This window comes from Enterobacter sp. KB-221C9, from assembly GCF_041320715.1.
GTDB lineage: Bacteria > Pseudomonadota > Gammaproteobacteria > Enterobacterales > Enterobacteriaceae > Enterobacter > Enterobacter asburiae_D.
On sequence record NZ_JBGIWG010000009.1, the window covers coordinates 1 to 115343 of the forward strand.

General features: G+C 56.2%; 110 protein-coding genes and 2 pseudogenes (1 of these 112 running past the window's edge). 46 read left to right on the forward strand and 66 right to left on the reverse strand.

What is annotated here, in order from left to right; genetic code table 11:
• Positions 1–390, forward strand: a pseudogene (locus AB8846_RS14430) (hypothetical protein); the annotation flags it as partial.
• A 221-nt stretch (positions 391–611) separates the two neighbouring features.
• Positions 612–1091, forward strand: a complete 480-nt coding sequence (locus AB8846_RS14435) for an Hcp family type VI secretion system effector (RefSeq protein WP_370733001.1) — start codon at positions 612–614, stop codon at positions 1089–1091.
• Between the two features lie 48 nt (positions 1092–1139).
• Here AB8846_RS14435 and AB8846_RS14440 read toward each other — a convergent pair whose 3' ends face one another.
• Positions 1140–2327, reverse strand: coding sequence for an MFS transporter (locus tag AB8846_RS14440; protein ID WP_370733002.1), 1188 nt, complete (start codon positions 2325–2327; stop codon positions 1140–1142).
• 114 nt (positions 2328–2441) lie between these two features.
• Between AB8846_RS14440 and AB8846_RS14445 the strand changes: the two genes are divergently transcribed.
• Both AB8846_RS14445 and AB8846_RS14450 read left to right on the forward strand, forming a co-directional pair.
• Positions 2442–3398, forward strand: coding sequence for an AraC family transcriptional regulator (locus AB8846_RS14445; RefSeq protein WP_370733003.1), 957 nt, complete (start codon positions 2442–2444; stop codon positions 3396–3398).
• Positions 3399–3500: 102 nt separating this feature from the next.
• The gene (locus AB8846_RS14450; RefSeq protein ID WP_370733004.1) at positions 3501–5186 is read left to right on the forward strand and encodes an alpha,alpha-trehalase; all 1686 of its coding nucleotides are present in this window, start codon (positions 3501–3503) and stop codon (positions 5184–5186) included.
• A 64-nt stretch (positions 5187–5250) separates the two neighbouring features.
• Here AB8846_RS14450 and AB8846_RS14455 read toward each other — a convergent pair whose 3' ends face one another.
• Both AB8846_RS14455 and AB8846_RS14460 read right to left on the reverse strand, forming a co-directional pair.
• Positions 5251–7353, reverse strand: coding sequence for a TonB-dependent siderophore receptor (locus AB8846_RS14455; protein ID WP_370733005.1), 2103 nt, complete (start codon positions 7351–7353; stop codon positions 5251–5253).
• A 112-nt stretch (positions 7354–7465) separates the two neighbouring features.
• The gene (locus tag AB8846_RS14460) at positions 7466–7720 is read right to left on the reverse strand and encodes a GlsB/YeaQ/YmgE family stress response membrane protein (RefSeq protein ID WP_008502662.1); all 255 of its coding nucleotides are present in this window, start codon (positions 7718–7720) and stop codon (positions 7466–7468) included.
• A gap of 208 nt (positions 7721–7928) precedes the next feature.
• Between AB8846_RS14460 and AB8846_RS14465 the strand changes: the two genes are divergently transcribed.
• Positions 7929–8660: a flagellar brake protein gene (locus AB8846_RS14465; RefSeq protein WP_370733006.1), complete on the forward strand. Its 732-nt coding sequence runs from the start codon at positions 7929–7931 to the stop codon at positions 8658–8660.
• A 38-nt stretch (positions 8661–8698) separates the two neighbouring features.
• Here the strand turns inward: AB8846_RS14465 and emtA are convergent, their stop codons facing one another.
• Positions 8699–9310, reverse strand: a complete 612-nt coding sequence (emtA, locus tag AB8846_RS14470; RefSeq protein ID WP_063143839.1) for a membrane-bound lytic murein transglycosylase EmtA — start codon at positions 9308–9310, stop codon at positions 8699–8701.
• A 107-nt stretch (positions 9311–9417) separates the two neighbouring features.
• On the opposite strand from emtA, the gene ldcA reads away from it, so the two are divergent.
• Together ldcA and AB8846_RS14480 are read left to right on the forward strand one after the other, a co-directional pair.
• Positions 9418–10332 carry a muramoyltetrapeptide carboxypeptidase gene (gene ldcA, locus AB8846_RS14475; RefSeq protein WP_370733007.1) on the forward strand — a complete coding sequence of 305 codons (915 nt, stop codon included), beginning with the start codon at positions 9418–9420 and terminating at the stop codon, positions 10330–10332.
• A gap of 97 nt (positions 10333–10429) precedes the next feature.
• Positions 10430–12163 carry a potassium/proton antiporter gene (locus tag AB8846_RS14480; protein WP_063143837.1) on the forward strand — a complete coding sequence of 578 codons (1734 nt, stop codon included), beginning with the start codon at positions 10430–10432 and terminating at the stop codon, positions 12161–12163.
• A 97-nt stretch (positions 12164–12260) separates the two neighbouring features.
• Here the strand turns inward: AB8846_RS14480 and dadX are convergent, their stop codons facing one another.
• Both dadX and AB8846_RS14490 read right to left on the reverse strand, forming a co-directional pair.
• On the reverse strand, positions 12261–13331 hold the full coding sequence (dadX, locus tag AB8846_RS14485; RefSeq protein WP_370733008.1) for a catabolic alanine racemase DadX: 1071 nt from the start codon (positions 13329–13331) through the stop codon (positions 12261–12263).
• A 9-nt stretch (positions 13332–13340) separates the two neighbouring features.
• Positions 13341–14639: a D-amino acid dehydrogenase gene (locus tag AB8846_RS14490; protein WP_063143835.1), complete on the reverse strand. Its 1299-nt coding sequence runs from the start codon at positions 14637–14639 to the stop codon at positions 13341–13343.
• A gap of 321 nt (positions 14640–14960) precedes the next feature.
• Between AB8846_RS14490 and AB8846_RS14495 the strand changes: the two genes are divergently transcribed.
• Positions 14961–16493 (forward strand): SpoVR family protein, encoded by a 1533-nt coding sequence (locus AB8846_RS14495; protein ID WP_023293929.1) that lies wholly within the window; start codon positions 14961–14963, stop codon positions 16491–16493.
• A 116-nt stretch (positions 16494–16609) separates the two neighbouring features.
• Here the strand turns inward: AB8846_RS14495 and fadR are convergent, their stop codons facing one another.
• Positions 16610–17329 carry a fatty acid metabolism transcriptional regulator FadR gene (fadR, locus tag AB8846_RS14500; protein ID WP_063143834.1) on the reverse strand — a complete coding sequence of 240 codons (720 nt, stop codon included), beginning with the start codon at positions 17327–17329 and terminating at the stop codon, positions 16610–16612.
• 201 nt (positions 17330–17530) lie between these two features.
• On the opposite strand from fadR, the gene nhaB reads away from it, so the two are divergent.
• Together nhaB and dsbB are read left to right on the forward strand one after the other, a co-directional pair.
• Positions 17531–19069 carry a Na(+)/H(+) antiporter NhaB gene (nhaB, locus tag AB8846_RS14505; RefSeq protein ID WP_370733009.1) on the forward strand — a complete coding sequence of 513 codons (1539 nt, stop codon included), beginning with the start codon at positions 17531–17533 and terminating at the stop codon, positions 19067–19069.
• A gap of 143 nt (positions 19070–19212) precedes the next feature.
• Positions 19213–19743 carry a disulfide bond formation protein DsbB gene (gene dsbB / locus AB8846_RS14510; RefSeq protein WP_063143832.1) on the forward strand — a complete coding sequence of 177 codons (531 nt, stop codon included), beginning with the start codon at positions 19213–19215 and terminating at the stop codon, positions 19741–19743.
• 125 nt (positions 19744–19868) lie between these two features.
• Here dsbB and AB8846_RS14515 read toward each other — a convergent pair whose 3' ends face one another.
• The 3 genes from AB8846_RS14515 to AB8846_RS14525 all read right to left on the reverse strand — a co-directional run bounded on the left by AB8846_RS14515 (position 19869) and on the right by AB8846_RS14525 (position 21385).
• On the reverse strand, positions 19869–20309 hold the full coding sequence (locus AB8846_RS14515) for a YcgN family cysteine cluster protein (RefSeq protein ID WP_024909872.1): 441 nt from the start codon (positions 20307–20309) through the stop codon (positions 19869–19871).
• 93 nt (positions 20310–20402) lie between these two features.
• Positions 20403–21062, reverse strand: coding sequence for a fumarylacetoacetate hydrolase family protein (locus AB8846_RS14520; protein ID WP_032658472.1), 660 nt, complete (start codon positions 21060–21062; stop codon positions 20403–20405).
• Between the two features lie 47 nt (positions 21063–21109).
• Positions 21110–21385: a YcgL domain-containing protein gene (locus tag AB8846_RS14525; protein WP_032658474.1), complete on the reverse strand. Its 276-nt coding sequence runs from the start codon at positions 21383–21385 to the stop codon at positions 21110–21112.
• 123 nt (positions 21386–21508) lie between these two features.
• Between AB8846_RS14525 and minC the strand changes: the two genes are divergently transcribed.
• Genes minC through minE form a run of 3 tightly spaced genes read left to right on the forward strand, consistent with a single transcriptional unit; the run spans position 21509 to position 23325 of the window.
• On the forward strand, positions 21509–22216 hold the full coding sequence (minC, locus tag AB8846_RS14530) for a septum site-determining protein MinC (RefSeq protein ID WP_023312186.1): 708 nt from the start codon (positions 21509–21511) through the stop codon (positions 22214–22216).
• Positions 22217–22239: 23 nt separating this feature from the next.
• The gene (gene minD / locus AB8846_RS14535) at positions 22240–23052 is read left to right on the forward strand and encodes a septum site-determining protein MinD (protein ID WP_063143830.1); all 813 of its coding nucleotides are present in this window, start codon (positions 22240–22242) and stop codon (positions 23050–23052) included.
• Positions 23053–23055: 3 nt separating this feature from the next.
• Complete coding sequence (minE, locus tag AB8846_RS14540) at positions 23056–23325, forward strand: cell division topological specificity factor MinE (protein WP_008500504.1); 270 nt, start codon at positions 23056–23058, stop codon at positions 23323–23325.
• Between the two features lie 74 nt (positions 23326–23399).
• On the opposite strand, the gene rnd is transcribed toward minE, so the two are convergent.
• The 5 genes from rnd to AB8846_RS14565 form a co-directional block, all read right to left on the reverse strand.
• The gene (gene rnd, locus AB8846_RS14545; protein WP_159515647.1) at positions 23400–24527 is read right to left on the reverse strand and encodes a ribonuclease D; all 1128 of its coding nucleotides are present in this window, start codon (positions 24525–24527) and stop codon (positions 23400–23402) included.
• A 71-nt stretch (positions 24528–24598) separates the two neighbouring features.
• On the reverse strand, positions 24599–26284 hold the full coding sequence (fadD, locus tag AB8846_RS14550) for a long-chain-fatty-acid--CoA ligase FadD (protein ID WP_331412056.1): 1686 nt from the start codon (positions 26282–26284) through the stop codon (positions 24599–24601).
• Between the two features lie 203 nt (positions 26285–26487).
• Positions 26488–27069, reverse strand: coding sequence for a Slp family lipoprotein (locus AB8846_RS14555; protein ID WP_063143827.1), 582 nt, complete (start codon positions 27067–27069; stop codon positions 26488–26490).
• Between the two features lie 37 nt (positions 27070–27106).
• Positions 27107–27802 (reverse strand): tRNA (adenosine(37)-N6)-threonylcarbamoyltransferase complex dimerization subunit type 1 TsaB, encoded by a 696-nt coding sequence (gene tsaB / locus AB8846_RS14560; protein WP_063143826.1) that lies wholly within the window; start codon positions 27800–27802, stop codon positions 27107–27109.
• Between the two features lie 66 nt (positions 27803–27868).
• Complete coding sequence (locus tag AB8846_RS14565) at positions 27869–29779, reverse strand: ATP-dependent DNA helicase (protein ID WP_370733010.1); 1911 nt, start codon at positions 29777–29779, stop codon at positions 27869–27871.
• 133 nt (positions 29780–29912) lie between these two features.
• On the opposite strand from AB8846_RS14565, the gene AB8846_RS14570 reads away from it, so the two are divergent.
• Entirely contained in the window at positions 29913–30257 is a 345-nt protein-coding gene (locus AB8846_RS14570; protein ID WP_008500498.1) for a RidA family protein, read from the forward strand.
• Positions 30258–30263: 6 nt separating this feature from the next.
• Here the strand turns inward: AB8846_RS14570 and AB8846_RS14575 are convergent, their stop codons facing one another.
• The gene (locus AB8846_RS14575) at positions 30264–30449 is read right to left on the reverse strand and encodes a YoaH family protein (protein ID WP_370733011.1); all 186 of its coding nucleotides are present in this window, start codon (positions 30447–30449) and stop codon (positions 30264–30266) included.
• Between the two features lie 61 nt (positions 30450–30510).
• Between AB8846_RS14575 and pabB the strand changes: the two genes are divergently transcribed.
• The 4 genes from pabB to AB8846_RS14595 all read left to right on the forward strand — a co-directional run bounded on the left by pabB (position 30511) and on the right by AB8846_RS14595 (position 35700).
• On the forward strand, positions 30511–31836 hold the full coding sequence (gene pabB / locus AB8846_RS14580) for an aminodeoxychorismate synthase component 1 (protein WP_370733069.1): 1326 nt from the start codon (positions 30511–30513) through the stop codon (positions 31834–31836).
• 6 nt (positions 31837–31842) lie between these two features.
• On the forward strand, positions 31843–32421 hold the full coding sequence (locus AB8846_RS14585) for a CoA pyrophosphatase (protein ID WP_047652298.1): 579 nt from the start codon (positions 31843–31845) through the stop codon (positions 32419–32421).
• A gap of 185 nt (positions 32422–32606) precedes the next feature.
• A complete protein-coding gene (gene sdaA, locus AB8846_RS14590; protein ID WP_370733013.1) occupies positions 32607–33971 on the forward strand; it encodes an L-serine ammonia-lyase in 1365 nt (454 codons plus the stop codon).
• 130 nt (positions 33972–34101) lie between these two features.
• Positions 34102–35700, forward strand: a complete 1599-nt coding sequence (locus AB8846_RS14595; RefSeq protein ID WP_370733014.1) for an EAL domain-containing protein — start codon at positions 34102–34104, stop codon at positions 35698–35700.
• A 6-nt stretch (positions 35701–35706) separates the two neighbouring features.
• Here the strand turns inward: AB8846_RS14595 and yoaE are convergent, their stop codons facing one another.
• Together yoaE and AB8846_RS14605 are read right to left on the reverse strand one after the other, a co-directional pair.
• Positions 35707–37266 carry a CNNM family cation transport protein YoaE gene (yoaE, locus tag AB8846_RS14600; protein WP_370733015.1) on the reverse strand — a complete coding sequence of 520 codons (1560 nt, stop codon included), beginning with the start codon at positions 37264–37266 and terminating at the stop codon, positions 35707–35709.
• Entirely contained in the window at positions 37254–37463 is a 210-nt protein-coding gene (locus AB8846_RS14605) for a hypothetical protein (RefSeq protein WP_071787466.1), read from the reverse strand. Before AB8846_RS14605 ends, yoaE begins: the two co-directional genes overlap by 13 nt.
• 266 nt (positions 37464–37729) lie before the next feature.
• Between AB8846_RS14605 and manX the strand changes: the two genes are divergently transcribed.
• From manX to mntP, 5 genes are all read left to right on the forward strand, one after another.
• Positions 37730–38695, forward strand: coding sequence for a PTS mannose transporter subunit IIAB (gene manX / locus AB8846_RS14610; RefSeq protein WP_370733016.1), 966 nt, complete (start codon positions 37730–37732; stop codon positions 38693–38695).
• 46 nt (positions 38696–38741) lie between these two features.
• Positions 38742–39542, forward strand: a complete 801-nt coding sequence (gene manY, locus AB8846_RS14615; RefSeq protein WP_008500490.1) for a PTS mannose transporter subunit IIC — start codon at positions 38742–38744, stop codon at positions 39540–39542.
• A gap of 12 nt (positions 39543–39554) precedes the next feature.
• A complete protein-coding gene (locus AB8846_RS14620) occupies positions 39555–40406 on the forward strand; it encodes a PTS mannose transporter subunit IID (RefSeq protein WP_006810994.1) in 852 nt (283 codons plus the stop codon).
• Between the two features lie 55 nt (positions 40407–40461).
• Positions 40462–40920, forward strand: coding sequence for a DUF986 family protein (locus AB8846_RS14625; RefSeq protein ID WP_370733017.1), 459 nt, complete (start codon positions 40462–40464; stop codon positions 40918–40920).
• Positions 40921–41318: 398 nt separating this feature from the next.
• On the forward strand, positions 41319–41885 hold the full coding sequence (gene mntP, locus AB8846_RS14630; RefSeq protein ID WP_029741998.1) for a manganese efflux pump MntP: 567 nt from the start codon (positions 41319–41321) through the stop codon (positions 41883–41885).
• Here the strand turns inward: mntP and rlmA are convergent.
• The 7 genes and pseudogenes from rlmA to mgrB all read right to left on the reverse strand — a co-directional run bounded on the left by rlmA (position 41882) and on the right by mgrB (position 47114).
• Positions 41882–42697, reverse strand: a complete 816-nt coding sequence (gene rlmA, locus AB8846_RS14635; RefSeq protein WP_331412050.1) for a 23S rRNA (guanine(745)-N(1))-methyltransferase — start codon at positions 42695–42697, stop codon at positions 41882–41884. The genes mntP and rlmA overlap by 4 nt on opposite strands.
• Before the next feature lie 65 nt (positions 42698–42762).
• Entirely contained in the window at positions 42763–44481 is a 1719-nt protein-coding gene (gene ftsI / locus AB8846_RS14640; RefSeq protein ID WP_370733018.1) for a peptidoglycan glycosyltransferase FtsI, read from the reverse strand.
• Positions 44482–44700: 219 nt separating this feature from the next.
• On the reverse strand, positions 44701–44910 hold the full coding sequence (cspE, locus tag AB8846_RS14645; RefSeq protein ID WP_001062678.1) for a transcription antiterminator/RNA stability regulator CspE: 210 nt from the start codon (positions 44908–44910) through the stop codon (positions 44701–44703).
• 13 nt (positions 44911–44923) lie between these two features.
• Positions 44924–45068, reverse strand: a pseudogene (locus AB8846_RS14650) (DUF2627 domain-containing protein).
• A 525-nt stretch (positions 45069–45593) separates the two neighbouring features.
• The gene (locus AB8846_RS14655; protein WP_370733019.1) at positions 45594–46583 is read right to left on the reverse strand and encodes an MBL fold metallo-hydrolase; all 990 of its coding nucleotides are present in this window, start codon (positions 46581–46583) and stop codon (positions 45594–45596) included.
• A gap of 22 nt (positions 46584–46605) precedes the next feature.
• A complete protein-coding gene (locus AB8846_RS14660) occupies positions 46606–46896 on the reverse strand; it encodes a YebO family protein (RefSeq protein ID WP_063143725.1) in 291 nt (96 codons plus the stop codon).
• Positions 46897–46970: 74 nt separating this feature from the next.
• Complete coding sequence (gene mgrB / locus AB8846_RS14665) at positions 46971–47114, reverse strand: PhoP/PhoQ regulator MgrB (RefSeq protein WP_006175995.1); 144 nt, start codon at positions 47112–47114, stop codon at positions 46971–46973.
• Positions 47115–47274: 160 nt separating this feature from the next.
• Between mgrB and AB8846_RS14670 the strand changes: the two genes are divergently transcribed.
• Positions 47275–47514, forward strand: a complete 240-nt coding sequence (locus AB8846_RS14670; protein WP_063143724.1) for a YobH family protein — start codon at positions 47275–47277, stop codon at positions 47512–47514.
• Between the two features lie 66 nt (positions 47515–47580).
• On the opposite strand, the gene kdgR is transcribed toward AB8846_RS14670, so the two are convergent.
• Positions 47581–48372 carry a DNA-binding transcriptional regulator KdgR gene (gene kdgR, locus AB8846_RS14675; RefSeq protein WP_032641251.1) on the reverse strand — a complete coding sequence of 264 codons (792 nt, stop codon included), beginning with the start codon at positions 48370–48372 and terminating at the stop codon, positions 47581–47583.
• A 179-nt stretch (positions 48373–48551) separates the two neighbouring features.
• On the opposite strand from kdgR, the gene AB8846_RS14680 reads away from it, so the two are divergent.
• Positions 48552–49925: an MFS transporter gene (locus AB8846_RS14680; RefSeq protein ID WP_370733021.1), complete on the forward strand. Its 1374-nt coding sequence runs from the start codon at positions 48552–48554 to the stop codon at positions 49923–49925.
• Positions 49926–49975: 50 nt separating this feature from the next.
• Here the strand turns inward: AB8846_RS14680 and htpX are convergent, their stop codons facing one another.
• The 4 genes from htpX to AB8846_RS14700 form a co-directional block, all read right to left on the reverse strand.
• A complete protein-coding gene (htpX, locus tag AB8846_RS14685) occupies positions 49976–50857 on the reverse strand; it encodes a protease HtpX (protein WP_014884290.1) in 882 nt (293 codons plus the stop codon).
• Positions 50858–51050: 193 nt separating this feature from the next.
• A complete protein-coding gene (gene prc / locus AB8846_RS14690) occupies positions 51051–53099 on the reverse strand; it encodes a carboxy terminal-processing peptidase (RefSeq protein WP_063143722.1) in 2049 nt (682 codons plus the stop codon).
• Positions 53100–53118: 19 nt separating this feature from the next.
• Entirely contained in the window at positions 53119–53805 is a 687-nt protein-coding gene (gene proQ / locus AB8846_RS14695) for an RNA chaperone ProQ (RefSeq protein WP_023336085.1), read from the reverse strand.
• A gap of 96 nt (positions 53806–53901) precedes the next feature.
• On the reverse strand, positions 53902–54399 hold the full coding sequence (locus tag AB8846_RS14700) for a GAF domain-containing protein (protein ID WP_008500476.1): 498 nt from the start codon (positions 54397–54399) through the stop codon (positions 53902–53904).
• Between the two features lie 132 nt (positions 54400–54531).
• Between AB8846_RS14700 and yebS the strand changes: the two genes are divergently transcribed.
• The 4 genes from yebS (at position 54532) to AB8846_RS14720 (ending at position 60283) form a co-directional block, all read left to right on the forward strand.
• Positions 54532–55815 (forward strand): membrane integrity lipid transport subunit YebS, encoded by a 1284-nt coding sequence (gene yebS, locus AB8846_RS14705; RefSeq protein ID WP_370733022.1) that lies wholly within the window; start codon positions 54532–54534, stop codon positions 55813–55815.
• A complete protein-coding gene (locus AB8846_RS14710) occupies positions 55784–58417 on the forward strand; it encodes a PqiB family protein (protein WP_063143720.1) in 2634 nt (877 codons plus the stop codon). The genes yebS and AB8846_RS14710 overlap by 32 nt, the downstream gene beginning before the upstream one ends.
• Positions 58418–58494: 77 nt before the next feature.
• Complete coding sequence (gene rsmF / locus AB8846_RS14715; protein ID WP_370733023.1) at positions 58495–59937, forward strand: 16S rRNA (cytosine(1407)-C(5))-methyltransferase RsmF; 1443 nt, start codon at positions 58495–58497, stop codon at positions 59935–59937.
• A 106-nt stretch (positions 59938–60043) separates the two neighbouring features.
• Positions 60044–60283, forward strand: a complete 240-nt coding sequence (locus tag AB8846_RS14720; protein WP_008500472.1) for a YebV family protein — start codon at positions 60044–60046, stop codon at positions 60281–60283.
• Positions 60284–60317: 34 nt separating this feature from the next.
• Here the strand turns inward: AB8846_RS14720 and pphA are convergent, their stop codons facing one another.
• Complete coding sequence (pphA, locus tag AB8846_RS14725) at positions 60318–60962, reverse strand: protein-serine/threonine phosphatase (RefSeq protein ID WP_370733024.1); 645 nt, start codon at positions 60960–60962, stop codon at positions 60318–60320.
• A 167-nt stretch (positions 60963–61129) separates the two neighbouring features.
• Between pphA and AB8846_RS14730 the strand changes: the two genes are divergently transcribed.
• Both AB8846_RS14730 and AB8846_RS14735 read left to right on the forward strand, forming a co-directional pair.
• On the forward strand, positions 61130–62071 hold the full coding sequence (locus AB8846_RS14730; protein WP_370733025.1) for a VirK/YbjX family protein: 942 nt from the start codon (positions 61130–61132) through the stop codon (positions 62069–62071).
• 174 nt (positions 62072–62245) lie between these two features.
• Positions 62246–63142, forward strand: coding sequence for a benzoate transporter (locus AB8846_RS14735; RefSeq protein WP_370733026.1), 897 nt, complete (start codon positions 62246–62248; stop codon positions 63140–63142).
• 440 nt (positions 63143–63582) lie between these two features.
• Here the strand turns inward: AB8846_RS14735 and AB8846_RS14740 are convergent, their stop codons facing one another.
• Genes AB8846_RS14740 through yobA form a run of 3 tightly spaced genes read right to left on the reverse strand, consistent with a single transcriptional unit; the run spans position 63583 to position 65180 of the window.
• The gene (locus AB8846_RS14740) at positions 63583–63921 is read right to left on the reverse strand and encodes a YebY family protein (protein ID WP_024909705.1); all 339 of its coding nucleotides are present in this window, start codon (positions 63919–63921) and stop codon (positions 63583–63585) included.
• A 16-nt stretch (positions 63922–63937) separates the two neighbouring features.
• Positions 63938–64807 (reverse strand): copper homeostasis membrane protein CopD, encoded by an 870-nt coding sequence (copD, locus tag AB8846_RS14745; protein ID WP_370733027.1) that lies wholly within the window; start codon positions 64805–64807, stop codon positions 63938–63940.
• Between the two features lies 1 nt (position 64808).
• A complete protein-coding gene (gene yobA, locus AB8846_RS14750; RefSeq protein ID WP_370733028.1) occupies positions 64809–65180 on the reverse strand; it encodes a CopC domain-containing protein YobA in 372 nt (123 codons plus the stop codon).
• A gap of 137 nt (positions 65181–65317) precedes the next feature.
• Between yobA and AB8846_RS14755 the strand changes: the two genes are divergently transcribed.
• From AB8846_RS14755 to exoX, 3 genes are all read left to right on the forward strand, one after another.
• Positions 65318–65548 (forward strand): DNA polymerase III subunit theta, encoded by a 231-nt coding sequence (locus tag AB8846_RS14755; protein WP_119915903.1) that lies wholly within the window; start codon positions 65318–65320, stop codon positions 65546–65548.
• 110 nt (positions 65549–65658) lie between these two features.
• Positions 65659–66309, forward strand: a complete 651-nt coding sequence (locus AB8846_RS14760) for a nitrilase-related carbon-nitrogen hydrolase (RefSeq protein ID WP_370733029.1) — start codon at positions 65659–65661, stop codon at positions 66307–66309.
• Between the two features lie 24 nt (positions 66310–66333).
• Positions 66334–66996, forward strand: a complete 663-nt coding sequence (exoX, locus tag AB8846_RS14765) for an exodeoxyribonuclease X (RefSeq protein ID WP_370733030.1) — start codon at positions 66334–66336, stop codon at positions 66994–66996.
• On the opposite strand, the gene ptrB is transcribed toward exoX, so the two are convergent.
• Both ptrB and AB8846_RS14775 read right to left on the reverse strand, forming a co-directional pair.
• Positions 66993–69053, reverse strand: coding sequence for an oligopeptidase B (ptrB, locus tag AB8846_RS14770; RefSeq protein WP_370733031.1), 2061 nt, complete (start codon positions 69051–69053; stop codon positions 66993–66995). The two genes, exoX and ptrB, sit on opposite strands and share 4 nt — an antisense overlap.
• A gap of 85 nt (positions 69054–69138) precedes the next feature.
• Positions 69139–69786 (reverse strand): tellurite resistance TerB family protein, encoded by a 648-nt coding sequence (locus tag AB8846_RS14775; RefSeq protein ID WP_370733032.1) that lies wholly within the window; start codon positions 69784–69786, stop codon positions 69139–69141.
• A gap of 170 nt (positions 69787–69956) precedes the next feature.
• On the opposite strand from AB8846_RS14775, the gene purT reads away from it, so the two are divergent.
• Positions 69957–71135, forward strand: coding sequence for a formate-dependent phosphoribosylglycinamide formyltransferase (gene purT / locus AB8846_RS14780; protein ID WP_370733033.1), 1179 nt, complete (start codon positions 69957–69959; stop codon positions 71133–71135).
• A 41-nt stretch (positions 71136–71176) separates the two neighbouring features.
• Here purT and kdgA read toward each other — a convergent pair whose 3' ends face one another.
• The 3 genes from kdgA to zwf all read right to left on the reverse strand — a co-directional run bounded on the left by kdgA (position 71177) and on the right by zwf (position 75378).
• Positions 71177–71818 carry a bifunctional 4-hydroxy-2-oxoglutarate aldolase/2-dehydro-3-deoxy-phosphogluconate aldolase gene (gene kdgA, locus AB8846_RS14785; RefSeq protein ID WP_014884307.1) on the reverse strand — a complete coding sequence of 214 codons (642 nt, stop codon included), beginning with the start codon at positions 71816–71818 and terminating at the stop codon, positions 71177–71179.
• Between the two features lie 39 nt (positions 71819–71857).
• Positions 71858–73669: a phosphogluconate dehydratase gene (edd, locus tag AB8846_RS14790; RefSeq protein ID WP_370733034.1), complete on the reverse strand. Its 1812-nt coding sequence runs from the start codon at positions 73667–73669 to the stop codon at positions 71858–71860.
• Positions 73670–73902: 233 nt separating this feature from the next.
• Positions 73903–75378 (reverse strand): glucose-6-phosphate dehydrogenase, encoded by a 1476-nt coding sequence (gene zwf, locus AB8846_RS14795; RefSeq protein WP_023312228.1) that lies wholly within the window; start codon positions 75376–75378, stop codon positions 73903–73905.
• A 356-nt stretch (positions 75379–75734) separates the two neighbouring features.
• Between zwf and AB8846_RS14800 the strand changes: the two genes are divergently transcribed.
• Positions 75735–76604 (forward strand): MurR/RpiR family transcriptional regulator, encoded by an 870-nt coding sequence (locus AB8846_RS14800; RefSeq protein WP_023312229.1) that lies wholly within the window; start codon positions 75735–75737, stop codon positions 76602–76604.
• Positions 76605–76744: 140 nt separating this feature from the next.
• Positions 76745–78187, forward strand: a complete 1443-nt coding sequence (pyk, locus tag AB8846_RS14805; protein WP_063143708.1) for a pyruvate kinase — start codon at positions 76745–76747, stop codon at positions 78185–78187.
• Positions 78188–78232: 45 nt separating this feature from the next.
• On the opposite strand, the gene lpxM is transcribed toward pyk, so the two are convergent.
• From lpxM to znuA, 3 genes are all read right to left on the reverse strand, one after another.
• Positions 78233–79204 (reverse strand): lauroyl-Kdo(2)-lipid IV(A) myristoyltransferase, encoded by a 972-nt coding sequence (lpxM, locus tag AB8846_RS14810; RefSeq protein WP_047741701.1) that lies wholly within the window; start codon positions 79202–79204, stop codon positions 78233–78235.
• A gap of 121 nt (positions 79205–79325) precedes the next feature.
• A complete protein-coding gene (mepM, locus tag AB8846_RS14815; protein WP_063143707.1) occupies positions 79326–80645 on the reverse strand; it encodes a murein DD-endopeptidase MepM in 1320 nt (439 codons plus the stop codon).
• A gap of 15 nt (positions 80646–80660) precedes the next feature.
• Positions 80661–81605, reverse strand: a complete 945-nt coding sequence (gene znuA / locus AB8846_RS14820) for a zinc ABC transporter substrate-binding protein ZnuA (protein WP_063143730.1) — start codon at positions 81603–81605, stop codon at positions 80661–80663.
• Between the two features lie 77 nt (positions 81606–81682).
• Between znuA and znuC the strand changes: the two genes are divergently transcribed.
• Together znuC and znuB are read left to right on the forward strand one after the other, a co-directional pair.
• Positions 81683–82438, forward strand: a complete 756-nt coding sequence (gene znuC, locus AB8846_RS14825) for a zinc ABC transporter ATP-binding protein ZnuC (protein WP_023312233.1) — start codon at positions 81683–81685, stop codon at positions 82436–82438.
• Positions 82435–83220 carry a zinc ABC transporter permease subunit ZnuB gene (gene znuB / locus AB8846_RS14830; RefSeq protein WP_370733035.1) on the forward strand — a complete coding sequence of 262 codons (786 nt, stop codon included), beginning with the start codon at positions 82435–82437 and terminating at the stop codon, positions 83218–83220. The genes znuC and znuB overlap by 4 nt, the downstream gene beginning before the upstream one ends.
• A 70-nt stretch (positions 83221–83290) precedes the next feature.
• On the opposite strand, the gene ruvB is transcribed toward znuB, so the two are convergent.
• The 6 genes from ruvB to aspS all read right to left on the reverse strand — a co-directional run bounded on the left by ruvB (position 83291) and on the right by aspS (position 88546).
• Positions 83291–84301 carry a Holliday junction branch migration DNA helicase RuvB gene (gene ruvB / locus AB8846_RS14835; protein WP_023336108.1) on the reverse strand — a complete coding sequence of 337 codons (1011 nt, stop codon included), beginning with the start codon at positions 84299–84301 and terminating at the stop codon, positions 83291–83293.
• 8 nt (positions 84302–84309) lie between these two features.
• The gene (ruvA, locus tag AB8846_RS14840; protein WP_063143705.1) at positions 84310–84924 is read right to left on the reverse strand and encodes a Holliday junction branch migration protein RuvA; all 615 of its coding nucleotides are present in this window, start codon (positions 84922–84924) and stop codon (positions 84310–84312) included.
• A gap of 80 nt (positions 84925–85004) precedes the next feature.
• On the reverse strand, positions 85005–85526 hold the full coding sequence (gene ruvC / locus AB8846_RS14845) for a crossover junction endodeoxyribonuclease RuvC (RefSeq protein WP_063143704.1): 522 nt from the start codon (positions 85524–85526) through the stop codon (positions 85005–85007).
• Between the two features lie 34 nt (positions 85527–85560).
• Positions 85561–86301, reverse strand: coding sequence for a YebC/PmpR family DNA-binding transcriptional regulator (locus tag AB8846_RS14850; protein WP_010432574.1), 741 nt, complete (start codon positions 86299–86301; stop codon positions 85561–85563).
• A 27-nt stretch (positions 86302–86328) separates the two neighbouring features.
• Positions 86329–86772: a dihydroneopterin triphosphate diphosphatase gene (gene nudB, locus AB8846_RS14855; protein ID WP_033145850.1), complete on the reverse strand. Its 444-nt coding sequence runs from the start codon at positions 86770–86772 to the stop codon at positions 86329–86331.
• 1 nt (position 86773) lies between these two features.
• Positions 86774–88546, reverse strand: a complete 1773-nt coding sequence (gene aspS, locus AB8846_RS14860; RefSeq protein WP_063143703.1) for an aspartate--tRNA ligase — start codon at positions 88544–88546, stop codon at positions 86774–86776.
• 263 nt (positions 88547–88809) lie between these two features.
• Between aspS and AB8846_RS14865 the strand changes: the two genes are divergently transcribed.
• Genes AB8846_RS14865 through cmoB form a run of 5 tightly spaced genes read left to right on the forward strand, consistent with a single transcriptional unit; the run spans position 88810 to position 92390 of the window.
• On the forward strand, positions 88810–89376 hold the full coding sequence (locus AB8846_RS14865; RefSeq protein WP_370733036.1) for a hydrolase: 567 nt from the start codon (positions 88810–88812) through the stop codon (positions 89374–89376).
• Entirely contained in the window at positions 89373–90191 is an 819-nt protein-coding gene (locus tag AB8846_RS14870; RefSeq protein WP_331412031.1) for a DUF72 domain-containing protein, read from the forward strand. The genes AB8846_RS14865 and AB8846_RS14870 overlap by 4 nt, the downstream gene beginning before the upstream one ends.
• A gap of 51 nt (positions 90192–90242) precedes the next feature.
• Positions 90243–90638: an MAPEG family protein gene (locus AB8846_RS14875; RefSeq protein ID WP_021240443.1), complete on the forward strand. Its 396-nt coding sequence runs from the start codon at positions 90243–90245 to the stop codon at positions 90636–90638.
• Between the two features lie 40 nt (positions 90639–90678).
• The gene (gene cmoA, locus AB8846_RS14880) at positions 90679–91422 is read left to right on the forward strand and encodes a carboxy-S-adenosyl-L-methionine synthase CmoA (RefSeq protein WP_032647795.1); all 744 of its coding nucleotides are present in this window, start codon (positions 90679–90681) and stop codon (positions 91420–91422) included.
• Positions 91419–92390, forward strand: coding sequence for a tRNA 5-methoxyuridine(34)/uridine 5-oxyacetic acid(34) synthase CmoB (cmoB, locus tag AB8846_RS14885; protein WP_023336115.1), 972 nt, complete (start codon positions 91419–91421; stop codon positions 92388–92390). The genes cmoA and cmoB overlap by 4 nt, the downstream gene beginning before the upstream one ends.
• Before the next feature lie 166 nt (positions 92391–92556).
• On the opposite strand, the gene cutC is transcribed toward cmoB, so the two are convergent.
• Entirely contained in the window at positions 92557–93300 is a 744-nt protein-coding gene (cutC, locus tag AB8846_RS14890) for a copper homeostasis protein CutC (RefSeq protein ID WP_063143699.1), read from the reverse strand.
• A 79-nt stretch (positions 93301–93379) separates the two neighbouring features.
• Positions 93380–93940 carry a VOC family protein gene (locus tag AB8846_RS14895; protein WP_370733037.1) on the reverse strand — a complete coding sequence of 187 codons (561 nt, stop codon included), beginning with the start codon at positions 93938–93940 and terminating at the stop codon, positions 93380–93382.
• Between the two features lie 239 nt (positions 93941–94179).
• Between AB8846_RS14895 and argS the strand changes: the two genes are divergently transcribed.
• Positions 94180–95913, forward strand: a complete 1734-nt coding sequence (argS, locus tag AB8846_RS14900; protein WP_370733038.1) for an arginine--tRNA ligase — start codon at positions 94180–94182, stop codon at positions 95911–95913.
• Between the two features lie 76 nt (positions 95914–95989).
• Here the strand turns inward: argS and AB8846_RS14905 are convergent, their stop codons facing one another.
• The 16 genes from AB8846_RS14905 to AB8846_RS14980 all read right to left on the reverse strand — a co-directional run bounded on the left by AB8846_RS14905 (position 95990) and on the right by AB8846_RS14980 (position 114358).
• The gene (locus AB8846_RS14905; RefSeq protein WP_370733070.1) at positions 95990–97129 is read right to left on the reverse strand and encodes a glycoside hydrolase family 105 protein; all 1140 of its coding nucleotides are present in this window, start codon (positions 97127–97129) and stop codon (positions 95990–95992) included.
• Positions 97130–97133: 4 nt separating this feature from the next.
• A complete protein-coding gene (locus tag AB8846_RS14910; protein ID WP_370733039.1) occupies positions 97134–98717 on the reverse strand; it encodes an MFS transporter in 1584 nt (527 codons plus the stop codon).
• Positions 98718–98979: 262 nt separating this feature from the next.
• Positions 98980–99372, reverse strand: a complete 393-nt coding sequence (locus tag AB8846_RS14915) for a flagellar protein FlhE (protein WP_370733040.1) — start codon at positions 99370–99372, stop codon at positions 98980–98982.
• Positions 99372–101450, reverse strand: coding sequence for a flagellar biosynthesis protein FlhA (gene flhA / locus AB8846_RS14920; protein WP_063143694.1), 2079 nt, complete (start codon positions 101448–101450; stop codon positions 99372–99374). Before flhA ends, AB8846_RS14915 begins: the two co-directional genes overlap by 1 nt.
• Complete coding sequence (gene flhB, locus AB8846_RS14925; protein WP_063143693.1) at positions 101443–102591, reverse strand: flagellar biosynthesis protein FlhB; 1149 nt, start codon at positions 102589–102591, stop codon at positions 101443–101445. Before flhB ends, flhA begins: the two co-directional genes overlap by 8 nt.
• Before the next feature lie 147 nt (positions 102592–102738).
• The gene (gene cheZ / locus AB8846_RS14930) at positions 102739–103383 is read right to left on the reverse strand and encodes a protein phosphatase CheZ (protein ID WP_023312251.1); all 645 of its coding nucleotides are present in this window, start codon (positions 103381–103383) and stop codon (positions 102739–102741) included.
• Positions 103384–103393: 10 nt separating this feature from the next.
• Positions 103394–103783, reverse strand: coding sequence for a chemotaxis response regulator CheY (gene cheY, locus AB8846_RS14935; protein ID WP_008500431.1), 390 nt, complete (start codon positions 103781–103783; stop codon positions 103394–103396).
• 17 nt (positions 103784–103800) lie between these two features.
• Positions 103801–104850, reverse strand: coding sequence for a chemotaxis response regulator protein-glutamate methylesterase (locus tag AB8846_RS14940; RefSeq protein WP_063143692.1), 1050 nt, complete (start codon positions 104848–104850; stop codon positions 103801–103803).
• A complete protein-coding gene (cheR, locus tag AB8846_RS14945; RefSeq protein ID WP_063143691.1) occupies positions 104847–105713 on the reverse strand; it encodes a protein-glutamate O-methyltransferase CheR in 867 nt (288 codons plus the stop codon). Before cheR ends, AB8846_RS14940 begins: the two co-directional genes overlap by 4 nt.
• A gap of 19 nt (positions 105714–105732) precedes the next feature.
• Positions 105733–107334: a methyl-accepting chemotaxis protein IV gene (gene tap / locus AB8846_RS14950; RefSeq protein ID WP_370733041.1), complete on the reverse strand. Its 1602-nt coding sequence runs from the start codon at positions 107332–107334 to the stop codon at positions 105733–105735.
• A 44-nt stretch (positions 107335–107378) separates the two neighbouring features.
• Positions 107379–109046, reverse strand: coding sequence for a methyl-accepting chemotaxis protein II (gene tar / locus AB8846_RS14955; protein ID WP_370733042.1), 1668 nt, complete (start codon positions 109044–109046; stop codon positions 107379–107381).
• 84 nt (positions 109047–109130) lie between these two features.
• On the reverse strand, positions 109131–110093 hold the full coding sequence (locus tag AB8846_RS14960; RefSeq protein WP_063143688.1) for a spore coat U domain-containing protein: 963 nt from the start codon (positions 110091–110093) through the stop codon (positions 109131–109133).
• On the reverse strand, positions 110090–112474 hold the full coding sequence (locus tag AB8846_RS14965) for a fimbria/pilus outer membrane usher protein (RefSeq protein ID WP_370733043.1): 2385 nt from the start codon (positions 112472–112474) through the stop codon (positions 110090–110092). Before AB8846_RS14965 ends, AB8846_RS14960 begins: the two co-directional genes overlap by 4 nt.
• A complete protein-coding gene (locus AB8846_RS14970) occupies positions 112450–113208 on the reverse strand; it encodes a molecular chaperone (protein ID WP_331412020.1) in 759 nt (252 codons plus the stop codon). Before AB8846_RS14970 ends, AB8846_RS14965 begins: the two co-directional genes overlap by 25 nt.
• Positions 113209–113224: 16 nt before the next feature.
• Positions 113225–113773, reverse strand: a complete 549-nt coding sequence (locus AB8846_RS14975; RefSeq protein WP_063143685.1) for a spore coat U domain-containing protein — start codon at positions 113771–113773, stop codon at positions 113225–113227.
• A 12-nt stretch (positions 113774–113785) separates the two neighbouring features.
• Entirely contained in the window at positions 113786–114358 is a 573-nt protein-coding gene (locus AB8846_RS14980; protein ID WP_063143684.1) for a spore coat protein U domain-containing protein, read from the reverse strand.
• 430 nt (positions 114359–114788) lie between these two features.
• On the opposite strand from AB8846_RS14980, the gene AB8846_RS14985 reads away from it, so the two are divergent.
• Positions 114789–115343 carry the start of a dicarboxylate/amino acid:cation symporter gene (locus AB8846_RS14985; protein WP_063143683.1) on the forward strand. 705 nt of this gene lie beyond the right edge of the window, so 555 of the gene's 1260 nt are visible here — the first part of the coding sequence; it begins with the start codon at positions 114789–114791; its stop codon lies off the right edge, out of view.

The window sequence follows — 115343 nt, forward strand, 5'->3', positions numbered from 1 at the left end:
AGATATATCCTCGAAAAACTCACACCTTTTACATCCAACTATTCAGTTAGAGTGATATCTAAAAATGGTTTAATTTATGCCGTAGCATCCTATATCTGTTATGGCAATAAAATGAATACAGCCGTTCAAAATGCTTTAATGAAAAAAATTGCGAACAAAGCAGGCTGGGGTCTGGCGGCGTTAAATGCTTATGCGATTGTTCAGCATGCCGCAGATAGCGCAAATAACCTGAAAAATTACTGTCCACAATTTTACCATGCACTATATATGGAAAATCTCGAAATGATGTACTTTCTGGTAGAACCTGCAATAATGAAATCTGGTTATCTTAATATAAACACTGCATCTTCTCATGAAATTATTGATGCTTTGAACGCGATGATGAAATAATGTGGGAATCCATAAGTAAATTTCTCAAGCAATTTTTTAAAAGCTTTATTCAAGATATCATCAACGATATTATAGGTTATGGGATAGCATTATTTATTCTCATTCTTGCCATGCTAGTCGTGACTTATATCGAAGATGACCTGACTGCGATGAGAATCATTGGCGTCATTGTGCTCGTCGTTTACTCAATTGTCTTTTTTTACCAAGGAAAGGAATGAAATATGTCTACACCGGCACATATATGGTTTACTGACGAAAATAATGCTCCCGTATTAGGCGAGTGTTTAATGCCTACAAGATTGGGCTCTACCGAACTCAAATCGTTTAATCACTCCGTCTGGATCCCCACCAGTTCCAACACGGGAAAACTGACGGGGACACGCCTTCATGTTCCCATTACCTTTGAAAAAGAAATAGACCGCATCACACCCTATTTATTTCGTGCTGTATGTACAGGCAAAACATTCAAATCTGCATTAATCAAAATGTATAAAATTGATGACACCGGTATTGAGCGCGAATACTTCAATATCACTCTGGAAAACGTAAAGATAACGAGGATATCGCCAGTATTGCACCCGCTCGGTATCGCAAGTACGCATATGGAAGAAGTCGAACTTCGCTATGAATCGATTGAATGGAAATATTGTGACGGGAACATCATGTTTAAAGACACATGGAATGAAAGAGCGGTAGCATAGAACAATGGACATCCGTTAAGTCCCTCTCCCAAAGGAGAGGGAAAGCACTCACTCCGCCTTAACCTTCACACCCATAAACACAATCACCATCGCCGTGACCAGCAGGAAACCGCTTCCCGCGAATACGCCGCTGGCGCCGTTGAGGTCAAATACCGCCCCGCCCCCGGCCGCACCGGCGCTGATTGCCAGCTGAATTGAGGCCACCAGCAGCCCTCCTGCACTTTCGGCTTCATCCGGAACGGTGGTAGCAAGCCAGGTTGACCAGCCCACCGGAACCAGACCAAAGGCAAAGCCCCACAGCGCGACCAGGAACCCGTCCAGCATAGCCAGATGACCAAACGCCACCATCGTTAGCGCGAGAACGCCCATCGCGAACGGCACCAGCGCCAGCGTCAGGCGCAGATTACGTGCCAGCAGATGCCCGGCAACGGAGGTACCGACAAAGTTGGCCAGTCCAAAGCCGAGCAGGATCAGCGAAATGGTCTCAACGCTCGCCTGACCCACCGTTTCCAGGAACGGACGCAGGTAGGTAAAGAAGGCAAAATGGCCGCTGAAGATCAGGATGGTCGCCAGCATGCCGCCGATCATCCCCGGACGACGCAGGACGCGGAACAGCGTACTCAGGCTGCCGCTGCTCTCCGGCTTCATGGACGGCAGTACCCAGAGCTGCCACAGCAGCGCCAGCATGCTCGGCAGGATGCAGAGAACAAAGACGTTGCGCCAGCCGATCAGGCTGCCCAGATAGCTGCCGAGCGGCGCCGCGACCACCGTGGCAATCGATACGCTGGAGAAGATCACCGCCAGCGCCTTCGGTACTTTATCCGCCGGAACCAGACGCATCGTCGTCGCCGTCGACATCGCCCAGAATCCCCCGATGGCTACGCCCAGCAGCAGACGCCCCATCAGCAACACGTGCAGAGTCGGCGCAAAGGCCACCAGCAGGCTGGAGATAATTTGCAGGACCGAGAAAAACATCAGCACCCAGCGGCGGTCGATGCTTTTGGTCGCAGGGGTAATCAGCAGTCCAGTCACCAGCGCCACCAGCGCGGTGGCGGTGACGGCCTGTCCGGCCATTCCCTCACTCACGCCCAGGCTCGCGGCCATCGGCGTTAACAAACTGGCGGGAAGAAATTCTGCCGTAATTAACCCAAATACCCCCAGCCCCAGTGAATAGACGGCCCGCCAGGCGGGTTTTGCAGGCGTTACCGCCTCGCTCGCCGCGACACATGAATTCATCTGTTTTCTCCCGTTATAGAAATGTGACAACTGTCGCAAAAGCATAGAAGGTTCACCCTGGACGATCTATGACATATAATCTCCACTTATTGATTATTCGTCCGGAGTTGCGCCATGACCGTACAGTCACCCGATTTGATCAGCGAGCTTTTACGCGGCATGCGCCTGTCAGGAGTGAAATACCGGCGGATTGAAGCCAGCTCGCCGTTTGGCGTCGCGTTCCACCACGCACCCGGTAAAGCGCAGTTTCATTTCGTGAGCCACGGCAGCGCCCTGCTGCGAATGGAGAGCGGTGCGGCCTTTCAGCTGAGCAGCGGTGACGCCCTGTTTATTCCAGGCGGCAATTCCCATGCCCTGCTCTCCGACGAGCGGGCCACCACTACCCCGGTCAGCGCCTTTCCCAGCGAACCGATTTGCAGCTCGGTCTGCGCCATCACCTGCGAGCCCTGCCCGGAAAGCGAGAACACCATCATCTTTAGCGGGTGCATGGATTTTGAGCTGGGCGGGATGCAGCCGCTAATTAAGGCGATGCCGGAAGTGATGATGGTCAGCCGGCTGATGTCCACCTGGCCGGAGATCCACCCGCTGCTGGCGGCGATGGAGCGGGAATCCGTGGCGCGTCAGGCCGGGTACGCCGGGATCCTTGCGCGCCTGGCCGACGTGGTAGCGGCGTTAATCGTGCGCGGCTGGGTTGAAGGCGGCTGTGGTAAAGCTACCGGCTGGGTGCAGGTTCTGCGCGACCCTCGCCTGAGCCGGGCCATTTACGCCATGCACCAGCAGCCCGGCCTGAACTGGAGCGTGGCGGATCTGGCAAAAGAAGCGGGCACGTCCCGTTCCGTGTTCGCCGAACGGTTTCTGGCCGCAACGGGAACGACCCCGGCAAAATATCTCAGCGAGCTGAGGATGCGGCTGGCCATCCAGTACATTCGCCACGAAAATCAGCCGATTGAAACCGTCGCGCTGCGGCTGGGATACGGCTCTCTGGCGGCATTTAGCCGGGCATTTAAGCGCATTATTGGACATGCGCCGGGCACGCTGCGGGAAGCCAGCCAGACGCCGGAAGAGGTCTGAATGGCCAGCAATATTTAACGCGAAGCGGGCAATATTCGTCTAAGGTTTTCAGGTGATTGACAACAGCGGTCACGCTGTTTAGTGAAGACAGGAGACGAACTGATGATAAGACCTCGTACACTACGCCCCGCGTTCTTGCCCCTTGCGTTAGGAGGCGCGCTGCTCGGCGTAACGACTTTCGGTTATGCCGACGATAGTCCCGCAGCCCAGACAACCTCACCCGATATTTTGCTGGGCCCTCTGTTTAATGATGTGCAAAGCGCCAAACTGTTTCCCGATCAGAAAACCTTCGCTGATGCCGTCCCCAAAAGCGACCCGCTGATGATTCTGGCGGACTATCGGATGCAGCACACGCAGTCCAGCTTTGACTTACGCCACTTTGTCGAGATGAACTTTACGCTCCCTGCGGAAGGGGAAAAATATGTTCCGCCTGCTGGACAAAGTTTACGTGAGCACATTGACGATCTCTGGCCCGTACTGACGCGCACCACGGATAAAGCCAGCAACAAATGGGATTCCCTGCTGCCGTTACCCAAACCTTACGTTGTGCCCGGCGGACGTTTCCGCGAGGTCTACTACTGGGACAGCTATTTCACCATGCTGGGCCTGGCAGAGAGCAACCACTGGGACAAAATCAGCGACATGGTGGATAACTTTGCGTATGAGATTGACACCTTCGGCCACATTCCCAACGGCAACCGCAGCTATTACCTGAGCCGATCCCAGCCGCCATTCTTCTCGCTGATGGTGGAACTGCTGGCAACGCACGATAGCGATGCGCTGAAGAAGTATCGTCCGCAGATGGAGAAAGAGTATGCCTACTGGATGGACGGCGTCGAAGCCCTTCAGCCGGGGCAGGCTAACAAACGCGTGGTGAAGCTGGATGACGGCGCTGTCCTCAACCGCTACTGGGACGACCGCGATACCCCGCGCCCGGAGTCCTGGCTTGACGATGTGAATACCGCGAAAAGTAACCCTAACCGACCTGCGACCGAAATCTACCGCGATCTGCGCTCCGCTGCGGCTTCAGGCTGGGACTTTAGCTCCCGATGGATGGACGACCCGCAAAAGCTCGGCACCATCCGGACCACCAGCATTGTCCCCGTGGACCTGAACGCCCTGATGTTCAAGATGGAAAAACTGCTGGCGCGGGCAGGCCAGGAGAGTGGCGACGCCGCCAGCGCAAGCAAATACGAGGCGCTGGCTACGGCGCGTCAGAAAGCCATCGAGAGCCACCTGTGGAATGATAAAGAGGGCTGGTACGCGGATTACGATCTGAAGAGCAAGAAAGTACGCAATCAGCTCACGGCGGCAGCCCTGTTCCCGCTTTACGTGAAGGCGGCGGCGCAGGAGCGGGCCGATAAAGTCGCCGCGGCAACCTCATCTCGCCTGTTGAAACCGGGCGGTATTGCGACCACCACCGTCAATAGCGGCCAGCAGTGGGATGCGCCAAACGGCTGGGCCCCGCTGCAATGGGTGGCCGCGGAAGGTCTGCAGAATTACGGGCAAGAGAAGGTCTCGATGGATGTGACCTGGCGCTTCCTGAAGAACGTTCAGCATACTTACGATAGGGAAAAGAAACTGGTCGAGAAATATGACGTGTCGACAACCGGTACGGGCGGCGGCGGCGGCGAGTATCCGCTGCAGGACGGCTTCGGCTGGAGCAACGGCGTGACGCTGAAAATGCTGGATCGGGTCTGCCCGAAAGCAAAACCGTGCGACAGCGTGCCGGAGAACCAGCCTGCGGCGAATGATGAGGCTGCGCCGGTGAAAGCTGCGGCGCAGTAAAGCAGTATTGCCGGGTGGCGGCTTCGCCTTACCCGGCCTACATTTTGAACTCACAGGGAGTTACTTAGAAACTGTAACTCGCCCCTAGCTGATACGTCCTGTCACGCCCAATCCAGCAGTTGGTCGCGTCGTAGCAGGTCAGCGTCTCTTTATTGGTGATGTTCTGCGCGCTGGCCTTAAGCGTTAGCCCCGCCAGCGAGGGCAGGATTTCGCCCATCCGGTAGGAAGCCGCCAGATCGTACTGCGTCGTGCCGCCCAGTTTACCCGTATCGTTTGCCGGAGAGATTTCCATCGGCCCGATGTAGCGTGCGCCCGCACCCAGCATCAGTCCTTTCAGCGGCGTGTTGTCAAAGGTGTAATCCCCCCAGAGGTTGAAGGCATTCTCCGGGACCTGCGTTGGACGTTTACCTTTGTACTTGTCATCTTCCCGGTTGATCGCGTGGGTGTACGCATAGTTGGCAATCAGCGTCAGGTTGTCCGTCGGGCGGCTGATGGCGGAGAGCTCTGCCCCTTTAGACTCCACTTCCCCGGTCTGTCGATAGTTCAGGAAGCCCGGATCGGAGGTGACGACATTTTTCTGACGAATGTTAAACACCGAGGCGGTAAAGGTGGTGGCGTAGTCGGCCAGCAGATATTTCACCCCGCCTTCCACCTGCTTGCTGGTGGTCGGCTTAACGTCTTTCGCCACGAGCGTTCCCTGCGGTGATACCGGTGCAAAACCTTCTGAGTAGCTGATAAATGGCGAAATCCCGTTATCGAAGGCGTAAAGCGCGCCCAGGCGTTTGGTGACGCGATCCTGCGATACCCAGGCTTTATCACCGTTTTGCAGGTAGTTGGTGGTGACGGAGCGGTAATCGTCGTAGCGCAGGCTGCCCAGCAGGTTGAGGCCGCCAAACTCTACCTGATCCTGTAAGTAATAGCCGTTCTGCTGATAGCTGAGGCGGTTTTTCTGGGCGGTATACAGCCCAAGAGCGCTATCGTCGATCTGCGAATAGTCAGGATGGCGCATATCAATGCCCGGCGTGGCCGACGCGTAGCGATAGTGGAAGTGGGAGTTCAGCTTCTGATAGTCAAACCCGGCCAGCAGATGGTGTTTCCAGTCGCCCAGCGCAACGGTTTTGGTCACCTGGTTGTCGATGTTGAAGCTCTTAAGGTCTTCATCGGTGGTGTAAGCAAAGCGGTTGAGCTGATACACCTCGCTTCCCGCCCCTGTCGCGTAGACGCTGCGCTGGTGGGTATCGACGTCGAAATAGCGCGCCTTCTGGTTAAAGCCCCAGCCGCTGTCAAATTCATGTTCAAAGCTGTAGCCCAGCATCCACTGACGCTGCTTAAACCCGCTCCATTCGTCTCCGGCATAATCGCGCTTGCCCGCGTATTTTGAGCGCAGGTAAGCGAGCGGCAACGGGTTAGACGGCGTCAGGCTCGGGGTGTTTTGCGCCAGCGCGTCCAGGGTGAGGCGCGTTTTGCTGTCCGGTTGCCAGGTGACGGACGGCGCAACCAGGTAGTTCTCATACCGGGTGGTGTGCGGCTGATCGTCGTTTTCCGTGGCTTTGCCCAGCAGACGGTAGTTCCAGTCGCTGTCGGCAATCTGCCCGGTTGAATCGAGATAGCCCTCTTTCAGATTACGGTTTCCGGTGTTAACGCCGATCTCGGTTCGGGCTTCCCGCTGCGGTTTTTTACTTTGAATATTCACCAGCCCGCCCGGCGAACCGCCGCCGTAGAGGACCGATGAGGGGCCTTTCAGGATATCCACGCTGTCAATCAGCAGCGGATCGATACGCGCTTTGGTATTGCCGGTGACGTTATAGGGCAGCTGCAGCCCGTTGTAGAACTCCTGGTCGACGGTAAAGCCACGAATTTTATATTCGCTCATGTAGGAGGTATTCCCCCGCACCTCGGTTGAGACGCCTGGGGCATAGCGCAGGATTTCATTCACCGAATTCGCGTAACGCTTTTCAATTTCCGGCGCAGAGAGGGTCGTGATGACCTGCGGCGTTTTACTTTCGGCAACGGCCGATTTCGTGGCGCTGTTCGTCCAGGCCGGCAGCGCGCTGCCCTGCTCTGAGCCCGTGACGACGATGGTGGATTCTTCGGCGAACGCCGGGACCTGCAATGCCAGCGTAATGGCGCCTGCCAGGGCGCAAAGCGTAAAGCGTGAGCTATTCATAATGTCGTCTTATTATTGGATGCAATACGGAACGACAATTATTATCATTTAGATTAACAAATCAATACTCAGACAAAAAAACGGCCCTCCGCAGAGAGCCGTTTATGAAATTTTATGCTCGTCGCAGCAACCTGAATATGCCCAGCACCACAATGGCACCCACGACAGCGACCAGAAAACTGTGCAGGTCGAAACCACTTATGTTGCCTCCAAAGCCAAACATCGTCGCCAGCCAGCCGCCCACAACCGCACCAACGACCCCGAGTACACAGGTCAAAATAAAGCCGCCGCCATCGTTTCCCGGCATGATCAGTTTAGCGATAGCCCCGGCAATAAGACCAAAGATAATCCAGGCGATGATACCCATAGCGATGCCCTCTTGCAGGTTTAACGCGTGCGCAGAAAACCTTCTGCACAACTAGCTTAAGTATAGGTCATCGCCGGAAAACCATTTTCATCTCACCGACTTATCTTTGCCTAAACAGGCAAAAAAAACTCACCGGTTTGTATTAAGTTTCATTGCAGATTGCCGATAACGCTAAGACAGTCTGTCATCAATCAAGGAGCCATCCGGCGTGAGTCATTACAGTGAGCAGTTCCTCAAGCAAAATCCGCTGGCTGTATTAGGGGTATTACGCGACCTGCAAAAAGGTGAAGTGCCGCTGCGCATCAGCTGGTCGAATAATCAGTTCATCAGCAAGATCCTTGACGCCTCGCAGGAGCGGCTGGTGATTGATTTAGGCAGTCAGGAGTATGAAAACCGCGCGGCGCTGAAAGCGGAAAATGTCGCGGTAATGGCCGAAACGCAGGGCGCCAAAGTGGAGTTTGTCCTGTCGCGGCTGGAAATGAGCGAATACCAGGGACTCCCTGCTTTTGCTACCCCGCTTCCTACTAACCTCTGGTTTGTCCAGCGTCGTGAATATTTCCGCATCAGCGCCCCGCTCCATCCCGCCTATTTTTGTAAGGCCAAAATGCCGGACAAAAAAGAGATCCGCTTCCGCCTCTTCGACCTGTCGCTGGGCGGCATGGGCGCACTGATGGATACGCCGAAACCCGACGGACTGGTAGAGGGCATGCGTTTTTCGCAAATTGAGCTGGATATGGGGGGCTGGGGTCGCTTTTATTTCGATGCACAGCTGATTGCCATCAGCGACCGCACCGTCGTGGACAGTAAAAATGAAACCATCACCACGCCGCGTCTGAGCTTCCGTTTCCTGAACGTCGGGCCCGGCGCAGAGCGCGAGCTTCAGCGCATCATCTATTCGCTGGAGCGGGAGGCGCGGGAACGCGCAAATAAAGTTCTGTAAGGGAAATCGGGCAGCGTGACCGCCGCCCGTCTGAGGCATTACATGGCATCCATCGCTTTCTGTACTTTCCAGATATAACGAGGCGCCTGTGGTGCCGGGTGATTTTTCGCCACATGTTCAAAGAACTCGTCTTTGTCCATGCCGTTAATCTCTTCTATCGCCTCTTTGCGGTCAGAGGAGAAGGTTCTGAGCAACGCGCCGGCACCGTTAACGTAAGACACCACCAGCGCGTACTGCATCACCTCCGGATCCTTAATGCCCTTCAGCACGCCATGCTCCATTATGCTCAGGTAGGCGGTGCCCATTGATATGTTGCGTTCCGGGTTTTTCAGCTCGCTGGTCGACGGCTGGCCGCTCCAGCCCATATAGCGATAAACCTCTTTCCCCGCCGTGGACGCTTTAAGCTGCATCAGGCCCACCGCGTTGGATTTGCTGACAAGCGCAGGATTTCCGCCGGACTCTACCGCAATGATCGCCGTGATGAGACGCGGGCTGACGCCCCAGGCCTTCCCGGCTTGTTCACTGATCGGCATCCACTGCATGGCCCGTTTCACCGGCACTTCCGGGTTCCAGGGTGGGTTTTGATAATCATGTTTTGAACTACAGCCAGCAAGCAACACAATCAAAAAAGCAAACCATCTCAATTTCACGTCATCTATCCTTATAGCCGGTCATCGCGGTGCGCCGCCTCTTGAAGCAGGCGGCGTATAAGCGGCATGATATAGACAATTAGTTTCTCATTCAGCAAGGAATTGCCATGTCTCAGTTTCATCTCATCGCGCCGTCGGGCTACTGCATTAACCAGGACGCGGCGCAGCGGGGCGTTCAGCGTTTGCTGGAGTCGGGTCATCAGGTAGAAAATCAGACGATTATCCCCCGCCGCCAGCAGCGTTTTGCCGGTACCGAAGCGCAGAGGCTGAATGATATCAATAGTCTGGTGAACCTGACGGGCGAAAACCGGATCGTGCTTGCGGTGCGCGGCGGGTACGGTGCGAGCCGGCTGCTGGAGAGCATTGACTGGCAGGCGCTGGCGCTGCGCCAGCAGCACGATCCCCTGCTGATTTGCGGCCACAGCGATTTCACCGTCATCCAGCTCGGGCTGCTGGCCCTGCATAACGTTATCACCTTCAGCGGTCCGATGCTGGCCGGCAACTTCGGCGCACCGGAGCTGGATGCGTTTACCGTGGAACATTTCTGGCGCGCGCTGCGTAACCCCACCTACAGCGTGGAGTGGCAGGGCAATGGACCGCACTGGGAGTGTGAAGGCCAGCTCTGGGGCGGTAACCTGGCGATGCTGGTCTCGCTTATCGGCACGCCGTGGATGCCGCAAATCGAGGACGGCATTCTGGTGCTGGAAGATATCAACGAACATCCGTTCCGCGTCGAGCGCATGCTCTTGCAGCTTTATCATGCCGGTATTCTTGAACGCCAGTCCGCGATTGTGCTGGGCAGCTTCAGCGGCTCTGCTCCGAATGACTATGACGCGGGTTACACCCTTGAGACCATGGTCAACTTCGTTCGCTCGCGGCTGGATATTCCGGTCATCACCGGTCTGGATTTCGGCCATGAGCAGCGAACCGTGACCCTGGCGCTCGGGGCGCACGCCGCCCTGATCCACAATGATTCCGGCACTAGGCTGACCATTAGCGGCCATCCTGTCATAAAGGCATAAAAAAGCCGTTATACCCCCTTAATAAAACGCTGTTGCCGTTGTTAATATGTTAGGGTTTTAGTAACAGCGTTAACATTGAGGTGGGAGTAAGAGAACATTGGATGCCGCAGCGATAATCAGCCTTTTCATTTTGGGTTCCGTCCTTGTAACCAGCAGTATTTTATTAAGTTCATTTTCATCGCGTCTCGGCATACCTATTCTTGTCATTTTCCTCGCCATCGGCATGCTCGCCGGCATTGATGGCATTGGCGGTATCCCATTCGATAACTACCCTTTTGCCTACATGGTGAGTAACCTCGCGCTGGCGGTGATCCTGCTGGACGGCGGGATGCGCACTCAGGCGAGCTCCTTCCGCGTGGCGTTAGGGCCTGCGCTGTCGCTCGCCACGGTCGGCGTGTTGATTACCTCTGGCCTCACCGGGATGATGGCCGCGTGGCTTTTCCATCTCAATATCATGGAAGGTTTGCTGATTGGCGCCATCGTGGGCTCAACCGATGCGGCAGCGGTGTTTTCCCTGCTCGGCGGAAAAGGGCTTAACGAACGCGTCGGCTCCACCCTTGAGATTGAATCCGGCAGTAACGATCCGATGGCGGTTTTTCTCACCATCACACTGATTGAGATGATCCAGCAGCACGAGACGGGCCTGAGCTGGATGTTTGCGTGGCATATCCTGCAGCAGTTCGGGCTGGGGATTGTTATCGGCCTCGCGGGGGGATACCTGTTACAGCAGATGATCAACCGCATCTCGCTGCCTGCGGGGCTTTACCCCCTGCTGGCGCTGAGCGGCGGGATTCTCATTTTTGGCGTCACCACCGCGCTGGACGGCAGCGGCATTCTCGCCGTCTACCTCTGCGGGTTCCTGATGGGCAACCGCCCTATTCGCAACCGGCATGCCATTTTGCAGAACTTTGACGGTCTGGCCTGGCTGGCGCAGATCGGCATGTTCCTGGTGCTGGGCCTGCTGGTTACGCCATCGGATCTGCTGCCGATCGCCGTTCCGGCGCTGCTGCTGTCCGCGTGGATGATCTTCTTCGCCCGTCCGCTGTCGGTATTTGCAGGCCTGCTGCCGTTTCGCGGCTTCAACCTGCGCGAGCGGATCTTTATCAGCTGGGTGGGCCTGCGCGGTGCGGTGCCGATTATCCTTGCGGTGTTCCCAATGATGGCCGGTCTGGATAACGCGCGGCTGTTCTTTAACGTGGCGTTCTTCGTGGTGCTGATTTCACTGCTGTTCCAGGGCACCTCGCTCGGGTGGGCGGCGAAAAAAGCCAAAGTCGTGGTGCCTCCCGTGGGCTGGCCGGTCTCCCGCGTGGGGCTCGACATTCACCCGGAGAACCCGTGGGAACAGTTTGTCTATCAGCTGAGCGCCGACAAATGGTGCGTGGGGGCCTCGCTGCGCGATTTGCACATGCCGGCCGAAACGCGCATTGCCGCCCTGTTCCGCGATAATGTCCTGCTGCACCCTACCGGCAGCACCCGCCTGCGCGAAGGGGATATTCTCTGCGTCATTGGCCGCGAGCGCGACCTGCCCGCGCTGGGCAAGCTGTTCAGCCAGTCGCCTCCGGTGGCGCTGGACCAGCGTTTCTTCGGCGATTTTATTCTGGAAGCCAGCGCCAAGTTTGCCGATGTGGCGCTGATTTACGGCCTGGATGAAGGGCTGGAGTACCGCGACAAGCAGCAAACGTTAGGGGAAATCATTCAGCAACTGCTGGGGGCGGCCCCCGTCGTCGGCGACCAGGTAGAGTTCGCCGGGATGATCTGGACGGTTGCGGAGAAAGAAGATAACGCGGTCAGAAAAGTCGGCGTCAGGCCGATGGAAGAGGAAACGGAGTAGCGGTTTTTTTGCCGGGTGGCGGCTTCGCCTTACCCGGCCTACAAAACCCTCGAACGTAGGTCGGGTAAGCGTGAGCGCCACCCGACACAAGCATTCGTTACACCGTCACAACCGGCACTCTCGGCGCCAGCGCGCACATTAATTCATACCCCACCGTGCCCGCCGCGGCAGCCACGTCATCAATCTTAACTTCGTTACCCCACAGCTCGACCGGCGAACCGATGCCTGCCTGCGGGCATGGCGTCAGGTCAACGGCCAGCATATCCATTGATACGGTGCCCACCGTTCCGGTGCGAACCCCATCGACCCAGACCGGCGTGCCGGTCGGCGCGATGCGCGGGTAGCCGTCGGCATAGCCGCCTGCCACGATGCCAATCCGCTGCTCGCCCTGTGCCCGGTAGCGGCTGCCGTAGCCCACCGTGTCACCGGCCTTCAGCGTCTGCACGCCAATGATCTCACTGCGCAGGGTCATCACCGGCTTCAGGCCGCTGTTGGCGATATCCTGCCACTGGCCTGAGGGAGATGCCCCGTACAGAACAATCCCCGGACGCACCCAGTTATAGTGCGCCTCGGGATGCCACAGCGTGGCCGCCGAGTTCGACAGCGAGCGCGGGCAGTCCAGCCCCTCTGCCGCCTGCTCGATGCGCACCATGGCATCGGCAATTCCGTCGGTTTTTTCCGCGTCGGCAAAATGCGCCATCAGCGTCATTTCGCCCACGTTCTTCATGCCGCGCAGCTGCTGCCAGACCGTATGCACCCGCTCAGGCTGGAAGCCCAGGCGGTTCATGCCGCTGTTGACCTTGAGATAGATATCCAGCGGAGCATGGAGCTTCGCATCCTGAATCGCCTTAATCTGCCAGTTGCTGTGAACGCTGGTGGTCAGACGGTACTTGTCCAGCAGCGGCAGATCGTCCGCGTGGAAGAAGCCCTCCAGCAGCAGGATGGGCCCTTTCCAGCCGCGCTCGCGCAGCAGGATGGCCTCTTCCAGATTCAGCAGCGCAAAGCCGTCGGTCGCGCTCAGCGCGCTCCAGATACGATCGATGCCGTGGCCGTAGGCATTCGCTTTCACCACCGACCAGACGCGCGAACCGGGTGCCGCCCGACGAACAATTTGCAGATTATCCTTCAGGGCCTGCAGGTTCAGCTGGGCCAGAACAGGACGGGACATGACAGCTCCTTAGTTATGCGCGCCGTGCAGATGCTGTGGACGCGAAGGCGTAAACCCCGATTGATAGCGTGCTGCGCTTAAATCGTCAAACGGAATTGCCGGCGTGCGCCCGGAAATCAGGTCGCTCAGCAGCTGGCCCGATCCGCAGGCCATCGTCCAGCCAAGCGTGCCGTGTCCGGTATTGGTCCACAGGTTTTTATACGGCGTGCGGCCCACGATCGGCGTGCCGTCCGGGGTCATTGGACGCAGGCCGGTCCAGAACGTCGCCTGCTCAACAAAACCTCCGCGCGGGAAGAGATCGCCCACCACCATCTCCAGCGTTTCACGACGCGGCTGCAGCAGTTCGGTGTTGAAGCCGACAATTTCCGCCATGCCGCCTACGCGAATACGGTTATCGAAGCGGGTAATGGCGATTTTGTAGGTTTCATCCAGAATGGTCGACACCGGCGCGCCGCTCTCTTCTTTCACCGGAATGGTCAGCGAGTAGCCCTTCAGCGGGTAAACAGGAATGTCGAGAATGCCTTTCAGCATGGCGGTGGAGTACGAACCAAACGCCATCACGTAGGCATCGGCTTTGATCACCTCGTCGCCGCACTTCACGCCGTAAATTTTTTCCCCTTCCGACAGCAGCTTGTCGACAGAGGTGTTGAAGCGGAACTTCACCCCCGCCTGCTCGCACATTTGCGCCAGACGTTGCGTAAAGAGCTGGCAGTCGCCGGTTTCGTCATTCGGCAGGCGCAGGCCGCCCGTCAGCTTATGCGCCACTTCCGCGAGCGCCGGTTCAACCTGGCCAAGCTGGCTGGCTTCCAGGAGCTGGTACGGTACGCCGGCATCCTCCAGCACGGCGATATCGCGGGTGGCATTTTCGTACTGTTGCTCGGTGCGGAACAGCTGTAACGTCCCGCCCTGACGGCCTTCATACTCAATCCCCGTCGACGCGCGCAGCGCTTTCAGACAGTCGCGGCTGTATTCCGCCAGGCGCACCATGCGCCCTTTGTTCTCCATGTAGTGGCGGGTGTCGCAGTTGCGCAGCATCTGCCACATCCACTTCAGCTGGAACTGCGTGCCGTCAAGGCTGATGGCCAGCGGCGCATGGCGCTGGAACATCCATTTAATCGCTTTCAGCGGAACGCCCGGCGCAGCCCACGGTGCCGCATACCCCGGAGAGATTTGCCCGGCGTTCGCCGCGCTGGTTTCAAGCGCGGGACCGGATTCACGATCGATAACGGTTACGTCATGTCCCGCCTGACTTAAATACCAGGCGCTGGTTACCCCAACGACACCACTTCCCAGTATGACAACACGCATAGCCACTCCATTATGTGCAAAAGAACAATCTTCTAATTACAGATTGATAACCTAGTTGAAAATATTATTCAACATACGACTTTTTTATGGTGACTTACCTCACACATCCCCCAGCATCAGGGGATAGTGCTAATTTGGGATCTCCTGCTGCGCGTTATTTTTAACCAGTATAATATGCTGAGACACACCGTTTTTTTGCCGTATCAAAAACGCGAAATCGCAAAGAAAAAATTTCTGCCCCAGCACGCTTTTTAACACGTTGATCTATGCTTGAAAGGAGGCTCTCCAGACAGAGAGAGCACCCACAACGAGGGCGCGCTAATGGCTACTATTGATTCCCTGAACAAGGACAACACACGTCTGAGCGATGGACCCGACTGGACCTTCGAGCTGCTGGATGTTTACCTCGCCGAAATCGACCGGGTCGCAAAGCTGTATCGTCTGGATACCTATCCCCATCAGATTGAAGTCATTACGTCCGAACAGATGATGGACGCCTACTCCAGCGTCGGGATGCCGATTAACTATCCGCACTGGTCGTTTGGTAAAAAATTTATTGAAACCGAGCGGCTGTATAAGCACGGCCAGCAGGGGCTGGCGTATGAGATTGTCATTAACTCCAATCCGTGCATCGCCTATTTAATGGAAGAGAACACCATTACCATGCAGGCGCTGGTGATGGCGCACGCCTGCTACGGGCACAACTCATTTTTCAAGAATAACTACCTGTTCCGCAGCTGGACGGATGCCAGCTCCATCGTCGATTACCTGATCTTCGCCCGTAAATACATTACCGACTGCGAAGAGCGCTACGGCGTGGACGAAGTGGAAAAACTGCTCGACTCCTGCCATGCGCTGATGAACTACGGCGTGGATCGCTATAAACGCCCGCAGAAAATCTCTTTGCAGGAGGAGAAGGCCCGGCAGAAAAGCCGCGAAGAGTACCTGCAAAGCCAGGTGAACATGCTGTGGCGTACCCTGCCGAAGCGTGAAGAGGAAAAAACGATCGCCGAAGCGCGTCGCTATCCGTCCGAGCCGCAGGAAAACCTGCTCTATTTTATGGAGAAGAACGCCCCGCTGCTGGAGCCGTGGCAGCGTGAGATCCTGCGTATCGTGCGCAAGGTGAGCCAGTATTTCTACCCGCAAAAGCAGACGCAGGTCATGAACGAAGGCTGGGCGACCTTCTGGCACTACACCATTCTTAACCATCTGTACGACGAGGGGAAAGTTACCGAGCGGTTCATGATGGAATTCCTCCACAGCCATACCAACGTGGTGTTCCAGCCGCCCTACAACAGCCCGTGGTACAGCGGAATAAACCCGTATGCGCTTGGTTTTGCCATGTTCCAGGATATTAAGCGTATCTGCCAGTCGCCGACGGAAGAAGACAAGTACTGGTTCCCGGATATCGCCGGTTCCGACTGGCTGGAAACGCTGCACTTTGCGATGCGCGACTTTAAGGATGAGAGCTTCATCAGCCAGTTTATGTCGCCGAAGATCATGCGTGACTTCCGCTTCTTCACCGTGCTGGACGACGACCGCAACAACTATCTGGAGATTTCCGCGATCCATAACGAAGAGGGGTACCGTGAGATCCGCTCTCGCCTCTCTTCCCAGTACAACCTGAGCAATCTTGAACCGAATATTCAGGTCTGGAACGTCGATTTGCGCGGTGACCGCTCCCTGACGCTGCGTTATATCCCGCACAATCGGGCGCCGCTGGATAAAGGGCGTAAAGAGGTGCTGAAGCATGTGCATCGCCTGTGGGGCTTTGACGTGCAGCTGGAGCAGCAGAATGAAGACGGGAGCGTCGAGCTGCTGGAACGCTGCCCGGCGCGGTTGAATACGCTGTAGTGCCGCTTTTTTTGCCCGGTGGCGCTACGCTTACCGGGCCTACAAGACCCGTAGGTCGGGTAAGGCGCAGCCGCCACCCGACGAAAAAAAACCTCTCATAGGAGAGGTTTTTTCTTTTAGCGGGTCTGAATCGCTAAATCACCCGGCAGGGTTTTCTGCATACGGTGCCAGATTTCACCGGAATCATGACCGTAGCGGCGCACCGTCTCATAAACCTGATCGTGCAGGCCTTCGGTACAGAGCTTGCTCAGCTTATGGTAGAAGCCCAGCGCCAGGCTACGCGCTTCCGGGTTGGCAAAGTAGTGGCGGCCGATGCGGGTGTAAAGCCCTTTCATACCGTTGAGGATCAGGCCGTACACCGGGTTGCCGGAGGCAAACGCCAGGCCGCGAAACACGTTGTAATCGAGGGTGGCAAAGGAATCGGCATGATCTTCCACCTCGTTCGCGCTGGCCAGCACCGCAAGGGCGTCTTCCGGATGCTGACGGAAAGCGGTACGAATAAAGATCGTCGCGATGTTGGTGCGAACGGAGAGCAGATTATCAATGAGCTGCGGCACGCTTTCATGGTCGAGACGCGCCAGCGTTTCAAGAATGTTCAGCCCGGACGTTTCCCAGAAGTTGTTCACTTTCGTAGGTTTACCGTGCTGGATCGTCAGCCAGCCATCGCGCGCCAGCCGCTGGAGCACTTCACGCAGCGTGGTGCGAGTGACGCCAATCAGTTCAGAGAGTTCGCGTTCAGCCGGAAGGATGGACCCCGCAGGGAAACGATTATTCCAGATGCTTTCAATGATGTACTCTTCCGCGAAACCCGCCGGGCTCTGCGCCTTAATGACCATAGTGAGATTTCCATTACACAGCTTTAGCAAATTGGACTCATCATACCAGAGGCAGGCAGTGGCAGGTAGCACGGCAAAGAGAGAAAAGAGGGATCGCCGTTTCATTTTTGTGAAATTTACAATACAGCCTTATTCGCCTCCAGGCCGCGATTTTTGCGTATACTGATGTTTTGTTTTACTTGACGGGGAAGGACGTCTGTCGTGGAAATTTCTTTTGGGCGCGCGCTGTGGCGCAACTTTTTAGGCCAGTCTCCGGACTGGTACAAACTTATACTTCTGGTGTTCCTGGTCGTTAACCCCCTCCTCTTTAGCGTAAACCCGTTCATTGCCGGGTGGCTGCTGGTGGCGGAGTTTATCTTCACCCTGGCCATGGCGCTGAAATGTTATCCCCTGCTGCCGGGCGGATTGCTGGCGTTTGAGGCCGTCGTGATCGGCATGACCAGCGCCGAGCACGTCAAAGCAGAGCTGGCGTCAAATCTCGAAGTGCTACTGCTGCTGATCTTTATGGTGGCAGGCATCTACTTCATGAAACAGCTGCTGCTGTTTATCTTCACGCGCCTGCTGCTCAGCATTCCGTCAAAAATGTTCCTCTCGCTGGCGTTTTGCCTGGCGGCCGCCTTCCTGTCGGCCTTCCTGGATGCGCTGACGGTCGTCGCGGTGGTGATAAGCGTAGCGGTTGGCTTTTACGGTATTTATCACCGCGTGGCCTCCTCTCGCCCGGGTGAGGATTTGCAGGATGACAGCCACGTCGATGCGCATAATCGTGACGTACTGGAACAGTTTCGCGCCTTCCTGCGCAGCCTGATGATGCATGCTGGCGTCGGTACCGCGCTGGGGGGCGTGATGACCATGGTCGGCGAGCCGCAAAACCTGATCATTGCCAAAGCGGCGGGCTGGCACTTCGGTGAGTTCTTCCTGAGAATGGCGCCGGTGAGCGTACCGGTGCTGTTCTGCGGTCTGGCGACCTGTCTGCTGGTGGAGAAGTTTCGCCTCTTTGGCTACGGGGCGCAGCTCCCTGAGCCGGTTCGTCAGGAGCTGCATAAATTCGATCTGCAAAGCCGACGCCAGCGCACGCGCCAGGAGACGCTACGGCTGATTGCGCAGGGGATCATCGGCGTCTGGCTTATCGCGGCGCTGGCGTTCCATCTTGCCGAAGTGGGGCTGATTGGCCTGTCGGTCATTATTCTCGCCACCACCTTTACCGGCGTGACGGACGAACATGCCATCGGCAAGGCGTTTACCGAAGCCCTGCCGTTTACCGCCCTGCTGGCGGTGTTCTTTGCCGTCGTGGCCGTGATTATCGACCAGCACCTGTTCGCGCCGATCATTGCCTTTGTATTACGGGCGTCACCGGATGCTCAGCTGTCGCTGTTTTATCTGTTTAACGGCCTGCTCTCGTCGATCTCAGATAACGTCTTCGTCGGGACGGTTTACATCAACGAGGCTAAAGCCGCGATGGAGCAAGGCGTCATCAGCGCCGGACAGTTTGAGCTGCTGGCCGTGGCAATCAATACCGGCACCAACCTGCCGTCGGTGGCGACGCCAAATGGCCAGGCCGCCTTCCTGTTCCTGCTGACCTCCGCCCTCGCGCCACTCATACGACTTTCTTATGGCAGGATGGTCTGGATGGCGCTGCCCTACACGCTGGTGCTGACGATCGTGGGATTGCTTTGCGTCAAAATTACCCTTATTCCCTGTACGCAATGGTTGATACAAGCGGGTATACTTGCGGCGCAGTAAACTATGCATCTCGGGCAGTTCGCTGCCCGTTTGCCTTTTCGCACGATAAACATCCAATTACGTTTTATTTCGTCAGGTACAGGTGGCGCGAAAAACGAATTCGTTTACACTGCGCTTTCTAAGCATGTTCCAGGGAAATGATTATGTTGAGATTTTTAAACCAGTGCTCCCGCGGTCGCGGAGCGTGGTTGTTAATGGCCCTGACCGCCTTTGCGCTGGAAATGGTCGCGCTGTGGTTCCAGCATGTAATGGGACTGAAACCTTGCGTGCTTTGTATTTATGAACGCTGCGCGCTGTTCGGCATCATGGGTGCGGGCCTGGTCGGCGCAATTGCCCCAAAATCGCCGCTTCGCTATGCCGGTATTGCCATCTGGATCTACAGCGCCTGGAAAGGGATTGAACTCTCCTGGCAGCACACCATGATGCAATTGCATCCGTCACCGTTTATGACCTGTGATTTTGCCGCCCGCTTCCCGACCTGGCTGCCGCTGGACAAATGGCTGCCGCAGGTGTTTGTCGCATCCGGTGACTGCTCCGTTCGTCAGTGGGAATTCCTGACGCTGGAGATGCCGCAGTGGCTGGTGGGCATTTTTGCCGCCTACTTCGTCGTGGCGCTGCTGGTGCTGATCGCCCAGCCGTTCAAACCGAAGAAACGCGATCTTTTTGGAAGGTAAAAGCAAAACGGCAACCTCGGTTGCCGTTTTTAGTGTTTGCGCCCTCTCCCGTGGGAGAGGGTTGGGGTGAGGGCATCAGGCCGCACAAACACAATAAAAAACCCGCCTCGGCGGGTTTTTTAATCTCAACGGGTTGGGTGGTTCATGATGTGGTCTTCCCAGTCACGCACCTCGGACTCTTTCACCGCAATGTGGCGCACGGAGATACGCTCGCCGTGCATCGCCGCTTTTGAACCGGTTAACAGCGGATGCCAGTCAGGCAGACCTTTCCCTTCCGCCAGCAGGCGATACGCGCAGGTATGCGGCAGCCATTCAAACGTCGGCAGATTATCCCGGGTTAGCTTGATGCAGTCCGGCTCAAATTCAAACCGGCGCTCATAGTTGCGGCACTGGCAGGTTTTAATGTTTAGCTGCTTGCAGGCAACGTTGGTGAAGTAGATTTCGTCCGTATCTTCATCCATCAGCTTGTGCAGGCAGCACTGCCCGCAGCCGTCGCACAATGATTCCCATTCCGCGTCAGTCATGTCGTCGAGAGTTTTGCTTTGCCAGAAAGGGATGTCGTTCATCAGGATGTCCACACGTCAAAAGAAAGCGCACCTTATAACGAGTCTGGCACGTTGTTGCAAGTTTTGCCGCCCTCTTCAGGCGGCAAGATGGGGTTACAGCACGCGGGTTTTCAGCGACAGGCCGTTAAAACCGACCTCAAGCTCGTCACCGCTGAGCAGCGGGCCAACACCTTCTGGGGTTCCGGTCAGGATCACATCGCCCGGTTTCAGGGTAAAGAAGCGGCTCATGTAGGCGATCAGGGGCACAATCTTGTGGATCATGTCCGCGGTGGTGCCCTGCTGGCGGATTTCGCCGTTAATCTTCAGGCTAAGCGGGGTGTCCTGCGGATCGCCGGTAAATTCGCTCACCGGCACAAACGCCGAGATGGGGCAGGAATTATCAAACCCTTTGGCCTTTTCCCACGGCTGCCCTGCTTTCTTCATTTTGCCCTGCACGTCACGCAGCGTGAGATCCAGCGCCACGCCGTAACCGGCAATCGCTTTCTGAACATGTTCTTCTGAGGCCTGGCGCAGCGTCGCGCCGATCAGCACGGCGAGCTCAACTTCGTGATGCACCGAGCCCAGCCCCTGCGGCAGCGCCAGCGGCTGGCGGATATCACAAAGCGCCGTTTCAGGCTTAATGAACAGGACCGGCTCTTCTGGCGTCGCGCTGCCCATCTCCTGAATATGTTTTGCATAGTTGCTGCCCACGCAAACCACTTTGCTGACGGGATAATCCAGTAATGCACCTTGCCAGTTATGATGTTGATACATGGTCGACCCCTAAACGGTTGATGTGTTGTGCCCAAAAACAGTTGAGACTATTTTTTACCGTTCGCCTCAAGATGCTGTTTTAATAAATTCTCGGGTGGCGGTGGAAGCTGTAAATAATAGCCTTGCTCGGCTAAGGCCGTTTTCACTTTATCCAGATCGGCATTAATCAGTTTCTTACGACCATCAAGCGGCAGCAGCATCGCCAGCTGTGGTCGGCCAAAGTTCTTCATTAATTCGTCAGGCACGCGTGAAAAATCGTCTTTCTTTTCGACATAAAGATAGGTCTGGTCACGGCTTGTACTTCTGTAGATCACACAAAACATGTTTTTACTCTGAATTAATGGGTGGTTGCTTGCCTCAATATACTCCTGACTATAACATGCCTGATACTCTTCGGAATATCGCAGCGAGTGGTTGCGGTTAATAGCAAATTGAGTAAGGCCAGGATGTCAAACACGCCCATCGAGCTTAAAGGCAGTAGCTTCACCTTATCAGTGGTACATTTGCATGATGCAAAACCCGAGGTTATTCGTCAGGCGTTAGAAGACAAAATCGCCCAGGCTCCCGCCTTTCTGAAGCACGCCCCTGTTGTTATCAACGTCAGCGGTCTTGAGGCTCCGGTTAACTGGAAGCTTCTCCAGCAGGCCGTCTCCTCGACCGGACTGCGTATCGTGGGCATCAGCGGCTGCAAAGATACTGAGCTGAAAGCGGAAATTGAGCGTGCGGGGCTGCCTCTTCTGAATGAGGGCAAAGAAAAAGCCTCGCGTGCGGCACCCGTTGCCGTGCAAACGCCCCCTCCTGCGGTACAAAACGTTACTACCGTCACAAAAACGCGAATGATTGATGTGCCGGTTCGTTCCGGTCAGCGCATTTATGCACCAAACTGTGATCTGATTGTTACAAGCCACGTCAGTGCTGGCGCTGAGCTGATTGCAGATGGCAATATTCACGTATACGGTATGATGCGTGGACGTGCGCTCGCAGGTGCAAGTGGCGATCGAGATGCGCAAATATTTTGTACTCACCTGACGGCGGAACTGGTGTCCATCGCAGGTGAATATTGGCTGAGCGATAAGATCCCAGCCGAATTTTATGGCAAAGCGGCTCGCCTGCTTCTGGCAGACGACGCGTTGACCGTTCAACCGTTGAATTGATCCCTTTTTAACAAGGAATTTCTATGGCACGCATTATTGTTGTTACTTCGGGTAAAGGAGGCGTTGGCAAGACCACCTCCAGCGCGGCCATCGCTACTGGTTTGGCCCAGAAGGGAAAGAAAACCATCGTTATCGACTTCGATATCGGTCTGCGTAACCTCGACCTCATCATGGGATGTGAGCGTCGCGTCGTGTATGACTTCGTGAACGTCATTCAGGGCGATGCCACGCTGAACCAGGCGATGATTAAAGACAAGCGCACCGACAACCTCTACATTCTTCCGGCTTCTCAGACGCGTGACAAAGACGCCCTGACCCGTGAAGGGGTGGAAAAGGTGCTCGACGAGCTGAAAAAAATGGAGTTCGACTTCATTGTCTGCGACTCCCCTGCCGGCATCGAAACCGGTGCCCTGATGGCGCTGTACTTCGCTGATGAAGCAATCATCACCACCAACCCTGAAGTTTCATCCGTGCGTGACTCAGACCGCATTCTGGGGATCCTCGCGTCTAAATCCCGTCGTGCGGAAAATGGCGAAGACCCGATTAAAGAACACCTGCTGCTCACCCGCTACAATCCGGGCCGCGTGAACAAAGGTGACATGCTGAGCATGGAAGACGTGCTGGAGATCCTGCGCATTAAGCTGGTGGGCGTTATCCCGGAAGATCAGTCCGTGTTACGCGCGTCTAACCAGGGCGAGCCAGTGATCCTTGATACATTGGCAGATGCAGGTAAAGCTTACGCCGATACCGTTGACCGTCTGCTGGGAGAAGAACGTCCTTTCCGCTTCATTGAAGAAGAGAAGAAAGGTTTCCTCAAACGCCTGTTCGGAGGATAAGTTATGGCATTACTGGACTTTTTTCTCTCGCGGAAAAAGAACACCGCCAACATCGCAAAAGAACGTCTGCAAATTATCGTTGCGGAGCGTCGTCGTAGCGACGCCGAGCCTCACTACCTGCCGCAGCTGCGCAAGGACATCCTGGAAGTGATCTGTAAGTACGTGCAGATTGACCCGGAGATGGTCACGGTGCAGCTGGAACAAAAAGACGGGGATATTTCGATTCTGGAGCTGAACGTGACGCTCCCGGAAGCGGAAGAGTCGCGTCCGTAGGTTTTTGATGTCGTAGCCCCGGTAAGCGCAGCGCCACCGGGGGAATATGCCGGGTATATCGCCCGGCATATTTTTTATCGCGGATAACCTTCCAGCAGCGTATTCAGGCGATCGGCCATCAATTTCCCGCGCCATCCCGCCATCATTTCCGGCACGCCACTCTGCGGCTTCAGCTTCCAGTGCCAGTTCAGCAGCTGGTTAATCTGACGACGTGAAGCGAGCAGTTCCGCGCCCAGCTTGCTTTCCGCCGCAACGTCCTGCACCAGCGCTTTAATGTCCTTAAACGCTTTGCGATAGCCCGGCATATCCATCAGGTTCAACAGCGGTTCCGGCAGCGCATCTTCCGGTAACTCCTGCGCTTTTGCGACCAGCGCCAGCAGGGTTTTGCCGTGGAAGCGGATCTCGCTGCCCGAAAGCCCAATGCTGTCCAGCTCGCCCAGGCTGCCCGGCATATAGCGCGCGACCGCCCAGAGATGTTCTTCGCGAACCACAAAGTTAACGGCCAGATCGCGCTCGCGTGCTTTACGCAAGCGCCAGTCTGCCAGCAGCTGCAGGCACGCCAGCTGACGCGTACGCAGCTGCCAGGCGTTGCTGATATCGCGCCAGGCCTCTTTCGGGTCGACCACTTCCTGGCGGCGCTGCTGGGTCATACGACACTCGTCGAGCGCCGCAGACAGCCAACCAGAAGCTTCTGCCTCTTTCATCAGCTGTCCGGCAATCGGCAGCAGGTAAAACACGTCTGCCGCCGCATACTCCAGCTGACGCTCGGTTAGCGGACGCGCCAGCCAGTCGGTACGGGATTCACTTTTATCCAGCGTCAGGCCCGTATACTCCTCCACCATGGCAGCAAAGCCCCATGAGAGCGGACGATTGCTGAATGCCGCGAGGATCTGCGTGTCAATCAGCGGCTGGGGCATGATGCCAAAAGTGTTCAGAAAGACTTCCAGATCTTCACTGCCTGCGTGCAGGTATTTCGTCACGGCGGTATCGAGCAGCAGATCACGCATCGGCGTCCAGTCGGTAATGCCGAGAGGGTCGATCAGGGAGACGTGTTTACCGTCGTACATCTGAATCAAACCCAGCTGCGGATAATAGGTCCGGGTACGGACAAACTCGGTATCCAGGGCAATGGCAGGAAAGTCGCGCGTCACTTCGCACAGCGAAGCCAGCTCGTCGTTGGTCGTGATCATCTGGTAATTCAAATCGGATTCTCTTTTGTTTGCGCCCATAAAAAACGCCGGCTTAACCGGCGTCTGGGCGATTAACGTGAAGCTCAGGCCTTATTGTCTACTTTGCCACGGGCTTCGTCACGTAATTCTCGTCGTAATATCTTTCCGACGTTGGATTTCGGCAGCTCATCGCGGAATTCAACCAGTTTCGGCACCTTGTAGCCCGTCAGCTGACGACGGCAGAACGTTACCAGCTCCTCCTCCGTGAGTGAAGCGTCTTTCTTGACCACAAATATCTTGACCGCTTCACCGCTGCTGCCGGAAGGGACGCCGACGGCCGCCACTTCGAGCACGCCGCTGTGCTGCATCACTACGTCTTCGATCTCATTCGGATAGACGTTGAAGCCGGAGACCAGGATCATGTCTTTCTTGCGATCGACGATGCGCAGGAAGCCCTCGTCATCCATCACCGCGATATCACCGGTGTGCAGCCAGCCGTCTTTAATGATTTCGTCGGTCGCATCGGGGCGCTGCCAGTAGCCCAGCATCACCTGCGGACCTTTAACGCACAGCTCGCCCGGCTCGCCCGGCGCGACTTCGTTATCGTTATCATCGACCAGTTTGGCCTCTGTGGAAGGAACCGGCAGACCAATGCTTCCACTGTGATAGTCGATATCATGCGGGTTAACGCTGACCAGCGGAGCACATTCCGTCAGTCCATAACCTTCCAGCAAATACTGACCGGTGAGCTTCACCCAGCGCTCGGCGACCGCCTGCTGAACCGGCATGCCGCCGCCCGCAGAGAGATGCAGCGAGGAGAAATCCAGCTGCTGGAACTCTTTGTTATTAAGCAGCGCGTTGAACAGGGTGTTCACCCCGGTCATGGCGGTGAACGGATATTTCGCCAGCTCTTTCACCAGGCCAGGGATATCGCGCGGGTTGGTGATGAGGATGTTCTGACCACCCAGCTCAATAAACAGCAGGCAGTTCATGGTCAGCGCAAAGATGTGATACAGCGGAAGCGCGGTGATCACCACCTCTTTGCCCGGATGCAGCAGCGGCCCGTAGGTGGCGTTTACCTGCTCAAGGTTCGCCAGCATGTTCCGGTGCGTCAGCATCGCGCCTTTCGCCACGCCGGTGGTGCCACCGGTATACTGCAGGAAGGCCAGATCTTCTGACACCACTTCCGGCTTGACGTATTGCATACGGTAGCCCGCATGCAGCGCGCGGCGGAAGGAGATGGCGTCCGGCAGGTGGTATTTTGGCACCAGACGTTTGACGTATTTGACGACAAAGTTAACCAGCGTGCCTTTGGCGGTGGAGAGCTGATCCCCCATGCGCGTCAGGATGACGTGTTTAACCTGGGTTTTGTCGACCACTTTTTCCAGCGTATGGGCGAAGTTGGACACAATGACGATCGCGGCCGCGCCGCTGTCGTTCAGCTGATGCTCCAGCTCGCGCGGGGTGTACAATGGGTTGACGTTGACGACAATCATCCCGGCTCGCAGGATACCGAACAACGCCACCGGGTATTGCAGCAGGTTCGGCATCATCAGCGCGACGCGGTCCCCTTTTTGCAGCCCCAGCCCTTCCTGAAGATACGCCGCAAACGCCCGGCTACGCTCCTCAAGCTTACGGAACGTCATAACCTCGCCCATATTCACGAATGCGGGCTGGTCCGCGTAGCGCCTTACCGAGTGTTCAAATAATTCCACCAGGGATTGATAACGGTCAGGATTGATCTCAGCAGGAACATCTGCAGGATAACGGTTAAGCCAAACCTTCTTCAATGCATCACCTCTGAAATGAGTGTTCGTCGTCATCACAACCCCGATAATAAACAGTTTGTTAACATTATATTAACTCAGCGTACCAGTTTATTAATTGTTCAGATTTAAGGTTGCGAAGCGCGTCACTCTTTTTTTTCGTTTTATCCGTAAAAAAACAGAGACAGCGGCTGAGCCGCTGTCTCTTTTCTAACAATAACAGTAAGTTACTCAGTAACGATCGTCTGAACCTGTGCAGGACCCGGGTTGTACCAACCCCAGCCCGGGTAGCCGTAACGATAAGGATGTGGACCCCACATCCACGGATCCATCGGCTGAGGCGGCATGATCACCTGCTGTGCCAGCCGCCAGCGTTTATACCCGTTGACCTGCATAGTCATAAATTTATACGGCGTGCTGCCGATTTTTCCCTGCACGGCGCCGGTAATCGGCCCGACGACGGTCACCAGCTGTCCGCGAAAATCGACTGGATCGAGGAAACCACTGACGTCCGCATAGATACGCCCGCGGGAGGCCTCACCCAGTACCGGCCGCGCGCCGCTGTCCAGCGGAACGGTCGCGATCTCCAGACGGGTTTTCCCCTGCTGGTTTTGTACGTCGATGACCTTACCGCCAAAGCGCGCTTCCTGGCCGACGTACAGCTCAGGCGCATTCATCACCCGAACCAGATCGTCCTGTGGCGTAGGGCTGCTGCCCTTAATCGCATCAGGAACGGAAACGCATCCGCTCAGTGCTATGGCAACCGCGCCTGCCATAATAAGGCGTACTACTTTAGTCTGAACCGCCATGATGCGACTCCTTTTTCTCAGTTCCTGTTACTGAGATTCACTCGCGGCCCGGAAGTTTCTTCCACGCAACGGTGTTTCGCAAATAAACCGGCTCCGCGTGTTCAACGGCAACGGTTTTTCCTGCTGCGAGCAGCTGGCAGGCTATTGGAAGCATATCTTCCGCAGCCGGCAGCAGCATGTTGCCGTCCACCAGCGTCACGCCGGTGCCGCTCGCCATCTCCGGCCACGCCGGCCAGCCGGTGCCGACGGTCGCCCACTCACCGGAGAGCTGTTGCAGTCGCTCAGTGACCGCTTCCGGCTTAAGCACGGCTTCCGTCTCTTCACCGTGCCACACGCCCTGCTCGTCGCGGGTGTATTCGGCCCAGTAGACTTCGCCCATGCGGGCATCTATTGCGGCCAGCACGCGCGTTGCCCCGGTCATGCGCCATGCGCCCTGCGCCATGGTGGCGAGGGTAGAGACGCCAATCATCGGCAGTTCAGCGCCCAGCGCCAGCCCCTGCGCAATGCCAATCCCGATACGTACGCCCGTAAAGCTGCCGGGACCACGGCCAAAGGCCAGCGCGTCGAGGTCGGTTAAGGAGGTGTTGCCCTGGGTTAAAATGGCTTTTACCAGGGGCAGAATGCGCTGGGTGTGTTCCCGTGGGCACTCTTCGAAATGAGCAGAAACAGCATCGTTGTTCAACAGAGCAACAGAGCAAGCCTCTGTTGCGGTATCTATAGCCAGAATTCGCATGAGTCGTCGCGCTCTCGCAAGGGTCAGTCACAAAATGGCGCGCATCTTAGCACACTCCGGGGTAAATTACTCCGCCGTTGGGTTTGCCAGGAAGCGCACCGCGCGTTTTATGTCCCGCGTCCTGGGCGCGGGCGGCAGGCTGGCAAGGAAGGTTGCCCCGTAAGGACGCATCACCAGCCGGTTATCGCAAATGACCAGCACCCCGCGATCGGTAACGTCGCGGATCAATCGCCCTACCCCCTGCTTGAGGGTAATCACCGCGTCCGGCAGCTGTACCTCGTCAAACGGATCGCCCCCGCGCAGGCGGCAGTCTTCCATGCGCGCTTTCAGCAGCGGATCGTCCGGGGAGGTAAACGGCAGCTTATCAATGATCACCAGCGAGAGCGTATCGCCCCGCACGTCGACCCCTTCCCAGAAGCTGCTGGTCGCTACCAGCAGGGCATTCCCGGCGCTGACAAACTGCTGCAGCAGCTGGCCTTTGCTGGTTTCGCCCTGCAGCAGCACCGGTAAGGTCATGGTGGCGCGGAACTGCTCGGCGAGGTCACGCATCATGGCGTGAGAGGTGCAGAGCATGAAGCAGCGGCCGTTGTTGGCCTCGATCATCGGTTTTAACATCGCGGCCAGATGGCGCGCCGCACCCGGCTGGTTCGGCAACGGCAGATTACGGGGAACGCAGAGCAGCGCCTGTTTTTCGTAATCGAACGGGCTGGGCAGGAGCAGCGATTCCGCCTCCTCAATGCCAAGACGTTCCGTGAAGTGATGCAGATCGTCATTCACCGACAGGGTTGCCGAGGTGAAGATCCAGCTTCCCGGCTTTTGCGCCATCACCTCTTTAAATTTATCCGCCACCGTCAGCGGCGTGAGCGCCAGCGTGAAGTGCCGCGAGGTGCACTCATACCAGTAGCTGAACCCCGGCTGGTTAATCTCTTTCAGCCGTTTGAGCCGCCCGCGATAGAGCGTGGCGCGTTCGAAGGCCGCATCCAGCAGCGCGGAACGGCCGAGGGACAGTTTTGCCACGTCGTAGCAGAGTTCCAGGGCATCATCGAGCAGCAGCAGCGCGCGCTGGATGTTTTTGTCCGCCAGCAGCTCGCGCAGGTTACCGCGATAGCCCGGCTCGCCGAGCTGTAAGCGGAAATCCTGCGCGCTTTGGGCCAGACGGTCAGCGCACTTCTGCAGCTGCTGGGTATCTTTGAGTTCGGTGCGGTAAGCAATGGTGAAATCTTTCGCCAGATCCTGCAGCTGGCGGCTGGAAAGCGACTGGCCGAAATACTGGCTAGCGATGTCCGGAAGCTGGTGGGCTTCGTCGAAGATCATTACGTCCGCCTCCGGGATCAGCTCGCCGAAACCGCTGTCCTTGACGACCATATCCGCGAGGAACAGATGGTGGTTGACCACCACCACATCGGCATCCATCGCCGTTTTGCGCGCTTTCACCACAAAGCAGTCTTTATACAGCGGACAGTCGCTGCCGAGACAGTTGTCGTTGGTGCTGGTCACCAGCGGCCAGGCCGGGGAGTCTTCCGGCACGCTCGCGCAGGTGCTGATATCACCCTCTTCGGTTTGGTTCGCCCAGGCGCGCAGGACAATGACGTCGCTGAGGGTTTGCACCGGCAGGTCGCCGCCCGCCAGCGCCTGCTGCTCAAGACGTTCCAGGCAGAGATAGTTGGAGCGCCCCTTCAGCAAGGCGAGACGCCCCTTGTATTTCAGCGCTTTAGCCACCGTAGGCAAATCGCGGCTGTAGAGCTGATCCTGCAGCGCCTTCGATCCGGTGGAAATAATCACCTTCTTTTTCGCGCGCAGCGCCGGAGCAAGGTAAGCATAGGTTTTACCCGTGCCGGTTCCGGCTTCGACCACCAGCGGCTGAGCCTTATCGATGGCGCGTGCCACGGCGTGCGCCATCTGACGCTGAGGCTCACGGGGTTTGAAGCCGGGGATAGCCTGCGCTAATTGACCTTCAGGGGAAAAATCGTCTGCCACGGTGCTCTCTCACTGTATTTTTGCACAGGGATTATGTCAGCCCATCCTTTCATGTGCCACCCCAAATAGTGACGGCAGCAGAACAATATGGCAGTCTTTCCGCCTGACGACGAAAAATAACGAGGAAACGTTTATGACAATTGTGCGCATTGATGCCGAAGCCCGCTGGTCTGATGTGGTGATCCATAACCAGACGCTCTACTACACCGGCGTACCGGCTAATCTGGACGCGGATGCGTTCGAGCAGACGGCGAACACCCTGGCGCAGATTGATGCGGTACTGGAAAAACAGGGCAGCGACAAATCCCGCATTCTGGATGCGACGATTTTCCTGGCAAACAAAGACGATTTCGCGGCGATGAACAAAGCCTGGGATGCATGGGTGGTGGCGGGTCACGCGCCTGTACGCTGCACCGTACAGGCCACGCTGATGAAACCGGAGTATAAGGTTGAGATCAAGATTATCGCGGCGGTTTAAGCCCGGTTACTCGTCTTCATCTTCATCTTCGAATCGCGCCACAATCCGCTCGCCGGTATGACTGGCGCGAATCTCCTGAGCGACAACGGTAATCGCCTCTCCGCTGCTCATCCCCTGGGACATCAGTTCCTGAATGCGTTCAACCGCTTTCTGCTGTTGGTCATGACTAAGAGAAGGTAAACCTGCAAACATCGTCAACTCCTGCTAAATTATTCGCGCTAATTATTTCACGCTGCCCGGTAGTATGCCACACATGAACATGCGCTTCCCCACTGTTATTACCTTGCCCTGGCGTGCAGACGCCGCTGAATTCTGGTTTGCCCGCCTGAGCCATCTTCCGTTTGCGATGCTGCTGCATTCCGGACATGCGGACCATCCCTATAGCCGCTTCGATATTCTGGTGGCCGATCCGCTCAAGACGCTGACAACCGAAGACCAGTCGTTAACGGACGATCCGCTGGTGCAGCTTCAGCAAGCCATTAACGCGCTGGGCTTATCTGCCACGCCGAACCCGGACCTCCCTTTTCAGGGGGGCGCGCTGGGCCTGTTTGGTTACGATCTGGGTCGTCGTTTCGAAACGCTGCCGGAGCATGCGCAGGCTGATATTTCCCTTCCAGACATGGCCGTGGGGCTGTATGACTGGGCGTTAATTGTTGATCACCAGAAAAAAACGGTTTCCCTGCTGAGCCATCATGACGTGCAGGCGCGCCTGGCGTGGCTTGAGGCGCAGCAGCCTGCACCGGTACAGACGTTCACGCTGACCTCCGGCTGGCGCTCAAATATGAGCGCAGCGGAGTATGCCGAAAAATTCTCGCGCGTTCAGGCGTATCTGCATAGCGGTGACTGCTACCAGGTCAACCTTGCGCAGCGCTTCCAGGCGACCTATCAGGGGGATGAGTGGCAGGCGTTTACCCGTCTGAATGCCAGCAATAAGGCGCCGTTCAGCGCGTTTGTCCGTCTGGAACAGGGGGCCATACTCAGCCTGTCGCCCGAGCGCTTTATTCATCTGGCCGAGGGCACGATTCAAACCCGTCCAATCAAAGGCACCCTGCCGCGTCTTGCCGATCCCGACGCCGATCGCCAGCAGGCGGAAAAGCTGGCCGCCTCGCCGAAAGACCGCGCAGAGAACCTGATGATTGTCGATCTGATGCGTAACGACATTGGCCGGGTGGCCGTTCCGGGCAGCGTGCGCGTGCCGGAACTGTTTGTCGTCGAACCTTTCCCGGCCGTGCATCATCTGGTCAGTACCATCACCGCGACGCTGCCAGCATCCAGCACCGCCTGCGATCTTCTGCGCGCAGCGTTCCCGGGAGGCTCCATCACCGGCGCGCCAAAGGTGCGGGCGATGGAGATCATTGATGAGCTGGAACCGCACCGCCGCAACGCCTGGTGCGGCAGCATTGGCTACATCAGCCTGTGCGGCACGCTGGATACCAGCATTACCATTCGCACGCTGACCGCCTGCGACGGAAATCTTTACTGTTCGGCCGGGGGCGGCATTGTCGCCGACAGCCAGGTCGATGCGGAATATCAGGAAACCTTTGATAAAGTTAACCGTATCCTGAAACAACTGGAGTAATCACGGGTGGAAAAAGAGAACCTGACGCTGGATGACTTTTTATCTCGCTTTCAGCTATTACGACCGCAGGTCAACCGCGAGGCGCTGAATCAGCGACAGGCGGCCGTGCTGATACCGGTCGTGCGACGCGCGCAGCCTGGCCTGCTGCTCACCCAGCGTTCTCCCCATTTACGCAAGCACGCGGGTCAGGTCGCCTTTCCAGGGGGCGCCGTAGACAGCTCCGACGCCTCGCTGATTGCCGCCGCGCTGCGGGAGGCGCAGGAAGAGGTTGCCATTCCGCCGGAGGCTGTGGAAGTCATCGGCGTGCTCCCGCCCGTCGACAGCGTCACCGGTTTTCAGGTCACGCCGGTGGTGGGCATTATCCCGCCGGGCCTGCAGTATCATGCCAGCGTCGATGAAGTCTCTGCGGTGTTTGAAATGCCGCTGGATGAAGCCCTCCGACTGAGTCGTTATCACCCGTTGGATATTCAGCGTCGCGGGCATGACCATCGGGTCTGGTTGTCCTGGTATCAGCATTATTTTGTCTGGGGCATGACGGCGGGCATTATTCGTGAGCTGGCGTTGCAAATCGGCCTGAAGCCTTGACTATACTTTACGTTCCGCCCTCTTCTGCAAGGTTTGCGATCTGCGTCGCGATATTAGCAAAACCCATCGTTAACCATTAGTTTAATTCATGTGAATAGTTAAGCCGAGGTTGGTGTTCCCTCTTACACTATGCGCAGTTATAACATCGTTACTGGAACCCCGGTAACCCTGTCAGGAGTGTGAAAGTGATTAGTATATTCGACATGTTCAAAGTGGGAATTGGCCCTTCGTCTTCCCATACTGTTGGCCCGATGAAGGCCGGTAAACAGTTCGTCGATGATCTGGTCGAAAAAGGATTACTGGAAAGCGTTACCCGTGTCGCCGTGGATGTTTACGGCTCGCTGTCATTAACGGGTAAAGGCCACCACACCGATATCGCCATTATTATGGGTCTGGCAGGCAATATGCCGGATACCGTTGATATTGATGCCATCCCGGCATTCATCCGCGACGTGGAAACACGCGGCCGCCTGCTGCTGGCAAACGGCCAGCAGGAAGTCGATTTCCCGCAGGATGACGGCATGCGTTTCCGTAGCGACAACCTGCCGCTGCATGAAAACGGCATGACCATTCACGCTTATAGCGGTGAAAAAGAGATTTACAGCAAAACGTACTACTCCATCGGCGGTGGCTTCATCGTGGATGAGGAGCATTTTGGCAAAGACAGCGTCGGCGACGTCAGCGTACCGTACCCGTTCAAATCGGCTACCGAGATGCTGGGCTACTGCAAAGAGACCGGTCTTTCCCTGTCCGGTATGGTGATGCAGAACGAACTGGCCCTGCACAGCAAAAAAGAGATTGAAGACTATTTTGCGAACGTCTGGCAAACCATGCGCGCCTGTATCGATCGCGGGATGAACACCGAAGGCGTTCTGCCGGGTCCACTGCGCGTACCGCGTCGTGCTTCTGCCCTGCGCCGTATGCTGGTGACCACGGACAAGTTCTCCAACGACCCGATGAACGTGGTCGACTGGGTGAATATGTTTGCTCTGGCGGTTAACGAAGAGAACGCCGCCGGTGGCCGCGTCGTGACGGCGCCAACAAACGGTGCCTGCGGTATCGTTCCGGCAGTGCTGGCCTACTACGATCACTTTATTGAGCCCGTGACGCCGGACATCTATATCCGCTATTTCCTGGCGTCAGGTGCCATCGGTGCGCTGTACAAAATGAACGCCTCCATCTCCGGTGCTGAAGTGGGCTGTCAGGGTGAAGTCGGCGTTGCCTGCTCCATGGCAGCGGCGGGTCTGGCAGAGCTGCTGGGCGCAAGCCCTGAGCAGGTTTGCGTGGCGGCAGAAATCGGTATGGAACATAACCTCGGTCTGACCTGTGACCCGGTCGCGGGCCAGGTTCAGGTGCCGTGCATCGAGCGTAACGCGATTGCCTCGGTGAAAGCCATCAACGCCTCACGTATGGCGATGCGCCGTACCAGCGAACCTCGCGTCTCGCTGGATAAGGTGATTGAAACCATGTACGAAACGGGCAAAGACATGAACGCGAAATACCGCGAAACGTCCCGCGGTGGCCTGGCCATTAAGGTGCAGTGCGACTAATACTGCCTTTCGCCCATCTGCAACGGATGGGCGAATTTCCCTCTTCTTCCTCGTCTCCTTCTGCTTTCCCCACTACACTTTCACTGTTGCGTCCGGCTTTTGTGGCTGGTGGCTTATCAGGCGACCGTTCATGCAAACTGCACAAACGATCATTAAAAACTATCGCCGAAAACGCGTCATCGTCTGCGTCACGGTTGCGCTCCTCACGCTCATCCTGACGTTAGGCATACGCTTTATTTCACAGCGCAATGTTAACCAACAGCGGATCCTCGATTTTACCAGCCACACCGTTCGCGCCCTTGATAACGTTCTGCTGTCTCTAGAGAACCGCCGCAGCGTGCTGCAGCCCCTGGTGGGACAGCCCTGCCCGCAGGCGCACCTGGCGCTGCGAAAGCAGGCCGCCATTTTGCAGACGGTACGCTCCATCGCCCTGATTAACGAAGGTATCCTGTATTGCTCGAGTATTTTCGGAAGCCGCAACGTCCCCGTTCGCGACTTCCTGAAAGAACTCCCCGCCAGCACGGCGAAGCTGATTTTATCGACCGACCAGTGGCTGCTTAAAGATAGCCCGATATTGGTCCAGTGGTATCCCGTCTCTCACGACGGTGAAGCTGGCGTTATTGAGATCATCAATATCGATCTGATCGCCAAAATGATCCTCGAGCCCCAGCGTCCGCTTATTAATGACGTGGCGCTGACCGTGGGCGATCGCTTTCTGCGCTATGGACAACGCGTCAGCGACAGCCTGACCTTTGATGAGGAGGGCTCTCTTTTCCGGCAGTCATCAACCCGAAATCCTTTCACCATTACGGTCAGCGGTCCAGGCCCTGGAGAGTTAGCCTTAAAAAGCCTCCCAGCCCAGCTGCCGCTGGGGCTGATGCTCAGCCTGCTGCTGGGCTATCTCGCCTGGCTGGCAACCGCAAACCGGATGAGCTTCACGTGGGAGATTGATATGGGGATTGCGGAGCGGGAATTTGAGCTTTTCTGCCAGCCGCTGGTGAATGCCCGTACCGAGGCGTGCACCGGCGTGGAGATCCTGCTGCGCTGGAATAACCCCCGTCAGGGTTGGATCACCCCGGAAGTGTTTATTCCTCTGGCAGAAGAACATAACCAGATTGTCCCCCTGACCCGCTATGTCATCGCCGAAACGGTGCGCCAGATAGGCTACTTCCCCGCCAACGCCGGTTTTCACATCGGTATCAACGTCGCCGCCAGCCATTTCCGACACGCGGTATTGATACAGGACCTGAACCGCCTCTGGTTCAGCGCCTTCCCGCACCAGCAGCTGGTAATTGAACTCACGGAACGGGATGCGCTGCTGGATGCGGATTATCGCATCGTGCGCGAACTGCATCGCAAAGGGGTGAAGCTGGCCATCGACGATTTTGGCACCGGGAACAGCTCCCTCTCCTGGCTTGAAAAGCTGCACCCGGACGTGCTGAAAATTGACCAGTCGTTTACCACCGCCATCGGCACCGACGCCGTGAACTCGACGGTGACGGATATGATTATTGCGCTGGGCCAGCGGCTGAATATTGAACTGGTTGCTGAGGGGGTCGAGACAGAGGAGCAGGCGCGTTACTTACGCCGCCATGGCGTGCCTGTCCTGCAGGGCTTTTTCTATGCGCGGCCCATGCCGCTAAGGGATTTTCCGAAGTGGCTGGCGGGAAGCGCGTCCCCGCCAGCGCATCATAACGGGCACATCGTACCCTTAATGCCGCTGCGCTAAGCCGGCTTACTCATCTTCGTCGTGGGCTGATTGTTCTTTAACAATACGAACCATATCAACGCGATAGTCGTTGGCTTCAACGATCGTAATGTGCAGCGGCCCCAGTTCGATCACATCGCCGACGCGCGGGATTTGCCCGTTAACGGCGATCACCAGACCGGCAACGGTCGCGATGTCTTCTTCATCGTTGATCACGTTTTCCAGACCCAGCGTGTGCGAGAGCGCGTGCAGGTCGGTGGTACCTTTAACCAGCCAGCCTTCACCGTCGGCAACAATTTCTGGCGTTTCGTCGGCATCCGGGAATTCACCGGCAATCGCTTCCAGCACGTCCAGCGGCGTAACCAGCCCCTGCACCACGCCAAACTCGTTGGTGACGATAACAAAGCTGCCGCGAGCGCGACGCAGCACCCCGAGCAGGTTGATAGGATCCAGCGTTTCCGGCACGACAATCGCAGGCGACGCAGCGGCAACGGCTTCTACGTTGACGCCCTCTTCCAGGGCAACCAGCATCTCTTTCGCCCGCACGACGCCGATGATCTCATCCAGCTCACCGCGACACACCGGGAACAGGCTGTGCGGTGAAGAGAGCAGCTGCTGGCGAATTTCATCAACGCTCAGGTTAGCATCGACCCAGCTGATTTCCCCGCGCGGCGTCATGATGCCGCGCAGCGAACGGGAGGCCAGGGAGAGCACGCCGTTGATCATGTAGCGCTCTTGTTCCACAAACGCCCCTTCAGGGACCGGAACCGGGTTGTGGTTTTCGGAATCAGACCGGACGTTCACCTGTCGACGACCGCCCATCAGGCGCAGAATGGCATCTGCGGTACGGGCGCGCAGCGGCTGATTCGACTGCTGCTTAATAAAGTTACGGCGCGCAATCTGGTTGAAAAGCTCGATCAGGATCGAGAAGCCAATCGCGGCGTACAGGTAGCCTTTCGGAATATGGAAGCCAAAGCCTTCCGCCACCAGGCTCAGGCCAATCATCAGCAGGAAGCTCAGACACAGGACTACCACCGTCGGATGCTGGTTGACGAAGCGCGTCAGCGGCTTCGAGGCCAGCAGCATTACTGCCATCGCAATAACGACAGCCGCCATCATTACCGGCAGATGATTCACCATGCCGACCGCCGTGATCACCGCATCCAGCGAGAAGACCGCATCAAGCACCACGATCTGCAGCACTACCACCCAGAAGCTGGCATAGCCTTTACCGTGCCCGTCATCGTGCTGGCGGTTTTCCAGCCGCTCATGTAGCTCTGTCGTCGCTTTGAAAAGCAGGAATATCCCCCCGATCAGCATGATTAAATCACGCCCGGAGAAGGTGTAATCCATGACGGAGAACAGCGGTTTGGTCAGCGTGACCATCCAGGAGATGACGGAGAGCAGCCCCAGTCGCATGACCAGTGCCAGCGAGAGACCAATCAGACGCGCTTTATCACGCTGTTTTGGCGGCAGTTTGTCCGCAAGGATAGCGATAAACACCAGGTTATCAATGCCGAGAACAATCTCCAGCACCACCAGCGTGAGCAATCCCACCCAGATTGACGGGTCCATTAAGAATTCCATGACAAGCTCCTGCTAAAGGAATGACGAAACGGTGCCCCACTCAACGTGGGCAAAACAGAGGTAAACAGAGTCGGTACGTGGCGAGGATCGCCGGTGAATAAGGCGCGAAATGGCCTGGCAGATGACTGACGTCGGTGACGGTCCATATAGTGGGCTGTAGCCCTATACTCCTGAACAATTAAACGGAGGCTAAACATATCAGAGACAATGTGTTTTTAGCAAAGATTTACGTTCCTTTGCAAAGTTCTGTAACACAGCGGCTTTACTCTACAGATAAATCTGTAACGCATGGCTAAATTACGGATCTTCATCACATAAATTATTTTTTCACTATCTAAAATAATTCGCGGAAGTCTTAGTTTTTTTGAACTCTAACCCTTATCTGAATCGATTCGGTTCGCCAATACGATTCTCAGTACGACTGCCTGGCAGGCGTATTAATGATAATAAAAGGAGGTAGCAAGTGACCATTGCTATTGTCATAGGCACACATGGTTGGGCTGCTGAGCAGCTACTCAAAACGGCAGAGATGCTGTTGGGCGAGCAGGAAAACGTCGGCTGGATCGATTTCGTTCCCGGTGAAAATGCCGAGACGCTGATAGAGAAGTACAACGCTCAACTCGCGAAGCTGGATACCAGCAAAGGCGTGCTGTTTCTCGTTGATACATGGGGCGGCAGCCCGTTCAATGCCGCCAGCCGCATTGTCGTCGATAAAGAGCACTATGAAGTTGTCGCCGGGGTGAATATTCCCATGCTGGTGGAAACCTTCATGGCGCGCGACGACAATCCGTCGTTCGACGAGCTGGTGGCACTGGCCGTTGAAACCGGTCGCGAAGGGGTAAAAGCCCTGAAAGCGCAGCCGGTTGAAAAAACCGCTCCTGCGCCTGCAGCGGCACCAAAAACGACGGCACCGGCAAAACCGATGGGCCCGAACGATTACATGGTTATCGGCCTTGCGCGTATTGATGACCGCTTAATCCACGGCCAGGTTGCAACGCGCTGGACCAAAGAGACCAACGTTCGACGCATTATCGTGGTCAGCGACGAAGTTGCCGCCGATACCGTACGTAAAACCCTCCTGACTCAGGTTGCTCCTCCTGGCGTTACCGCGCACGTCGTGGATGTCGCCAAGATGATCCGCGTTTACAACAACCCGAAATACGCGGGTGAACGCGTAATGCTCCTGTTCACTAACCCGACAGACGTTGAGCGCATTGTTGAAGGCGGCGTGAAAATCACCTCCGTGAACATTGGTGGTATGGCATTCCGTCAGGGCAAAACGCAGGTCAACAACGCCATTTCAGTCGATGCGAAAGATATCGAGGCATTCAACAAGCTGAATGCGCGCGGTATTGAACTGGAAGCCCGTAAGGTTTCCACGGATCAAAAACTGAAAATGATGGATTTGATCGGCAAAGTTGGGAAATAAGCCCGCGCCGGTTCTCATATAAAGCTTATGTAATAGGAGAAGTGCAATGGAGATTACCACTCTTCAGATTGTGCTGGTGTTCGTCGTCGCATGTATTGCGGGTATGGAATCCGTACTTGATGAATTTCAGTTCCACCGCCCTCTGGTGGCCTGTACGCTGATTGGGGCCGTTCTGGGTGACATGAAAACCGGTATCATCATCGGTGGTACCCTGGAAATGATCGCCCTGGGCTGGATGAACATCGGCGCGGCGGTTGCGCCCGATGCCGCGCTGGCCTCTATCATTTCAACCGTTCTGGTTATTGCTGGTCACCAGAGTATTGGTGCCGGTATCGCCCTGGCGATCCCGCTGGCAGCAGCAGGCCAGGTTCTGACCATCATCGTTCGTACTATCACCGTTGCCTTCCAGCACGCGGCGGATAAGGCGGCCGAAAACGGTAACCTCACGGCCCTGTCGTGGATCCACGTTTCGTCCCTGTTCCTGCAGGCGATGCGTATCGCGATCCCGGCGGTAATCGTGGCGATCTCTGTCGGTACCAGTGAAGTCCAGAGCATGCTGAACGCCATTCCAGAAGTGGTCACCGGCGGTCTGAACATCGCGGGCGGTATGATCGTGGTTGTCGGTTATGCGATGGTCATAAACATGATGCGCGCAGGCTACCTGATGCCGTTCTTCTACCTCGGCTTCGTGACCGCAGCCTTCACCAACTTCAACCTGGTTGCACTGGGCGTGATTGGTGCGGTGATGGCGATTCTCTACATCCAGCTCAGCCCGAAATACAACCGCGTCGCGGGTGCCCCAGCGCAGGCTGCTGGTAACAACGATCTCGATAACGAACTGGACTAACAGGTGAGCGAAATGGTTGATATGACAAAAACTACCACCGAGAAAAAACTCACTCCGGGTGATATTCGTGGCGTGTTCATCCGTTCTAACCTGTTTCAGGGTTCATGGAACTTCGAACGTATGCAGGCGCTGGGCTTCTGCTTCTCCATGGTACCGGCGATCAAACGCCTGTACCCGGAAAACAACGAAGCGCGCCGTCAGGCGATCAAGCGTCACCTGGAATTCTTTAACACCCATCCTTACGTTGCGGCCCCCGTACTGGGCGTAACGCTGGCGATGGAAGAACAGCGTGCGAACGGCGCAGAGATTGACGATGGTGCTATCAACGGTATCAAAGTCGGCCTGATGGGTCCGCTGGCCGGTGTCGGTGACCCTATCTTCTGGGGTACCGTGCGTCCGGTCTTTGCGGCACTGGGTGCCGGTATCGCGATGAGCGGCAGCCTGCTTGGCCCGCTGCTGTTCTTCATCCTGTTCAACGCCGTGCGTCTGCTGACCCGTTATTACGGTGTGGCCTACGGCTACCGTAAAGGGGTGGATATCGTTAAGGACATGGGCGGCGGCTTCCTGCAGAAACTGACTGAGGGGGCGTCAATCCTCGGCCTGTTTGTCATGGGGGCGCTGGTTAACAAGTGGACGCACGTAAACATCCCGCTGGTGGTATCGACCATCACCGGGCAGGATGGTCAGACGCGCGTCACCACCGTGCAGACGATTCTGGACCAGCTGATGCCTGGCCTGGTACCGCTGCTGTTGACCTTCGCCTGCATGTGGCTGTTGCGTAAGAAAGTGAACCCGCTGTGGATTATCGTTGGCTTCTTCGTCATCGGTATCGCGGGCTACGCTGTCGGCCTGCTGGGTCTGTAAGTTTCAATGCTATAGGCCGGGGGCTTGCCCCCGGTTTTTTTTATCTGGAGGATGAATGACTGTCACGGACATCGTACTGGTTTTATTTATTGCTGCCCTTCTGGCTTACGCGATCTATGACGAGTTCATCATGCCCCGCCGTCACGGCGAGACGCTGCTCTCCCTTCCCCTTCTGCGACGCGGGCGCGTGGATGCGTTTATCTTCGCGGGTCTCATCGCTATTCTTATTTACAATAACGTCACCGGACATGGTGCAATATTAACCACATGGTTATTATGTGCGCTGGCATTAATGGCTGTTTATCTTTTCTGGATCCGCACGCCGAAAATCATTTTTAAATCCCGCGGATTTTTCTTCGCCAATGTGTGGATAGAATATAACCGCATTAAAGAGATGAATTTATCTGAAGACGGTGTGCTGGTGATGCAATTAGAACAACGCCGCCTGCTTATTCGGGTGAAGAATATTGATGACCTGGAAAAGATATACAAGTTACTCGTTGAAAATCAATAAGTTAGATATATAGCAATGGCTATATAATGCGTTTATCTTGCGCATGAAATATAGCCAAAGCTATATCTTCTTCGTTAATTTGATCTCTATTTGTTAACGATATCTTCACGCATAAAGACAAATGAAAATCGTTATCAATAAGCGTTTTAAATAATGCCTCTCCATTGTTGTTTTATATTCTCAAAATATGTTAAGGTTGCGCCCGTCGTTGGGGAGTAGCCGATTTCCTGCTCGCAGGAAATGTACGTGTCAACATGCTCGTTGAAAAACGTGGCGCGTACGGATCGCTGACAGCACATCTTAAGTGCGGCGCGATCAGGCGAGACCATAGATACATCAACTGCTGTTTACTGGGGGCAGTGATGTGTCATATGGATATCCCCGGTCTGGACGCTGTTATGAATATCTCCGCTACGATCCTCCTCGCTTTTGGCATGTCCATGGACGCGTTTGCTGCTTCCATCGGAAAAGGCGCCACGCTCCATAAACCTAAATTCTCAGAAGCCCTGCGTACTGGCCTGATTTTCGGTGCTATCGAAACGCTGACGCCGCTTATCGGATGGGGTCTTGGCATGCTCGCCAGCCAGTTCGTGCTGGAATGGAACCACTGGATTGCGTTTGTACTGCTGGTATTTCTCGGTGGCCGAATGGTGATTGAAGGTTTTCGCGGCGGTGATGATGAAGACGAAGAGCCGCAGCATCGCCACGGGTTCTGGCTGCTGGTCACCACGGCGATAGCCACCAGCCTTGATGCGATGGCCGTCGGTGTCGGTCTGGCATTCCTGCAGGTCAATATTATCGCCACCGCGCTGGCCATCGGCTGCGCAACGCTGATTATGTCCACGCTGGGCATGATGGTCGGACGGTTTATCGGCCCGCTGCTGGGTAAACGCGCCGAGATCCTGGGGGGAATTGTGTTGATTGGCATTGGTGCCCAGATCCTCTGGGCGCACTTCGCCGGTTAATCTTCGCGCTGCCAGGCGTGGATACTGAAATCCGTCTGGCAGCAAAATGTTGAATGTGCCGCTAACGCTTCCCATACTTCCGGTTTTGCCCGCCAAGCGAACGGCGTCATCTGCAGCAGCGCGGTGGCCTCTTCCCCTTTCAGCGTCATTTCATACGCCACGCTTTGCTCCTGCTTCAGGCTAAAACCGGCCAGCTGTTCAGAATGAGGGGCGTGCAGACGCACTTCGTCGTAGATCAGCCCTTTCAGCTCCATAAGATGACGCGGGCCCGGCGTCACGGTGACGACCCACCCGCCCGGTTTCACCACGCGAGCCAGCTCTTCCGCCTTGCAGGGCGCGTAAATGCGGATAACAGCGTCCATACTGGCATCGTCAAATGGCAGCCGGTGGCTGGATGCCACGCAGAACGTCACGTCCGCGTAACGCTTTGCCGCCGCGCGAATGGCCACTTTCGACACGTCCAGACCGAACGTCAACGCGCCCTTCTCACCGGCAACCTCGGCAAACCGTGCGGTGTAGTAACCTTCCCCGCAGCCGATATCGAGCATGGCGGTGGCTGAACCCGGCAGAATGTCATTTAGCATCTGCGCGACGGTCTCCCGCAGCGGCAGATAGTGCCCGGCATCAAGAAACGCGCGGCGCGCCTGCATCATCTCTGCACTGTCGCCGGGATCGCGGGAACGCTTATGCTGCACCGGCAGAAGATTCACGTAGCCTTCTTTTGCCATATCAAACTGGTGCCCCTGCGGACAGGTATAACTTTTATCTGAGTGCGTCAGGGGGGCGTGGCAAAGGGGACAACTGAAGGACATGGTGACTCCGGAGCATAATCAAAGGGCGAAGTGTACCGCTATTCGCCCTGGTTATAAACGCCCGGTTAACGCATAACGATAAGGTGATCGGAACCCGCCGGTAACCCGTCAGGCTTCACATTCTCCAGGCGCAGCACGTTGCCCATAATCTCGCTGAAGACAGGCGCGGAAACGGCACCACCGTAGTAGGCGCCATTTTGCGGATCGTTAATGACCACCACCAGGGCAAAGCGCGGATCGCTGGCAGGCGCAACGCCGGCAGTATAGGCGACGTATTTATCGACGTACTTCCCGCTGTCGTCAATTTTCTTCGCCGTACCGGTTTTCACCGCCACCCGGTAATCACGAACGGCGGCCTTAACCCCACCGCCGCCGGGCAGCGCAACGCTCTCCATCATGTGCTCCACCTCGTGCGCAATCTCTTCCGGCATAACACGGTGCCCGATAACGGGTGGATCGATACGCGTAATTGAGAGAGGTCGCTCAAGCCCGAAGCCGCCAATGGTGGCGTAGACGTGCGCCAGCTGGAGCGGGGTCACCATCAGCCCGTAGCCGAAGGCAAAGGTCGCGCGGTCGAGCTGGCCCCAGTATTTACGCTGGGGCAACAGCCCCGCGCTCTCACCCGTTAAGCCAAGCCCCGTATTGGTGCCAAAGCCAAAGTTTCGATAGGTATCAATAAGATGCTGGACAGGCATTGCCAGGGAGAGTCGGGAAACGCCGGTGTCGCTCGATTTTTGCAAGATCCCGGTCATTGTCAGTTCAGGGTAGTAACCCACATCGCGGATACGATGCCCATCAAGGGTATACGGGCGAGTATCAATCACGCTGTCCGGCTGGACCAGCCCCTGCTGCAGGGCCGTCATCAGCACCAGCGGCTTGACGGTCGAACCGGGTTCGAACGTATCGCTGATCGCGCGGTTGCGAAAATCGTTTATCGTCGCGCCTTCCCGATTATTAGGGTTGAAGTCCGGATAGCTCGCCATGGCGAGGATTTCCCCGGTTGGGATATTAATTAACACCGATGCCCCAGACTCGGCCTTGTTCCAGGCCACGGCATTATCGAGCGCATCTTCGGTAATGGTTTGCAGACGCTCGTCGATACTTAACTGGATGTTATGCGCCGGTGCGGGTGCCACTTCCGTCAGGTTTTCAATCACGCGTCCGTAGCGGTCTTCCCTTACCTGCCGCACACCCGCCTTGCCGGTCAGCTGCGCGTTGAAGCTTTTTTCCACGCCTTCAATGCCCTGCCCGTCAATATTGGTGAAGCCAATCAGGTTCGCTGCCACATGGCCGGCAGGATAAAAACGGCGGGACTCATCGCGTAAATTGATGCCGGGTAGATTGAGCTTATCGATCCACTTTGCCTGTGCAGGATCGACCTGACGGGCAAGATAAATAAAACGGCCCTGCGGGTTGGCGTTGATTCGCGCCGAGAGTGTGCCCAGGGAGAGATGCAGCGCGTTTGCCAACGCCTGCCAGCGTTCGTCAACGCCAACGCCCCCTTTTGCCAGCACCGTTTTAGGATCGGCCCACACGGCCCGGACAGGCACGCTCACCGCCAGGGGGCGACCTTCGCGATCCATTATCATACCCCGCGGCGCATCAATCGCCAGCTGGCGGAGGGAGCGCATATCTTCCTGCTTCACCAGATTGTCAGGCTTGATGATTTGCAGCCAGGCAACGCGGCCCAGCAAAAAAGCCAGACTACAAAAAATAGCTAAACAGAGCAGCACAAAACGTGCCGGCATGAAATTTCCGGCGGCCGTTATTAATTTATTCTTCACCTGTACCCCAGGACTGTTAAACAACGCCCTGATTTAACGGGAAAAGATGGGTTTAGGGTGGTGAAACAGTGCTACTAACCTCGCAGCTTTGCAACAAGTTACTAACAAGACCGCGAATGGTAATATTTTGAAAGATAAGGGACATAAAAAAGCCCCGCGTTGTGCGAGGCTTTATGTCTGAGATTGAAGTGCTAAGCGCTTCAGTCAGCAGCGGTTCGATCAGATAGCAGTTACGTTAACTGCAGCTGGGCCTTTCTGGCCGTCCTGAATTTCGAACTCAACGTTCTGGCCTTCAGCCAGAGTTTTGAAGCCGTTACCCTGGATTGCAGAGAAGTGTACGAACACGTCTTTGCTGCCGTCAGCAGGAGTAATGAAACCAAAACCTTTAGACTCGTTGAACCACTTAACTTGACCTTTAATCTTTGCCATTTTGCAAAATTCCTTAGAGTGTTTTCTTAGCCCGCAGGCATTAACTGAGATAAAACTGAGACATTACTGCATGAGGCACTAATATAAGGTTCGGCAGAGAAGCGGTATTCAACGACAACGTGTTTACTCAGGACTTCTTTACTGAAAATGCCACACATAAACAGAACTGTACCTCGTTTGACCCAAAACGTGTTATCACACACTATGTTTAATATGGCAAGCCATTTTTAAACATGTCTCGATCCGCCGCACAAATTCGAACAGTGCCTGTCAGGTTTTGCACAATTATGCGCATCACGTACAGACAGCTCTGCTGCGTAACAAAGACCCAGCGTTGCCTTCACAACCGCTGTAATCTAAGACTTTTTTAACATAGCTCATTCATTACGAAGCGTCCAGCAACCGGGAAAAGAAATCTTACTTCTTGATTGAGTTAGAACAATTTGTGAAAACTTATGCTTAAATCATTGTAACGCGACCAAATTGTTTCAGAGAAAAAACACCGTTAATAACCCGCCTCCAACTGTATTAAAATGCACCAGTTAATAAACAGCGTTATGCACTAAAATAATGAAATTTTTATGACCCTGCATCAAAAGAAGGCAAGCAAAACGTTTCGATAAAAATAAAACATTCCTGCACGCGTTTACATACAGAATATATGCACTCTTTTATCGCTTCGTTTATAAGGATAAATATTCACCAATTTTCAGTATCCTGAAAGAATGATTAACTGGTGCTAAATTATCTAGCACGTCAGTTAACTCCCGCACAGGTTCATCCAGGGATTCATCTGCCAGTTCAAACACGCCCCAGTGAATGGGAAACGCCAGAGGACAACCCAACTGCTGCCACAATGCCACAGCAGATTGCGGATCCATATGATGGACAGCCATGAACCATCGCGGGGCATAGGCACCAATCGGTAACGCAGCAGCATCAATATGGCCCAGGCGTTCAGGTATCAACAGCAGCTCGGGCGAATACCCCGTATCACCGCTGAACCAGAAACGATGATGTCGCCCTTCCATAACCCAGCCGCACCATAGTGAGCGATTGCGGTTCCATGGCGTGCGCATACTCCAGTGCTGTGCCGGTACGGCGGTCAGCGTCATCCCCTGCCAGGTGAAACTATGCCACCAGTCGAGCTCAACCACGCGTTTTGCTCCTCGACGGCGAAACCAGTCGGCCAGGCCTAGCGGAACAAAAAAACTGACGTCGGGGAAGCGTTTGAGGATACGGCGTATGGTCGCATCATCAAGATGATCGTAATGATTATGGGAAATGACGACCGCATCAAGCTGATGAAGTTGATCGACTGACAGCGCGGGAGGCGTTTTGCGCTGTGGTCCCAGGAAAGGGAGCGGAGAAGCGCGCCGTGAAAACACCGGATCGGTAAGGATGATATTGCCGTCCAGCTGCAGCAACACGCTCGCGTGTCCGAGCCACCACACCCCATCTTCATGAGGTTGCGTAAGCTCAACCGGTTGCCACCACCGGTGGATAAAGTCTTCATAACCCAGCGCGGGCGGCTTCGGTAAACCCGCCTCTTTACGCGCTTTACGCCAGCGGTCAAGATCGCCGGGTTGATGTCCGACAGGAGCGGTATTACGAAAACCGTTCGGGGTGTGATGTTTCAGGGAGGGGTCATACCAGGGATTTTTCCAGACCACAGCCACCTCCCAGACAAAAAGATTAACGCTCAGCCACCAGGCGGATAAAGTCGTCTTCGTCTTTGTTATCTTCAGCGACCGGGTCTTTCGGCGCGTCTTTCTCTTCCGGTTCGTTAGCCTCACACAGACGGCGCAGCAGCGCATTCTGACGTTTTTGCTGATCGAGCAGCGCTTCCAGCAGTTCGATCTGCTCGTTAGTACGGGAACTGGCGCGGTTCACGAAAAACCAAATGACCAGCCCCACAAGCAGAACAACCATAGAAATCATCAGGGATGCCATATTCAGCAACCCTGAATTCAGTAACTCACCCATTTCACCACCTCAATAAAAACGTCTATTTTACCACTGGCGCGAAGGAAGGAAATCACCTTGAGAAAAAATGCGTGTTACCACGGAATAAATTTATTGATTGCGCAGACGCCGCTAAAAAACTGTACATCCTGATCGCACATCACATTGATCGTCTGCGTCCATAACACCACGCACGCTATCAGCACGATAATCAGAATTACCCAGCGTATTTTTTTCACTCCACACTCCGTCTAATGACCTGATGTAACGAGGTTATCACGCTTATCTTAAACAAGGACTAACTGTGCCTCCATCGCGCTTTTTTCAGATTCCTGCACTTGTTTCGTCGCGTAAACCGTTTACGCTAGCATTATGATAACAACGATAAAAGAGGTAATGATGCGCTTAATCATTCGAACAATTATTGCACTGGCCATCGTCTGGATTGGCCTTCTGCTAACGGGTTATGGCGTGCTTGTGGGAAGCACCGAAAATGCTGCCGGCTTAGGCATTCAGTGTAAGTATGTAACAGCACAAGGACTGAGCACTGCGCAGTATCTGCATTCTGACAGCGGGTTCATTGGTTTAACGAACTGTCCCGTACTGCGTAAAACATCCGTCGTGATTGATAATGGCTAAACAGCCGGGCAAATGACTGACAAAAAACGCCGCAACAGATGCGGCGTTTTTTTATGCGAATAAAGATTAGAACGGGTAGTCGTGATAACCCATCTGTTCAGAAATCTTGCGTGCGGCAGTGTGCAGAATAGCCACATACTCATGCAGACGCTCTTCGGAGAAGCGTAAGGTTGGGAAGGAGATACTTAAGCCCGCGATCACTACGCCAAAGCGGTCAAACACCGGAACGCCGATACAGCGCAGCCCCTCTTCCTGCTCTTCGTTATCTTCGCCATACCCCTGCTCGCGTACGCGATCGAGCACCGTCAGCAGCGCGTCCGTGCTGGTAATGGTTCGCGCAGTACTTTGCTTGTATTCCACGCCTTCGAGGATCTGCTTCACTTCCTCACGATCGCGCCACGCCAGCAGAACCTTACCAATGGCGGTACTGTAGAGGGGGTTGCGACGACCAATGCGCGAATACATGCGCAGATTGTACATGGAGTCGATTTTATGGATGTAAACAATGCTGTCTTCATCCAGCGCGCCGAGATGGATGGTCTCTTTGGTCAGGCGAGAGATTTCACGCATCTGAATATCGGCGCTGCGGATCAGGTCAACATTTTGTAGCGCGCGGGCACCCAGCTCAAACAGCTTCAGCGTCAGAGAGTATTTTTCAGATTCGCCTTCCTGGGCAACGTAGCCCAGCGACTTCATGGTTTGCAGAAAGCGATAAACGGTGCTTTTTGACATCATCACGCGCTGCGACAACTCTGTAATACCTATTTCACGCTCTTCTCCCAGCGCCTGTAAGATGCCAAACACCTTCAGCACGGAAGAAACAGAATCTGGCTGTTTATCCAAATCCGCAATAGCCATTTACCACCTCATAGAGAGTGTTTTATAAAAATCAGAACCGGTTTTTATTATAAGTTCCCGTCATGTCACCTGCAATCAATCCGCGTTTACTTCGTTACAAATCTGCGACATATCCCGGCTGTAACAATGCTAAAATAGTTACCATGAGAATAATTTCACGCTGAGCTTTTTAAATCCTAATGGAAAAGACCCTTTCCGATGGCCTGCCGTTACCCCAGCGGTATGGCGCTATAGCGACCATCATTATCGGTATCTCAATGGCCGTCCTTGACGGCGCAATCGCGAACGTTGCTCTGCCAACCATCGCCAGCGATCTGCACGCCTCTCCCGCCAGTTCGATATGGATTGTTAACGCCTATCAGATTGCGATTGTGGTTTCCCTGCTCTCGTTCTCTTTCCTGGGCGACATGTTCGGTTACCGTCGGGTGTATCAGTGCGGTCTGGTGGTTTTCACCTTCACGTCCTTGCTATGCGCACTTTCAGATTCACTGCATACCCTGACGCTTGCCCGTATTGCGCAGGGTTTTGGCGGCGCGGCGCTCATGAGCGTAAACACGGCGTTGATCCGCTTAATTTATCCTCAGCGTCATCTGGGGCGCGGCATGGGGATAAACTCGTTTATTGTCGCCGTCTCTTCCGCCGCCGGACCAACCATTGCGGCGGCGATCCTTTCCGTTGCGTCATGGCAATGGCTGTTCGCCATTAACGTGCCGCTGGGTATCGTCGCGATATTCTTCGCCCTGCGCTTTCTCCCCGCTAACGGTCCCAAAAGCACCATGCCGCGCTTCGATGTGGCGAGTGCAGTGATGAATGCTCTGACTTTTGGCCTGCTGATTACAGCCCTGAGCGGCTTTGCGCAGGGACAGTCTCTGATGCTTACCGGCGCGGAGCTCATCGCCCTTCTGGCGATCGGCTTTTTCTTTGTTCGCCGCCAGCTCACTCTCCCGGTGCCTTTACTGCCGGTCGATCTGCTGCGTATTCCCCTCTTTTCCCTCTCCATTTGCACGTCAGTCTGCTCGTTCTGCGCCCAGATGCTGGCTCTGGTTTCTCTGCCCTTCTTTCTGCAGAGCGTCGTAGGCCGTTCAGAAGTGGAGACCGGCCTGCTGTTAACTCCCTGGCCGCTGGCGACAATGGTAATGGCACCGCTGGCAGGTTATCTGATTGAACGCGTCCATGCCGGTTTATTGGGAGCGCTGGGGCTGGCGGTAATGGCGACAGGCCTATTCGCGCTGGCTCTGCTACCGTCATCGCCAACCGATCTGGACATCATCTGGCGTATGATTCTGTGCGGCGCAGGGTTTGGCCTGTTCCAGTCCCCTAACAACCACACCATTATCACCTCCGCGCCGCGTCATCGCAGCGGAGGTGCCAGCGGCATGCTGGGGACCGCGCGCCTTCTGGGACAAAGCAGCGGCGCGGCGCTGGTTGCCCTGATGTTTAACCTCGCCGGACAAAACGGCAACCATTTTGCGCTTCTCACCGCGGGTGCTCTTGCCTCCCTCGCGGCTGTCGTCAGCGGCCTGCGCGTGACCCAGCCCAGGGTTCAGGCATAAAAAAAGCCGGGCGGAGTGTTCTCCTGCCCGGCTTACTAAGGTTCTTTGCGTTACTTCAGGTATTCCCCACTGCGCAGCGCTTCGATACGTTTATCCAGCGGCGGGTGAGACATAAACAGCTCGCTCAGCGATTTGGATTTACCGTTAATGCAGAAGGCCATCATGCTGTTCGCTTCCTGCGGCTCGTAGCTGGTTTTCAGACGCTGCAGCGCGGCAATCATCTTCTCACGACCAACCAGTTTCGCCGAGCCGGCATCCGCGTGGAATTCACGGTGGCGGGAGAACCACATGGTGATGATGCTGGCCAGAATACCGAATACCAGTTCCAGAACCATCGAAACGGCGAAGTAGATCAGCGGGTTGCCGTTGCTCTCTTCACCTTCGTCGCGGTTGCCGCCCATAAAGCCTGCCGCAATCTGCGCCAGAATACGGGAGATGAAGATCACGAAGGTGTTCACTACGCCCTGAATCAGGGTCATGGTCACCATGTCACCGTTGGCGATATGGCTGATTTCGTGGGCAATAACCGCTTCGGCTTCGTCACGGCTCATGTTCTGCAGCAATCCGGTGCTGACGGCAACCAGTGACGCATCGCGACGAGCGCCAGTAGCGAAAGCGTTGATGTCCGGGGCATGGTAAATCGCCACCTGCGGCATGGCGATCCCGGCCTGGCGGGATTGCTGAGCCACCGTGTTCATCAGCCACTGTTCCATATCGTTACGCGGCTGTTCAATAACCTCACCACCCACCGATTTCAGCGCCATCCACTTCGACATCAGCAGGGAGATGAACGAGCCACCAAAACCAAACAGCAGCGCCATAATCAACAGACCCTGAACGCTGCTCGACTGAATTCCCGTCAGGCTTAGCACGAGCCCGAAAACCACCATGACCGCCAGGTTGGTGAGCAGGAAGAGCGCGATTCGCATCATAATTTTCTTTTTACCTCAGTTTAACAAAACGCACTATGCGATTACCCACATCGTATGGGTATTGCGGCTATTTTCAAGCATCCGGCGGGCGTAAGTCACCAGAAAGACACAACTTTACACAATTGGAAATCTGGCTGACGGAAGGAAGAAGAACAAAAAGAAACAGGCACAATTTCTTGTGCCTGTTGGGAGATTATTTTGCCGGAGCGGGCTGTACGGCAGGTTTCTCTTTTTCCTGATTCGCCAGGTCGAGAGCGATATGCACCGTCTCGTCCAGATACGGATCAGGCTCCTGGTAATCTTTTGGCAGATCGTCCAGTTTCTTGAGCAGAGGCTTACCTTCACGCTTGAAGCGATCGTTGATACGCGCCAGGCGGGTTGCATCGTCTTCGTTGTTCTCTTTCTCACGCTGTGCGTAGTTCAGAGAAACGATATTCCGCTTATCTTTCAGGGCATTGAACCGTGCAATGTCCTTCATGATGTACTGGAACTCCGGATCTTTCGCGATGCGGTCGTTATGCGCTTTCAGCAGTTCAGGGCCAAATTGCGTCATATCACCCGCTTTCACGTAGGTCGCGGCGTTGATGCTGTCCCACGGCAACGCGTTATCTTCAAACTTCTCGCCGGTTTCCGTCTCTTCCGTGCCTGTCGGCATCATGATGTCCGGCGTTACGCCCTTACGCTGCGTACTGCCGCCGTTCACGCGGTAGAACTTCTGAATGGTGTACTGAACCGAGCCCAGTGCAGGCCATTCCGGACGCAGCATTTGATCGTAAATACGATTCAGAGAGCGATACTGCTGAACGGTGCCTTTACCGAAGGTTGGCTCACCGACGATCAGCGCGCGGCCATAGTCCTGCATTGCAGCGGCAAAGATTTCAGACGCGGAAGCACTGAAGCGGTCAACCAGGACCACCAGAGGGCCTTTGTAGTAGACCACACCGTCGTTGTCGGCATCTTCACGCACTTTACCGTTGTTATCGCGCACCTGAACCACAGGACCAGATGGAATGAACAGACCAGAGAGTGAAACTGCTTCCGTCAGCGCACCGCCGCCGTTACTGCGCAGGTCGATGATAATGCTGCTGACGTTCTGCTTTTCAAGCTTCTGCAGCTGAACTTTCACATCGTCAGTCAGCCCTACGTAGAAGCCAGGAATATCCAGGACACCTACCTTCTCTTTACCCACGGTTTTCACCGACATTTTCACCGCGCGGTCTTCCAGACGGATACGCTCACGGGTCAGGGTAACGATACGGGTTTTGGTGCCTTTACCGGCAGGCAGAACTTCCAGACGAACCTTGCTGCCTTTCGGACCTTTGATCAGCGCAACCACGTCATCGAGACGCCAGCCGATCACGTCGACCATGTTCTGGCCGGTTTGTCCTACACCCACAATGCGATCGCCTACGCTAATCGCTTTGCTTTTGGATGCCGGGCCACCCGCGACCATCGAATTGATCACCGTGTAATCATCGTCCATCTGCAGCACCGCGCCGATACCTTCCAGAGACAGGCTCATCTCGGTATTGAACTGTTCAGTGTTGCGTGGAGAGAGATAGTTGGTATGCGGATCGATTTCGTGAGCAAAGGCGGTCATGGCCAGCGAGAAGACATCCTCACTGTTGGTCTGGGCCAGACGACGAATGGCGAATTTGTAACGACGCGTCAGCGTGTCACGGATCTCTTTTTCGTCTTTGCCGGTCAGCTTCAGGCTCAGTTCGTCGTATTTAACTTTACCGTCCCACAGCGCATTCAACTCGGCTTCATCTTTCGGCCAGGGTGCTTTACTGCGATCCAGATTAAAGGTGTCGGTACCGGTGAAGTCCATCGGACGTTCCAGCACTTTCAGCGCGTACTGATAGCGTTCAAAACGGCGCTTTTGCGACAGGTTGTAGAGATCGTAAAACAGATCCAGCTTGCCTGAACGCAACTCGTCACCCACCTCGGATTTGCGCTTAGCGAACTGCTCGACATCGCTGGCGAGCAAAACGTTATGGCTGTAATCCAGCAAGTTCAGATAGCGGTCAAAGATTTTGGCCGAAAAGGCCTGATCGAGATCGAACTGACGATAGTGCGAGCGGGTAAAACGTGAGGTCACGCGCTCGCTCACCGTCGCGTGCTGCGTCTCTTCCTTGAGTACCGGAATTTGATCAACACGCGTGATATCGTCCACTGCAAAAGCGTGACCTGTTATAGCAAACAGGCCCGCCAGCGCGGTGAGCTTAAAAAAAGTGTTCATGCCAGGCTTGGCCTCCGTTTCAGAACAACAAGTGTTCTGCGCGTACAATCATTGACATACCAGAAGTCAGCTGTACACGAACGCCATCTTTGGTGATTTCCAGTACGGTGGCGTCCATAGCATTGTTACCCGCTTTTACCTTCAGCGCCTGACCTACGCTCAGAGCGTTAATGTCAGAAACCGGCGTATGGCGCGGCTCTTCACGAGGGGCACGCGGGGCTTTTGCTGCTGGTTTGTCTGCACGCGGTTTGCGATCGTTATTATCGTGACGGCGCGGCGCAGGGCGTGGTTTACGCTCACGACGAGGCGCTTCTTCCTGGCCGTTTGCCGCTGCGGCTTCGCGTTTTTTCGCCTGCTGTTCTGCACGTTGTGCCTGAACGCGTGCTTTGGCTTCTTCAAGCTGCTTGCGCGCGTGCTCAACGTGCTGCTCGTCCAGCTCACCACACGGGTTGCCGTCGAGATCCACGCGGGTCGCGCCAGCTTTGATACCGTACAGGTAACGCCAGCTCGAAGTATAAAGACGTAAGGCGGAACGCAGCTGAGTTTTGCTGAGGTTCATTTCCCCCTCAACACGTGCCACCAGATCCTGAAAAATACCGACTTTCAGGGGACGAGCTTCACCTTCCGCGCTGAAGCACTGCGGGAAACGCTCGGCCAGAAATGCGATAACTTCTTTACTGCTATTCAACTTAGGTTGATTTTCCATGAAATTTCCTGATTACAACGGACGTTGCCAACAAGCGCAGGCATGAACAGGCGTCATTATAATGACGCTATCAGTAAATGCTACGTTATCCGTTGATTATCCTGCGACGCTCGCAAAGAATTTTTGATAATCGGTTGCAGCGAGTACGTTTTCCAGATTCGCCACCAGCTCGCGCAGCCCCTGTTCGTCCTCGGTTGTAAAGCGACTGAAGACCGTACTGTCGATATCCAGAACGCCAATAATCTGATTTTTGACCACCAGCGGCAGAACGATTTCAGAGTTACTGGCAGCATCACAGGCAATGTGCCCGTCAAACGCATGAACGTCTTCCACTCGCTGGACCTGGTTCTCGGCCACCGCCGTACCGCATACGCCGCGCCCTACCGGAATACGCACGCAGGCCAGTTTGCCCTGGAACGGGCCAAGCACCAGCGTTTCACCTTCCAGAAGGTAAAAGCCAGCCCAGTTCACGTCAGAGAGACGTTCAAACAGCAATGCGCTAGTATTTGCCAGAGTGGCTAAGAAGCTGGTCTCACCCGCCATCAATGCCTTAAAATCGCGGTTCAGATCCGCGTAGAATTCTGTTTTGTTCATTATTCAATCACTTAGTTGTCTTACAAATTTACCGCATAGCCTATTAAAATAAGCATTAAATGCGCTCATGCTCAAGATGAATCCGTTCATGAGTTATTATAACTTTCAACAATACTTATTTGTGCGCTGCTGATGGCCTTAAAAACAACCAAAATTACGCCGACAAGAAAGATAACTGTCCATACGGTAAGCGAAGCTTTGCCACGTGCACATTATCAGCGTTGCCCCCAGTGCGATACGCTTTTTATGTTGCCGAAGATGAAATCGCACCAAAGTGCCTTTTGTCCCCGCTGCGACGCCAAAATTCGTGATGGTCGCGACTGGTCGCTAACCCGCCTCGCCGCCATGGCCGTCACCATGCTGCTGCTGATGCCCTTCGCCTGGAGCGAACCGCTGCTGAAACTCTACCTGCTTGGCGTGCGTATTGACGCCAACGTGCTGCAGGGTATCTGGCAGATGACCCGTCAGGGCGATCCCATCACCGCTGCCATGGTGCTGTTCTGCACCGTTGGCGCGCCGCTGGTGCTGGTTGCCGCCATTGCCTATCTTTGGTTTGGCAATATTCTCGGCATGAACCTTCGCCCGGTGCTGCTGATGCTGGATAAGCTCAAAGAGTGGGTGATGCTGGATATTTATCTGGTGGGCGTGGGCGTTGCGTCAATAAAGGTACAGGACTATGCCTTTTTGCAGCCCGGCATCGGGCTCTTTGCCTTCATCAGTCTGGTATTGCTGAGCATCCTGACGCTTATCCACCTGAACGTTGAGCAGCTCTGGGAACGGTTTTACCCTCAGCGCCCCGCTACGCGTCCCGATGACAATCTGCGCGTCTGTCTGGGATGTCACTATACCGGCTTGTCCGACGCGCGTGGACGCTGCCCGCGGTGCCACATTCCGTTGAGACTGCGGCGCAACAACAGCCTGCAAAAATGCTGGGCCGCGCTGATCGCCTCCCTGGTGTTTCTGATCCCAGCCAATATGCTGCCGATTTCCATCATTTACGTGAATGGCGGGCGTCAGGAGGATACTATCCTCTCCGGGATTATCTCCCTTGCGCACAGCAACGTCGGGGTGGCGGCGATCGTCTTTATTGCCAGTATCCTGGTTCCCTTTACCAAAGTGGTGGTGATGTTTACCCTGCTCATCAGCATTCACTTTAAATGTGAACAAGGCTTACGGACACGCATTCTGCTTCTGCGATTCGTCACCTGGATTGGCCGCTGGTCAATGTTAGATCTGTTCGTGATTTCGCTGATGATGTCGCTCATCAATCGCGACCAGCTACTTGCTTTTACAATGGGACCCGCGGCTTTTTATTTCGGCTCTGCGGTGATATTGACTATTCTTGCTGTGGAATGGCTGGATAGCCGCTTACTTTGGGATGCACATGAGTCAGGAAACCCCCGCTTCGCCGACTGAAGCGAGAATTAAAACAAAACGCCGCATTTCGCCATTCTGGTTGCTGCCCGTCATCGCCCTGATGATTGCTGGCTGGCTGATCTGGACGAGCTATGAAGATCGCGGGAGTACGGTCACCATTGATTTCCAGACCGCCGACGGCATCGTCGCCGGGCGAACGCCCGTTCGCTTCCAGGGGGTTGAGGTGGGTACGGTACAGGACATCTCCCTTGGAAAAGGGCTGAACAAGATTCAGGTGCGGGTCAGTATTAAATCTGACATGCAGGATGCCCTGCGCAGTGAAACGCAGTTCTGGCTGGTGACGCCAAAAGCCTCTCTGGCCGGTGTCTCCGGGCTGGATGCGCTCGTGGGCGGTAACTATATTGGCATGATGCCGGGTAAAGGCGAGCCGCAGGATCATTTTGTTGCGCTGGATACACAGCCCAAGTACCGCCTCAATAACGGCGATTTAATGATCCATCTGCAGGCGCCGGATCTCGGTTCTCTGAACAGTGGCTCACTGGTCTATTTCCGCAAAATCCCGGTTGGCCGCGTGTACGATTACGCGATCAACCCGAATAAACAGGGCGTCACCATCGACGTGCTGATCGAGCGTCGCTTCACCAATCTGGTGAAAAAAGGCAGCCGCTTCTGGAACGTCTCCGGCGTGGATGCGGACCTCAGTCTGAGCGGTGCGAAAGTGAAGCTGGAGAGTCTGGCCGCGCTGGTGAATGGTGCCATTGCCTTTGACTCCCCGGAAAATTCAAGCCCTGCCACCGCGGATGACTCATTTGGATTGTATGCTGACCTGGCGCACAGCCAGCGCGGCGTGATCGTAAAACTTGCCCTGCCCGATGCTAAAGGGCTAAAAGCGGGTTCGACGCCGCTGATGTATCAGGGACTGCAGGTTGGTCAGCTCACCAAAATGACGCTCAACCCGGGCGGTTCAGTCACCGGCGAAATGACGGTCGATCCGAGCGTGGTCGATCTCCTGCGCGAGAAAACGCGCATTGAAATGCGCAGTCCAAAGCTCTCTCTGAACGATGCCAGCCTCAGCACGCTGTTGACAGGAAATACGTTTGAGCTCATCCCCGGTGATGGTGAGCCCAGCAATAGCTTCGTGATTGCCCCGGCGGATAAAACCCTGCTGCAAAAGCCGGGCGTGGTGACGGTCACGCTGAGTGCGCCAGAAAGTTACGGTATCGAAGCCGGACAGCCGTTAATTTTACACGGCGTGCAGGTCGGTCAGGTGCTGGAGCGTAAGCTCTCCGCGGATGGCGTGACGTTCTCGGTCGCCATCGATCCGCAGTACAGCGACCTGGTGCATGGTGACAGCAAATTCGTGGTGAACAGTCGCGTCGACGTGAAGGTGGGTCTGGACGGCGTGGAGTTCCTCGGCGCCAGCGCCAGCGAATGGGTTAACGGCGGTATCCGCATTCTGCCAGGCGATAAAGGCCCCGTGCGCGACAGCTATCCGCTGTATGCCAACCTGGAGAAAGCGATTGAAAACAGCCTGAGCGATCTTCCTACCACCACGCTGACGCTAAGCGCCGAGACGCTGCCGGACGTACAGGCGGGATCCGTAGTGCTGTATCGCAAGTTTGAAGTCGGGGAAGTGATCACCGTTCGCCCGCGTGCGGACGCGTTCGATATCGAACTGCATATCAAGCCGGAGTACCGCAAGCTGCTGACGCCAAACAGCGTCTTCTGGGCCGAAGGCGGCGCGAAAGTTCAGCTTAACGGTAACGGGCTGACCGTACAGGCCTCCCCGCTCTCACGCGCGCTGCGCGGGGCGATTAGCTTCGATAACCTCAGCGGCGCGGGCGCGAATCTGCGTAAAGGTGATAAGCGTATTCTCTTCCCGTCCGAAACCGCCGCACGCGCCGTGGGTGGACAGATTACCCTGCACGCGTTTGATGCCGGTAAGCTGGCGGAAGGTATGCCAATCCGCTATCTGGGCATTGATATCGGGCAGATCCAGAAGCTTACGCTGATTACCTCGCGTAACGAGGTGCAGGCTACAGCCGTGCTTTACCCGGAATATATGCAGACCTTCGCCCGCACGGGTTCGCGCTTCTCGGTGGTCACGCCGCAGATCTCAGCCGCGGGCGTTGAGCATCTCGACACCATTTTGCAGCCGTACATCAACGTTGAGCCAGGCCAGGGCAATGCCCGTCGTGATTTCGAACTGCAGGAAGCCACGATCACCGACTCGCGCTACCTTGGCGGCCTGAGCATCGTGGTGGAAGTGCCGGAAGCGGGCTCGCTGAACATCGGCACACCGGTACTGTTCCGCGGTATTGAAGTGGGTACGGTCACGGGCCTGACGCTCGGTACGCTCTCCGACCGCGTGATGGTGGCATTGCGCATCAGCGAACGCTACCAGCACCTGGTACGTAATAACTCGGTATTCTGGCTGGCATCCGGCTATTCGCTGGACTTTGGCCTGACGGGAGGCGTGGTGAAAACCGGCACCTTCAACCAGTTCATTCGCGGCGGTATCGCGTTTGCCACACCGCCGGGAACGCCGCTGGCGCCTAAAGCGCAGCCGGGTAAACACTTCCTGCTGCTCGAAAGCGAACCGAAAGAGTGGCGCGAGTGGGGAACCGCCCTGCCGCGTTAATCTGACAGGCTCCGGTGTCAACGCACCGGAGCCTTTATGTTACACTGCGCGCCTGAACTTTTCCCTGTGGTGTGCCCGTGGCTCAAAACTCCGTATTTCTTCCTGAACAATTCCTGGCGCAGATGCGCGAGGCGCTTCCTTCTCACCTGTCGTTAGACGATTTTATCGCCGCCTGCCAGCGTCCGTTACGCCGAAGTATTCGCGTCAACACGCTGAAAATCAGCGTTGATGATTTTCTGGCGCTGGTCTCGCCGTACGGCTGGCAGCTTACGCCGGTACCGTGGTGTGCTGAAGGGTTCTGGATTGAACGCGATGACGAGGCCTCGCTGCCGCTGGGCAGTACCGCTGAACATCTGAGCGGTTTGTTCTATATTCAGGAAGCCAGCTCGATGCTGCCGGTTGCCGCCCTGTTTGCCGATGGCAATGCGCCTGATCGCGTGATGGATGTTGCCGCGGCGCCCGGCTCGAAAACCACGCAGATTGCCGCCCGGATGGGTAACCACGGGGCGATCCTCGCCAACGAGTTTTCCGCCAGCCGCGTGAAGGTGCTGCATGCCAACATCAGCCGCTGCGGCATTCATAATGTTGCCCTGACGCACTTTGATGGACGCGTGTTTGGCGCCGCCCTACCGGAAGCCTTTGATGCCATTCTGCTGGACGCCCCCTGCTCCGGCGAAGGGGTGGTGCGTAAAGATCCCGATGCGTTAAAGAACTGGTCCGTAGAAAGCAACCTTGAGATCGCCGCCACGCAGCGAGAGCTGATCGAGAGCGCATTTCACGCGTTGCGCCCTGGCGGCACGCTGGTCTATTCAACGTGCACCCTAAACCGCGATGAAAACGAAGACGTCTGTCAGTGGCTGAAAGCGAACTACCCTGACGCAGTCGAGTTCCTGCCGCTTAACGATCTGTTTGCCTCGGCGCAAGAGGCGGTCACCCCCGAGGGTTTCCTCCACGTGTTCCCGCAGATTTACGACTGCGAAGGGTTCTTTGTGGCGCGTCTGCGTAAAACGCAGGCGGTTGCTCCCCTGCCCGCACCTAAGTTCAAGGTCGGCAACTTCCCGTTTGCCCCCCTTAAAGGTCGCGATGCAGCACAGCTTGAAGCCGCAGCTAAAAAGGTTGGGCTGGTCTGGGATGAGAGCCTGCATCTCTGGATGCGTGATAAAGAGATATGGCTGTTCCCGGCACAGATCGAGCCGCTCATCGGAAAGGTCCGTTTTTCGCGAATCGGGATCCGCCTGGCGGAAGTGCATAACAAAGGCTATCGCTGGCAGCATGAGGCCGTTATCGCCCTTGCCGGACGCGAGAATACCTTTGCCCTGACGCATCAGGAAGCCGAAGAGTGGTACCGTGGTCGCGATGTCTATCCGGACAGCGCGCCATCACATGATGAAGTGATAGTGACCTATCAAGGGTACCCGCTGGGGCTGGCAAAAAAAGTCGGCTCCAGGCTTAAAAACAGCTATCCGCGCGAGCTGGTTCGGGACGGCCGGCTGTTTACCGGTAACGATCGCACTGACTGAAAAAAAGCGCATTTTTTTACTGGCGATTTTGCTCTCCTTGTCTACGATCAAAAATGGGTGATCGCACTGGTCATACCAGATTTTGACAACCGACCCGGAGAGCACTATGACGAAAACCAGCGTGCGTATTGGCGCTTTTGAGATCGACGACGCAGAGCTGCGCGGCGAAGCACAGGGCGATCGAACGTTAAGTATTCCCTGCAAATCCGACCCGGATTTGTGCATGCAGCTCGATGCATGGGATGCAGACACCAGCGTCCCGGCAATACTTGATGGCGAACATTCTGTACTTTACCGTGAGCACTACGATAGTAAAACCGATGCCTGGGTCATGCGTCTTGCCTGACCTAAAGAGAACCCGCCCGAAGGCGGGTTATTTATTACTGCAGCTGCGCCAGCGTAAAGTAACCGTCGAAAACAGCCCCCGTATCAATGTAGTGCAGATTATCAAAATCATACCTTCTTTCGAGGGGCGTATGGCCAAACCAGAAATGATCCGCGCCGCTGATGCCCTGCCCTTTGCCCACCATGAATCCCATCAACCTGTCGCGGTTCCATAAAACGCGCTGGGCGCTAACCGGTTTTTGCCATCGGTATTCCGCAGCCGGATAATCGGCATGGGCAATCACATTCAGACCGTTCGCACAGGTTATCTCGATGATATGCGGTAATTCCCGACAGGCCTCGAGTAACGACAGCGCAAGCTGTTGCTGGTCGCGTTCAAGATGCGCAAACCACATCCCGCCATTTATCGTCCAGAGCGAAGAATCGTTATTAGCCAGACTGTCGAGAGCCATTTGCTCATGATTTCCCCGCACGGCACGGAACCATTTTTCATGAATTAACTGCAGGCATTTCACGCTATCAGGGCCACGATCGATCATATCCCCGACGGAAATAAGCAAATCCTCATACGGGTTAAAGTGACGGCGTTTAAGCTCATCCATAAGCCACTGGTAACACCCATGTATATCGCTGACAACCCAGACGTGACGCCATATTCCACCTTCAATTCGCTGATACATAGGACCTCCTTTTAACAGTATAGCCACCGCAGAAAAGGCAACAGACGGGCGCGGTCCTCATGAAGTGAAACAAACGGTAAACCAAACAGAAATAAAGATCCTCGCGCTATTAATCCCTTTTTCCTGGCTCCTTAGAATAAGGGTAGAAAAAAAAGAGGGGTCTTCACGTGTCTAATACGCACCTGCATAACGATGTTTTTTATCCGCATCGCACAAATATTATTTCCGAGCTGGTGAACGGCAAACGCGTGCCGGGGCCAATCTGGAGGAAGCGCGAATATCGCCTGAAGTTCCTTTTACGCTCGCTTCTGTTCTGGTCCTCTACCCATCGCATGCTGGAAGCCCTTTCCGGGCGCGACGATTTCGACAGGCTGCTTGCCTCACAAATCACGTTACCCAGCAAGACCCACCGGCAGTATCTGATGCGCGGCCTGACGGCTAACGATCGCGCCGACGCTATCGTTAGCCATTACTACTGGATTGATAGCCTGAAAGAGAGCGGTCTCGCTCAGGCCCTGACCAGCCCGCAGGAGCAAACCGTCGTACAGTTCCACGCCAAAGACGGGGTAACCTATACGGTCAATGCTTCCTCTGCGGGGAAAGCCGAGCGCGAAGGCGAAAGCACATTGTGGCTTCACGACAACGAGGATACGCTTCTGGCCAGCCTGACCTTCAGCGTCGCGCGCAGCAATGGTCAGCAAGTGATGGTCATCGGCGGCCTTCAGGGTCCCCGCCGCAGCGTATCGCGAGACGTCATTAAACAGGCCACCCGCGCCTGCCACGGCCTGTTCCCTAAACGGGTGTTGATGGAAGTCCTCTTCCAGCTTGCCGCGCAGTCATCCGTCCGGGCTATTTTTGCCGTCAGCGATGAGGGGCACGTTTTCCGCGCGTTGCGATATCGCCTGAGCAAAGGCCGCCATTTCCATGCCAGCTACGATGAGTTTTGGGGATCTCTGGACGGCAAAAAGCTCTCGGCCTACTGCTGGCAGCTGCCGATTCAGATGGAACGGAAGTCCCTGGAAGAGATTGCCAGTAAAAAACGAGCCGAATACCGCCGTCGCTTTGAGTTGCTCGATGAAATAGAGGCGTTCGTGAAGTCCCACTTTTAAGCCTTGCTGGCGCTTTCGCTCACTGCACAGTGGATCCCTTCTGTTTAAAAGAGGAATGATAAAGCAGCCCACTATTGCACAGGGCGAGGGCGCTCAGTTAGCATTGTGCAAAATGAAACTGACGAATACGTTGGAAAAAGCGCAATGTGGGCGCAAAAATGAGGGATTTCGGTAATGATTTATGACTGCTTCTTATATTACGATGAAGATATGCTTCTCGAAATCAGGCTTAACACGCTAGCGGACGTTGTCGATCGCTTCGTTATCGTTGAGTCAACGCATACCTTTACCGGAAAAAAGAGACAGCTGCATTTTGACATAAATAAATACAGTCAATTTAAAGATAAAATTATCTACGTTGTTCATGATAAAGAACCAATAACGAAAGCTGCTGAAGAATCACATCCGGCTCGAGAAGTCATTCCGGGTCTGCCAGAGGGTATGGTGGTAGATGCGTGGGCAAATGAAGCCGCGCAGAGGAATGCTATCATGCAGGGTTTGACGCAGGCCAACGATGATGATTTGATTTTAATTTCCGATGTGGATGAGATATTTTCACCTCGGGTGGTCGCATCAATAAATCCCAAAAAGCTCTGCACCACTATTTATCAGAATTTCTACAATTATCAGTTTAACCTGCAGGTTTTTAATACTGACAACACGCCAAGAAAATGTAAATTACCGAGAGCTACCCAATATAAAAATCTCGTTAATTTCTTTGGCGGTGAACCTGAATCATTCAGGAATCTTAAACGCACCCGAAGCGTCAAAAGCTGGTCGTGGCTAAAATGGAACTGGTTCAAGGTTAACAACAGCGTCATTGAAAATGGTGGCTGGCATTTCTCATGGGTGATGACACCTGAGCGTATCTCCGAAAAAATGTCTACCATTTCCCATACTGAATATGATCTTCCTGAGTTTAACAACCCGGAACACATTATGAAGGTCATTAAAAATGCGGAAGATATCTGGGGACGCGACAGGACGTTAATCAAGCAAGAGCTGACGGTTGAAAACTTCCCGGAGTACATTGTCCGCCACAAAGATAAATTCAGCGCGTTCATTATTTAACTTACGGGCTGCCCTTTTGCTCGCCAGAAGACGTTTGCTCAGCGGTCGCTCGGCCACAAAATTTTAACAAAGATCCCAAAAAACCCTGGACGCACGCAGTCCTGAGTATGTTATGGTTTAGACAGGATATGGAAAGTTCGAGAAAGTTTCGGGTGATTTCGAGTCATCACCGAACAACGCTTTGAAAAACATACAGATAAAAAGAGACCGAATACGATTCCTGTATTCGGTCCAGGGAAATGGCTCTTGGGAGAGAGCCGTGCGCTAAAAGTTGGCATTAATGCAGGCTAAGTCGCCTTGCCTTTTAAGAATAGATGACGACGCCAGGTTTTCCAGTCCACAGCAAAAGCGGTCGGAAAAAAAGCGCCAGAGCATCATAAAATGTGAAAAACCGCAGTGCTTTCGCAAGCATCTGCGGTTTTTTATTGGAAACCTGAACGTTAGCAGAGCTTGTCGGCGCGCTCGATAAACGGTGCCAGGCTCATTTTTTGTCCCGGATGCGCCGGATCATCAATCTGAATAATGCTAATCGGCTGGCCGCTGCTCTTACCGCTGGCTACCTGCTGCTCTGCGGTATCATTTAACGGGTATTGCACCAGCGTGCTCGGGTTGATCGCATACAGCGCGTGGCCCGGACGGCAGGTCAGCATCACCTCTTCGCGATTGAACGCCCATTTGTCCTTACCCACTTCAAAACGGCTAACGGTGATAACCTGCGGCGCGGCAAGCGCGCTCCCCGTGCAGGCCAGCAATATGAGAGAAAGTACTGTCTTTTTCATATGATATTTAACCTTGTCAGAAGGGTTCCCAGGTGGCGAACAGACTGACCGTTGCCAGTACCAGCGCTCCCAGCACCACTTCTGCCTGTGTCATCCTGATAAAAATCTGTTGTGCTCGCCCGGTCTCCGGACGAAACCGTGGCACCAGAAAATACCGATTTGCCAGCGCAATTACCACCATCAACGCCACCAGCGCACATTTGAACAACAAAAACCGCACGTAGCCAGCCTGCCAGGGAATATGGACGCCCAGTATCATGAGCGCATTTATCACGCCGGTGAGCAGCACGCCCGCGACGGCGTAATGCCCCACGCGCGAGAAGCGCATCATGGTAAAGATGGCGGCATTCTGCCACCGCCCTTTCGCCAGGCGCATGCAGAACAGCAGAGGCAGTAATCCGCCAAGCCAGGTTGCGGCACAGATCAGGTGAAAAGCATAATTAAGACGCTGCAACGCCCCCATCGGACCGTCGTTCATCGCCGCGTGCCCAACCCCAGCCAGCAGGATAAGCTGGCCCATTGCAAGCAGCAGCAGCCGGGAACCTTTCAGCGGCGCAAGCCATGCCGCACCGACCATCATCGCCGCGAGGATCATTTGCCACAGCCAGACGCCACCAAACCGGGTCCCCATCACGCTGAACCAGACCTGCGGGGCAAAGACATCTCTCCAGCCGTTACCCATCAACCCGCCCTGCAGCATAAACATCAGGAATGCTGCCGCCAGGCCCACTAAGGCCGCCACTTTCTGCTGCGACTGGAAACGCCGGGACATCAGACGGTGGAGAGACGAAGGCGCAAACCAGACGCTGTATAGCGCATTGCCGAAAACCAGCATCAGCGCCCCGAAATGGATAAAGCGCACCCCGATATAACACAGCGCCAGCATGTTATTTCACGCTAAAGTGATAGCTGCCTTTGGTTTTATGGCCGTCTACGGAGACCACGTGCCAGTCCACCTTGTAAGTCCCCGAAGCCAGCGTTTGTTCCAGCGGAACGGTGAGCTGAGCCTTGTTCTTTTCGTCTCGCGTGGCGGTTCCCGTTTTGATGACCTGCTTTTGCGCATCCGTTACCACCACGCCGCTAAATCCAGGTTCGATACCTTCCGAAAAATTCAGCGTAAGTGCCTGCGGTGCGGTCACCACGCTGTCTGCTGCCGGGATCTGCTGTTTAAGATGTGCATGTGCCATCACGGAGGGTGCCATCATTGTTGAGGCCACAAAAACCAGTGCGCATACCGCGCGGGAAGCGGAGAAACCCATCGCAATCATTCCTTTTTGTTATGTCTGTATGCTAAAGAATAACGCTGTATAATAAACGAGTCGAGGAACATCCTGCCTCCGCTTGTCATCATCGTGCATTCGCGGTAACGTTGCCGCCGCATAAAAAGGAGAAGGTAATGAAGATCAATCTGGCCGCCCTTCCGCAGGACGAGATGGATAAAGTGAATGTCGATCTCGCTGCCGCTGGCGTCGCGTTTAAAGAGCGTTACAACATGCCCATCGTGGCTGAAGTCGTGGAACGGGAACAACCCGTCCATCTGCGCGACTGGTTTCGCGAAAGATTAATTGCCCACCGCCTCGCCTCGGTTAACCTCTCTCGTTTACCGTACGAGCCAAAAGTTAAATAAGCTTAACGAGTCGTTACACTTCCTTACGCGGAATCTGGCAGGATAAGAAAACCCTGATTAATTTAGGTGTATTCTTAAATCTCTGCGACTCAGTGTATAAGGAAGTCACGATGTCACATTGGAATATAGCGGCAGCCCAGTATAGCGGTCAGCACCAGAGCGTGGATGACCATGTTACGCACCACCTGCGCTTCATCGCCGAAGCAGCACGGCAGCGGTGTGATTTGCTGGTCTTCCCTGAACTCTCATTAACGGGCTCAGGCACGTCGACGCTCCCTCCCCCACCCGATGACGCGCAGCTGGAATCGCTGCTTAACGCGGCACATTTTTACCGGATTACCGTTATTGCCGGGATTCCCCTGGAGCGGAATGGTCAGCGCCAGAAAGGCCTCGCGCTTTTTACGCCCGCTCGCCACCGCATCCTGCGCTACCCGCAAGGTCACGGTGCCAGCCTGGTGCCGGGGGATAAGCACCTTACCATCATTGATGCGCATGGCGATTCCCCCAATCTCGATCCCCGGGCAACGCTTGTCACCAGCTGCCAGTCAGTAAGGGATAACCGCTGGCGGCAGTCCATCAGTACCCTGCAGCGCTTCGCGCATAAATATGCCATTGCGGTGCTGATGGCAAACGCCTGCGGCGGTAGCGCGCTGTGGGATGAAAAAGGCCAGCTGATCGTGCGCGCGGATACTGGCGAGCTTCTGGTGACCGGTACGCTCGGCGGAGAGGGTTGGCAAGGCGATATCATTCCTTTAGGCTAGGCGTTTTAAGCTCAGGAGTTTTCAATGCTGCGCGTCATCGATACCGAAACTTGCGATCTTCAGGGCGGAATTGTAGAAGTGGCCTCTGTCGACGTGATTGACGGTAAAATCGTCAACCCAATGAGCCATCTGGTGCGTCCCGATCGCCCCATCAGCCCTCAGGCGATGGCTATCCATCGCATTACCGAATCGATGGTGGCGGATAAGCCGTGGATAGAAGAGGTCATTCCCCACTATTACGGTAGCCCATGGTACGTCGCGCATAACGCCAGCTTTGACCGCCGGGTGTTACCTGAAATGCCGGGCGAATGGATTTGTACCATGAAGCTGGCGCGTCGCCTCTGGCCGGGGATCAAATACAGCAATATGGCGCTGTATAAATCCCGTAAGCTCAGCGTCCGTACCCCTGAGGGACTTCACCATCACCGCGCCCTGTATGACTGCTATATCACCGCCGCGCTGCTGATTGATATTATGAATATCTCTGGCTGGACGCCGGATGATATGGCGACCATCACCGGACGCCCCGCGCTGCTGACCACGTTTACCTTTGGGAAATATCGCGGGAAGCCGGTGTCCGAGGTGGCGGATAAAGACCCGGGCTATTTGCGCTGGCTGTATAACAACCTCGACAGAATGAGCCCGGAGCTGCGCTTAACGCTGAAACATTATCTGGGCGACGCCTAACGCTCCGCACGGCCTGGCAGCGTGTCCTGCGCCAGGCCTATCAGGAAGGCATATTCCAGGGCAACCCCTTCATACGATTTAAACCGTCCCGATTTACCTCCGTGTCCGGAATCCATGTCGGTACACAGCAGCAGCAGGTTGTCATCGGTTTTCAGCTCCCGCAGCTTTGCCACCCATTTTGCCGGCTCCCAGTATTGCACCTGAGAATCATGCAAACCGGTAGTGACCAGCATATGCGGGTAGGCTTTCGCCTCCACGTTATCGTACGGGCTGTACGCTTTCATATAGCGGTAGTACATCTCATCCTGCGGATTCCCCCACTCCTCAAACTCTCCGGTGGTAAGCGGAATGGATTCATCGAGCATGGTCGTAACCACATCGACAAACGGAACCTGCGCGACAATCCCCTTAAAGCGGTCGGGACGCTGGTTGATCGCCGCCCCCATCAGCATTCCCCCCGCGCTGCCGCCCATTCCAAAGCAAAGCTGCGGATCCCCGTAGCCCTGCTCAATCAGCGCATCGCAGACGTCGAGATAGTCATTGAAGGTGTTTTTCTTTTTCAGGAATTTCCCGTCTTCATACCAGTGCTGTCCCAGCTCACCGCCGCCGCGAATATGGGCGATGGCGAAAACAAAACCGCGATCGAGCAGGCTTAACCGGCTGCTGCTGAAATCGGCGTCCATGCTTGAGCCATAGGAGCCGTAGCCGTACACCAGGATCGGATTTTTGCCTTTCTGGAAATGCGCCCGATGGTAAACGAGAGAGACCGGCACCTCGACGCCATCACGCGCGGTGACCCACAGGTGCTCGCTGCGGTAGTTTTCTGCCTCAAACCCTTTGACCTCGGTCTGTTTAATCACCTGGCGCTGCCCGGTATCCATATCCAGCTCAAACAGGGTGTCCGGTGTGGTCATGGACGAGTAGCCGTAGCGCAACCGCGACGATTCGGGTTCAGGGTTGAAACCAATCCACGTCACGTAGGCAGGGTCGTCGAACGCAATCCCCACCACTTCCCGAGTGTTACGGTTGATTTGCCGGATGCTGGTCAGCCCGCGCTGACGCTCTTCCACCACCAGCCAGTCGGTAAAGAGGGTGAACCCTTCGAGCATCACCTGATCCCGCGCGGGGATAAGCACCTCCCACTTGCGCTCATCGCGCACTTTGGTTTTATAGAGACCAAAGTTTTTGCCCTCGCGATTGGAGCGCAAGTAAAAGCTGTGCTGGAAGTGATCCAGACTGTACTCGTGATCCTTGCGGCGCGGCAGGAAACAGAGCGGCTGGGCATCGGGCAGTTCGGCATCCAGCAGCAGAACTTCCGAGGTCGTCGCGCTGGCGAGGTAGATAATCACATAGTGGCGTGAGGAGGTTTTATGCAGGCTGACATAAAACGTTTCGTCTTTCTCTTCATAGACCAGCTCGTCGTCAGCGGAGTCCGTTCCCACCGTATGTCGCCACACCTGATAAGGCAGCAGCGTCGACGCGTGCTTTTTGACGTAGTAAACCGTCTCGGAATCATTCGCCCAGACAAAATCCGGGGAGACGTTTTCCAGCATTTCCGGATACCAGTTGCCGGTGTCCAGATTGCGAAACCGCAGGCCGTACTGGCGACGGGAGAGATAATCCTCCGCCAGCGCCATTACCGCGTTGTCAGGCGAAATGGACATGCCGCCCAGGGTATAAAACTCGCTGTGGGCCGCGCGTTGGTTGGCATCCAGCAGAATATCCCACTCATCCCATTCGGCGCTTAACACCGACTGACGCTGGTAGATGGGATACTCATTGCCGGGCTCGTAAATATGGCGATAGCGATAGCCGTTTTTGGTCCAGGGCGCGGAGATATCGCGCTGAGGAATACGCTGCACCATTTCATTCAGCAGCTGGTCCTGAAGCGTCTGCTGGCTGGACATGACCTTGCGGCCATAGTCGTTTTCCGCGTGCAGGTAGTCGAGTACCTCTGGCCGGGAGCGCGAATCGTCCCGCAGCCAGTAATAGTTGTCTATACGCGTATCGCCATGCGTGGTGATCGCATAAGGAGTACGTCGGGCTTTCGGTGGCATGTCATCATTCTTTTAAGTTTTACACCCTATAAGGTTGGCAAAACCCACGCATGATGCAAGCGAAACCGCGTCGCGACGGCGACGGCTATCCCTGTAACGCCTGTTTTTGTTCCCGGATATCCCGCTCAATGCCCTCGCGCACGTCCTGAGGGATCTTTAACGCATCGCCCAGGGCGTTAAGGTAGCTCCGCTCCATAAAGTGATCGATATCGATGGCGGCACAGCTAAGGAAATAGAGCTCCAGCGCCTCTTCCTCATTCTTCACACTTTGCGCAAGACGCTGCGGCTCGAGCGGCTGTTCAATCGCCTGCGCCACCAGCGATCTTCCCTTCTCTTCGACACCGGCTTCGCGCAGCTGCTGCTCGATCGCCGATCGTTCTTTATCGTCAATATGCCCGTCACTTTTCGCGGCAAAAACCAGCGCGAGAATGAGCCGTTCGGTCCGCAGATCCAACGGCGAGGTGTGCTCGCCATAATGCGGTTCATCGCTGTGCGCGGTCCGTACCCTGTCCTTGTATTTATTCCACAGCACGGTGCCCGCGATGGCGCCGCCGCCGGCCAGCAGCGCGCCTGTGCCATACTTTGCCAGCAGCTTGCGTGAGGATTTATTCGCGACCAGCAGGCCTGCCAGCCCGCCGAGCGCCCCGGGTACCAGCAGTTTGCTAAGGTCCCGCTCGCCAGACGATGTTTTCTGCCCTAACAGGGATTGCAGTTGATTTAACCAGCCAGACATGGTTTCCCTCACTTAACGGTGAACATGTTCCACAGCGTAAGCGAGCAGGCGTCAGGAAATGTCTGGTCGGGCTAAAGAAGCGCAAATTTCTGCCTCCTCGTTTAGCCATGTACAAGACAGACGCAAACGTTTTCGTTTATACTGCGCGCAACTTTTTTAGGGGGATTGTTATGATTCGTTTAGGAACTGCGCTGCGACCTGCGGCGACGCGAGTGATGCTGTTGGGATCGGGCGAGCTTGGGAAAGAGGTCGCCATTGAGTGCCAACGTTTAGGTGTGGAAGTCATTGCCGTAGACCGTTACGCCGACGCACCCGCCATGCACGTCGCCCATCGTTCTTATGTGATTAACATGCTGGATGGCGATGCCCTTCGCGAGCTGATTACGCGCGAGAAACCGGATTTCGTTGTGCCTGAAATTGAAGCCATTGCCACCGATACGCTGATCGCTCTCGAGCAGGAAGGCCAGCGCGTGGTGCCCTGCGCAAAAGCCGCAAAGCTGACCATGAACCGCGAAGGCATTCGTCGCCTGGCGGCGGAAGAGCTGGGATTGCCCACCTCGAGCTACCGTTTTGCTGGCGATAAGGCCGCATTCCTGAAGGCCGTTGAGGAGATTGGCTACCCGTGCATCGTTAAGCCGGTGATGAGCTCCTCCGGAAAAGGACAGAGCTTTATTCGCGACAGCAGCACCCTGGATAACGCGTGGGATTATGCCCAGCAGGGTGGCCGTGCCGGAGCCGGTCGCGTCATCGTCGAAGGCGTCGTGAAGTTTGATTTCGAAATCACCCTGCTGACCGTCAGCGCCGCTGACGGCGTCCATTTCTGCGACCCGATTGGCCACCGTCAGGAGGATGGCGATTACCGCGAATCCTGGCAGCCGCAGCAGATGAGCGCCCTGGCGCTGGAGCGTGCTCAGGAGATCGCCCGTAAAACCGTCCTGGCGCTGGGCGGCTTTGGCCTGTTCGGCGTGGAGCTGTTTGTGTGCGGTGATGAGGTGATTTTCAGCGAAGTTTCCCCTCGCCCGCATGATACCGGCATGGTCACGCTGATTTCGCAGGATCTCTCCGAGTTCGCCCTGCACGTGCGCGCGTTCCTCGGCCTGCCCGTCGGCGGTGTTCGTCAGTATGGCCCGGCCGCCTCGGCGGTGATCCTGCCGCAGTTAACCAGCCAGAACGTCACGTTTGATAACGTCGACGGGGCGGTGGGTGCAGGATTGCAGGTACGTTTGTTCGGCAAGCCGGAGATCGACGGAACCCGCCGTCTTGGCGTGGCGTTAGCCACCGGGGATAACGTTGACGACGCCGTGGCGAGAGCGAAAGCGGCCGCTGCGAGCGTCAAGGTTGCAGGATAAAAAAACGGGCCGTAAGGCCCGTTTTTCATATGACGAATGGCTTACTGCTTCGCGCCTTCAACCGCTTCGCGAGCCAGTTTGGTGATGCGATCCCAGTCGCCCGCTTCCAGCGCATCCGCCGGAACCAGCCATGAACCACCGATGCACAGCACGCTTTTCAGCGCCAGGTAGTCACGGTAGTTGGCAGGAGAGATACCGCCCGTCGGGCAGAAGCGTACCTGAGAGAATGGACCGGCAATCGCCTGCAGCGCTTTGGTGCCGCCGTTCGCTTCAGCCGGGAAGAATTTGAACTCTTTCAGACCGTAGTCCATGCCCAGCATCAGTTCAGAGACGGTGCTGATGCCCGGGATCAGCGGAATGGTACCTTCGGTGGCGGCTTTCAGCAGCGGCTCGGTCAGGCCCGGGCTGATGGCGAACTGCGCGCCCGCTTCGGTCACTTCTGCCAGCTGCTGCGCGTTGAGAACGGTACCCGCACCGATGATGGCGTCCGGCACTTCTTTGGCGATAGCGCGAATAGCGTCCATCGCGCAGGCGGTGCGCAGGGTCACTTCCAGAACGCGAACGCCGCCCGCAACCAGCGCTTTCGCCATCGGTACAGCGTGCTCCAGCTTGTTTACCACGATAACCGGCACGACAGGGCCAGTGGTCAGGATTGCTTCTGCACTTGTTTTCCAGTTTTTCATCAGAGTCTTCTCTCGCCAGATCGTTAAAATCAAGTCGTCTTAAAACGTAATACAGGTTGCGCCCTGCTCCGCACCGGAGAGTTTCTCACGCAGCGCGCTGAACATTTCGCGTCCGGTCCCCACGCGCGATGCGCTCAGGTCAGGAATATGGGGTTGACGTGCCGCCAGCTCGGCGTCATCGACCAGCAGGGTTAACTCGCCAGTCTGACCGTTCACGCGGATCATGTCACCGTCGCGCACTTTCGCCAGCAGCCCGCCGTCGTAGGCTTCCGGCGTCACGTGGATGGCTGAAGGCACTTTACCGGATGCCCCAGAGAGGCGTCCATCGGTGACTAACGCAATTTTGAAACGGCGGTCCAATAATACACCAAGTGGTGGCATAAGTTTATGTAATTCTGGCATCCCGTTAGCTTTAGGCCCCTGGTGACGCACCACCACCACGCAGTCTTTATCGAGCAGACCGGCGTCAAAGGCGGGTAACACGTCGTGCTGGCTTTCAAACACCACCGCCGGCGCTTCGATAATCTGGTTCTCTTCCGGAACGGCAGAGGTCTTCATTACCGCACGACCGAGATTGCCGCTCAGCACTTTGGTGCCGCCGTGAGGAGAGAACGGTTTGTCGATGGTGGCAATCACCTGCGCATCAAGTGAGACGCTCGCCCCATCACGCCAGTCCAGCTCGCCGTTGTTCAGCCACGGCTCCTGGGTGTAGCGCTTAAGGCCAAAGCCTGCCACGGTATTCACGTCTTCATGCAGCAGTCCGCCTTTCAGCAGCTCGCGCATCAGCAGCGGTACGCCGCCTGCGGCCTGGAAGTGGTTAATATCCGCCGGCCCGTTCGGGTAGAGGCGTGCCATCAGCGGCACCACGGAAGATATCTCGGAGAAGTCATCCCAGTTAATCAGAATGCCCGCCGCACGCGCCATGGCGACCAGATGCATGGTGTGGTTGGTTGACCCTCCGGTTGCCAGCAGCGCGACAATCCCGTTGACGATGACCTTTTCGTCGACCATTTTGCCCATCGGCATCCATTCGTTGCCGTTGCCGGTCAGACGCGTAACCTGACGGGCTGCGGCCTCGGTCAGCGCCTTGCGCAGCGGCGCATCCGGCTGGATAAAGGACGAGCCCGGAAGCTGCATCCCCATAAATTCCACCACCATCTGGTTAGTGTTGGCCGTGCCGTAGAACGTACAGGTCCCCGGCGCATGGTAAGACGCGGCTTCCGCCTCCAGCAACGCCTGGCGGTCTGCTTTCCCTTCCGCATAGAGCTGGCGAATACGGACTTTTTCTTTGTTCGGCAGGCCGCTTGCCATCGGACCGGACGGCACGAAGATCGCAGGCAGATGACCAAACGACAGCGCAGCCATCACCAGGCCCGGGACAATCTTGTCGCACACGCCGAGATACAGCGCGCCATCAAACATGTTGTGTGACAGGCCAACCGCCGCGGACATGGCAATCACTTCGCGGCTCAGCAGAGACAGCTCCATACCGTCCTGCCCCTGCGTCACGCCGTCGCACATGGCAGGGACGCCGCCCGCCACCTGGCCCACGGCATTCACGCTGTGCAGCGCGTTACGGATGATAGTGGGATAGACCTCATACGGCTGGTGCGCGGAAAGCATATCGTTATAGGAGGTAATGATGGCGATATTGTTACGCAACATGCTTTTCAGCGACGCTTTATCATCTGGCTGGCAGGCGGCGAAGCCGTGCGCCAGGTTCCCGCAGGCCAGCTGAGATCGGTGGACGGTGTTGCGCTTTGCCTGTTCAATCCGGGCGAGGTAGGCCGAGCGGGTCTCTTTCGAGCGCTCGATAATGCGCTGTGTTACGCGTAACAAAGTCGGATTCATAAAAGCTCCTCTAATTTATCTGTCCGGGCTCGGGAGTTTACAAAGTCGCTGGCAGTTGTTAACAACGCTGAAACGCTTGCTGTCCGGAGCTCAGGGGCAAAATCACTTCCGGCAGTGTAATAAAAAAAGCTCCGCGGGTGAATCCACGCGGAGCTTAAAAGTTGAAAATTGTGCCACTAGCTGTGTTAGATCATGTTACCGGTAAAATAACACTTTCGAGCTAGAGGATTATCTTACTCAAACTCGTTCCAGGAGCGGCCATCGCGGGTGATCATCGCAACCGACGCGACAGGTCCCCAGGTGCCCGCCTGATACGGTTTTGGCGCATCCTGATCGGCAGCCCAGGCTTCGGTGATGGAGTCGACCCATTTCCACGCCTCTTCCACTTCGTCGCGGCGCACGAACAGCGCCTGGATACCGCGCATGGTTTCCAGCAGCAGACGCTCGTAAGCATCGGCCAGGTGCGTCTGGTTAAAGGTTTCGGAGTAGCTCAGATCCAGCTTGGTGGTCTGCAGGTTGTGTTTATGATCCAGGCCCGGCACTTTGTTCAGGATCTGGATATCCACGCCCTCGTCCGGCTGCAGACGAATGGTCAGTTTGTTCTGCGGCAGTTCCTGCCAGGACTCTTTGAACAGGTTCAGTTCCGGGTTTTTGAAGTAAACAACCACTTCGGAGCACTTGGCCGGCAGACGCTTACCGGTGCGCAGGTAGAACGGAACCCCCGCCCAACGCCAGTCGTCGATATCCACGCGGATCGCCACGAACGTCTCGGTGTTGCTGGACTTGTTCGCGCCCTCTTCTTCCAGGTAACCAGGCACTTTTTTGCCTTGCGCAAACCCGGCGGTGTACTGGCCGCGAACGGTCTTCTCACGCACGTTGGAGCGGTCAATGCGGCGCAGTGACTTCAGCACTTTCACTTTTGCGTCACGGATGCTGTCAGCCGTCAGGTCAGACGGTGGAGACATGGCAATCATGCACAGAATCTGCAGCAGATGGTTCTGGATCATGTCGCGCATCTGGCCGGCCTGGTCAAAGTATCCCCAGCGGCCTTCAATCCCCACCTCTTCCGCCACGGTGATTTCCACGTGGTCGATGGTGCGGTTGTCCCAGTTATTCACAAACAGGGAGTTAGCGAAACGCAGCGCCAGCAGGTTCAGTACCGTCTCTTTACCGAGATAGTGGTCGATACGGTAGACCTGGCACTCTTCAAAGAACTCGCCCACCTGGTCGTTGATTTCACGCGAGGTTGCCAGCGACGTACCCAGCGGCTTCTCCATCACGACGCGCGCCGGTTTGGCGTTCAGTTTGGCTTCGCCCAGACCTTTGCAGATGGCGCCGAAGGTGCTTGGCGGCATGGCGAAATAGTTAATGGTGACACGATTTTTCTGATCCAGCATCGCGCCTAAGCGGGTAAACGCGCTGACGTCATTGACGTCCAGGTTGCAGAAATCGAGACGTCCGCTCAGGGTATCCCACAAACTTTCATCAATTTTTTCCTTCATGAAAGTTTCGAGCGCCTCGCGGACGACCTTGGTATAAGCGTCCTTGTCCCAGTCGGCGCGCCCTACACCCAGGATACGGGTATCCGGATGAATTTGGCCCGCTTTCTCCAGTTGATACAGGGAAGGCAGCAATTTTCGGCGTGCAAGGTCGCCTTTCGCGCCGAAAATGACCAGGTCACATGCCTGGGCTGTTTGCGTTACCGCCATGTCATTCTCCTCAGTTGGATCACCTGGTACTTCTGCCAGGTATCGTTGTAATTTTATTACGATGCACTGTACTGCTTTTACGTCATTCCCGAAACCATTAGCGCTTATCGTCGCGTGCGATACCGCGATTTTTCCCCCTTTGGAGGATTACGACGGCGCAATGACGCAACAACCGTCGTTTCTTTGCGCAACAGGGCCACGGCAAAACCCGACACCGATCAAGTAATGAAAAAAAACAACAACATTATCTTGTCGATTATTACCCTTTATGGAAGCCACGAGGGTAATATCGGCTAAATCGAATCACGATTTCATCAATTTATGAAATCGTTTACACCCATGAGCATCCTGTTAACATGAACATGCTGGAAAAAATCCAGTTTCAACTGGAACACCTTAGCAAATCCGAGCGAAAAGTGGCCGAGGTCATTCTCGCCTCCCCCGCTCAGGCGATTCATTCGAGCATCGCCGCTCTGGCACAGGAAGCGGGTGTTAGCGAACCGACGGTCAATCGCTTTTGCCGCAGCCTGGAAACGCGCGGCTTTCCTGATTTTAAACTGCATCTGGCACAAAGTCTGGCTAACGGCACCCCTTATGTTAATCGTAATGTGGATGAAGACGACAGCGTTGATGCCTATACCGCGAAAATTTTTGAATCGGCTATGGCTTCGCTTGACCACGTCCGCCAGTCTCTGGACATGAGTTCCGTGAATCGCGCGGTGGATTTACTCACCCAGGCCAAGCGGATTGCGTTCTTTGGCCTCGGATCCTCGGCGGCCGTGGCGCATGACGCCATGAACAAATTTTTCCGCTTTAACGTCCCGGTTATTTACTCCGATGACATTGTGCTGCAACGCATGAGCTGTATGAATTGCAGTGAAGATGACGTCGTGGTGCTGATTTCGCATACCGGCCGCACCAAGAGTCAGGTCGAGCTGGCGCAGCTGGCCCGTGAAAACGATGCCATGGTGATTGCCCTTACCACGGCGGGTACGCCGCTGGCGCGTGAAGCGACGCTGGCAATTACTCTCGACGTGCCGGAAGACACCGACATTTATATGCCGATGGTTTCCCGACTGGCGCAGCTCACCGTGATTGACGTGCTGGCGACCGGTTTTACCTTACGTCGGGGGGCAAAATTCAGGGATAACTTGAAGCGGGTCAAGGAAGCGCTGAAGGAATCGCGTTTTGATAAAGAATTGCTTATAAAGAGCGATGTTCCCTGATAGTTGATAACGAAGACGTAACCAATAATTACGATGTAACGATTTACGGCATTCGGTCCACTCTCCGCTGCCTTGCAGCAGATGAAGACCGATTCAATGTTCACGCAACACCAAAGTTGTTTCAGTCAACGGAGTATTACATGTCCAGAAGGCTTCGCAGAACCAAGATCGTAACCACCTTAGGCCCGGCCACCGATCGCGATAATAATCTTGAGAAAATTATCGCCGCTGGTGCCAACGTGGTGCGTATGAACTTCTCTCACGGTACGCCAGAAGACCATAAATTACGTGCCGATAAAGTGCGTGAAATCGCAGCAAAACTGGGCCGCCACGTGGCTATCCTCGGCGATTTGCAGGGTCCAAAAATCCGTGTATCGACCTTTAAAGAGGGTAAAGTTTTCCTCAACATCGGCGACAAATTCCTGCTTGATGCCAACCTGGGCAAAGGCGAAGGCGATAAAGAGAAAGTCGGTATCGACTATAAAGGCCTGCCGGCTGACGTGGTGCCAGGCGATATCCTCCTGCTCGACGACGGTCGCGTACAGCTGAAGGTGCTGGAAGTTCAGGGCATGAAAGTGTTCACCGAAGTCACCGTCGGCGGCCCGCTCTCCAACAATAAAGGCATCAACAAACTGGGTGGCGGCCTCTCTGCAGAAGCGCTTACCGATAAAGACAAAGCGGACATCGTAACTGCCGCGCAGATCGGCGTTGACTACCTGGCCGTCTCCTTCCCGCGCTGCGGCGAAGACCTGAACTATGCGCGTCGCCTGGCGCGTGATGCAGGCTGCGATGCCAAAATCGTCGCTAAAGTTGAACGCGCGGAAGCCGTTTGCGATCAGGATGCCATGGACGATGTGATCCTCGCGTCCGACGTGGTAATGGTGGCGCGCGGTGACCTGGGCGTGGAAATCGGCGATCCTGAGCTGGTCGGTATTCAGAAAGCGCTGATTCGTCGCGCACGTCAGCTGAACCGCGCGGTGATCACCGCCACTCAGATGATGGAATCCATGATCACCAACCCAATGCCAACCCGTGCAGAAGTCATGGACGTGGCTAACGCCGTGCTGGACGGTACCGATGCGGTGATGCTCTCTGCGGAAACCGCTGCGGGCCAGTATCCGGCAGAAACCGTGGCCGCGATGGCGCGCGTCTGCCTGGGCGCTGAAAAGATCCCAAGCATCAACGTCTCTAAACACCGTCTGGACGTGCAGTTCGATAACGTGGAAGAAGCGATTGCGATGTCTGCGATGTACGCGGCAAACCATCTGAAAGGCGTTACCGCGATCATCACCATGACCGAATCTGGCCGCACCGCGCTGATGACCTCTCGTATCAGCTCTGGTCTGCCGATCTTCGCCATGTCCCGTCACGAACGTACCCTGAACCTGACGGCGCTGTACCGCGGCGTGACGCCGGTTCACTTCGACAGCACCAATGACGGCGTAGCTGCGGCACACGATGCCGTAAACCTGCTGCGCGACAAAGGCTATCTGGTGTCCGGTGATATCGTCATTGTGACCCAGGGCGACGTGATGAGCACCATCGGCTCAACCAACACCACGCGCGTTATGACCGTCGAGTAATAACGTCTGTGTTAAAAAGCCCTCTCCAGATGGAGAGGGCTTTTTTTATTTCCTCGGATAAAGCTCTTTGCGTTTATAGGGCTCTGTTTCACCTGGTTTCCGCGTTTTAAGCAGCTTCAGTATCCACGTGTACTGTTCGGCATGCGGCCCCACCAGTATCTCCACCTCTTCGTTCATTCGACGCGCGATGGTGTGGTCGTCCGCGGTGAGCAGATCGTCCATCGGCGGACGAACCTCAATACTCAGTCGATGCGTTTTGCCGTCATAGACCGGGAATAGCGGGATCACGCGGGCACGACAGACTTTCATCAGGCGGCCGATCGCGGGCAGCGTCGCTTTATAGGTCGCAAAGAAATCGACAAACTCGCTGTGCTCGGGGCCGTGGTCCTGATCCGGCAGATAGTAGCCCCAGTACCCCTGACGAACCGACTGAATGAAGGGCTTAATGCCATCGTTACGCGCATGCAAACGTCCGCCAAAACGACGACGCACCGTGTTCCAGACAAAATCGTAGATTTTATTTCCCTGGTTATGGAACATCGCCGCCATTTTCTGCCCCTGAGACGCCATGAGCATCGCCGGAATATCAACGCCCCAGCCGTGGGGGACGAGGAAAATGACTTTCTCGTCGTTGCGGCGCATCTCCTCGATGATATCCAGCCCTTTCCAGTCAACGCGTTCGACGATTTTATCCGGCCCTTTCAGCGCCAGCTCCGCCATCATCGCCATTGCCTGCGGCGCGGTGGTATACATCTCATCAATGATTGCCTCGCGCTCGGCGTCGCTTTTCTCAGGAAAACAGTAGTAGAGGTTGATCTGCGCGCGACGGCGGGCGCTCTTGCCTAAACGCCCGGCCAGACGGCCAATTTTACCCAGAACAGGATCGCGGACGGAAGCAGGCAGCATCGCCATCCCCGCAAAGGCGTAAACGCCAAGCCAGGCGCCCCAGTTGCGCGGATGGCGGAAGGATTTTTCAAACTCAGGAATGTATTCAATATTGTTTTTTTTGGTTTCCATGCTGGATCCAGGGTCTGATGACGCAAAATTTTATTCAGATAGTGTAGCGAGGCAGCCGTCCCCGCACAAAAGAAAAAGCCGGCGTCAGTGTGCGCCGGCTTTTTTAACAAAAACAGAGAGCTTAGTCTAAGCTCAGCTGCGGCATCACCTCTTTCACCTGCGCCAGATAATCAGTACGATCTTTACCTGTCAGGCCTTCGGTGCGCGGCAGTTTCGCCGTCAGCGGGTTCACTGCTTGCTGGTTGATCCACACTTCATAGTGCAGGTGCGGGCCGGTAGAGCGTCCGGTATTGCCGGAGATCGCGATACGGTCACCACGCTTCACCTTCTGGCCCGGTTTGACCAGCAGCTTACGCAGGTGCATGTAGCGGGTCGTATAAGTGCGACCATGACGTACCGCGACATAATATCCGGCGGCACCGCTACGCTTGGCCACCACAACTTCACCATCCCCTACCGCCAGTACCGGCGTGCCCTGCGGCATGGCAAAGTCAACGCCACGGTGCGGCGCGACGCGCCCGGTTACCGGGTTCAGACGACGCGGGTTAAAGTTAGAGGAGACGCGGAACTGTTTTGCCGTCGGGAAGCGCAGGAAACCTTTCGCCAGGCCCGTACCGCTGCGGTCATAGAACTTACCGTCTTCGGCACGAATCGCGTAGTAATCTTTGCCTTCGGAGCGCAGACGTACGCCCAGCAGCTGGCTTTGCTCGCGCTTGCCGTCCAGCATTTCGCGGGACATCAGGACGGAGAACTCATCGCCCTTCTTCAGCTTGCGGAAATCCATCTGCCACTGCATGGCTTTGATCACCGAGCTGATTTCAGCGCTGGTCAAGCCTGCATCTCGCGCGCTCGAGACAAAGCTCGCGCCCACCGTGCCTTTCAGAACGCTGTTAACCCAGTCGCCCTTCTGCATTTCGCTGGTCATTTTGAAACCGTTTGCAGTGCGATCGTAGGTGCGGGTTTCGCGGCGGGACATTTCCCAGGTCAGACGCTGGAGATCGCCATCGGCCGTTAATGTCCAGGAGAGCTGTTGTCCGATTTTCAGGTTACGAAGATCTTTATCCGCCGCCGCCAGCTGGCTGATGTTACCCATGTCGATGCCGTACTGGTTCAGCACGCTGCTCAGCGTGTCCCCGGTAGACACAACATATTCGTGGATACCCGCTTCGTTTTCGGTTTTATCGTCCAGTTCATCCTGCGGGATGGCTTCATCTTCCTGAGCCGCCTGGTCGATAGGCTCACTGGCTTCAGGCAGCAAAGAACGGATTTCGCTCTTTTCAAGCTCAATGGTTTTGATGATAGGGGCAGAACTCGGGTGGTAAACATAGGGCCGCCAGACGGCGACCGCTAAGGTGAGTACTGTAAGCGACCCCAGCATAACGCGGTGGGGTCGAGGCAGATTGTTAAATGCCAGGGCGACAGAGCGGGCTATCTGTTGCACGTATTCACTTCCTCGTTAATCTCCTTTCAGGCAGCTCGCATACTGGTTCGCCAGTTGGCTGAGGAACTGCGAATAGCTCGCTTTGCTCAACTGGATATTCGTACCTAGCGGGTCAAGGGTTCCCATGCGCACGGATGTTCCCCTGGCCACGGCTTCTACGACCGCTGGCCTGAACTGTGGCTCAGCAAAAACGCATGTCGCTTTTTGCTCAACCAACTGTGTTCTGATTTCATGTAAACGCTGCGCACCAGGCTGAATTTCAGGGTTGACGGTGAAGTGACCCAGTGGGGTCAAACCGTAATGTTTTTCGTAATAGCCGTAGGCGTCATGAAAAACGAAATACCCTTTACCTTTCAACGGTGCGAGCTCATTACCTACCTGCTTATCGGTTGCGGCTAATTGTGCCTCAAAATCCTTCAGGTTGGCGTCTAGTTTGGCTCGACTTTGCGGCATAAGTTCCACTAATTTGTCATGGATTGCAACCGCTGAAAGCCGCGCTATCTCTGGGGATAACCAAAGATGCATGTTGTACTCGCCGTGATGGTGATCTCCATCACCTTTTTCACCGTCTGCAGCATGATGGTCATGTTCGTCGCCGTCGTCATCCGCCCCTTTCATGAGCAACGGTTTCACGCCGGGAAGTTCGGCAATCGCGACCTGCTTTTCGCCAGCAACCTGTTTTGCTGACTTCTGCATGAACGCTTCCATTTCCGGGCCAATCCAGACGACTAAGTCCGCGTTTTGTAAGCGTTTTACATCTGACGGGCGCAGGGAATAGTCATGTTCGGATGCACCATCAGGGAGCAGAACCTGAGTTTCCGTTACCCCGTCGGCAATGGCCGACGCGATGAATCCGAGTGGTTTAAGCGAAGCGACAACCGCAGCGTTAACATCTTGTGCGGTTGTACCCCAAAGGGCAGCGGATAATGCTGCGAAAAGAAGCGTATTTTTATGTAACATAATGCGACTAATCATCGTAGTGAATGCGTGGAATGTGATATTATAACATTCGTTGACTTCTTCAAGCTTAAAATGACATGACGACATTGGTTTCTCTTGAAAATATTTCGGTCTCATTCGGCCAGCGCCGCGTCCTCTCTGACGTGTCGCTCGATCTGAAGCCCGGTAAAATTCTGACGCTGCTCGGTCCCAATGGCGCAGGCAAATCCACCCTGGTGCGCGTGGTGCTGGGCCTGGTCGCACCCGATGAAGGCGTGATCAAGCGCGAGGAAAAATTGCGAATTGGCTATGTGCCGCAAAAACTCCACCTCGACGCCACGCTGCCGCTGACGGTCAGCCGTTTTCTGCGTCTGCGCCCCGGCACACGGAAAGCCGATATTCTCCCGGCACTGAAACGCGTGCAGGCGGGCCATCTCGTCGATGCGCCGCTGCAAAAACTGTCCGGCGGTGAAACGCAGCGAGTGTTACTCGCCCGCGCGCTGCTGAGCAGCCCGCAGCTGCTGGTACTGGATGAGCCGACTCAGGGCGTGGACGTGAATGGTCAGGTTGCGCTTTATGATTTGATCGACCAGCTACGTCGAGAGCTTGATTGCGCAGTGCTGATGGTGTCTCACGATCTCCATCTGGTGATGGCAAAAACCGACGAAGTGCTGTGTCTCAACCATCATATCTGCTGCTCCGGTACGCCTGAAGTGGTGTCAATGCACCCGGAATTTATCTCCATGTTCGGCCCTCGAGGCGCCGAACAGCTGGGCATTTACCGTCATCATCATAATCATCGCCATGATTTACAGGGACGAATCGTACTGCGTCGGGGAAATGGACACTCATGATTGAACTGTTACTGCCCGGCTGGCTGGCCGGGATTATGCTTGCCTGCGCCGCGGGCCCGCTCGGCTCGTTTGTCGTCTGGCGCAGAATGTCCTATTTTGGCGATACTCTGGCGCATGCGTCTCTGCTGGGCGTTGCCTTTGGTCTGCTGCTGAATGTGAATCCTTTTTACGCGGTGATTGTGGTTACGCTGCTGCTGGCTGCCGGTCTGGTCTGGCTGGAAAAGCGCCCTCACCTCGCAATTGATACGCTGCTTGGCATTATGGCGCACAGTGCCCTGTCTCTGGGCCTTGTGGTGGTCAGCCTGATGTCCAATATTCGCGTTGATCTGATGGCCTACCTGTTCGGCGATCTTCTGGCCGTGACGCCGGAAGATCTTATTTCTATTGCCATTGGCGTGGTGGTGGTGCTCGCTATTCTGCTCTGGCAGTGGCGGAATTTGCTGGCCATGACCGTCAGTCCGGATCTGGCATTTGTCGACGGCGTGAAGCTGCAGCGCGTAAAACTGCTGCTGATGCTGGTGACGGCGTTAACGATTGGTGTAGCGATGAAGTTTGTCGGCGCGCTGATTATTACGTCGCTGCTGATCATCCCTGCCGCCACGGCGCGTCGCTTTGCCCGTACGCCGGAGCAGATGGCGGGTGTAGCGGTTATCGTCGGGATGGTTGCGGTAACGGGTGGGTTAACCTTCTCGGCGTTCTACGATACGCCTGCGGGGCCGTCCGTGGTGCTGAGTGCGGCGGTGCTGTTTATCTTCAGTATGATGAAGAAGACCGCACAGTAGCGGGTATGTCCCCGGTGGCGCTTCGCTTACCGGGGCTACAAAACCATCCGAAACCGTCATCCGGCACGATTTACGGCATTGCCGGTGGCGTAATGCCGAAATGATTCCACGCCCGCACCGTCGCCATACGTCCACGCGGGGTGCGCTGCAGGAAGCCCTGCTGGATCAGATACGGCTCCAGCACATCTTCAATCGTCTCGCGCTCTTCCCCAATTGCCGCCGCCAGGTTATCCAGCCCGACCGGGCCGCCAAAGAACTTGTCCAGCACAGCCAGCAGCAGTTTACGGTCCATATAGTCAAAGCCTTCGGCATCGACGTTCAGCATATCCAGCGCCTGAGCGGCGATCTCGGCGGAAATCGAGCCATCGTGCTTCACTTCGGCAAAGTCACGCACGCGGCGCAGCAGGCGGTTGGCGATACGCGGCGTACCGCGGGAACGCTTCGCCACTTCAAACGCCCCCTCTTCGCTCATTTCCAGCCCCATATAGCGGGCGCTGCGGCCAACGATGTGCTGGAGGTCCGCCACCTGGTAAAACTCAAGACGCTGCACGATGCCGAAACGGTCGCGCAGCGGAGAGGTCAGGGACCCGGCGCGGGTGGTAGCGCCAATCAGGGTAAACGGCGGCAAATCGATTTTGATGGAGCGCGCGGCCGGGCCTTCACCGATCATGATATCCAGCTGGTAATCTTCCATCGCCGGGTAGAGCACTTCCTCCACCACCGGTGACAGGCGGTGGATCTCATCGATAAACAGCACGTCATGCGGTTCGAGGTTGGTCAGCATCGCAGCGAGATCGCCCGCCTTCTCCAGCACCGGGCCGGAGGTGGTGCGTAGGTTGACGCCCATTTCATTGGCGACGATATTCGCCAGCGTGGTTTTCCCCAAACCCGGAGGGCCAAAAATCAGCAGGTGATCGAGCGCATCGCCGCGCAGTTTTGCCGCCTGGATGAAAATCTCCATCTGGGAACGAACCTGCGGCTGGCCGATATACTCATCAAGCAGCTTAGGGCGGATCGCGCGATCCACCACGTCCTCTGCCTGAATTGTGCCTGCCGATACCAGGCGGTCTGCTTCAATCATCCTTTACCTCACAATGCAGCGCGCAGCGCTTCGCGAATCAGGGTTTCACTGCTGGCATCCGGTTTGGCAATTTTACTCACCATACGGCTGGCCTCCTGAGGTTTATAGCCCAGCGCCACCAGCGCGGCAACCGCTTCCTGCTCGGCGTCATCATCCGTCGCAGGGCCGCCAGGAGAGGTCAGCACTAAATCGGCAGCCGGCGTGAACAGATCGCCATGCAGACCTTTAAAGCGGTCTTTCATCTCAACAATCAGGCGCTCGGCGGTTTTCTTGCCGATGCCCGGAAGCTTAATCAGCGCCGCAGGATCTTCGCGCTCAACGGCATTCACAAACTGTGCCGCTGACATGCCGGATAAAATCGCCAGCGCCAGCTTCGGACCGACGCCGTTGGTTTTAATCAGCTCGCGGAACAGGGTCCGTTCCTGCTTGTTATTGAAGCCGTACAGCAGCTGGGCATCTTCACGCACCACAAACTGAGTAAAGACAATCGCCTCTTTGCCCGCGTCCGGCAGCTCGTAGAAGCAGGTCATCGGCATATGGACTTCATAGCCCACGCCACCCACTTCCAGCAGCACTAACGGGGGTTGTTTTTCAATGATGATGCCTCTGAGTCTGCCTATCACGTGACGCTCCTGCGTTCTGGGAGAAATTAACTGCCGACATAATAAAAAAAGGCTGGATGTTTATCCAGCCTGATTTGTCATTATCGTAACCTGCCTCGCGCCAGATTGAGCCGCGAGTCGCTCATTTGCATCGCGTTCTGGCTGACGTGACAGTGGGTAATCGCAATCGCCAGCGCATCGGCGGCGTCGGCCTGCGGGTTCGCAGGAAGCTTCAGCAAAGTACGCACCATGTGCTGCACCTGGCTTTTCTCCGCGCTACCAATGCCCACCACCGTCTGCTTGACCTGACGTGCCGCGTACTCGAATACCGGCAAATCCTGGTTCACGGCAGCGACGATGGCAACGCCGCGCGCCTGACCAAGCTTTAGCGCCGAATCGGCGTTTTTCGCCATAAAGACCTGCTCAATGGCGAAAAAGTCAGGCTGAAACTGGGTGATGATCTCCGACACGCCCGCATAGATGAGCTTCAGGCGCGACGGCAGATCCTCTACTTTAGTGCGAATACAGCCACTGCCCAGGTAGGTTAACTGGCGTCCCACCTGACGGATAACGCCATAACCGGTGACGCGTGAGCCTGGGTCAATCCCGAGAATAATCGACATCACGCGTCTCCTGTAACGGGTTTATACGCTCTCATTAGAGAGTCGCTGCAACCTCATCAGAGATTTCACCGTTGTGGTACACTTCCTGCACGTCGTCGCAGTCTTCGAGCATGTCGATCAGACGCAGCAGTTTTGGTGCCGTTTCCGCATCCATGTCCGCTTTGGTGGACGGGATCATGGACACTTCAGCGTTGTCCGCTTTCAGGCCAGCCGCTTCCAGCGCGTCGCGCACGGCACCCATCTCTTCCCACGCGGTGTAAACGTCGATAGCACCATCATCGAAGGTCACAACGTCTTCAGCACCGGCTTCCAGGGCCGCTTCCATAATTGCATCTTCATCGCCTTTCTCGAAGGAGATGACGCCTTTTTTGCTGAACAGGTAAGCAACGGAACCGTCAGTGCCCAGGTTGCCACCGGTTTTGGTGAACGCGTGGCGCACTTCCGCAACAGTACGGTTACGGTTGTCAGACAGACACTCAACCATCACCGCAGTACCGCCAGGGCCGTAACCTTCATAAATGATGGTTTCCATGTTCGCGTCTTCATCACCGCCCACGCCACGTGCGATTGCACGGTTCAGGGTGTCGCGCGTCATGTTGTTAGACAGCGCTTTATCGATCGCTGCACGCAGACGCGGGTTAGAACCCGCATCGCCGCCGCCCAGACGCGCTGCTGTCACCAGCTCGCGAATGATTTTGGTAAAGATCTTACCGCGCTTGGCATCCTGTGCCGCTTTGCGGTGTTTGGTGTTGGCCCACTTACTATGACCTGCCATAAAAAGTTCTCCAAAAATCGCGCCTTCTCAGGCTGCGTTAATTACAAATTCTTCAATCGCCTGCCGGTTGCTCCACGACTTGGTCAGTGCGGCGGCGTCCGCCGCATTCACCCAGCGGTAGGTCAGGTGTTCGGTAAACACGATCTCCCGTTCATGGGGGAGCGCGAGACAGAACCACGACTCCGTATTGCGCTCGGTACCCGGCGCATAGCGATGACGTAAATGGCTAAAAATTTCAAACTCCACCGTGCGCTGACAGTCCTTCAGGGTCAGTTGCTCGCGGGCAACGTCAATGGTGACCTCTTCCTTTACTTCACGCGCGGCGGCCTGCGACGCGGTCTCCCCCTCTTCCAGACTGCCGGTTACCGACTGCCAGAAATCAGGGTCATCGCGCCGCTGCAACATCAGCACCCGCTTCGTGTCTTCTGCATAAATGACCACCAGGACCGAAACGGGAAGCTTATATGCCATATCAGTTTTTCTCTTCCTTCTTCACCACTTCAATGCCCAGTTCGGCCAGAGAGGCCGGGTTGGCAAAGCTTGGCGCTTCGGTCATCAGACACGCTGCGGCAGTGGTTTTCGGGAAGGCAATAACATCACGAATGTTATCGGTGCCGGTCAGCAGCATGGTCAGGCGGTCAAGACCGAAGGCCAGACCCGCGTGCGGAGGCGTGCCGTATTTCAGGGCGTCCAGCAGGAAGCCGAACTTCTCGCGCTGCTCCTGCTCGTTGATGCCCAGAATGCCGAACACGGTCTGCTGCATTTCGCCGCTGTGAATACGCACGGAACCGCCGCCCACTTCGTAGCCGTTGATAACCATGTCATAAGCGTTCGCAACCGCGTCTTCCGGCGCCGCTTTCAGCTCTGCCGCACTCATGTCTTTTGGCGAGGTGAACGGGTGGTGCATTGCGGTAAGACCGCCTTCACCATCGTCTTCAAACATTGGGAAGTCGATAACCCACAGCGGCGCCCATTTGTTTTCGTCGGTCAGGCTCAGGTCTTTGCCGAGCTTCAGACGCAGCGCGCCCATCGCATCCGCCACGACTTTCTTGTTGTCTGCGCCGAAGAAGATCATGTCGCCGTCCTGCGCGCCGGTGCGCTCAAGGATCGCTTCCACGATGTCTGCGTTCAGGAACTTCGCTACCGGGCTGGTGATACCTTCCAGACCTTTCGCACGCTCGGTCACTTTAATATAGGCTAGACCTTTCGCGCCGTAGATCTTGATGAAGTTGCCGTAGTCGTCGATCTGCTTACGGCTCAGTGCTGCACCACCCGGTACACGCAGCGCTGCTACGCGGCCTTTAGGATCGTTAGCCGGGCCAGAGAATACGGCAAACTCAACGCCTTTCACCAGGTCTGCCACGTCCACCAGCTCCATCGGGTTGCGCAGGTCTGGTTTGTCGGAGCCGTAGCGACGCTCGGCTTCAGCGAAGGTCATGATGGGGAAATCGCCCAGTTCAACGCCTTTCACGTCGTTCCACAGGCTACGCACCAGGGCTTCCATCACTTCACGCACCTGCTCGGCGGTCATGAAGGAGGTTTCCACGTCGATCTGGGTAAATTCTGGCTGGCGGTCAGCGCGCAGGTCTTCGTCGCGGAAGCATTTAACGATCTGATAGTAGCGATCGAAGCCGGACATCATCAGCAGCTGTTTGAAGAGCTGTGGAGACTGCGGCAGCGCGTAGAATTTACCTTTATGAACGCGGGATGGGACCAGGTAATCGCGCGCGCCTTCCGGCGTGGCTTTGGTCAGCATCGGGGTTTCGATGTCGAGGAAACCGTGGTCATCCATAAAGCGACGCACCAGGCTGGTGATTTTCGCACGGGTTTTCAGGCGCTGAGCCATTTCCGGGCGACGCAGATCCAGGTAGCGGTATTTCAGACGCGCTTCTTCAGTGTTGACGTGGTTGGAGTCCAGCGGCAGCGCTTCTGCACGGTTGATAATCACCAGATCGGACGCCAGCACTTCGATGGCGCCCGTCGCCATGTCGGCGTTGACGTTTTTCTCGTCACGCGCACGCACGGTGCCGGTAACCTGAATGCAGAACTCATTACGCAGCTCAGAGGCCAGCTTCAACGCATCTGCGCGATCCGGGTCGAAGAACACCTGAACGATACCTTCGCGGTCGCGCATATCGATGAAGATAAGGCTACCAAGATCACGACGACGATTGACCCAACCACATAGGGTTACCTGCTGTCCGACGTGGGACTGACGCAGCTGCCCGCAATATTCTGTACGCATGAGATATCCCTTAATTAGCCGCAGGCTAAATGTCGCCTGGTATGCAGGCTACTATGTCGCAGCTTTCTGTATGTCACAACTGGATGAAAAAAGGCGGCTATTATACTGGAAATTCCGCCGGACGATAAGAGCGAACCACGGCCTGGCGGTCGTTTGCTGCACTCTTATTGCGCATTCTCACAAAAATTAACAAAATTATCCGACCAGGAACAGGCCATCACGTCGTATGGTGTCTGGAAGTGACTAATTTAACGGGAGTAACGATGTTAACACTTGATGCCAGTAAAACCGCACTTGTCGTGATTGATTTACAGGAAGGCATTCTGCCCTTCGCCGGTGGCCCGCATACCGCGGATGATGTGGTCAGCCGCGCCGCGCGTCTGGCGGAAACATGTCGTGCCAGCGGTGCGCCTGTTGTCTTGGTGCGCGTCGGCTGGTCCGCTGATTTTGCCGAAGCCTTAAAACAGCCCGTCGACGCGCAGGCCGCGGCACATGCACTGCCGGATAACTGGTGGACGTACCCGGTCTCACTCGGCAAACGCGACAGCGATATTGAAGTGACCAAACGCCAGTGGGGCGCCTTCTACGGTACCGATCTCGAACTGCAGCTCCGCCGTCGCGGCATCGACACCCTCATTCTGTGCGGCATTTCCACCAATATCGGCGTGGAGTCTACCGCCCGCAACGCGTGGGAGCTGGGCTTTAATCTGGTGATCGCCGAAGATGCCTGCAGCGCAGCCTCCGCGGAACAGCATCAGGGCAGCATGACCCATATCTTCCCGCGCATCGGCCGCGTGCGCAGCACGGATGAGATTGTCAGCGCGCTATGATGTATGTTGGCCTGCCCCAGTGGTCGCACCCGAAATGGGTGCGCCTTGGCATCACCAGCCTTGAGGAGTATGCCCGACACTTCAACTGTGTCGAGGGTAATACCACCCTGTATGCGCTCCCCAAAGCCGAGATTGTTGCGCGCTGGCGGGAACAAACGACCGACGACTTCCGCTTCTGCTTCAAGTTTCCGGCCACCATTTCCCACAACGCCGCGCTGCGTAACTGCGGCGATTTGACCGAAGAATTTTTCGCGCGCATGTCGCCGCTGGCGAACCGCATCGGTCAGTACTGGATCCAGCTACCCGCCACGTTTGGCCCGCGCGATTTGCCAGCGCTCTGGCAGTTCCTTGATGCCCTGCCCCGTGAATTCACCTACGGCGTGGAAGTCAGGCATCCTGAATTTTTTGCGAAGGGCGAAGCAGAAAAAGCGCTCAATCGCGGCCTGCTTGAGCGTTCCGTTAACCGGGTGATCCTCGATAGCCGCCCGGTTCACAGCGCTGTCCCCCATAGCGAAGCCATCGTTGAAGCGCAGCGTAAAAAACCGAAAGTGCCGGTCCACGCCATCGTGACCGCACATAACCCCATGGTCAGGTTTATCGGCAGCGATAACATGCAGCAAAATCAGGCGATGTTCGCCGTCTGGCTGCAAACATTGCCGAAGTGGGAACATACCACTACGCCGTATCTCTTTTTGCACACGCCGGATATCGCCCAAGCGCCCGAACTGGTCGATGCTCTGTGGCAGGCCTTGCAGGCCGCGGTGCCGTCCGTGGGCAGCGCCCCTGCCATCCCACAACAATCTTCTCTTTTCTGATATCACCCCCTATCATAGTGAAGTGCCATCTGCCAAAAACAGGGAGTTTGTATGGTCAGCGCGCTGTATGCGGTGTTAGGTGCATTACTGCTGATTAAGTTTTCATTTGATGTTGTGCGCCTCAGAACGCTGTACCGTGTCTCTTACGGTGACGGGGGATTTTCAGAACTACAAAGCGCTATCCGCATTCATGGCAACGCGGTCGAATACATTCCCGCAGCCTTAATCCTGCTGCTGTTTATGGAGATGAATGGCGCAGAAACCTGGATGGTGCACATCTGTGGCCTGCTTCTTATTGCTGGCCGCCTGATGCATTATTACGGCTTTCACCACCGCTTAATCCGCTGGCGTCGTTCCGGCATGAGTGCGACCTGGTGTTCGCTTTTGCTGATGGTGCTGGCTAACCTGTGGTATATGCCGTGGGAGTTGGTTTTCTCCCTCCATTAGCGCACAATACGCCACTTTATTTTTCCCGGATTTTTACGTTATGTCAGATCGCGACACGCTTTTTTCCGCGCCTATCGCCAGCCTGGGCGACTGGACCTTCGATGAACGGGTAGCCGAAGTCTTCCCGGATATGATCCAGCGCTCTGTTCCCGGTTATTCCAATATTATCTCTATGATCGGCATGCTGGCTGAGCGCTTCGTTCAACCCGGCACGCAGGTCTATGACCTGGGCTGCTCGCTCGGCGCGGCAACGCTGTCGGTTCGTCGTAATATTCACCAGGAAGGCTGCCGAATCATTGCCGTCGATAACTCCCCGGCCATGGTTGAGCGCTGCCGTCGCCATATCGACGCGTACAAAGCCCCTGTTCCGGTAGACGTGGTGGAAGGTGACATCCGCGAGATTGAGATCAATAACGCCTCGATGGTGGTGCTGAATTTCACCCTTCAGTTCCTGGTGCCTGAAGACCGCCAGCTGCTGCTGGATAAAATTTATCAGGGGCTGAATCCCGGCGGCGCGCTGGTGCTCTCGGAGAAATTCAGCTTCGAAGATGCCGAGGTTGGCGAGCTGCTGTTCAATATGCACCACGATTTCAAACGGGCGAACGGCTACAGCGAGCTGGAGATCAGCCAGAAGCGCAGCATGCTCGAAAACGTGATGCTGACGGATTCCGTAGAAACCCACAAAGCGCGTCTGAGCAAAGCCGGGTTTGAGCACAGCGAACTGTGGTTCCAGTGCTTTAACTTTGGCTCTCTGGTGGCGCTGAAAGCGGGAGAATCCGCATGATCGAATTCAGTAACTTCTATCAGCTGATTGCCAAAAACCAGCTCTCCCACTGGCTGGAAACCTTGCCCGCGCAGATTGCCGCCTGGCAGCGCGATCAGCAGCACGGCCTGTTAAAGCAGTGGTCAAACGCGGTGGAGTTTCTGCCCGAACTGACCCCGTACCGTCTGGATCTTCTGCACAGCGTAACCGCCGAGAGCGAAGAGCCGCTCCCGGCCGGGCAGATCAACCGCATCGAAACGCTGATGCGTAACCTGATGCCGTGGCGCAAAGGGCCGTTTTCACTTTACGGCGTGAACATCAATACCGAATGGCGCTCGGACTGGAAATGGGATCGCGTTCTGCCCCACCTTTCCGACCTGACCGGGCGTACCATTCTGGACGTGGGCTGCGGCAGCGGTTACCACATGTGGCGCATGATTGGCGCGGGCGCGCATCTGGCGGTCGGTATTGACCCGATGCAGCTGTTCCTGTGCCAGTTTGAAGCGGTGCGCAAGCTGCTGGGCAACGACCAGCGCGCGCACCTGCTGCCGCTGGGCATCGAACAGCTCCCCGCCCTGAAAGCGTTTGATACCGTCTTCTCCATGGGCGTGCTGTATCACCGTCGTTCTCCGCTTGAACACCTGTGGCAATTGAAGGATCAGCTGGTCAGCGGCGGCGAGCTGGTGCTGGAAACGCTGGTGATTGAAGGTGATGAGCATGCCGTTCTGGTGCCGGGCGATCGCTACGCGCAGATGCGCAACGTTTACTTCATCCCTTCCGCGCTGGCGCTGAAGAACTGGCTGGAGAAGTGCGGGTTTGTGGATGTGCGGATTGCCGATGTCAGCGTGACCTCAATTGAGGAACAGCGCCGCACCGACTGGATGATCACCGAATCGCTGGAGCAGTTCCTCGACCCGGCCGACCACAGCAAAACCATCGAAGGCTATCCGGCCCCGATGCGCGCGGTGTTGATTGCGACCAAGCCGTAGCCCTTTAGCCGGGCGGCGGCTACGCCTTACCCGGCCTACTCAGTGAAGGTTTTCTCCAAAACAGAAATATGAAGGAGAAAAAAAGGCCCCTGTTGAAATTGCAGGGGCCTGGTACAAGCAAGCATCATATTGGGCGACATGATGCGCGGTAAAAATCGGTACGTTGCTACACGTGATGGCGCTCAATCAGCGACTTCATTTCCGCAACCGACTCTCCCTCTACGCCGTAGCGTGAATACTCATCCGCTTCAGCGTCCGTCGACATTGACAACCCTGTATTGCGATAACGCATGGGCGAAGGTATCCATTTACCTGCGGAGCTGTGCAGCTCTTCTACCCCGGCGTTTAAAAACCGTTCCAGATTGCTGGCGCGGACTCCCGCACCCGCCATTATTATTGGAACACCGGAATGTGCTTTTAGTTCCGTAATTAATTGCAGTCCTTTTTCAGCTGACGCCTGTTGACCGGATGTCAGGATGCGCGCCACGCCAAGTTCTCCCAGCGTTTCAAAGGCCTGAAGCGGATCTTTACACATATCAAATGCGCGATGAAAAGTGACGGCCAGCCCCTGGGCGGCGCTCATAATCTGACGCATGCGCGGTAGATCGATATTGCCGTCTTCATCCAGCAGGCCGGTGACCAGCCCCGGAAACCCCAGATCCCGAACGAGCGCGATATCATCAAGCATGGCACTGAACTCGCCCGCCGTGTAACAAAAATCACCGCCGCGCGGACGAATAATCGGGTGAACGGGAATAGTGACGGCCTGACGGGCAGACTTCAACACGCCGAAGGACGGCGTCAGCCCGCCCTCTTTGGGTGCCGCGCACAGTTCAATGCGGTCAGCCCCGTATTTTTGCGCGGTCACGGCACACTCCACGCTGTAACAACAAATCTCCAGCAGCGCCATTTAATCCTCCTGAAATCCCACTAAACGCACCATCATGCCACCCCGTCAATTTTCAGTCCCGGCGTGAACTCACATCTTCTTACGCTTCGCTGGCAACGATCTGTTCAATGGTCCACGGATGAAACTTCACCGTAACCTGCCCGTCCGTGACGGCCAGCGTCGGGTTAGGTAACCGCTCGCGCTCGCCTTTGGGGGAACTTGTCTTCACAAAAATTCCCGGCTTGCTTAAACCCTCGTCAGACAGCAGGGCCAGCGCGCGCGCGTTCAACGTCTCCGGCTCTCCCGGCAGGACAATTTCGATATGTTCCCAGCCTTCGTGCGGATAGCGTTTCTCACCCGGCCACGGCAGTTCAACCACGGTGAATTGCCAGTGCGCCACGCTCACCGGTTCATGCAGTTTAAACAGGCAAATGGGGCGACCATTAATGATGTTCTCGGAGAGCAACTCACCGCACTGCTCAAACCCGCGACGCCAGCGCTCGGCGGTGGCATTCTGATGACAGCGCAAAGAGATGTGATCGGCCACAAGCGGTGCGATATCCAGACCCAGACGGGTGGCAAGTTCTGTGAACGCCTGGGTGAAGCGCGGTAAATCTGCGGAAATATCATGCAGTTCGTCAATGGATTGCCAGTTCGCCATAATTCACTCTCTTTTCGTGTCGCAAAGCCGCTAATTTACTCTGTTGACCTGTTTTGACCAACCGCAGAATCCGGCTTTTTGCGACTGCATGATTATGCACACCTTCACTGCCTGGATTCTGAGCGATCTTCGGGGCCCGTGATGCTGACGCCAGAAGGCATTTGCAGTATACTCCCGCCCTAAATTCTTTAACTGGCGCGGGCGGTTGTAGGCCCGCATCAAAAACGTAAGGTATCCAGGTGAATATTCAGGCTCTTCTCTCCGAAAAAGTCAGTCAGGCACTGATTGCCGCAGGTGCGCCTGCGGATTGCGAACCGCAGGTTCGTCAGTCAGCAAAAGTACAGTTTGGCGACTATCAGGCTAATGGCGTGATGGCAGCGGCTAAAAAACTGGGCATGCCGCCGCGACAGCTCGCTGAGCAGGTACTGACGCATCTGGATCTTTCCGGCATTGCCAGCAAAACCGAAATCGCCGGTCCGGGCTTTATCAACATCTTCCTTGAGCCTGCATTCCTGGCACGCCACGTTGACGCGGCGCTGAAATCTGACCGTCTGGGTGTTTCCCAGCCGGAGGCGCAGACCGTCGTGATCGACTACTCTGCCCCGAACGTGGCGAAAGAGATGCACGTTGGCCACCTGCGCTCCACCATCATCGGTGATGCCGCAGTGCGCACGCTCGAGTTCCTCGGTCACAAGGTGATCCGCGCGAACCACGTGGGCGACTGGGGTACCCAGTTCGGCATGCTGATTGCCTACCTGGAAAAACAGCAGCAGGAAAACGCGGGTGAAATGGCGCTGGCGGACCTGGAAGGGTTCTACCGCGAAGCCAAAAAACACTACGATGAAGACGAAGCCTTTGCCGAGCGCGCGCGCAGCTACGTGGTAAAACTGCAGGGCGGCGATCAATACTTCCTCGAGATGTGGCGCAAGCTGGTTGACATCACCATGTCTCAGAACCAGCTCACCTATAACCGCCTGAACGTCACCCTGACCCGTGACGACGTAATGGGTGAAAGCCTCTATAACCCAATGCTGCCCGGCATTGTGGCCGACCTGAAAGCCAAGCACCTGGCGGTTGAGAGCGAAGGCGCAACGGTTGTGTTCCTTGATGAGTACAAAAACAAGGAAGGCGAACCGATGGGCGTGATCATCCAGAAAAAGGATGGCGGCTATCTCTACACCACCACCGATATCGCCTGCGCGAAATACCGTTACGAAACGCTGCACGCTGACCGCGTGCTGTACTACATCGACTCCCGTCAGCACCAGCACCTGATGCAGGCGTGGACCATCGTGCGCAAAGCCGGTTACGTGCCGGACTGCGTTCCGCTGGAACACCACATGTTCGGCATGATGCTGGGTAAAGACGGCAAGCCGTTCAAAACCCGCGCGGGCGGTACCGTGAAGCTGTCCGACCTGCTGGACGAAGCGCTGGAACGCGCCCGCCGTCTGGTGGCCGAGAAGAACCCGGACATGCCTGCTGACGAACTGGAAAAACTGGCGAACGCCGTGGGTATCGGTGCGGTGAAATACGCGGATCTCTCCAAGAACCGTACCACCGACTATATCTTCGACTGGGATAACATGCTGGCGTTTGAAGGCAACACCGCGCCGTATATGCAGTATGCCTACACCCGCGTGCTCTCCGTATTCCGTAAGGCTAACATCGACGAAAGCGCGCTGGCGAATGCTGCCGTGACCATCACGGAAGACCGTGAAGCACAGCTGGCGGCGCGTCTGCTGCAGTTCGAAGAGACGCTGACGGTTGTCGCGCGTGACGGAACGCCGCACGTGATGTGTGCTTACCTGTACGATCTGGCGGGTCTGTTCTCCGGCTTCTACGAGCACTGCCCTATTCTGTCTGCGGAAAACGAATCGGTCCGCAACAGCCGCCTGAAGCTGGCGCAGCTCACGGCGAAGACCCTGAAGCTGGGTCTGGATACCCTGGGTATCGAAACCGTAGAACGCATGTAATACAAAAAACCCGGCGCAAGCCGGGTTTTGTTTTGTAGCCCCGGTAAGCGCAGCGCCACCGGGGATATCCACAGGTTCAGAAGTATTTCCGCAAATATTCCGTCAGACACAGTATCGCCATCGCCTGCCCGTACGGCATTGAGGTCAGCGGGATCTGGCGATAAAACGCCAGATCGCTTCCCATTCCCGTACCGAACGACGTTTGCAACAGCTCGCCTTCCGGCGAGATATTCGTGACGATACCGCGAATCGCTTTTTCTGCCACTTCGGCATACTCCGCGCCAACATAGCGCTTGCGCACGGCTTTCAGAATGCCGTAGGCAAACCCCGCCGTAGCGGACGCCTCAAGATACGAATGGGGATCGTCAAGCAGCGTGTGCCATAGCCCACTATCGTCCTGATACTTCGCCAGCGCGGCAATCTGCGCATTCAATACCTGCACCAGGTAGCGGCGCACGGCGTTGTTTTCCGGCAGATCCACCAGCTCGAGGAAGTCCGGGATGACGATAGTGAGCCAGCTGTTGCCGCGCGCCCAGCGGGCATTGGCGAAGTTGTGATTACCGTCGTAGCTCCAGCCGTGGAACCACAGCCCGGTCTCCCGGTCCATCAGGTTCTGCACGTGCAGCAGGAACTGATAAACCGCCTCTTCAACGTATTCCGGTTTGTTGAGCAGCTTGCCGATTTTCGCCAGCGGCAGCACCGTCATCATCAGCGTGTCATCCCACATCTGCTGGTGGTTCTCTTCCGCCAGGGTGATGTGCTGCATCCCGCCGTGTTCAGTGCGCGGCATCTCGGCCATCGCCCATTCCGCCCAGCTTTCCAGCCACGGCAGCCAGGCCTGATTTTTGGTCTCTTCGTATCGATAGGCCAGCGTCAGGAACGGCGACATGGTATTCACGTTTTTGGTGGTCGCGCCTTCCGCAAAGCGGTCGGCAAACCAGCTGTCGATGATGCCTCGCATACCTTCGTCGCCGGTCTGGCAGTAATACTGCCAGATACCGTACAGGCCGACGCCGTGCGTCCACTCCCATCCGGCCCAGCATTTGGTGTCGATCACGCGCCCGTCGTCCAGCCGCAGCAAAAATTCACCCGTTTCGTCGTGGATACTGACCAGGCTATGCGTCACCTTTTGAATCAGCGATTTCAGCTCGTCCCGGGCAATAAAGCGCTCTGGCTGACGCAGTAACGGGCTATGTTTGACAGGCCAAACTTTCATCATCTTAACCTCTGTTGTATGTCGAATTCAGTACCGCGCGATCCTTCAGCGAAGGTGCCGCTGGCTTGTTGCGATTCAGATAACCGATGTTGTTATTGCCCCACAGTGACTCATAAGGCATACCGGCCAGCATCTCGACGGTGGCGCGGGCGTGTGGCGTCGCTGAGTCAGGCATCGCATGACCACACTCACGCATTTTCGCGGTCTCCTCGCGCAGCGTGCTGTGGGTCTGCAAATTGAGCTTGAAGCGCAGGGAAACGAGGAAGCCGCAGAACAGCACAAGAATGGTGCCCACGCTCAGGATCATCAAAATGGTGTGGCTCACTTCCGCAGGCTGTACTTTCTGACCGCTGACAAAGCCGGACATCTGCATCACAATGCCCACCAGCATCACCGCACCGGCCTGTGATGCCTTACGGGTCAGGGTCATGATGCCCGCGAAGATCCCTTCGCGGCGCTGGCCGGTGATCACTTCATCCACGTCAGCAATGTAGGTGTAGGTATTCCATGGCACGTAGTTGATACCGCCGCGGCCCAGCCCAGCCACCGCAGAGATCAGCAACAGCAGAGCATAGACGTCGCTCAGGCCCGCGTAATAGAGCATGGCGTAAGAGAGAGACGCCAGGCCAAACAGCACCACGACCATGCGGTAGGACGGTGCAGGCCCGAAGCGGATACACAGCGGGATCATGGCGATAACCGCAAGGAACTGGAAGATAGCCATCGTGCCCAGCAGATTGGACGCCATTGACGCTTCCTGCATCAGCACGAACACCACGTAGTAGGTGAATACCGCATTAAACACGTCCTGTGCGATATAGCCGCCGAGGTACATGCCCAGATGCTGACGGAAAATTTTGATGCGCAGCGTGGAGCTTAACTCAACGAACAGGCGGTTGAGGCTCTGCCCCAGCGTCAGCTTCTTCTTCTCTTCTTCAGCACGCAGCGCCGCTTCAGACCACTCTTCGCGCGGGCGTTCCCAGGTGAAGAACCAGACGAAGGTCAGCATCAGCGCGCAGAGCACGGAGAAGACCAGGCTTGCGTAGAAGAAGGAAACCGCGTTGTCTTTCCCGAAGTGGGTCAACAGGATCCCCGGCAGGAAGGAGGCCAGAATGGCGGACATCTGCGCCATAGAGATACGCGCCCCGGAGAACTTGGTTTTCTGTTTAAAGTCGTCAGTCATTTCCGGCACCAGCGTTTCGTACGGCACCAGAATCATGGTGTAGACAATATCAAACACCAGATAGGTCAGCAGGTAGTACCAGAAGCTCATGTCGCCAACCCACATCAGCGAGTAGCTGAACACGCACGGAATCCCCAGCAGGATAAAGAACTTACGACGGCCGAAGCGCTTACCGAGCCAGGTCGTACCAAAGTTATCGGTTAAAAAGCCCATTAACGGGCTAACAACGGCATCCAGCACCCTTGCCGCGGCAAAGATGAACGTGGCTTCGATCGGTGAGAGTCCGCAGAAGGTGGTATAAAAATATAAAAGCCAGGCCGCCGTCAGGGCGGTAGTACCCGCCCCGAGGAAATCGCCTGATCCGTAAGCAAGATAATTTGCGAGTCCAATTTTACGTGTTTTCATTGCCGTCAACCCTAATCAGTTTTGGGAGACTCCCTGCAAGCAAGCTTCGTCCGGGAGCTTTTATACGGCTACAGTAAATGCATTGGCCTGTTGATACCTTTCTGTTTCTGCCATCACAAAGCGGGTGAATGGCAAAAATGCAAAGAGTATCGTCACGCGCGTCACTGATTTATAAAACAGTGTTTCTATTTATTCAAAAGGTGAAGGCAGTTTTGAGAGCCAGCCATCAGAATTGCCTGATGGCTGGTGAAAAGACAGGGTGTTAGCGGTAGTTCACGATGACAGAATTACTCTGTACTTTCAGGGCCGGGATTAAGCGTCCACCGCCCGGAACTTCCCAGATGAAACGCAGAGGTTCAATGGCCGGTACGCCGTTGAACGCCTGCGTTGTGCCATTTTCGCCGTCGATTTCCGTGCAGCGCGTCTGAGAACAGAGGCGCACCCGCAGTCCGGCCGGGGTTGGGCCAATCAGCCGGTAGTTCCAGACCACAAGGCCCATCAGACCGGAAACCTCTTCAGAAGGCGACAGCGGGTTAGAGGACATGGCGACGCCCCGGTTGCTGAGGGTCACACCCATGCTGCTCGCCTGCCAGGTCCCCTCTCCGCCAGCCTGTGCCGCCAGCGGGAAGAGCAAAATCCAAAGCCATTTACGCATTATTTTCCTCCAATCGTCGCGGTCATGCGGATATGACGGTTATCCGACAGCTCCAGATTCGACAGCACGACCAGCTGATTCAGGCTACGACGCAGGAAGCGCGACAGCAGCGGACGCAGCGCATGGTTCACCAGCAGCACCGGCGGCGCGCCCAGCATCTCCTGACGCGCCAGCGCCTCCTGCGTTTGCGCCAGCAGACGATCCGCCAGCCCCGGCTCCAGCCCGCCCCCGCCCTGCAGGGCCTGCAGCAGCAGACGTTCAAGCGGCGTATCGAGGCCAATAACCTGCACTTCTCCGGTTCCCGGGAACCACTGCTGGGTGATCGCGCGTCCCAGCGCCACGCGCACCACCGCCGTCAGCTCGTGCGGATCGCTCTGGATTGGCGCATGCTCTGCCAGCGTTTCCAGAATGGTGCGCATGTCACGGATCGGCACCTTTTCTTCGAGCAGGTTTTGCAGCACCTTGTGCAGCGTCGTCAGCGTCACCACGCCCGGGACCAGATCTTCCGTCAGCTTCGGCATCTCCTGCGTGACGCGGTCCAGCAGCTGCTGCGCTTCCTGGCGGCCAAACAGCTCCGCCGAGAATTGCCCAATCAGGTGGTTAAGGTGGGTCGCCACCACGGTACTGGCCTCAACAACCGTATACCCCTGGATCTGCGCCTGCTCTTTCAGGGCACTTTCAATCCAGATAGCGGCCAGGCCAAAGGCCGGATCGATGGTTTGCTCGCCCGGCAGCGTGCCTGCGGCGGTGCCCGGGTTAATCGCCAGCCAGCGGCCCGGATAGGCATCACCGCTGCCAATTTCGACACCTTTCATCAGAATGCGGTAGCGCGCGGGCGGCAGGTCCATGTTGTCCCGGATGTGGACAACCGGCGGCAGGAAGCCCATATCCTGCGCGAATTTTTTACGAATACTGCGAATACGGCCAAGCAGTTCGCCATCCTGCTGGAAATCGACCATCGGGATCAGGCGATACCCGACCTCCATTCCCAGGGAATCTTCCAGCTGAACGTCGTTCCAGGTGGCTTCTACGGCCTGGGTGTTCTCCGGCATTTTGACCGGAACAGGCTCCGCCGCAGGTTTGATTTCACGACCGCGCATCCACCAGGCAAGCCCCAGCAGGCCCGCCGTAAACAGCAGGAAGACGAGGTTTGGCATCCCCGGCACCAGACCGAGCAAACCGAGAACGGCAGCGGCCAGCAGCATAACGCGCGGGTTGCTGAAAAGCTGGCCCACCATCTGCTCGCCAACGTCCTGATCGGTACTCACGCGGGTCACAATCACGCCCGCCGCCGTGGAGATAACCAGCGCCGGGATCTGCGCGACCAGACCGTCACCGATGGTCAGCAGCGTATAGCTTTCCGCCGCGTGACCCATGTCCATCCCGTGCTGCAATACCCCCACCAGCAGGCCGCCGACCACGTTAATCACCATGATCAGAATGCCCGCGATGGCGTCACCGCGCACAAACTTACTCGCACCGTCCATGGAGCCGTAGAAGTCGGCCTCCTGCGTCACTTCCGAACGGCGCTTTTTGGCTTCATCTTCGGCGATAAGACCGGCGTTCAGGTCGGCGTCGATCGCCATCTGCTTGCCCGGCATCCCGTCCAGCACAAAACGCGCGCCGACTTCCGCGATACGCCCTGCACCTTTGGTGATAACCATAAAGTTGATGATAACGAGGATAACGAACACCACGATACCGATAGCGAAATTGCCGCCCACCAGGAAGTGGCCGAACGCCTCCACCACTTTACCTGCCGCTGCCGCACCGGTGTGACCTTCCATCAGGATGATACGCGTGGACGCCACGTTCAGCGCCAGTCGTAGCAAGGTGGTAAACAGCAGAATGGTCGGGAACGCGGCGAACTCCAGGGTACGCTGGGTGAACATCGCCACCAGCAGCACCATAATGGACAGCGCAATATTGAAAGTGAAAAGCAGATCGAGGATGAACGCCGGGAGCGGCAGTACCATCATCGACAGAATTAGCAGGATCAGAATCGGCCCGGCAAGGATCTGCCATTGGGTCGATTTCAGGTTGCCGGGCAGGCGCAACATTGCCACCAGATTAGCCATCAGTGTCCTTCTCGTTCATAAAATCCAGCGCGGCAGGCACCGGAAGGTTCTCAGGTTTCACAGGCCGTTGACCGCCGGCCAGACGCCAGCGCTTCAACTGCCATACCCAGGCCAGCACTTCCGCCACGGCGGCGTAGAGTTGTCCCGGGATCTGTTGTCCAATATCCGCATGGCGGTACAGAGCACGCGCCAGCGGAGGGGCTTCCAGGATCGGCACGCGGTGTTCTGTGCCAATTTCCCGGATACGCAGTGCGATCAGTCCGGCCCCTTTCGCGACGACTTTCGGCGCGCTCATTTTGTTTTCGTCATAGCGCAGCGCAACGGAATAGTGCGTCGGGTTGGTAACAATGACGTCGGCCTTCGGCACATCTTCCATCATGCGTCGACGGGCGACGGCACGCTGCATCTGGCGGATGCGCCCTTTCACGTGCGGGTCACCTTCCATCTGCTTATATTCGTCGCGAATATCCTGACGTGACATGCGCAGTTTTTTGAAGTGGGTATAAAGCTGGAAGATCACGTCAAAACCCACCATCGGGATAATGCTGAGCACCACCAGCAGCGCGCAGAGCCCGACCAGATTCATCGCGTTGCTCATCGCGGTGAGCGGCGATTCGCTGATAAGACGCATCATTTCCGGCCAGTGGTACCAGAGGTAAAACCCTGCGGAACTGCCCATCAGCACCGATTTGAGAACGGCTTTGAGCAGCTCGGCCCCGGTCTGCGCTGAGAACATTTTCGCAATGCCCGGCAGCGGGTTCAGTTTGGAAAATTTCGGCTGCAGCGATTTGGCGCTAAAGACCAGACCGCCCAGCATTACCGGAGAGACCAGCGCGACCAGCACGACCCCGGTAATCAGGGGCAACAGCGCGACCATGGCCCCTTTAATAAGCTGAATAATCTGGCTGAGGATCAGATTTGGATCGTTGACCATGCTGTGGTCAAAACGTAAGCCGGTAGACAACATCCCCGCCAGCTTGCGGGCGAGCGACTCCCCGCCCCACCAGATAATGCACACCCCTACGATAAGGATCAGCAGGGAGGTCAATTCTCGGGATCGGGGGATCTGCCCTTCCTCACGCGCCTTTTCTAGTCGGTGGGGTGTGGGGGCTTCCGTTTTGTCGTCGTTCTCTTCTGCCACAGTGCATGCTCAGCCCATTACGTCACGGGTATCATGCCAGCGCAGCGGAAATCCAATGGCGGGAAAAGCCCGTTTAATCGGGCTCTTTTCGGTGATTTTGTCGTAAACCGCCTCAGTCGGCGTAAACCCCTGAGGCGGAACAGACCGTCAGAAGCCGAGGCTGTCCAGCAGGTCGTCGACCTGATCCTGGCTTGCCACAACGCCCGCTTTGCTGGCGTCGAGCTGAGGACCATTGAGCAGGCTTTCGTTTTCGCGTTTTGGACGGGCTGCCGGTTCCGGAATGTTCTCCAGCAGAACCATCAGCAGCTGACGCTCAATCTCCTGGATAACATCCATCATGCGCTTGATCACCTGACCGGTCAGGTCCTGGAAATCCTGCGCCATCATGATGTCCAGCAGCTGGGCGTTGGTGAAGCTGGTGTGGCCCGGCACATCACCCAGGTACTGACGGGTGTCCGTCACCAGCTCGCGGGCATCCGCCAGCTCGATAGGGTTCTCAAACCACTCGTCCCAGCGTTTGCTCAGCGCTTTCGCCCCCTTCTCCATCGCATCCTGGTGCGGCTGTGACGCTTCAACGCTGTTCAGCGCACGTTCCGCGGCCTGAGCGGTCATCTGCACAACGTAGTCCAGACGATCGCGGGCATCAGGAATGGCTTCCGCCGCTTCGGCAATCGCCTGATCCAGCCCCAGCTCGCGCAGGCTGTCACGCAGCATGCGCGTCAGGCTGCCGATGCGGACGATGATATCGCTCGGCGAGTGTTCTTCAACGGGTTTCATAGCAGGTTGCAACATTTCCATCACCTCACATGCCGAGTTTCTCGAAGATCTTACCGAGCTTCTCTTCCAGGGTTGCCGCGGTGAATGGCTTCACCACATAGCCGCTTGCGCCCGCCTGTGCAGCGGCAATAATGTTCTCTTTTTTCGCTTCTGCAGTGACCATCAGAACCGGCATCGACGCCATTCCCGCATCGGCACGAATGGTTTTCAGCAGTTCCAGACCGTCCATGTTTGGCATGTTCCAGTCGGAGATAACAAAACCAAACCCGCCAGCCTGCAGTTTGTTCAGCGCATCAACGCCGTCTTCTGCTTCTTCAACGTTGTTGAAGCCCAGCTCTTTCAGCAGGTTGCGCACGATGCGACGCATGGTGGAAAAGTCATCCACAACCAAAAACTTAAGCTCTTTATCCGCCATAAAATAATACTCCTGAGTCAAATACGTATTGCCTGTCCGGCACTGATTTTCGCCAGCATCTGCTGGCTTACCTGGCTAAGATCGACCACTTCGCTCACGCCACCCATATTGATGGCCTCGCGCGGCATGCCGAACACCACACAACTTGCTTCATTCTGCGCAATCGTCCAGGCGCCAGCCTGGTGCATTGCAAGCATTCCGGCGGCACCGTCGTTGCCCATCCCCGTCAGGATCACCCCCACGGCGTTGCGCCCCGCATGTTTCGCCACCGAATGAAACAGCACATCCACCGACGGACGGTGCCGGTTAACCGGCGGTCCGTCATGAATTTTGATTTGATAGTTAGCGCCGCTGCGCGACAGCTCCATATGCTTGTCGCCCGGGGCGATATAGGCATGTCCCGGGAGCACGCGCTCGCCGTCTTCCGCCTCTTTCACGCTGATCTGGCACAGCTTGTTCAGGCGTTCGGCGAACGAACGGGTAAAGCCTGGCGGCATATGCTGAGTGATCAGAATACCCGGACTTGAAAGCGGCAATGGCTGGAGTACATGACGAATTGCCTCTGTTCCTCCGGTTGACGCCCCAATCACCAGCAGTTTTTCCGAGCTGAGTAAGGGACCGGCCTTCAGGGTCACAGGCGCGGCCATCGGCGTGTGGGCGGCAAGCTTGGCGCGCGACGCGGTGCGGATCTTCTCCGCGATCATTTCGCTGTAGGCCAGCATCCCTTCGCGAATACCGAGCTGCGGTTTGGTGACAAAATCCACCGCCCCCAGCTCCAGCGCGCGCAGGGTGATTTCCGATCCTTTTCCGGTCAGGGAGGAGACCATTACCACCGGCATGGGCCGAAGCCGCATTAATTTTTCGAGAAAATCGATGCCATCCATGCGCGGCATCTCGACATCCAGCGTTAGCACGTCGGGGTTATATTTTTTAATTAAATCCCGCGCTACCAGAGGATCGGGCGCAGTGGCCACCATCTCCATGTCGCTGTGGCTATTGATAATTTCAGTCATGATTTGACGCATCAGCGCTGAATCATCGACAGACAACACCCTGATTTTACTCATGCTTTTTCCTTACTCAGCGCATATACCGTTTGCCCACGCAGGCTAAACTCACGCGCGAGGTTGCTGAAGTTTTCCGAGTGCCCGGCAAACAGTAAACCGTCAGGCTTGAGCAACGGAACAAACCGACGCAGAATGTCCTGTTGCGTCGTTTTATCAAAATAGATCATGACGTTACGGCAAAATATGGCGTCGAACGGCCCCGGCACGTTGTACTGCTTATCCAGCAGGTTAACGGACGCGAATTCGACGCAGTTCGCCAGCTCCTGGCGTACGCGTACCAGGCCTTCATGCGGGCCCGTGCCGCGCATGAAATAACGCTGCAGCTGCTGCGGCGACAGCGTTTTTAGTTCATCCTGGCGATAAACGCCGTTACGCGCCTTCTCCAGCACCTCGGTATCGATATCGCTGGCGTAGACTTTCCAGCGTCCGGGCGTCATGCCCAGGGTGTCAGCAAGGGTGATCGCCAGCGAGTACGGCTCTTCACCCGTTGAGGCGGCCGCACTCCATACGCGATACTCCCCGGTGCGACGGCGGGCGTGCTCGGCCAGGACCGGGAAGTGGTGAGCTTCACGGAAAAACGCCGTCAGGTTGGTGGTTAACGAGTTAATAAAAGCCTGCCACTCGGCGCTGTTCTGGTTCGCCTCGAGCATGCTCAGATAGCGGCCAAAATCATCCAGCCCCAGCGTGCGCAAGCGCCGCACCAGACGGTTGTAGACCATGTCCCGCTTATGATCCGCAAGCACGATCCCCGCACGCTGGTAGATTAACTGACATATCCGACGAAAATGCGCGTCGGACAGCGCGAGGCGCTGTGTCATCTGCAACAATAATGACGTTTGCCCAGGGGGCATTGGTGATGTCATAGCGCCTTCTTAATTACATTCAGGATACAACTGGCACGGCCTGCGACCGCCCGACTTCTGTTACTGCTTCAACGTGCTCTTTCACATTAAACACCGCGACCAGTCCGGTCAGACGATCGGCCTGGCTGGCCAGCTGATCGGTTGCCGCTGCCGCTTCCTCCACTAACGAGGCGTTCTGTTGCGTCACCTGATCCATCTGGCTGACGGCCTGGGCAACCTGCTCAATGCCGCGACGCTGTTCGTCCGACGCCGAGGCAATCTCGCCCATGATGTCGTTCACCCGCGTGACGGAGGTGACGATCTCGTGCATGGTTTTCGCCGCCGTATCCACCAGCGTTGAGCCCTGCTGAACGCGCGAGACCGACTCCTCGATCAGCACCTTAATCTCTTTCGCCGCGTTGGCGCTGCGGCTCGCCAGGTTACGCACTTCCCCCGCCACCACCGCAAATCCGCGCCCCTGTTCACCGGCGCGCGCCGCCTCAACGGCGGCATTCAGCGCCAGAATGTTGGTCTGGAACGCGATACCGTCAATCACGCTGATGATGTCACCAATTTTCTGCGAACTGGTGGCAATCTCCTGCATGGTGCTGGCGACATGGGAGGCCTGGTCGCCGCCTTTCTTCGCCGTCATCGCCGCCTGTTTTGACAGGTCAGACGCCTGACGCGCGTTATCGGCGTTCTGGCCTACCGTCGCGGTCAACTGCTCCATGCTGGCCGCCGTCTGCGCCAGCGAGGCCGCCTGCTGCTCGGTGCGGGACGAGAGATCGTTGTTACCCGCCGCAATCTCGGAGATCCCGGTGTGCATGGCATAACTGCCCTGCCGCACGTCGCTCACCGTTTCCCGCAGCGATCCCTGCATTGCCTTGAGGCTGGCAAAGATCGCCGAAATTTCGTTTTTGCCGAACACCGCGACCGGACGCGCCAGGTCCCCTTTCGCAATGCTGTCGAAGTGGCTGCTGATGATTGCCAGCGGCTGCACAATCATTCTGCGCGACCAGAGCAGCGCCCCGCCGGTCAGCAGCCCTGCCAGAATCACCACCACGGCAAAGATGACGCCCGACATGTGATAGCTGCTACGGCTCTGATCGCCGGCACGCTGAACAGACTGGTTAATATCCTGCTGCCACGCGTTAAAGCTGCCGTCAAACGCCGCCTGAGACGCCTGAACCGGTGCGGTCATAAAGTCCGAAAGCTGGTTGTTCTCAAGCCACGTCGCCTGGTGGTCCAGATCGCTGTACCACTGTTCAAAGTTCGTCTTCATGGCGGCCTTCAGCGCTTTCTCTTTCTCGCTTTCGGCGGCCTGTGCCGTAAAGGCTTTAAACTGCGCGTCAGCCTGCTTCAGGCTGTCGCGCGCGGTCGCCATCAGCGCCTTAATGTCATCCGGCGGATAGCTCAGCGCGGTTAAGGTTCCCGCCTTGTTCAGCGCGGTGCTTGCCTGCAACAGCACGGCACGCGTTTGTGCCAGTGCGGAGCGCTGCTGATTACTCGCCTCAACTTGCTGCAAATTCTGATAGCCATCGCGAAACGCCCAAAAAGACAACCCGTTACTGCCAACCTGCAACACACCGCAAAGGATCAGAATCAAAAACAGTGTGGTCGAGATACGAATACGATTTAACATCCACGCTCCCATCAAGCGGCAAGCAGCCGCGGTTTAATTGTCAGTCAAAATGTTTCCCAGTTTTCATCTTGTCCGGTCGTCGCGGTGCGCGTACGGTTTGCAGCCGATTGAGCGGCTGGCGCGCGATACGTCGCCTGCGGGGTGACCGTGTTTCCAGCGAGTGAAGCGAGACGAAACGCCGAGACGGCCATCTTCAGACGGCTCGCCTGGTCTTCCAGGGCAGCGGCCGCCGCAGCGGACTCCTGCACCAGCGCGGCGTTTTGCTGCGTCACGCGATCCATTTCCGATACCGCCAGGGCAACCTGGTCGATACCACGACTCTGCTCATCGGACGCAGAGGCGATTTCACCCATGATGTCCGTCACGCGGGTGACGGCATTCACGATGTCATTCATGGTCTCCCCGGCGCTTTCCACCAGCACGGAGCCGGTATCCACGCGGGAGACGGAATCTTCAATCAGCGATTTGATCTCTTTTGCCGCGTTGGCGCTGCGGCTGGCCAGGTTGCGTACTTCCCCGGCCACCACGGCAAACCCGCGTCCCTGTTCGCCCGCACGCGCCGCCTCCACGGCGGCGTTCAGCGCCAGAATGTTGGTCTGGAAGGCAATGCCGTCGATGACGCTGATGATGTCGGCGATTTTCTTCGAGCTGTCGGCGATTTCGTGCATGGTTTTCACCACGCCATCCACCACGCGACCGCCGCGCTGCGCGGTCTCGGAGGCGCTTTCTGCCAGCTGAGACGCCTGGCGGGCGTTATCGGCGTTCTGCTTCACGGTCGCGGTGAGCTGCTCCATGCTGGCGGCCGTCTCTTCCAGGGCGGAAGCCTGCTGCTCGGTACGGGATGAGAGATCGTTATTCCCCATCGCAATTTCGCTGGTGCCGGTATAGATAGCCTCCGACCCGTTACGCACGTTGGCGACGGTTTCGATTAACGACCGCTGCATATGGTCAACGCTGTTTGCCAGCTCGGTGATCTCATTGCGACCGGAAACGGTCAGCGTTTTGGTCAGGTCACCGGCGGCAATTTCACGAATGTGGGCAATGACGCGCCCGAGAGGGTTCAGCAGGATATGGCGAATGCCGTACCAGACCGCGACCAGCACAATGACCAGCGCCAGCGCCAGTACCGCCATCTGCCATTTCGCAAAGCGGTAGTCATTCTGGCTTTCCGTAAAGGCCGAGTGATACAGGTCACCGCTGACCTTCGCGTATTCCCCCAGCGCCGCGCCGAGGGCGTTTTGCATCCCTTGAGTAGGCTGCGCGAAATAGGCGTCCATGTTGCCGCTTTCCAGGAACTGAATCAGCTCTGCCAGCCCGGCATGGTAGGCGTTGTATTTTTCATCAATATTCTGGCTCACCTGCTCCATAGCAGGCTGCGGAGTAATCTTTTTGAAGGCGTCGTAGTGCTTGGCGGCGTCAGCAAGGGTGGCGCGGGCATTTTTCAACAGATCGGTTTTCGCGCTGCTCTGCTGATTGTTGGGGTCCATCATCATGCGCGCGGACGAGCGGCTCAGGTTGATACGCGTTTGCAGCATAAGATCCCACGTCGACGTGAGTTCCCTCTGCTGCAGGCGCAGATCGTTCGAGGCCGCGAAGCTGTCCTGGTTCTGTTTTAATGACGAGAAAAAAAGCCCGCCGGAAATAAGCTGAAGAAGTGCGAAAATGACCAGCACCATCATAAGCATTGTGACAACGCGGATACGGTTCAACATACAACACCTTCTCATAGATTTATTAACGGTGTTATCGGCACTGCCCACAGGAACTTTACATTTGAGAAAGGGAAAAGCGCGGGGTTAAAACGCCACGTCGACAATCAACGTATCGGTGTAGGTTCCGGCGGGTGGCGTGGTCTGATTGGTCAGGACTTTCGCGGTGTAGTTGTAGGTGCGCAGTAAACCGTCGGTACTGACCTGCGACGATACCGCGCTGGACCAGCGCTCGCTGCCGCTGCCGCCCCAGCGGTTAGTCGTGGCTTCCTTATAGATGTCGTAGCTCATGGTGTTGCTGCCGCTCACCATCCGCCGCACGTTGTTCAGGGCGTTGGCACCGTTATTAATGCCGATGGTATACGTACTGCCTTTGGTACAGGTGACGGCAATCGCCTGTGAGACGGTGGGGAAACTTTGTACCAGCGGCGCGCTGTTGAAGTTCACATCTGGCGTGGTCATGGCGCTGCAGTCGTTGGTAACGGTCATATTAAGCAGAATACTGGTTGTCGCGGTTCCCGTCTGGGGGGTCGTACAGAGGCTTCCCACGCCTAACGCGCAGACGCTGTAGTTGATGCTGAACGTCAACATCACCTGGTAAGGCCCGGCCGTGACGTTTTGTCCGGCGACGGTGCGAAAATAGAGCGGAATGTTGTACTGCTTTGTCCCCAGCAGCCCCAGCAGCGTATTCCCGCTCCAGGTATATGATTTACTTATCTGTACCTCGCTGCTGCTTGCGCAAGCCGATAATCCACACAGCCGGGTGGGGATCACGTCCGTGATGGCCGCATTATCCGTGCGTTTCATGGTCGCGCGACTGCTGCCCGACACCGATGCCGCAGTGTAGTTCAGGGTCACCGAGTCGTTGGTCAGAACGTTGAGCACGGCATCACACGCCACCACCAGCGTGCCGGTGGTTTCTACCTCCCCGGTTCCGCTGAGCGCAAACGACGTGACGCTGCCAAACGACGCATTAACCGTACTGACGGTACACGCCGCCCAGCCGCCGCCGGAGAACAGCAGCAGCATCAACAGCAGCAGGCGCGTCATGGCCCCTCCCGACACACCAGCGGACCGTAGGTTTGCAGCTTGTGCTGCGGGTTGGCTCCCACGGTCAGGGTGGCCTTGCAGCGTTTTCCGTCAGGCGAAATCACCTCAAGCGGGTTCACATCGCTGAGATTTTCCAGCCACGCTATGCCGTCGTATCCCACCACCGCATTGCTGCGCGAAACGCGTCGGACCTGGCTTCCCACCGGCAACGCCTGCCCGTGCGCATCATGCAGAATAACGCTGGCCACCCGCTCCTGCTCCATCGGGAAATCGACCAGATAGCCGCTGTGACGGCGGATCGCGATCCGCCGCTCGGTCTCTTTCAGACGGGTATCCGCCGGCAGATTCAGGGTATCAATCCGGTAGCTTGCCGGGTAATACGCCGACACCCCGCTCACCAGCAGGTAGCCGTTGTTATTGGTTTTGCCGACGGGCTGGTTCTCATAGCTGACGGGCACGTCCGGGTGGCCGTCGGTACTGATGACCACAAACGCATCGTTGATCTTATTCGCCGCAAACAGCTCGCCGTCCATCAGCACAACGGAACCCATCGCCTCGCCCCACCAGGTCATCATGTCCCTTTCGCCATAGGCGCCGCCCTGCAGCTCAACGTTGTTGTTGCGCCAGCCCAGCGTGCCCTGCTGATAATCACTGGATCTTGACTGGTTGGCCCAGGCCATGTTCCAGCTAAAGCCGCCGTCAGAGGGCATGGCGTGGTTATAGTTGATGCGCTGGGTACTGCCGGCATCCGGGGTGTTTTCAACGGTGACGGCAGCGCTGTCGCGCGCCCCCAGCGGCACCTGCAGCGACAGCGCGACCGTCCAGTCTCCCCGCTGCTGGTCCCGGCTGCCGGCCAGGTAAATACTGCTCGGCCCCCACAGATTGCGGCTCCAGGAGAGATTAAGCAGCTCGGTTTTTTGGCTGTCAAAACTCTCCACGCCGATCCACGCCGCACCGATGTTGCCGTACTGTCCCAGATTAAAGGTCAGAGAATATTGGTCCGTGTTACGGCTAAAGCTGGCGATGGGTTTATCGTTTTCGTCATACACCGTCGGCTGGTCGTAGAGGGCCAGATTGCCAAAGCCGCGGTCGCGACGCGTATGCTGGGTAGCGACGCTAAACTCGCTGGTGCTGTACTGGTAGCCCCAGTTGATCTGCCCGCCCGTATCCCCCCGCATGCGGCTCTGCGAGTAAGAGGTATTCACCACGCCAAACTGGCCGAGTTTTATTACCGTCCCCGCGCCGCCCAGCGCCAGCTCCTGCGCCCCTTCCGCGTGGCCCTCCAGCGTTAGCCAGTCCGTCATCCCGTAGCGATACGAGCCGCTGCCTGCTGCCGAACCGTAGTCAAAATTCTTGATACCGTAATTACGCCGCAGGCTGCCCAGCGTCACGGCGCCGTCGCTCAGCCCTTGTTTAAGCAGGTCGCTGGTGACGTAAAACGGCAGCGTGGTGCTTACCTGGCGCCCCAGCGCATCCGTCGTGACCAGCACCGCATCCCCGGCGCCGTTGATATAGGGCAGATTAGTCAGGGTGAAGGGGCCCGGCTGAAGCTGGGTTGAGCCGGAGCGATAGCCGTTGATAAAGAGATCGACCGAGGTAGGTACCGCGGCTTCCCCCGCGAACTCGGGCAGCGGCCATGTCACCAGGTCAGGGCGCAGGGAGAAATCCCGCCCGACGCTGATCCCCCCCATCCGCACGCTGGAGCTCCAGCTCAGGGCATCGCTGATCACGTCCCCGACGCTCCAGCTCATCGCGTCATCTTCATTCGTGAACAGCAGGGTCGTGTCATAGCGGACATACCCTTCCTGCTGGCCGTCGTTACCGCTGAAATTTTCCCGCGCGTAGCCGGTGGAGGAAAAGGAGCCGTTCTCGTTGAAGTAGCGGAACTCGTGCCAGAGCGATGCCTGAGCGCCAATATGTTCCGTGTGGTTGGTGTAGAGATCGTAATTCAGCAGCGCCCCGCGCCCGTAGTGCGGCTTGGCCTGCGCCGTTTGCGCGCTGAAAGGGGTGACCCGGGCCGTCACCCAGTCGCGGGGAACGGTCAGCAGCAGGCGCTGCGCGGCGCTGTCGTACTCCACCCGAACCTGAGCGAGCGAGGAGAGATTCACCTCGCCGGTGGGAACATGCGCCGGGGGTAGCCCCGCGCGCAGCAAATCGGCGCTCGAGATAAAGAAAGCGCCTTTACGCTGCGTCACGGGCACCACCAGGCCGGTATCGTAGTGGTTGACCACGAGGGACAGCTGGAAAACCGCTTCATCATTTATCGCCTGCGCCTGGGGAGGCGGCGGTAAACTGTCGTCACCGGGCTCGGCCAGTGTCGCGGAGCTGACGCATAGCAGTATCATCATCGCCGGCTTCAGTTGACGGGCGTCGACTGCCATTGTGCGTCCCTGGCATTAATCTGCGCGCTCATCCGCTCTGGCTGACGAACGCCAGCGGGTACCGGCCAGCTGCGGGTGCTGCCCGGAAGGACGTAACCCAGTAATCCCTCCGCGACCGTGCGTTTCTGCCCTCCCTGCTCCAGCGCGACCTGGCTAAGCCTGACATGGACATCCCCCCGATTTCGGACCTCCAGCGCAGGCTGTCCATCCGCCTGCGTCACCCGCCAGCTCAGGTTTTGGGTCTCCGCCAGCGCGTGGTGCGCGCCCTCTTTGAGGGTCGGGATCCCCTGTCCATACACAAACAGAGGAATGGAGTAACGCATCTGCAATTTGAGGCCGATGGTGGGTTCGGCTTTGGCATCCGGCTGGGGGATTTCATCGACGATAATGCGATAGGCCTGTTCGACGCCTGCGGGAACTGAAGCCTGTTTGATAAGGCGAATAAGCTGCTTGCTGCCAGTGCCAATCGTGACGATGGGCGGGCTGGCGACCACGTCCTGCTGCGCGGTATAACGTTCGTGTCCGTCCTCCTGCTTCCAGCGCACGATGCGAACCTGCATCGTCGTGGCGCTGTTTCCCTGGTTCTGGATCCACAGCTCCGTGGCGTTGGCGTCCGCAGCAAGCCAGGGATCGATCGGCCAGAGCAGGATGGTGGCCGCCGCCTGCGCCTGGCCGGTTGCCGCGGCCATGCCCAACGCGCCCGCCAGACAAACCGGTCTGAAAAATGGCTTCATCAACACTCTCCCTTTATTACCATGACAAGGTCACGGTGAGCTGATCGGAATAGGTTCCCGCCGGGCTAAAACCGGTCAGTAGCGCCACGCCAAAAAGCGGCAGCGCGATGTTATTGCTGTTGGTGTAGGTCACCGCTATCGCCTGGTTGACGCCAATTTCGCTGTTCGCGGCCAGCGAGCTGCTGCTGTAGAGCCGGTACGGCACCAGTTCTGTTCCACCGGACCGCTTCATCCGGCGGACGGATGAATAATTCTGCCCGCCGTTTATGCTCATGCTCAGCGCCACGCCCGGCGTACAGGCGATAGACAACGCCCCGTTTGGTACAAAGCTGGTGCTGACCGGCGCGCTCTCGACGCCGTTATGGGTGCCAAAATCCAGCGTACCGAGAAGCCCTCCGCTACCGGTGGCCACCGCGCATCCCGGTACAATCGTCGCGCTGACCTTAAAGGACTGTGATGTCACCGCACCCGCCGTGGGCATCATGAGCAATCCGACGATCAGCGCGAAAAAAGGCTGCACGCGTCCCTCTGCGCGCTTGCGCAGACCTGTGAGAATTGCCTTCATGGCGGTTTGGGACTAATAGGTGACGCTGACGTTAATCGTGTCGGTGTAGGTTCCCGGGACGACCGTCACGCTGTTACCACCGCCGGTAATTCGCCCGTAGAGGGTGTAACTATCCACCCCTCCGGCCGTAGAGGCGATCGGCAACGCGGCGTTATTGGCAATCACGGTGTTAAACCCGCTGTCGCTGTACAGGCTATAAGCCACACCCTGTGCCGCGTTGGCCGTATTAACCAGATAGCGTTCAGGCGTACCCGGCGAACCGACAACGGAGCCGGGCGCGGTAGAGTGGGTATTACCGGTGATCGCGACCGTATAGCTGGCGGTCGTACATTGAATGGTGAAGGTGTTTCCGCCGCTGGCGCCGCTCAGCTGCGTTGTAAGCGTGGAAAAGGTTGCCGGATGGGTACCGAAATCAAGCGTACCGAAGTTAATGCCGCTTTGCGCGGGCGAGCCGTTTATCAGACAGCCGTTTGTCAGCGTCAGCGTCGCACCGATGGTGCCGCTGCTGGTGACGGCCAGCGCCTGATGGGCCGTTGCCGCAGTCAGTAAGGAGCCTGCGCAGATCAAAAGGAGCTTTCTTTTCATTTACCACCCTCCAGAAGACGTTTCCGTTCCCTTGCCACATTTTATTTTTGTCGTTCAGGATGTTAGCCCCGCTTAAGGTTCCTCTGAGGGGGGTTATTGAGAATTTAGTTTACGGATATCGCTTCGACCACCTGCCCCTTCACGTATAAGCCATATGTCTTATTGACTTAGCTTTCCTATAAATAACAGATGGTTAAACTCATTTAATTCACGATTTTATTTTATCTGAAGAGAATATATCCACTAAAGTGTGACGCCGATCACAATATATCGTCGAGGCAATAACAACAAAATTAATAAAAATTAAAAAGGAGTTGTATCCCCCTACACTTTGCGTCAATTTATGGGCCGAATAATTTCCCGCATCGTAATAAAAAATTTATATGTATCGAGGCGGGCTACATCTGAAGCGCATAGAGGGTCTTTTTTCGTGGCAAGTGCAAACAAACTCACACTCTTCATCGTGATTTTCATGCTGGCGGGTATTCTTTCAGGGGCAGCAATTCATGAATATGCATCTGCGGATGCCATCACAGCCTGGTCGGATAATATTACCCTTCTGACCGATATTTTCCTCCGCCTGATCAAAATGGTCATTGCGCCATTGGTCTTCAGCACGCTCACCGTCGGCATTATGAAGCTGGGCGAAACCTCCACCATTGGCCGCGTTGGCGGCAAAGCGATGGTGTGGTTTATCAGCTCATCCGTGCTCTCTATTCTGGTTGGCCTGTTTATCGTCACGCTGGAGCATCCGGGAAGCGGTCTGAACCTGACGATCCCAACCGAAGCGGTGGATACCGGTCTGGCCGTGGGCGGCATGACGCTGAAAGCATTCCTGTCGCACACCATTCCGACCAGTATCGCGGGGGCGATGTCGAACAATGAGATCCTGCAGATTGTGGTGTTCTCGATGTTCTTCGGCATCGGCGGCGCGTCGCTGGGGCAAAAATTCAACGCGCCGCTGGTGGCCGCGCTGGATGTGGTT

Coding starts and splice junctions, on each gene's coding strand:
- exoX (WP_370733030.1), top strand. CDS start 66,334: ATGCTGCGCGTCATCGATACCGAAACTTGCGATCTTCAGGGCGGAATT.
- AB8846_RS14495 (WP_023293929.1), top strand. CDS start 14,961: ATGGCTACTATTGATTCCCTGAACAAGGACAACACACGTCTGAGCGAT.
- AB8846_RS14960 (WP_063143688.1), bottom strand. CDS start 110,093: ATGACGCGCCTGCTGCTGTTGATGCTGCTGCTGTTCTCCGGCGGCGGC.
- znuB (WP_370733035.1), top strand. CDS start 82,435: ATGATTGAACTGTTACTGCCCGGCTGGCTGGCCGGGATTATGCTTGCC.
- AB8846_RS14515 (WP_024909872.1), bottom strand. CDS start 20,309: ATGAACGACATCCCTTTCTGGCAAAGCAAAACTCTCGACGACATGACT.
- AB8846_RS14720 (WP_008500472.1), top strand. CDS start 60,044: ATGACGAAAACCAGCGTGCGTATTGGCGCTTTTGAGATCGACGACGCA.
- AB8846_RS14520 (WP_032658472.1), bottom strand. CDS start 21,062: ATGTATCAACATCATAACTGGCAAGGTGCATTACTGGATTATCCCGTC.
- znuC (WP_023312233.1), top strand. CDS start 81,683: ATGACGACATTGGTTTCTCTTGAAAATATTTCGGTCTCATTCGGCCAG.
- AB8846_RS14440 (WP_370733002.1), bottom strand. CDS start 2,327: ATGAATTCATGTGTCGCGGCGAGCGAGGCGGTAACGCCTGCAAAACCC.
- cheY (WP_008500431.1), bottom strand. CDS start 103,783: ATGGCGGATAAAGAGCTTAAGTTTTTGGTTGTGGATGACTTTTCCACC.
- AB8846_RS14775 (WP_370733032.1), bottom strand. CDS start 69,786: ATGTCTGGCTGGTTAAATCAACTGCAATCCCTGTTAGGGCAGAAAACA.
- prc (WP_063143722.1), bottom strand. CDS start 53,099: ATGAACACTTTTTTTAAGCTCACCGCGCTGGCGGGCCTGTTTGCTATA.
- manY (WP_008500490.1), top strand. CDS start 38,742: ATGGAGATTACCACTCTTCAGATTGTGCTGGTGTTCGTCGTCGCATGT.
- AB8846_RS14595 (WP_370733014.1), top strand. CDS start 34,102: ATGCAAACTGCACAAACGATCATTAAAAACTATCGCCGAAAACGCGTC.
- ldcA (WP_370733007.1), top strand. CDS start 9,418: ATGTCTCAGTTTCATCTCATCGCGCCGTCGGGCTACTGCATTAACCAG.
- ptrB (WP_370733031.1), bottom strand. CDS start 69,053: ATGCCACCGAAAGCCCGACGTACTCCTTATGCGATCACCACGCATGGC.
- AB8846_RS14980 (WP_063143684.1), bottom strand. CDS start 114,358: ATGAAAAGAAAGCTCCTTTTGATCTGCGCAGGCTCCTTACTGACTGCG.
- AB8846_RS14800 (WP_023312229.1), top strand. CDS start 75,735: ATGAACATGCTGGAAAAAATCCAGTTTCAACTGGAACACCTTAGCAAA.
- AB8846_RS14490 (WP_063143835.1), bottom strand. CDS start 14,639: ATGCGTGTTGTCATACTGGGAAGTGGTGTCGTTGGGGTAACCAGCGCC.
- minC (WP_023312186.1), top strand. CDS start 21,509: ATGTCAAACACGCCCATCGAGCTTAAAGGCAGTAGCTTCACCTTATCA.
- pyk (WP_063143708.1), top strand. CDS start 76,745: ATGTCCAGAAGGCTTCGCAGAACCAAGATCGTAACCACCTTAGGCCCG.
- cmoA (WP_032647795.1), top strand. CDS start 90,679: ATGTCAGATCGCGACACGCTTTTTTCCGCGCCTATCGCCAGCCTGGGC.
- AB8846_RS14850 (WP_010432574.1), bottom strand. CDS start 86,301: ATGGCAGGTCATAGTAAGTGGGCCAACACCAAACACCGCAAAGCGGCA.
- yebS (WP_370733022.1), top strand. CDS start 54,532: ATGGCCTTAAAAACAACCAAAATTACGCCGACAAGAAAGATAACTGTC.
- AB8846_RS14525 (WP_032658474.1), bottom strand. CDS start 21,385: ATGTTTTGTGTGATCTACAGAAGTACAAGCCGTGACCAGACCTATCTT.
- cspE (WP_001062678.1), bottom strand. CDS start 44,910: ATGGCAAAGATTAAAGGTCAAGTTAAGTGGTTCAACGAGTCTAAAGGT.
- cheZ (WP_023312251.1), bottom strand. CDS start 103,383: ATGTTGCAACCTGCTATGAAACCCGTTGAAGAACACTCGCCGAGCGAT.
- dadX (WP_370733008.1), bottom strand. CDS start 13,331: ATGTCCCGTCCTGTTCTGGCCCAGCTGAACCTGCAGGCCCTGAAGGAT.
- flhA (WP_063143694.1), bottom strand. CDS start 101,450: ATGGCTAATCTGGTGGCAATGTTGCGCCTGCCCGGCAACCTGAAATCG.
- yoaE (WP_370733015.1), bottom strand. CDS start 37,266: ATGGAATTCTTAATGGACCCGTCAATCTGGGTGGGATTGCTCACGCTG.
- AB8846_RS14895 (WP_370733037.1), bottom strand. CDS start 93,940: ATGGCGAACTGGCAATCCATTGACGAACTGCATGATATTTCCGCAGAT.
- AB8846_RS14865 (WP_370733036.1), top strand. CDS start 88,810: ATGTTAACACTTGATGCCAGTAAAACCGCACTTGTCGTGATTGATTTA.
- rlmA (WP_331412050.1), bottom strand. CDS start 42,697: ATGTCCTTCAGTTGTCCCCTTTGCCACGCCCCCCTGACGCACTCAGAT.
- pphA (WP_370733024.1), bottom strand. CDS start 60,962: ATGTATCAGCGAATTGAAGGTGGAATATGGCGTCACGTCTGGGTTGTC.
- AB8846_RS14965 (WP_370733043.1), bottom strand. CDS start 112,474: ATGGCAGTCGACGCCCGTCAACTGAAGCCGGCGATGATGATACTGCTA.
- nudB (WP_033145850.1), bottom strand. CDS start 86,772: ATGGCATATAAGCTTCCCGTTTCGGTCCTGGTGGTCATTTATGCAGAA.
- proQ (WP_023336085.1), bottom strand. CDS start 53,805: ATGGAAAATCAACCTAAGTTGAATAGCAGTAAAGAAGTTATCGCATTT.
- tar (WP_370733042.1), bottom strand. CDS start 109,046: ATGTTGAACCGTATCCGCGTTGTCACAATGCTTATGATGGTGCTGGTC.
- AB8846_RS14460 (WP_008502662.1), bottom strand. CDS start 7,720: ATGGGTATCATCGCCTGGATTATCTTTGGTCTTATTGCCGGGGCTATC.
- AB8846_RS14975 (WP_063143685.1), bottom strand. CDS start 113,773: ATGAAGGCAATTCTCACAGGTCTGCGCAAGCGCGCAGAGGGACGCGTG.
- edd (WP_370733034.1), bottom strand. CDS start 73,669: ATGAATCCGACTTTGTTACGCGTAACACAGCGCATTATCGAGCGCTCG.
- pabB (WP_370733069.1), top strand. CDS start 30,511: ATGAACATGCGCTTCCCCACTGTTATTACCTTGCCCTGGCGTGCAGAC.
- purT (WP_370733033.1), top strand. CDS start 69,957: ATGATTCGTTTAGGAACTGCGCTGCGACCTGCGGCGACGCGAGTGATG.
- cheR (WP_063143691.1), bottom strand. CDS start 105,713: ATGACATCACCAATGCCCCCTGGGCAAACGTCATTATTGTTGCAGATG.
- AB8846_RS14735 (WP_370733026.1), top strand. CDS start 62,246: ATGATTTATGACTGCTTCTTATATTACGATGAAGATATGCTTCTCGAA.
- AB8846_RS14760 (WP_370733029.1), top strand. CDS start 65,659: ATGTCACATTGGAATATAGCGGCAGCCCAGTATAGCGGTCAGCACCAG.
- AB8846_RS14455 (WP_370733005.1), bottom strand. CDS start 7,353: ATGAATAGCTCACGCTTTACGCTTTGCGCCCTGGCAGGCGCCATTACG.
- AB8846_RS14670 (WP_063143724.1), top strand. CDS start 47,275: ATGCGCTTAATCATTCGAACAATTATTGCACTGGCCATCGTCTGGATT.
- kdgR (WP_032641251.1), bottom strand. CDS start 48,372: ATGGCTATTGCGGATTTGGATAAACAGCCAGATTCTGTTTCTTCCGTG.
- AB8846_RS14435 (WP_370733001.1), top strand. CDS start 612: ATGTCTACACCGGCACATATATGGTTTACTGACGAAAATAATGCTCCC.
- AB8846_RS14605 (WP_071787466.1), bottom strand. CDS start 37,463: ATGTTTAGCCTCCGTTTAATTGTTCAGGAGTATAGGGCTACAGCCCAC.
- minE (WP_008500504.1), top strand. CDS start 23,056: ATGGCATTACTGGACTTTTTTCTCTCGCGGAAAAAGAACACCGCCAAC.
- minD (WP_063143830.1), top strand. CDS start 22,240: ATGGCACGCATTATTGTTGTTACTTCGGGTAAAGGAGGCGTTGGCAAG.
- AB8846_RS14870 (WP_331412031.1), top strand. CDS start 89,373: ATGATGTATGTTGGCCTGCCCCAGTGGTCGCACCCGAAATGGGTGCGC.
- mntP (WP_029741998.1), top strand. CDS start 41,319: ATGAATATCTCCGCTACGATCCTCCTCGCTTTTGGCATGTCCATGGAC.
- AB8846_RS14660 (WP_063143725.1), bottom strand. CDS start 46,896: ATGGGTGAGTTACTGAATTCAGGGTTGCTGAATATGGCATCCCTGATG.
- AB8846_RS14940 (WP_063143692.1), bottom strand. CDS start 104,850: ATGAGTAAAATCAGGGTGTTGTCTGTCGATGATTCAGCGCTGATGCGT.
- zwf (WP_023312228.1), bottom strand. CDS start 75,378: ATGGCGGTAACGCAAACAGCCCAGGCATGTGACCTGGTCATTTTCGGC.
- AB8846_RS14755 (WP_119915903.1), top strand. CDS start 65,318: ATGAAGATCAATCTGGCCGCCCTTCCGCAGGACGAGATGGATAAAGTG.
- tap (WP_370733041.1), bottom strand. CDS start 107,334: ATGTTAAATCGTATTCGTATCTCGACCACACTGTTTTTGATTCTGATC.
- fadR (WP_063143834.1), bottom strand. CDS start 17,329: ATGGTCATTAAGGCGCAGAGCCCGGCGGGTTTCGCGGAAGAGTACATC.
- AB8846_RS14970 (WP_331412020.1), bottom strand. CDS start 113,208: ATGAAGCCATTTTTCAGACCGGTTTGTCTGGCGGGCGCGTTGGGCATG.
- copD (WP_370733027.1), bottom strand. CDS start 64,807: ATGCTGGCGCTGTGTTATATCGGGGTGCGCTTTATCCATTTCGGGGCG.
- AB8846_RS14680 (WP_370733021.1), top strand. CDS start 48,552: ATGGAAAAGACCCTTTCCGATGGCCTGCCGTTACCCCAGCGGTATGGC.
- ruvB (WP_023336108.1), bottom strand. CDS start 84,301: ATGATTGAAGCAGACCGCCTGGTATCGGCAGGCACAATTCAGGCAGAG.
- cmoB (WP_023336115.1), top strand. CDS start 91,419: ATGATCGAATTCAGTAACTTCTATCAGCTGATTGCCAAAAACCAGCTC.
- AB8846_RS14620 (WP_006810994.1), top strand. CDS start 39,555: ATGGTTGATATGACAAAAACTACCACCGAGAAAAAACTCACTCCGGGT.
- AB8846_RS14445 (WP_370733003.1), top strand. CDS start 2,442: ATGACCGTACAGTCACCCGATTTGATCAGCGAGCTTTTACGCGGCATG.
- kdgA (WP_014884307.1), bottom strand. CDS start 71,818: ATGAAAAACTGGAAAACAAGTGCAGAAGCAATCCTGACCACTGGCCCT.
- aspS (WP_063143703.1), bottom strand. CDS start 88,546: ATGCGTACAGAATATTGCGGGCAGCTGCGTCAGTCCCACGTCGGACAG.
- htpX (WP_014884290.1), bottom strand. CDS start 50,857: ATGATGCGAATCGCGCTCTTCCTGCTCACCAACCTGGCGGTCATGGTG.
- yobA (WP_370733028.1), bottom strand. CDS start 65,180: ATGGGTTTCTCCGCTTCCCGCGCGGTATGCGCACTGGTTTTTGTGGCC.
- AB8846_RS14555 (WP_063143827.1), bottom strand. CDS start 27,069: ATGGCGGTTCAGACTAAAGTAGTACGCCTTATTATGGCAGGCGCGGTT.
- ruvC (WP_063143704.1), bottom strand. CDS start 85,526: ATGTCGATTATTCTCGGGATTGACCCAGGCTCACGCGTCACCGGTTAT.
- lpxM (WP_047741701.1), bottom strand. CDS start 79,204: ATGGAAACCAAAAAAAACAATATTGAATACATTCCTGAGTTTGAAAAA.
- dsbB (WP_063143832.1), top strand. CDS start 19,213: ATGTTGAGATTTTTAAACCAGTGCTCCCGCGGTCGCGGAGCGTGGTTG.
- znuA (WP_063143730.1), bottom strand. CDS start 81,605: ATGTTACATAAAAATACGCTTCTTTTCGCAGCATTATCCGCTGCCCTT.
- AB8846_RS14700 (WP_008500476.1), bottom strand. CDS start 54,399: ATGAACAAAACAGAATTCTACGCGGATCTGAACCGCGATTTTAAGGCA.
- AB8846_RS14915 (WP_370733040.1), bottom strand. CDS start 99,372: ATGCGTAAATGGCTTTGGATTTTGCTCTTCCCGCTGGCGGCACAGGCT.
- AB8846_RS14710 (WP_063143720.1), top strand. CDS start 55,784: ATGAGTCAGGAAACCCCCGCTTCGCCGACTGAAGCGAGAATTAAAACA.
- AB8846_RS14450 (WP_370733004.1), top strand. CDS start 3,501: ATGATAAGACCTCGTACACTACGCCCCGCGTTCTTGCCCCTTGCGTTA.
- AB8846_RS14575 (WP_370733011.1), bottom strand. CDS start 30,449: ATGTTTGCAGGTTTACCTTCTCTTAGTCATGACCAACAGCAGAAAGCG.
- cutC (WP_063143699.1), bottom strand. CDS start 93,300: ATGGCGCTGCTGGAGATTTGTTGTTACAGCGTGGAGTGTGCCGTGACC.
- AB8846_RS14625 (WP_370733017.1), top strand. CDS start 40,462: ATGACTGTCACGGACATCGTACTGGTTTTATTTATTGCTGCCCTTCTG.
- AB8846_RS14570 (WP_008500498.1), top strand. CDS start 29,913: ATGACAATTGTGCGCATTGATGCCGAAGCCCGCTGGTCTGATGTGGTG.
- tsaB (WP_063143826.1), bottom strand. CDS start 27,802: ATGCGAATTCTGGCTATAGATACCGCAACAGAGGCTTGCTCTGTTGCT.
- AB8846_RS14910 (WP_370733039.1), bottom strand. CDS start 98,717: ATGAAAACACGTAAAATTGGACTCGCAAATTATCTTGCTTACGGATCA.
- AB8846_RS14875 (WP_021240443.1), top strand. CDS start 90,243: ATGGTCAGCGCGCTGTATGCGGTGTTAGGTGCATTACTGCTGATTAAG.
- AB8846_RS14740 (WP_024909705.1), bottom strand. CDS start 63,921: ATGAAAAAGACAGTACTTTCTCTCATATTGCTGGCCTGCACGGGGAGC.
- AB8846_RS14905 (WP_370733070.1), bottom strand. CDS start 97,129: ATGAAAGTTTGGCCTGTCAAACATAGCCCGTTACTGCGTCAGCCAGAG.